The sequence below is a fragment of the Aeromonas tecta genome (assembly GCF_000820185.1).
GTDB classification, from domain to species: Bacteria; Pseudomonadota; Gammaproteobacteria; order Enterobacterales; family Aeromonadaceae; genus Aeromonas; species Aeromonas tecta.
In genome coordinates, this window is sequence record NZ_CDCA01000036.1 from 343191 (window position 1) to 456531 (window position 113341).

Annotated in this window: 96 protein-coding genes, 14 tRNA genes, 1 pseudogene and 1 riboswitch (1 of these 112 running past the window's edge); of the genes and pseudogenes, 37 read left to right on the top strand and 74 right to left on the bottom strand. The window is 61.4% G+C overall.

The annotated features are described in order from the left end of the window. The first annotated feature begins 374 nt into the window (after nucleotides 1-374). Nucleotides 375-1253, top strand: a complete 879-nt coding sequence (prmA, locus tag BN1137_RS16570) for a 50S ribosomal protein L11 methyltransferase (RefSeq protein WP_050719652.1) — start codon at nucleotides 375-377, stop codon at nucleotides 1251-1253. A 299-nt stretch (nucleotides 1254-1552) separates the two neighbouring features. Then, a complete protein-coding gene (locus tag BN1137_RS16575; protein WP_050719653.1) occupies nucleotides 1553-2107 on the top strand; it encodes a sugar O-acetyltransferase in 555 nt (184 codons plus the stop codon). 321 nt (nucleotides 2108-2428) lie between these two features. Here the strand turns inward: BN1137_RS16575 and BN1137_RS16580 are convergent, their stop codons facing one another. Further along, a complete protein-coding gene (locus BN1137_RS16580; protein WP_050719654.1) occupies nucleotides 2429-2977 on the bottom strand; it encodes an NAD(P)H nitroreductase in 549 nt (182 codons plus the stop codon). Between the two features lie 154 nt (nucleotides 2978-3131). Further along, nucleotides 3132-5159 (bottom strand): oxidoreductase, encoded by a 2028-nt coding sequence (locus tag BN1137_RS16585; RefSeq protein WP_050719655.1) that lies wholly within the window; start codon nucleotides 5157-5159, stop codon nucleotides 3132-3134. Nucleotides 5160-5478: 319 nt separating this feature from the next. On the opposite strand from BN1137_RS16585, the gene sppA reads away from it, so the two are divergent. Continuing rightward, complete coding sequence (gene sppA / locus BN1137_RS16590; RefSeq protein ID WP_050719656.1) at nucleotides 5479-7323, top strand: signal peptide peptidase SppA; 1845 nt, start codon at nucleotides 5479-5481, stop codon at nucleotides 7321-7323. A gap of 64 nt (nucleotides 7324-7387) precedes the next feature. Here the strand turns inward: sppA and BN1137_RS16595 are convergent, their stop codons facing one another. Both BN1137_RS16595 and BN1137_RS16600 read right to left on the bottom strand, forming a co-directional pair. Further along, nucleotides 7388-7945 carry an NUDIX domain-containing protein gene (locus BN1137_RS16595; RefSeq protein ID WP_050719657.1) on the bottom strand — a complete coding sequence of 186 codons (558 nt, stop codon included), beginning with the start codon at nucleotides 7943-7945 and terminating at the stop codon, nucleotides 7388-7390. Continuing rightward, entirely contained in the window at nucleotides 7942-8745 is an 804-nt protein-coding gene (locus BN1137_RS16600) for a DUF2989 domain-containing protein (protein WP_050719658.1), read from the bottom strand. The genes BN1137_RS16595 and BN1137_RS16600 overlap by 4 nt, the downstream gene beginning before the upstream one ends. Nucleotides 8746-8955: 210 nt before the next feature. Here BN1137_RS16600 and BN1137_RS16605 point away from each other — a divergent pair, with 210 nt between their 5' ends. Next, entirely contained in the window at nucleotides 8956-10386 is a 1431-nt protein-coding gene (locus BN1137_RS16605; RefSeq protein ID WP_050719659.1) for a glyceraldehyde-3-phosphate dehydrogenase, read from the top strand. A 36-nt stretch (nucleotides 10387-10422) separates the two neighbouring features. Continuing rightward, nucleotides 10423-10701 carry a YeaC family protein gene (locus tag BN1137_RS16610; protein WP_050719660.1) on the top strand — a complete coding sequence of 93 codons (279 nt, stop codon included), beginning with the start codon at nucleotides 10423-10425 and terminating at the stop codon, nucleotides 10699-10701. A 285-nt stretch (nucleotides 10702-10986) separates the two neighbouring features. Here the strand turns inward: BN1137_RS16610 and ansA are convergent, their stop codons facing one another. Then, nucleotides 10987-11994, bottom strand: a complete 1008-nt coding sequence (gene ansA / locus BN1137_RS16615) for an asparaginase (protein WP_050719661.1) — start codon at nucleotides 11992-11994, stop codon at nucleotides 10987-10989. Nucleotides 11995-12542: 548 nt separating this feature from the next. Between ansA and gltS the strand changes: the two genes are divergently transcribed. Beyond that, nucleotides 12543-13742: a sodium/glutamate symporter gene (gltS, locus tag BN1137_RS16620; protein WP_050719662.1), complete on the top strand. Its 1200-nt coding sequence runs from the start codon at nucleotides 12543-12545 to the stop codon at nucleotides 13740-13742. A 370-nt stretch (nucleotides 13743-14112) separates the two neighbouring features. On the opposite strand, the gene BN1137_RS16625 is transcribed toward gltS, so the two are convergent. After that, complete coding sequence (locus tag BN1137_RS16625) at nucleotides 14113-15984, bottom strand: methyl-accepting chemotaxis protein (RefSeq protein ID WP_050719663.1); 1872 nt, start codon at nucleotides 15982-15984, stop codon at nucleotides 14113-14115. Nucleotides 15985-16233: 249 nt separating this feature from the next. Here BN1137_RS16625 and prfB point away from each other — a divergent pair. Both prfB and lysS read left to right on the top strand, forming a co-directional pair. After that, nucleotides 16234-17332, top strand: a protein-coding gene (prfB, locus tag BN1137_RS16630; protein WP_157433795.1) for a peptide chain release factor 2 whose coding sequence is annotated in 2 segments (ribosomal slippage) — nucleotides 16234-16308 and nucleotides 16310-17332 — 1098 coding nt in all. Because the reading frame shifts where the segments join, the coding sequence is not laid out codon by codon here. Nucleotides 17333-17352: 20 nt separating this feature from the next. After that, nucleotides 17353-18891 carry a lysine--tRNA ligase gene (gene lysS, locus BN1137_RS16635; protein ID WP_050719664.1) on the top strand — a complete coding sequence of 513 codons (1539 nt, stop codon included), beginning with the start codon at nucleotides 17353-17355 and terminating at the stop codon, nucleotides 18889-18891. Between the two features lie 117 nt (nucleotides 18892-19008). Here lysS and BN1137_RS16640 read toward each other — a convergent pair whose 3' ends face one another. Then, nucleotides 19009-19815 carry a PhzF family phenazine biosynthesis protein gene (locus BN1137_RS16640; protein WP_050719665.1) on the bottom strand — a complete coding sequence of 269 codons (807 nt, stop codon included), beginning with the start codon at nucleotides 19813-19815 and terminating at the stop codon, nucleotides 19009-19011. 185 nt (nucleotides 19816-20000) lie between these two features. Here BN1137_RS16640 and BN1137_RS16645 point away from each other — a divergent pair, with 185 nt between their 5' ends. From BN1137_RS16645 to BN1137_RS16655, 3 genes are read left to right on the top strand one after another with little or no spacing between them, the layout of a single operon-like run. After that, the gene (locus tag BN1137_RS16645) at nucleotides 20001-21812 is read left to right on the top strand and encodes an assimilatory sulfite reductase (NADPH) flavoprotein subunit (protein WP_050719666.1); all 1812 of its coding nucleotides are present in this window, start codon (nucleotides 20001-20003) and stop codon (nucleotides 21810-21812) included. Further along, nucleotides 21812-23536, top strand: a complete 1725-nt coding sequence (gene cysI, locus BN1137_RS16650) for an assimilatory sulfite reductase (NADPH) hemoprotein subunit (RefSeq protein WP_050719667.1) — start codon at nucleotides 21812-21814, stop codon at nucleotides 23534-23536. Before BN1137_RS16645 ends, cysI begins: the two co-directional genes overlap by 1 nt. Next, the gene (locus BN1137_RS16655; protein WP_050719668.1) at nucleotides 23526-24284 is read left to right on the top strand and encodes a phosphoadenylyl-sulfate reductase; all 759 of its coding nucleotides are present in this window, start codon (nucleotides 23526-23528) and stop codon (nucleotides 24282-24284) included. The genes cysI and BN1137_RS16655 overlap by 11 nt, the downstream gene beginning before the upstream one ends. Nucleotides 24285-24371: 87 nt before the next feature. On the opposite strand, the gene proX is transcribed toward BN1137_RS16655, so the two are convergent. The 7 genes from proX to BN1137_RS16690 all read right to left on the bottom strand — a co-directional run bounded on the left by proX (nucleotide 24372) and on the right by BN1137_RS16690 (nucleotide 30626). Next, nucleotides 24372-25358, bottom strand: a complete 987-nt coding sequence (proX, locus tag BN1137_RS16660; RefSeq protein WP_050719669.1) for a glycine betaine/L-proline ABC transporter substrate-binding protein ProX — start codon at nucleotides 25356-25358, stop codon at nucleotides 24372-24374. Beyond that, complete coding sequence (gene proW / locus BN1137_RS16665; RefSeq protein WP_050719670.1) at nucleotides 25355-26512, bottom strand: glycine betaine/L-proline ABC transporter permease ProW; 1158 nt, start codon at nucleotides 26510-26512, stop codon at nucleotides 25355-25357. The genes proX and proW overlap by 4 nt, the downstream gene beginning before the upstream one ends. Continuing rightward, the gene (gene proV, locus BN1137_RS16670; protein WP_050719671.1) at nucleotides 26509-27705 is read right to left on the bottom strand and encodes a glycine betaine/L-proline ABC transporter ATP-binding protein ProV; all 1197 of its coding nucleotides are present in this window, start codon (nucleotides 27703-27705) and stop codon (nucleotides 26509-26511) included. Before proV ends, proW begins: the two co-directional genes overlap by 4 nt. Nucleotides 27706-28170: 465 nt before the next feature. Continuing rightward, the gene (folA, locus tag BN1137_RS16675) at nucleotides 28171-28662 is read right to left on the bottom strand and encodes a type 3 dihydrofolate reductase (RefSeq protein ID WP_050719672.1); all 492 of its coding nucleotides are present in this window, start codon (nucleotides 28660-28662) and stop codon (nucleotides 28171-28173) included. Nucleotides 28663-28686: 24 nt separating this feature from the next. Beyond that, on the bottom strand, nucleotides 28687-29154 hold the full coding sequence (locus BN1137_RS16680) for a threonine/serine exporter family protein (RefSeq protein WP_050719673.1): 468 nt from the start codon (nucleotides 29152-29154) through the stop codon (nucleotides 28687-28689). A gap of 118 nt (nucleotides 29155-29272) precedes the next feature. Beyond that, nucleotides 29273-30073, bottom strand: a complete 801-nt coding sequence (locus BN1137_RS16685) for a threonine/serine exporter family protein (protein ID WP_232306957.1) — start codon at nucleotides 30071-30073, stop codon at nucleotides 29273-29275. A 214-nt stretch (nucleotides 30074-30287) separates the two neighbouring features. Further along, nucleotides 30288-30626, bottom strand: a complete 339-nt coding sequence (locus tag BN1137_RS16690; protein ID WP_050719675.1) for a DUF3135 domain-containing protein — start codon at nucleotides 30624-30626, stop codon at nucleotides 30288-30290. 400 nt (nucleotides 30627-31026) lie between these two features. Between BN1137_RS16690 and mog the strand changes: the two genes are divergently transcribed. After that, nucleotides 31027-31557: a molybdopterin adenylyltransferase gene (mog, locus tag BN1137_RS16695; protein ID WP_050719676.1), complete on the top strand. Its 531-nt coding sequence runs from the start codon at nucleotides 31027-31029 to the stop codon at nucleotides 31555-31557. 64 nt (nucleotides 31558-31621) lie between these two features. Here the strand turns inward: mog and BN1137_RS16700 are convergent, their stop codons facing one another. The 17 genes from BN1137_RS16700 to BN1137_RS16780 all read right to left on the bottom strand — a co-directional run bounded on the left by BN1137_RS16700 (nucleotide 31622) and on the right by BN1137_RS16780 (nucleotide 47546). Further along, nucleotides 31622-32035: a DUF2541 family protein gene (locus BN1137_RS16700; RefSeq protein WP_050719677.1), complete on the bottom strand. Its 414-nt coding sequence runs from the start codon at nucleotides 32033-32035 to the stop codon at nucleotides 31622-31624. Nucleotides 32036-32139: 104 nt separating this feature from the next. Further along, entirely contained in the window at nucleotides 32140-33366 is a 1227-nt protein-coding gene (locus BN1137_RS16705; protein WP_050719678.1) for a beta-ketoacyl-ACP synthase, read from the bottom strand. A gap of 52 nt (nucleotides 33367-33418) precedes the next feature. Next, the gene (locus tag BN1137_RS16710; RefSeq protein WP_050719679.1) at nucleotides 33419-34144 is read right to left on the bottom strand and encodes a 3-ketoacyl-ACP reductase FabG2; all 726 of its coding nucleotides are present in this window, start codon (nucleotides 34142-34144) and stop codon (nucleotides 33419-33421) included. 75 nt (nucleotides 34145-34219) lie between these two features. Beyond that, entirely contained in the window at nucleotides 34220-34669 is a 450-nt protein-coding gene (locus tag BN1137_RS16715; protein WP_050719680.1) for a hotdog family protein, read from the bottom strand. Next, entirely contained in the window at nucleotides 34666-35910 is a 1245-nt protein-coding gene (locus BN1137_RS16720) for a beta-ketoacyl-[acyl-carrier-protein] synthase family protein (protein WP_050719681.1), read from the bottom strand. Before BN1137_RS16720 ends, BN1137_RS16715 begins: the two co-directional genes overlap by 4 nt. Further along, the gene (locus tag BN1137_RS16725; protein WP_157433797.1) at nucleotides 35907-36488 is read right to left on the bottom strand and encodes a DUF3261 domain-containing protein; all 582 of its coding nucleotides are present in this window, start codon (nucleotides 36486-36488) and stop codon (nucleotides 35907-35909) included. The genes BN1137_RS16720 and BN1137_RS16725 overlap by 4 nt, the downstream gene beginning before the upstream one ends. A gap of 40 nt (nucleotides 36489-36528) precedes the next feature. After that, on the bottom strand, nucleotides 36529-38949 hold the full coding sequence (locus BN1137_RS16730) for an MMPL family transporter (RefSeq protein WP_408605552.1): 2421 nt from the start codon (nucleotides 38947-38949) through the stop codon (nucleotides 36529-36531). Continuing rightward, the gene (locus BN1137_RS16735; protein ID WP_232306958.1) at nucleotides 38867-39493 is read right to left on the bottom strand and encodes an outer membrane lipoprotein carrier protein LolA; all 627 of its coding nucleotides are present in this window, start codon (nucleotides 39491-39493) and stop codon (nucleotides 38867-38869) included. The genes BN1137_RS16730 and BN1137_RS16735 overlap by 83 nt, the downstream gene beginning before the upstream one ends. Beyond that, on the bottom strand, nucleotides 39490-39915 hold the full coding sequence (locus BN1137_RS16740; RefSeq protein ID WP_050719685.1) for an acyl-CoA thioesterase: 426 nt from the start codon (nucleotides 39913-39915) through the stop codon (nucleotides 39490-39492). The genes BN1137_RS16735 and BN1137_RS16740 overlap by 4 nt, the downstream gene beginning before the upstream one ends. A gap of 41 nt (nucleotides 39916-39956) precedes the next feature. After that, entirely contained in the window at nucleotides 39957-41528 is a 1572-nt protein-coding gene (locus BN1137_RS16745; RefSeq protein ID WP_050719771.1) for an HAL/PAL/TAL family ammonia-lyase, read from the bottom strand. Next, a complete protein-coding gene (locus BN1137_RS16750) occupies nucleotides 41518-43203 on the bottom strand; it encodes a glycosyltransferase family 2 protein (protein ID WP_050719772.1) in 1686 nt (561 codons plus the stop codon). Before BN1137_RS16750 ends, BN1137_RS16745 begins: the two co-directional genes overlap by 11 nt. Further along, on the bottom strand, nucleotides 43200-44963 hold the full coding sequence (locus BN1137_RS16755; protein ID WP_050719686.1) for an ApeI family dehydratase: 1764 nt from the start codon (nucleotides 44961-44963) through the stop codon (nucleotides 43200-43202). The genes BN1137_RS16750 and BN1137_RS16755 overlap by 4 nt, the downstream gene beginning before the upstream one ends. After that, nucleotides 44960-45526, bottom strand: coding sequence for a COG4648 family protein (locus BN1137_RS16760; protein ID WP_050719687.1), 567 nt, complete (start codon nucleotides 45524-45526; stop codon nucleotides 44960-44962). Before BN1137_RS16760 ends, BN1137_RS16755 begins: the two co-directional genes overlap by 4 nt. 9 nt (nucleotides 45527-45535) lie before the next feature. Next, nucleotides 45536-45784: an acyl carrier protein gene (locus tag BN1137_RS16765; protein WP_050719688.1), complete on the bottom strand. Its 249-nt coding sequence runs from the start codon at nucleotides 45782-45784 to the stop codon at nucleotides 45536-45538. A gap of 24 nt (nucleotides 45785-45808) precedes the next feature. Beyond that, nucleotides 45809-46063 (bottom strand): phosphopantetheine-binding protein, encoded by a 255-nt coding sequence (locus BN1137_RS16770; RefSeq protein WP_050719689.1) that lies wholly within the window; start codon nucleotides 46061-46063, stop codon nucleotides 45809-45811. 17 nt (nucleotides 46064-46080) lie between these two features. Next, complete coding sequence (locus BN1137_RS16775; protein ID WP_050719690.1) at nucleotides 46081-46839, bottom strand: lysophospholipid acyltransferase family protein; 759 nt, start codon at nucleotides 46837-46839, stop codon at nucleotides 46081-46083. Next, the gene (locus BN1137_RS16780) at nucleotides 46824-47546 is read right to left on the bottom strand and encodes a beta-ketoacyl synthase chain length factor (protein WP_050719691.1); all 723 of its coding nucleotides are present in this window, start codon (nucleotides 47544-47546) and stop codon (nucleotides 46824-46826) included. The genes BN1137_RS16775 and BN1137_RS16780 overlap by 16 nt, the downstream gene beginning before the upstream one ends. Nucleotides 47547-47807: 261 nt before the next feature. Here BN1137_RS16780 and BN1137_RS16785 point away from each other — a divergent pair, with 261 nt between their 5' ends. From BN1137_RS16785 to BN1137_RS16795, 3 genes are read left to right on the top strand one after another with little or no spacing between them, the layout of a single operon-like run. Next, nucleotides 47808-48200: a hypothetical protein gene (locus BN1137_RS16785; protein ID WP_050719692.1), complete on the top strand. Its 393-nt coding sequence runs from the start codon at nucleotides 47808-47810 to the stop codon at nucleotides 48198-48200. 18 nt (nucleotides 48201-48218) lie between these two features. After that, nucleotides 48219-49301, top strand: a complete 1083-nt coding sequence (locus BN1137_RS16790; RefSeq protein ID WP_050719693.1) for a methyltransferase — start codon at nucleotides 48219-48221, stop codon at nucleotides 49299-49301. Between the two features lie 39 nt (nucleotides 49302-49340). After that, nucleotides 49341-49550 (top strand): hypothetical protein, encoded by a 210-nt coding sequence (locus tag BN1137_RS16795; RefSeq protein WP_050719694.1) that lies wholly within the window; start codon nucleotides 49341-49343, stop codon nucleotides 49548-49550. A gap of 43 nt (nucleotides 49551-49593) precedes the next feature. Here the strand turns inward: BN1137_RS16795 and BN1137_RS16800 are convergent, their stop codons facing one another. The 3 genes from BN1137_RS16800 to BN1137_RS16810 all read right to left on the bottom strand — a co-directional run bounded on the left by BN1137_RS16800 (nucleotide 49594) and on the right by BN1137_RS16810 (nucleotide 52866). Continuing rightward, nucleotides 49594-50343, bottom strand: a complete 750-nt coding sequence (locus tag BN1137_RS16800) for a DNA/RNA non-specific endonuclease (RefSeq protein ID WP_050719695.1) — start codon at nucleotides 50341-50343, stop codon at nucleotides 49594-49596. A gap of 529 nt (nucleotides 50344-50872) precedes the next feature. Further along, nucleotides 50873-51781 carry a pseudouridine-5'-phosphate glycosidase gene (locus BN1137_RS16805; RefSeq protein WP_050719696.1) on the bottom strand — a complete coding sequence of 303 codons (909 nt, stop codon included), beginning with the start codon at nucleotides 51779-51781 and terminating at the stop codon, nucleotides 50873-50875. Then, nucleotides 51775-52866 carry a PfkB family carbohydrate kinase gene (locus BN1137_RS16810; RefSeq protein WP_050719697.1) on the bottom strand — a complete coding sequence of 364 codons (1092 nt, stop codon included), beginning with the start codon at nucleotides 52864-52866 and terminating at the stop codon, nucleotides 51775-51777. The genes BN1137_RS16805 and BN1137_RS16810 overlap by 7 nt, the downstream gene beginning before the upstream one ends. Nucleotides 52867-53140: 274 nt before the next feature. Between BN1137_RS16810 and BN1137_RS16815 the strand changes: the two genes are divergently transcribed. Continuing rightward, a complete protein-coding gene (locus BN1137_RS16815) occupies nucleotides 53141-53656 on the top strand; it encodes an RNA methyltransferase (protein WP_050719698.1) in 516 nt (171 codons plus the stop codon). A 164-nt stretch (nucleotides 53657-53820) separates the two neighbouring features. Here BN1137_RS16815 and BN1137_RS16825 read toward each other — a convergent pair whose 3' ends face one another. Next, nucleotides 53821-54558, bottom strand: coding sequence for a hypothetical protein (locus tag BN1137_RS16825; RefSeq protein ID WP_050719700.1), 738 nt, complete (start codon nucleotides 54556-54558; stop codon nucleotides 53821-53823). 204 nt (nucleotides 54559-54762) lie between these two features. Between BN1137_RS16825 and BN1137_RS16830 the strand changes: the two genes are divergently transcribed. Then, nucleotides 54763-55191, top strand: coding sequence for a universal stress protein (locus BN1137_RS16830; RefSeq protein WP_050719701.1), 429 nt, complete (start codon nucleotides 54763-54765; stop codon nucleotides 55189-55191). 70 nt (nucleotides 55192-55261) lie between these two features. Here the strand turns inward: BN1137_RS16830 and BN1137_RS16835 are convergent, their stop codons facing one another. From BN1137_RS16835 to gpt, 6 genes are all read right to left on the bottom strand, one after another. Beyond that, nucleotides 55262-55897, bottom strand: coding sequence for a murein L,D-transpeptidase catalytic domain family protein (locus BN1137_RS16835; RefSeq protein ID WP_050719702.1), 636 nt, complete (start codon nucleotides 55895-55897; stop codon nucleotides 55262-55264). 156 nt (nucleotides 55898-56053) lie between these two features. Next, nucleotides 56054-57307, bottom strand: a complete 1254-nt coding sequence (locus BN1137_RS16840) for a glutamate-5-semialdehyde dehydrogenase (protein ID WP_050719703.1) — start codon at nucleotides 57305-57307, stop codon at nucleotides 56054-56056. Between the two features lie 96 nt (nucleotides 57308-57403). Continuing rightward, entirely contained in the window at nucleotides 57404-58507 is a 1104-nt protein-coding gene (proB, locus tag BN1137_RS16845) for a glutamate 5-kinase (RefSeq protein WP_050719704.1), read from the bottom strand. A 134-nt stretch (nucleotides 58508-58641) separates the two neighbouring features. Continuing rightward, on the bottom strand, nucleotides 58642-59034 hold the full coding sequence (crl, locus tag BN1137_RS16850; protein ID WP_050719705.1) for a sigma factor-binding protein Crl: 393 nt from the start codon (nucleotides 59032-59034) through the stop codon (nucleotides 58642-58644). Nucleotides 59035-59096: 62 nt separating this feature from the next. Beyond that, on the bottom strand, nucleotides 59097-60365 hold the full coding sequence (gene frsA, locus BN1137_RS16855) for an esterase FrsA (RefSeq protein WP_050719706.1): 1269 nt from the start codon (nucleotides 60363-60365) through the stop codon (nucleotides 59097-59099). A 177-nt stretch (nucleotides 60366-60542) separates the two neighbouring features. Beyond that, nucleotides 60543-61010, bottom strand: a complete 468-nt coding sequence (gpt, locus tag BN1137_RS16860) for a xanthine phosphoribosyltransferase (protein WP_042644409.1) — start codon at nucleotides 61008-61010, stop codon at nucleotides 60543-60545. A 937-nt stretch (nucleotides 61011-61947) separates the two neighbouring features. Between gpt and BN1137_RS16865 the strand changes: the two genes are divergently transcribed. Beyond that, complete coding sequence (locus BN1137_RS16865; RefSeq protein ID WP_050719707.1) at nucleotides 61948-63399, top strand: aminoacyl-histidine dipeptidase; 1452 nt, start codon at nucleotides 61948-61950, stop codon at nucleotides 63397-63399. Nucleotides 63400-64072: 673 nt separating this feature from the next. On the opposite strand, the gene BN1137_RS16870 is transcribed toward BN1137_RS16865, so the two are convergent. The 6 genes from BN1137_RS16870 to BN1137_RS16895 form a co-directional block, all read right to left on the bottom strand. Next, nucleotides 64073-65074: an ABC transporter ATP-binding protein gene (locus BN1137_RS16870; protein WP_050719708.1), complete on the bottom strand. Its 1002-nt coding sequence runs from the start codon at nucleotides 65072-65074 to the stop codon at nucleotides 64073-64075. After that, nucleotides 65071-66066 carry an ABC transporter ATP-binding protein gene (locus BN1137_RS16875; protein WP_198150656.1) on the bottom strand — a complete coding sequence of 332 codons (996 nt, stop codon included), beginning with the start codon at nucleotides 66064-66066 and terminating at the stop codon, nucleotides 65071-65073. Before BN1137_RS16875 ends, BN1137_RS16870 begins: the two co-directional genes overlap by 4 nt. A 31-nt stretch (nucleotides 66067-66097) precedes the next feature. Further along, on the bottom strand, nucleotides 66098-67915 hold the full coding sequence (locus BN1137_RS16880; protein ID WP_050719710.1) for an extracellular solute-binding protein: 1818 nt from the start codon (nucleotides 67913-67915) through the stop codon (nucleotides 66098-66100). Between the two features lie 97 nt (nucleotides 67916-68012). Then, nucleotides 68013-69056, bottom strand: coding sequence for an ABC transporter permease (locus BN1137_RS16885; protein WP_198150659.1), 1044 nt, complete (start codon nucleotides 69054-69056; stop codon nucleotides 68013-68015). Nucleotides 69057-69064: 8 nt separating this feature from the next. Then, a complete protein-coding gene (locus tag BN1137_RS16890) occupies nucleotides 69065-70090 on the bottom strand; it encodes an ABC transporter permease subunit (RefSeq protein WP_050719712.1) in 1026 nt (341 codons plus the stop codon). Nucleotides 70091-70378: 288 nt separating this feature from the next. Beyond that, complete coding sequence (locus BN1137_RS16895) at nucleotides 70379-73414, bottom strand: glycosyl hydrolase family 18 protein (RefSeq protein WP_050719713.1); 3036 nt, start codon at nucleotides 73412-73414, stop codon at nucleotides 70379-70381. Nucleotides 73415-73527: 113 nt separating this feature from the next. Beyond that, a riboswitch (cyclic di-GMP riboswitch) is annotated at nucleotides 73528-73609 on the bottom strand. A gap of 294 nt (nucleotides 73610-73903) precedes the next feature. On the opposite strand from BN1137_RS16895, the gene BN1137_RS16900 reads away from it, so the two are divergent. Next, the gene (locus BN1137_RS16900; RefSeq protein WP_050719714.1) at nucleotides 73904-76054 is read left to right on the top strand and encodes an ExeM/NucH family extracellular endonuclease; all 2151 of its coding nucleotides are present in this window, start codon (nucleotides 73904-73906) and stop codon (nucleotides 76052-76054) included. A gap of 150 nt (nucleotides 76055-76204) precedes the next feature. Here the strand turns inward: BN1137_RS16900 and BN1137_RS16905 are convergent. The 7 genes and pseudogenes from BN1137_RS16905 to gltX form a co-directional block, all read right to left on the bottom strand. Next, nucleotides 76205-76280 (bottom strand) — tRNA-Ala (locus BN1137_RS16905). A 56-nt stretch (nucleotides 76281-76336) separates the two neighbouring features. Next, nucleotides 76337-76412 (bottom strand) — tRNA-Ala (locus BN1137_RS16910). A gap of 58 nt (nucleotides 76413-76470) precedes the next feature. Beyond that, nucleotides 76471-76546 (bottom strand) — tRNA-Ala (locus BN1137_RS16915). Between the two features lie 77 nt (nucleotides 76547-76623). Beyond that, nucleotides 76624-76699 (bottom strand) — tRNA-Ala (locus tag BN1137_RS16920). Nucleotides 76700-76727: 28 nt separating this feature from the next. Then, nucleotides 76728-76803, bottom strand: a tRNA-Ala gene (locus BN1137_RS16925). Between the two features lie 271 nt (nucleotides 76804-77074). After that, nucleotides 77075-77167: pseudogene (locus BN1137_RS23070) on the bottom strand (glutamyl-tRNA synthetase); the annotation flags it as partial. 32 nt (nucleotides 77168-77199) lie between these two features. Then, on the bottom strand, nucleotides 77200-78615 hold the full coding sequence (gene gltX, locus BN1137_RS16930) for a glutamate--tRNA ligase (protein ID WP_050719715.1): 1416 nt from the start codon (nucleotides 78613-78615) through the stop codon (nucleotides 77200-77202). A gap of 249 nt (nucleotides 78616-78864) precedes the next feature. On the opposite strand from gltX, the gene BN1137_RS16935 reads away from it, so the two are divergent. The 3 genes from BN1137_RS16935 to BN1137_RS16950 all read left to right on the top strand — a co-directional run bounded on the left by BN1137_RS16935 (nucleotide 78865) and on the right by BN1137_RS16950 (nucleotide 82241). Then, nucleotides 78865-80967 (top strand): methyl-accepting chemotaxis protein, encoded by a 2103-nt coding sequence (locus BN1137_RS16935; RefSeq protein ID WP_050719716.1) that lies wholly within the window; start codon nucleotides 78865-78867, stop codon nucleotides 80965-80967. 99 nt (nucleotides 80968-81066) lie between these two features. Then, nucleotides 81067-81741, top strand: a complete 675-nt coding sequence (locus BN1137_RS16940; RefSeq protein WP_050719717.1) for a LysM-like peptidoglycan-binding domain-containing protein — start codon at nucleotides 81067-81069, stop codon at nucleotides 81739-81741. Nucleotides 81742-82031: 290 nt separating this feature from the next. Further along, on the top strand, nucleotides 82032-82241 hold the full coding sequence (locus BN1137_RS16950; RefSeq protein WP_005317918.1) for a cold-shock protein: 210 nt from the start codon (nucleotides 82032-82034) through the stop codon (nucleotides 82239-82241). A 733-nt stretch (nucleotides 82242-82974) separates the two neighbouring features. Here the strand turns inward: BN1137_RS16950 and BN1137_RS16955 are convergent. The 8 genes from BN1137_RS16955 to orn form a co-directional block, all read right to left on the bottom strand. Next, nucleotides 82975-83050 (bottom strand) — tRNA-Gly (locus BN1137_RS16955). Nucleotides 83051-83074: 24 nt separating this feature from the next. Next, nucleotides 83075-83150 (bottom strand) — tRNA-Gly (locus tag BN1137_RS16960). Nucleotides 83151-83189: 39 nt separating this feature from the next. Next, nucleotides 83190-83265 (bottom strand) — tRNA-Gly (locus BN1137_RS16965). A 24-nt stretch (nucleotides 83266-83289) separates the two neighbouring features. After that, a tRNA-Gly gene (locus BN1137_RS16970) sits at nucleotides 83290-83365 on the bottom strand. 33 nt (nucleotides 83366-83398) lie between these two features. After that, nucleotides 83399-83474, bottom strand: a tRNA-Gly gene (locus BN1137_RS16975). Nucleotides 83475-83505: 31 nt separating this feature from the next. Continuing rightward, nucleotides 83506-83581: transfer RNA gene (locus BN1137_RS16980), tRNA-Gly, on the bottom strand. Between the two features lie 24 nt (nucleotides 83582-83605). After that, nucleotides 83606-83681 (bottom strand) — tRNA-Gly (locus tag BN1137_RS16985). A 177-nt stretch (nucleotides 83682-83858) separates the two neighbouring features. After that, nucleotides 83859-84404, bottom strand: a complete 546-nt coding sequence (gene orn / locus BN1137_RS16990) for an oligoribonuclease (RefSeq protein ID WP_050719719.1) — start codon at nucleotides 84402-84404, stop codon at nucleotides 83859-83861. A 91-nt stretch (nucleotides 84405-84495) separates the two neighbouring features. On the opposite strand from orn, the gene rsgA reads away from it, so the two are divergent. From rsgA to BN1137_RS17015, 5 genes are read left to right on the top strand one after another with little or no spacing between them, the layout of a single operon-like run. Beyond that, nucleotides 84496-85530 carry a small ribosomal subunit biogenesis GTPase RsgA gene (rsgA, locus tag BN1137_RS16995; protein WP_050719773.1) on the top strand — a complete coding sequence of 345 codons (1035 nt, stop codon included), beginning with the start codon at nucleotides 84496-84498 and terminating at the stop codon, nucleotides 85528-85530. Between the two features lie 30 nt (nucleotides 85531-85560). Beyond that, nucleotides 85561-86433 carry an archaetidylserine decarboxylase gene (asd, locus tag BN1137_RS17000; RefSeq protein ID WP_050719774.1) on the top strand — a complete coding sequence of 291 codons (873 nt, stop codon included), beginning with the start codon at nucleotides 85561-85563 and terminating at the stop codon, nucleotides 86431-86433. Beyond that, nucleotides 86430-86699, top strand: coding sequence for a VF530 family protein (locus BN1137_RS17005; protein ID WP_050719720.1), 270 nt, complete (start codon nucleotides 86430-86432; stop codon nucleotides 86697-86699). Before asd ends, BN1137_RS17005 begins: the two co-directional genes overlap by 4 nt. Continuing rightward, nucleotides 86689-86940 carry a DUF2960 domain-containing protein gene (locus tag BN1137_RS17010; protein ID WP_050719721.1) on the top strand — a complete coding sequence of 84 codons (252 nt, stop codon included), beginning with the start codon at nucleotides 86689-86691 and terminating at the stop codon, nucleotides 86938-86940. Before BN1137_RS17005 ends, BN1137_RS17010 begins: the two co-directional genes overlap by 11 nt. A gap of 1 nt (nucleotide 86941) precedes the next feature. Then, nucleotides 86942-87346, top strand: coding sequence for a hypothetical protein (locus BN1137_RS17015; RefSeq protein ID WP_050719722.1), 405 nt, complete (start codon nucleotides 86942-86944; stop codon nucleotides 87344-87346). A 204-nt stretch (nucleotides 87347-87550) separates the two neighbouring features. On the opposite strand, the gene BN1137_RS17020 is transcribed toward BN1137_RS17015, so the two are convergent. Further along, the gene (locus BN1137_RS17020; RefSeq protein WP_050719723.1) at nucleotides 87551-87880 is read right to left on the bottom strand and encodes a carboxymuconolactone decarboxylase family protein; all 330 of its coding nucleotides are present in this window, start codon (nucleotides 87878-87880) and stop codon (nucleotides 87551-87553) included. Between the two features lie 112 nt (nucleotides 87881-87992). Between BN1137_RS17020 and BN1137_RS17025 the strand changes: the two genes are divergently transcribed. Continuing rightward, nucleotides 87993-88892: an AraC family transcriptional regulator gene (locus tag BN1137_RS17025; RefSeq protein WP_050719724.1), complete on the top strand. Its 900-nt coding sequence runs from the start codon at nucleotides 87993-87995 to the stop codon at nucleotides 88890-88892. Nucleotides 88893-88987: 95 nt separating this feature from the next. Here the strand turns inward: BN1137_RS17025 and BN1137_RS17030 are convergent, their stop codons facing one another. Further along, nucleotides 88988-89482: a hypothetical protein gene (locus tag BN1137_RS17030; protein ID WP_050719725.1), complete on the bottom strand. Its 495-nt coding sequence runs from the start codon at nucleotides 89480-89482 to the stop codon at nucleotides 88988-88990. 169 nt (nucleotides 89483-89651) lie between these two features. Between BN1137_RS17030 and BN1137_RS17035 the strand changes: the two genes are divergently transcribed. Then, complete coding sequence (locus BN1137_RS17035) at nucleotides 89652-91622, top strand: putative bifunctional diguanylate cyclase/phosphodiesterase (protein WP_050719726.1); 1971 nt, start codon at nucleotides 89652-89654, stop codon at nucleotides 91620-91622. Between the two features lie 84 nt (nucleotides 91623-91706). Here the strand turns inward: BN1137_RS17035 and rraB are convergent, their stop codons facing one another. Then, nucleotides 91707-92042, bottom strand: a complete 336-nt coding sequence (gene rraB / locus BN1137_RS17040) for a ribonuclease E inhibitor RraB (RefSeq protein ID WP_050719727.1) — start codon at nucleotides 92040-92042, stop codon at nucleotides 91707-91709. A gap of 499 nt (nucleotides 92043-92541) precedes the next feature. Between rraB and BN1137_RS17045 the strand changes: the two genes are divergently transcribed. The 3 genes from BN1137_RS17045 to BN1137_RS17055 all read left to right on the top strand — a co-directional run bounded on the left by BN1137_RS17045 (nucleotide 92542) and on the right by BN1137_RS17055 (nucleotide 95096). After that, nucleotides 92542-94755, top strand: a complete 2214-nt coding sequence (locus BN1137_RS17045) for an immune inhibitor A domain-containing protein (protein ID WP_232306960.1) — start codon at nucleotides 92542-92544, stop codon at nucleotides 94753-94755. Nucleotides 94756-94939: 184 nt separating this feature from the next. Then, nucleotides 94940-95015 (top strand) — tRNA-Phe (locus BN1137_RS17050). A gap of 5 nt (nucleotides 95016-95020) precedes the next feature. Next, nucleotides 95021-95096: transfer RNA gene (locus tag BN1137_RS17055), tRNA-Asn, on the top strand. A 62-nt stretch (nucleotides 95097-95158) separates the two neighbouring features. Here the strand turns inward: BN1137_RS17055 and BN1137_RS17060 are convergent. Next, the gene (locus tag BN1137_RS17060) at nucleotides 95159-95380 is read right to left on the bottom strand and encodes a hypothetical protein (protein ID WP_050719729.1); all 222 of its coding nucleotides are present in this window, start codon (nucleotides 95378-95380) and stop codon (nucleotides 95159-95161) included. A gap of 565 nt (nucleotides 95381-95945) precedes the next feature. Between BN1137_RS17060 and BN1137_RS17065 the strand changes: the two genes are divergently transcribed. Both BN1137_RS17065 and BN1137_RS17070 read left to right on the top strand, forming a co-directional pair. Beyond that, nucleotides 95946-97223, top strand: coding sequence for an alpha/beta hydrolase (locus BN1137_RS17065; protein ID WP_050719730.1), 1278 nt, complete (start codon nucleotides 95946-95948; stop codon nucleotides 97221-97223). Between the two features lie 105 nt (nucleotides 97224-97328). Further along, entirely contained in the window at nucleotides 97329-100892 is a 3564-nt protein-coding gene (locus BN1137_RS17070) for an ATP-binding cassette domain-containing protein (RefSeq protein ID WP_050719731.1), read from the top strand. Between the two features lie 55 nt (nucleotides 100893-100947). Here BN1137_RS17070 and BN1137_RS17075 read toward each other — a convergent pair whose 3' ends face one another. The 5 genes from BN1137_RS17075 to trmB all read right to left on the bottom strand — a co-directional run bounded on the left by BN1137_RS17075 (nucleotide 100948) and on the right by trmB (nucleotide 104786). Beyond that, nucleotides 100948-101157, bottom strand: a complete 210-nt coding sequence (locus BN1137_RS17075) for a YgdI/YgdR family lipoprotein (RefSeq protein ID WP_050719732.1) — start codon at nucleotides 101155-101157, stop codon at nucleotides 100948-100950. 207 nt (nucleotides 101158-101364) lie between these two features. Then, nucleotides 101365-102657, bottom strand: a complete 1293-nt coding sequence (locus BN1137_RS17080) for a rhodanese-like domain-containing protein (protein ID WP_050719733.1) — start codon at nucleotides 102655-102657, stop codon at nucleotides 101365-101367. A 29-nt stretch (nucleotides 102658-102686) separates the two neighbouring features. Further along, a complete protein-coding gene (gene glsB, locus BN1137_RS17085) occupies nucleotides 102687-103607 on the bottom strand; it encodes a glutaminase B (RefSeq protein ID WP_050719734.1) in 921 nt (306 codons plus the stop codon). A gap of 101 nt (nucleotides 103608-103708) precedes the next feature. After that, the gene (locus BN1137_RS17090; RefSeq protein WP_050719735.1) at nucleotides 103709-104041 is read right to left on the bottom strand and encodes a YggL family protein; all 333 of its coding nucleotides are present in this window, start codon (nucleotides 104039-104041) and stop codon (nucleotides 103709-103711) included. A 31-nt stretch (nucleotides 104042-104072) separates the two neighbouring features. Beyond that, nucleotides 104073-104786: a tRNA (guanosine(46)-N7)-methyltransferase TrmB gene (gene trmB, locus BN1137_RS17095; RefSeq protein ID WP_050719736.1), complete on the bottom strand. Its 714-nt coding sequence runs from the start codon at nucleotides 104784-104786 to the stop codon at nucleotides 104073-104075. 338 nt (nucleotides 104787-105124) lie between these two features. Here trmB and BN1137_RS17100 point away from each other — a divergent pair, with 338 nt between their 5' ends. Next, the gene (locus tag BN1137_RS17100; RefSeq protein WP_050719737.1) at nucleotides 105125-106192 is read left to right on the top strand and encodes a M28 family metallopeptidase; all 1068 of its coding nucleotides are present in this window, start codon (nucleotides 105125-105127) and stop codon (nucleotides 106190-106192) included. A gap of 246 nt (nucleotides 106193-106438) precedes the next feature. Beyond that, a complete protein-coding gene (locus tag BN1137_RS17105) occupies nucleotides 106439-107620 on the top strand; it encodes an aminotransferase-like domain-containing protein (RefSeq protein ID WP_050719738.1) in 1182 nt (393 codons plus the stop codon). A 74-nt stretch (nucleotides 107621-107694) separates the two neighbouring features. Here BN1137_RS17105 and BN1137_RS17110 read toward each other — a convergent pair whose 3' ends face one another. Further along, nucleotides 107695-109227, bottom strand: coding sequence for an EAL domain-containing protein (locus BN1137_RS17110; protein ID WP_050719739.1), 1533 nt, complete (start codon nucleotides 109225-109227; stop codon nucleotides 107695-107697). A 291-nt stretch (nucleotides 109228-109518) separates the two neighbouring features. Here BN1137_RS17110 and BN1137_RS17115 point away from each other — a divergent pair, with 291 nt between their 5' ends. Further along, the gene (locus BN1137_RS17115) at nucleotides 109519-110424 is read left to right on the top strand and encodes a TIGR01777 family oxidoreductase (RefSeq protein WP_050719740.1); all 906 of its coding nucleotides are present in this window, start codon (nucleotides 109519-109521) and stop codon (nucleotides 110422-110424) included. A 60-nt stretch (nucleotides 110425-110484) separates the two neighbouring features. Here BN1137_RS17115 and BN1137_RS17120 read toward each other — a convergent pair whose 3' ends face one another. Both BN1137_RS17120 and BN1137_RS17125 read right to left on the bottom strand, forming a co-directional pair. After that, nucleotides 110485-112926, bottom strand: coding sequence for an ABC transporter permease (locus BN1137_RS17120; protein WP_050719741.1), 2442 nt, complete (start codon nucleotides 112924-112926; stop codon nucleotides 110485-110487). Beyond that, nucleotides 112923-113341, bottom strand: the 3' portion of a protein-coding gene (locus tag BN1137_RS17125; RefSeq protein WP_050719742.1) for an ABC transporter ATP-binding protein. Its footprint extends 307 nt past the window's final position; the window shows 419 of its 726 coding nt (coding positions 308-726); the start codon falls outside the window, past its right edge; the stop codon is at nucleotides 112923-112925. The genes BN1137_RS17120 and BN1137_RS17125 overlap by 4 nt, the downstream gene beginning before the upstream one ends.

The window sequence follows — 113341 nt, forward strand, 5'->3', positions numbered from 1 at the left end:
GGGCCATCCCGCCGGGATGGCCCTAAATACCTGAACGTTGGGGGTAACAATCACACACATATCCTTATGCAGGACGCATTAACCTTTGCAGCTTGCGTGCCAAGTCGTCATTTCCACGCAGGATCCTGAATTTTCCCCGCAATTTTCGCCCGTTTAAAAAAAAGCCACCCGAAGGTGGCTGAAAAGATGACGGAACTTTCATAGAGCAAAGCATTCAGCGGGAACAAGTTGCTTCCCGTCACCCAATAAGGAATACATTAACCGTGCCAACTTGGCAGGACGGTCGACGACGCCCTGCTTCACGGGCAAACCACGACAGCACTGGCCCATGATGATAGAATCCCGCGGTTTCACATTTATGAAGAGTCGACGCCATGCCCTGGATACAAATTCGAATCAACGCCACCGCCAAGACCGCGGACAAGGTGAGCAACATGCTGCTGGGGCGTGGAGCCCAGGCCGTGACCTTTATGGATGCCCAGGACGTGCCCGTTTACGAGCCGCTGCCGGGGGAGACCCCGCTCTGGGGCGAGACCGAGGTGATGGGGCTGTTTGACGCCGAAACCGATCCGGCGCCGACCATCGCCTTCTTCCAGCAGATCTTCGGTGAAGACGTGGGCTACAAGGTCGAGCAGCTGGAAGACAAGGACTGGGTGCGGGAGTGGATGGATCACTTCCACCCCATGCAGTTCGGCGAGCGGCTCTGGATCTGCCCGAGCTGGCGCGATGTGCCCGACCCCGATGCGGTCAACGTCATGCTGGATCCGGGCCTGGCGTTCGGCACCGGCACCCACCCCACCACGGCGCTCTGCCTGCAGTGGCTGGACGGACTGGATCTGGCCGGTAAAACCGTGGTCGATTTTGGTTGCGGCTCCGGCATCCTCGGCATCGCCGCCCTCAAACTCGGCGCCGCCCGGGTCATCGGCATCGACATCGATCCCCAGGCCATCCAGGCCAGCCATGACAACGCCGAGCGCAACGGCGTCGCCGGTCAGATAGAGCTCTATTTGCCGGCGGATCAGCCGCAAGGGGTGGAAGCGGACGTGGTGGTGGCCAATATCCTGGCCGGTCCGCTGCGCGAACTCGCGCCGCTCATCGCCGGTCACGGCAAGCCCGGCAGCCTGATGGCCCTGTCCGGCGTGCTGGAGAGCCAGGCCCCTGAGCTGGAGACCATCTACGGCCAGTGGTTCGACATGGACCCGACCGCAGTGAAAGAAGAGTGGTGTCGCCTGTCAGGCCGCAAGCACGGCTAAATCATCAGCACCGCGGTGACCGACACACCGGTCGCAAGCACGGCTGATCATCGGCACGGCGTATACACTACCGCAAAACAACAAGGGCACCTTCGGGTGCCCTTGTTGTTTTTACGCGTCTCACACACTCGGGTCACCTCTTGGTACTTCCCTTCGTCAGGGAAGTGCCAAGGCTGAGCCCAGGCTCACTCTTATTGGTTGGCTAACGGCGTAAGATAGCGCTCAGCACCCGGATGAGGCTGGCAAATAACTTGTACCCATCCTCAGCCAGCAAGCAGCACAACAACAAGAGATGACTCATGAGTGACTACCAGAAAATGATCGCCAGCCAGCCCTACAACTGTATGGCCCCCGAGCTGGATGAGATACGCCGGGAGACGGCCCGTCTCTATCGCCGTTTCAATCGGGCCGACGAGGAGGAAGAACAGCAGATCCTGCTGCAAGCGCTAGTGGGCGAACTGGCGGAAGGGGCCTTCATCTGCCCGCCTTTCTACTGCACCTATGGCCGCCACATCAGCCTGGGCAAAGGATCCTACATCAACATGGGGGCCACCATCTTGGATAATGCCCCGGTTCGCATCGGGGCCGGGGTCATGATAGGGCCGAACGTGCAGATCTACACCGCCGCCCACGCACTGGACGCAGATGCACGCATCGAAGGGGTGGAGACGGCGCTGCCAGTCACCATAGAGGACAGGGTCTGGATAGGAGGGGGCGCCATCCTCTTGCCCGGCGTCACCATAGGACGGGAAGCCATCGTCGGCGCAGGCTCGGTCGTGACCAAGGACGTACCGGCGGGCGCTCGTGTAGTGGGCAATCCGGCCAGGATCCTGCCTTCCAAGCCAAAAAATTAGCCGCAATAAAGCGTCCATAAAAATGAAGCCCAATGTCACGAGGACGTTGGGCTGTAAAAAGGTGCTACGGAATTGCGACTCTCATCGCAGAAAATTAGAAGGGGTTACCTTCTAAACTGGCAAAGGGATAATAACGGGGCGCAAACGTTTTACACAGCGTGATCGACCGGGATTGAGAACAGCCTCTCACTATTTAAAAATTTCCCGGGCAACCCCTTTTTCCCCCTTGGCAAACGCACATTTATGCGTACAGCCTGATGGTCATATCAGTAAATAGAAAAAGCCCTGATTAATCAGGGCTTTTTACTCACAATGCCGAGTTTAGAAATGGCGGACAAATTCGTTGATCGGCAATTCGCGCAGCTTGCGCGCCTCCAGCATGGGGGTACCAAGATAGAGGAAACCCACCAGCTGATCCCCCTCGGCCAGCCCCAGCCCGACCTTGATCTGTTCATCGAAGATGAACCAGCCGGAGCGCCAGATACCGTTGAAGCCCTGGGCCTGGGCGGCCATCTGCATCGCCATCAGGGCGCAGCCGGCGGAGAGCTCCTGCTCCAGCTTCGGCACCTTGGGGTGATCTTGATAGCGGGTGGCGACCGCCACCAGCAGTGGCGCACGCAGCGGGGCGGCGCGGCTCTTCTCGATGATCTCTTCGTCCTCGCCACGGGCACGGGCCGCCTCGGCCAGCAGGTTACCCAACCGCTCCCGTCCCTCTCCTTCAAACAAGATGAACTGCCAGGGGGTCAGGGTGCCGTGATCCGGCGCGCGCAGCCCCGCCTTGAGGATGTTGTCGAGCACCTCGCCACTCGGGGCCGGTGTGGTCAGGCGGCCACAGGAGTGGCGGTTCAGTAACAGGTTGAGGGCATCCATGGGCGACTCCGTGTGTCAGACAAGAAAGCGGGGACTGTGATGGCGCTACCCTAGCACAGCCAGGAGGTGGCGCAAAGGCGCCCGACCGCTCGGGAACAGGTAGTATAAACCCCTGACTGGCAGGGGTTTTACACTATATCCGTTGCATTTTTGGTCAAATAATAGCAGCCAGCTCTACCCCCTGGCGGATGGCCCGCTTCGCATCCAGCTCGGCCGCCACGTCGGCACCGCCGATGATGTGGACCGGCTTGCCCGCCGCCTGCAAGCCCGCTTGCAACTCTCGCAGCGGCTCCTGCCCGGCGCAGATGATCACCTGATCCACCGGCAAACATTGCTGGGTCTCGCCCACCATGATGTGCAACCCCTCATCGTCGATGCGCAGGTACTGCACACCGCTGAGCATCTGCACCTTGCGGTTCTTGAGCACGGTGCGATGGATCCAGCCGGTGGTCTTGCCCAGGCCATCCCCCACCTTGCTCTCCTTGCGCTGCAGCAGCCAGATCTGGCGCTCGGGCGCATCTATCTCGGGCTTCATCAGACCGCCGCGCTCGCTGAGCTGCTTGTCGATGCCCCACTCCTTGAGCCAGTGATCTCTGTGGTGATCGGCGTCTCCCTCGACCTTCTTGTCGACCAGATATTCCGCCACGTCGAAGCCGATGCCACCGGCGCCGATCACCGCGACCTTGCCCCCCACGGGTTTGTGATCCCGCAGCACATCGAGGTAATTCAGCACCTTGGGATGCTCGATGCCGGGGATATTGGGGGTACGTGGCCGGATGCCGGTGGCGAGGATCACCTCGTCAAAGCCACCACCGAGCAGACTCTCTGCGCTCTGGCGCTGACCGAGATAGAGCTCGACGCCGCACTTCTCCAGCCGCTTGGCAAAGTAACGCAGGGTCTCGTGAAACTCCTCCTTGCCCGGGATCTGCTTGGCGAAGTTGAACTGACCACCTATGGTCGCTGCCTGATCGAACAGGCTCACCTGATGACCGCGCTCGGCAGCGTAGCAGGCGAATGCCAGCCCGGCCGGGCCCGCCCCCACCACCGCCAGCTTCTTGGGCTGGGGCACCCGACCGAAGGTAAGTTCGGTCTCAAAGCAGGCACGGGGATTGACCAGACAGGAGGCGCGTTTTTGCTTGAACACGTGATCGAGACAGGCCTGGTTGCAGGCGATGCAGGTGTTGATCTCGTCAGCCCTGTCTTCGGCCGCCTTGATGACAAACTCGGGATCGGCCAGGAAGGGGCGCGCCATGGAGACCATATCCGCCTCGCCGGCAGCCAAAATGCGCTCAGCCACCTCCGGGGTATTGATGCGGTTGGTGGTGATAAGCGGCACCTTGAGGTGTTTTTTCAGCTCGGCGGTGACCCAGCTGAAGGCGCCGCGCGGCACGCTGGTGGCGATGGTGGGAATGCGCGCCTCGTGCCAGCCGATGCCAGTATTGATGAGGGTCACGCCCGCCTGCTCCAGCGCCTTGCCCAGCGCGATGACTTCCTCCAGAGAGGAGCCTTTCTCCACCAGATCCAGCATGGAGAGACGGAAGATGATGATGAAGTCGGTGCCGACCCGCTCGCGGATGGCGCGCACGATCTCCAGCGGGAAGCGCATGCGATTGTCGGCACTGCCACCCCAGTCATCGCTGCGCTGGTTGGTGCGCTCGCAGATGAACTGGTTGATGAGATAGCCTTCTGAGCCCATCACCTCGACCCCGTCATAGCCCGCCGCCTTGGCAAGGGCGGCGGTGGCGCCGAAGTCGCGGATAGTGCCGCGGATCTGGCGCTCGCTCATGACCCGGGGCTTGAACGGGGAGATGGGCGCCTTGAGCGCACTCGGCGCCAGGTTGAATGGATGATAGGCGTAGCGCCCGGCATGGAGGATCTGCAGCGCTATCTTGCCCCCTTCCTGATGCACGGCAGCCGTCACCTTCTTGTGCTTGGCGACCTGCCAGGGGAAGCTGAGCTGCGAGCCGTGCGGCACCAAGCGACCCCGCAGGTTCGGCGCAATGCCGCCGGTGACGATGAGGCCGACGCCACCACGGGCGCGCTCGGCGTAGAAGGCAGCCAGTTTGTCAAAGCCACCCTTCTCCTCTTCGAGGCCAGTGTGCATGGAGCCCATCAATACCCGGTTCTTAAGCTGAGTAAAGCCAAGATCGAGAGGGGTCAGCAGGGTTGGGTAACGGCTCATCATGAACTCCTTTTCGAGGCAGGCGCGCAGGAATCCATACGCAGGACTCTGTTTCGACGTTGGGTAAACCTGAAGTCGAGGGGGGTCAGAAGCGTTGGGTAGCGGCTCACGGTGCCTCCAGTTAATTTTTTGTTATCAAACTGAAGCTAGAGTAAAGAATCGAAAATTCTTTTTCAAACAAATGTTTGGACATTTTTTCGGCGAACAGCCGTGTTCTGAAGATAAGGGAGAAGATAGCCCCCAAGCGGAAATGGCAATTGACGGGCCAACTGGTTAATAATGGCGCTTCTCTACCTCTTAACAGGGCGATAACGCGGCTATGTCTATTTTCAAAGGTCTGGGGTGGCTGTTTCGCAGCCTCTGGCGCCTGCTCAACTTCACCCGGCTGATGCTGGTCAATCTGCTGTTTCTCATCGTCGTGCTGGTCATCGTCTTTGTCTTTAGCCAGAAAGAGGCGCCAGGCACCCCCATCGAAGGGGCCCTCACCCTCAATCTCTCCGGCGTGCTGGTCGAGCAACGCACCCAAACCGATCCGACCATGCAACTGCTCAAGCAGGTCGACAGCAGCGATGATCAGCCGAGCGAAATCGTCCTCACCGATCTGCTGTGGGCCATCAAGAGTGCCAAGGATGACGATCGCATCAAGGCGCTGGTGCTCAAGCCTCAGGGCCTGCAAGGCTCCAGCCTCTCCAAGCTGCAGGAGGTAGCCGATGCCATCGACGAGTTCAAGGAGAGCGGCAAGCCGGTCATCGCCATGGCCGACTATTACAATCAGGGTCCCTACCTGCTCGCCGCCCACGCCGATCACGTGCTGCTCAACCAGAGTGGCGCCGTGCTGATCGAGGGGCTCGGTGTCTACCAGACCTACTTCAAGTCGGCGATGGAGAAGTTCAACGTCACCCCGCATGTGTTCAAGGTCGGTACCTACAAGTCCTTCGTCGAGCCCTACATTCGCGATGAGATGTCCCCGGAAAGCAAGGAGGCGAACCAGCGCTGGCTGGATCAGCTGTGGCTCTCCTACGTCAACGACGTGGCCGAACAGCGGGAAATCGATGCCGATGCGGTCGCCCCAGGCAAGGATCGCTTCCTCGAGCTGCTGCGCAAGGCCGGTGGCAATGCCGCCAACTACGCCCTCGACAACGGTCTGGTGGATCAACTCGCGACCCGTGACGAGATGACCCAGGCGGTCATCAAGGAAGTGGGGGAAGCCGAGGATCACGGCTGGAAAGGAGTGGGCCTGAAAGAGTACCTGGCCGCCGTTCCCGAGCAGTACCCGCAAAGCGGCAAGGATGAGGTGGGTCTGATCACCGCCAGCGGCGCCATCATGGATGGCGTCCAGCCAGCCGGCACCATAGGCGGTGACAGCCTGTCCGATCTGCTGGCCGATGCCCGCCGCGACGATCAGGTGAAAGCCGTGGTGCTGCGGGTCGACAGCCCGGGCGGCAGCGCCTTCGCCGCCGAACAGATCCGCGCCGAATTGCTGGCCCTGAAACAGGCAGGCAAGCCGGTGGTCATCTCCATGGGCAGCTACGCCGCCTCCGGGGGTTACTGGATCTCCGCCGATGCGGACAAGATCTTCGCCTCGCCAACGACACTCACCGGCTCCATCGGGGTGTTTGGCATGTTCGCCACCATCGACAAGGCGCTGTCCCAGTACGGGATCCACACCGACGGCGTCGGCACCACCGATTTCGTCGGCATCGGTCTGACCCGCGCCCTGCCGGAGCATGTCGGTCAAGCCATCCAGCTCAGCGTGGAAGATACCTATCAGCGTTTCGTCGGCCTGGTCAGCAAGGGTCGTGGTCTGAGTCCTGACGAGGCGGAGAAAGCCGCAGAGGGTCGGGTCTGGACCGGGCAGGATGCCAAGGATCTGGGTCTGGTCGATGAGTTTGGCAACCTGGACGACGCCCTCAAGGCCGCCGCCGATCTCGCCAACCTCAAGAGCTGGCAGGTGACCCCCATCGAGCCGGAAGAGTCCGCCAAGGATAAATTCCTGCGCGAGCTGTTCGACAGCAGCGCCAGGGCGCTGGCCCCCCATGTGCAAAGCTGGCTGCCCGCCGGTCTTGGCCAGGCCATGCTGGAGCTCAACCGGGGTCTGGATCCGCTGACTCGCTTCAACGACCCGCAAGGCACCTATGCCTTCTGCCCGGTCTGCACTATCTAGCACAGTGCCAATCGCAAAAAACCGCCATCCGGCGGTTTTTTTATGGCTGCGATCTGAGCCTGATTCAGCCCAACAGGCCGGCATCGTGCCAGTGCTGCAGCTCGGCCAATACCCGGGTCTCCCGTATCGTCCATTGTGGACAGGGTCCCGCCAGCTGGGTCTTGTTGGTCTGTAGCGCCTCATCCAGCGCAAACCAGCCGGGAGTGAAGCCGAGGCGCACCTCGTAGGGCTGGGGACGGGGTTCACTCCACGCCTCGCCCAGCTGGCAGAGGTAGTAGAAGGAGTGGATGCAGTAGGCGTCATAATCGGCCTCGCGGGCTGCGCGAAACTCCCGCGTCTCGCCGAGCAAGGCGCCTACCGCCAGCAGCTCGGCGCCGCACTCCTCGCGCAGCTCACGGGCCAGCGCCTTGCCGTGACACTCTCCCGCCTCGATGCCGCCGCCCGGGAACATCAGATCGCCGTTGACCCGAGAATGTACCAGCAACAGCTCATCGCCACGCAGCACCACGGCCCTGACGGTGGTGCGCTCGAGCACCCGCCCGTCGCTGGCGACCTGACCATGGAGCAGGCGGATATCGAAGGGATCGGGCCAAGCCTCGGATGGGGATTCGAACGATTTCATATTGAACGGTAAACCCCGCGTTTGAGCTGCTCGACTATGGTGGCCGCCACCCGATCCAGGGCATCTTGCTCCCCCTTGCCGATGGCGTGGTAGATCCCGAGCCGGCTGGCCGAGACCTCGGGCACGTCCTGAAACGACTCGCTCACCTTGCCCCACTGATACGCGAGGCCCGGCTCTTGCTGGCCCATGTAGAGGGTGCTGAGGGCGGTGAGGATGCGGCTGTTGATCTTGTCCCCTTCCCGATAGAGGGACAGCGCATGGTGCATCAAGGCGATGGCCTTGCGCGGCTCGCGCTTGGCATAGATCCCCCCCAGCGCCAGCTGCAACTCCGGCTCCTCGAGGGCGGGGCTCCCTTCCAGCGCCATGAAGCTGGCGCGGGCGTCCGGATTGCGGTTGTTGGTCCAGTGCCAGAGCAACAGGTGGGGATCCTGGGAGGCACGGGTCTGCATGTCCAGCTGTTCCAGCTGATGACCGGCGGCCAGCATGCCCTCCACCCGGGGGCTTTTTTGCTCCCTTGCGCGCTTGTACTCCATGTTGGTGGAGTGCTCGGCGCACTGCAGGTAGCGCTCGAGGCCGCGCATCAGCTCATACTTGCGCCTGTCCGTGCCCGCTTCCTGCAGATGGTAACGCGCCCGGATCACCTCGCTACGCTCGTATCGGCACCAGCCGTCGTCGACCAGATCCACGCATAGAGACTGATGATTGGCACAGATGTTGTGGATCCTGTCGTCGTCGCACGCCATCAGCGTCAGACAACAGGCACTGCCAAGCAGCAAGGGGCGCAGTGAATATGGGGTCATGGCTCACATCTGGTTGATAACAATCGCACCCCGTCCAGGCCACCGCCAACTAGCAAACAGGCTACATATCCATTACAATGCGCGCGCCATATAAGGCCGCGACTGCAGAATAATATAACGAAATTAACGCCCCTACACCGATCTGCACTCGACGAATTTCAATTTGCCCCGGCAATTTGCTTCAACAACGTGAAATAAAGGATCTGGTTAATGACCCACGAGCACTACTTGCAGGCGTGGCAGGAGAGCCAGGAGCTCGCCGAAGCCATGCAACCCTTGATTGGACGCCTCTACCGCCAGCAAGGGATAGAGATCACCCTCTTTGGGCGCCCGCTGCAGAACGCCTCCACCATCGACATCCTCAAGGCCCACAGGGTCGTTCGCCGCCACCAGGGCTCCCCCCTCCCGATCCAGCAGAGCTTCCCCCTGCTACAAGCCATCGTCGCCCTGCACCCCACCGCCGCCGAAGTGGATCTCGGCAAGCTGGCCGTCGGTTACTGGCAGGATCACCAAGATGAGGCCGGCATCGAAGACTACCTGCGCGCCCAGCTGGCCCCGGCATTGCACGGCGCTGTGCCGCCGGCGACGGATGTGGTGCTGTACGGCTTCGGTCGCATCGGCCGCCTGCTGGCCCGCCTGCTGATCGAGCGCACCGGCGCCGCCAACTCCCTGCGCCTGCGTGCTATCGTGGTGCGCGGCGGCCGCGAGGGGGATCTGGAGAAACGTGCCAGCCTGCTGCGCCGCGACTCCGTCCACGGTCCCTTCAACGGCTCCATCGAGGTGGATAACGCCCGCAGCGCCATCATCGCCAACGGCACCTTCATTCAGGTCATTTACGCCAATAGCCCGGCGGACATCGACTACACCGCCTACGGCATCCAGAACGCGTTGATTGTCGACAATACCGGGGTCTGGCGTGATGAAGCCGGTCTGAGCCAGCATCTCAAGGCGCGCGGTGCCGCCCGGGTGCTGCTGACCGCCCCTGGCAAGGGGGAGATGAAGAACGTGGTGTTCGGGGTCAACCATGAGGTGATAACCCAGGACGATCGCATCATCTCTGCGGCGTCTTGCACCACCAACGCCATCACCCCGGTGCTCAAGGTGATGCAGGACAAATACGGCATCCGCCACGGCCACGTGGAGACGGTGCACTCCTACACCAACGATCAGAACCTGATCGACAACTATCATCCGGGCGAACGTCGCGGCCGCAGCGCGGCGCTCAACATGGTGATGACCAGCACCGGCGCCGCCAAGGCGGTGGCCAAGGCACTGCCCGAGCTCAAGGGCAAGCTGACCGGCAACGCCATCCGGGTACCGACCCCCAATGTGTCGCTGGCCATCATCAACCTGAGCCTGGAGCAGGCGACCGACCGAGACAGCCTCAACGGCTATCTGCAGCAGATGGCGCTGAGCTCGGCCCTGCATCGCCAGATTGATTTCAGTGCCAGCACCGAGCTGGTCTCCTCCGACATGGTGGGGTCTCGCTTCGCCGGGATCGTAGACTCCCAGGCCACCATTGCCGAGGGGGATCACTGCGTGCTGTACGTGTGGTATGACAACGAATTCGGGTACAGTTGTCAGGTAGTGCGGGTGATGGAGCAGATGGCCGGCGTAGTCCGCCAGGATCTGCCCGCCTGATCCCCTCATGGCTCAACGTTTTCAAGGAGAGACCGGATGTCATTTCAGCAAGTCATAGGGCAGATGCCCAAGGAAGTGTACGAGCGGCTCAAGACCGCGGTCGAGCTCGGCAAGTGGCCGGATGGCCAGCCCCTCACCGACGAGCAGAAGGCCACCTCGCTGCAGGCCGTGATGGCCTGGCAGGCGATGCACCTTGAAAACCCCGAGCACATGAACATAGGCGCGGATGGCGAGATTGTGATGAAGAGCAAGAGCGAGCTCAAGCGCCAGTATCGGGACGAGGAAGAGATCGTTCGCATCGAGATCAGCCACTAAGCGGCGGAGCATCCCAGCCCCAGCATCCTCTTGCAGAGGGAGGCAGGGAGGAGTTGAATCGCCCAAACAAGAGGGGAGCCAAATTGGCTCCCCTCTCTTTTTACTTTCCTTCTCTGCGAGGATATCCCCCTCATCCCCAGCCCTTCTCCCACCAGGGGAGAAGGGAGCAGGCCCGCAGCCTGCGCAGAGTCGTGGACACCCAGCCAACGATCTCCATGACAAACCTGGCTACCAACAGCCACTCGTTCTATCCACTCTCCCTCTGGGAGAGGGCGAGGGCACTCCTCAGGGCGTCAGCTCGCCGCGTAGGGACTGCTGCATCAACTCGCGAATGCGCGGGGCCGGCAGGTCCTGGCTCAGCAGGAAGTGCAGCTTGGTCAGTGCCGCCTCGGCGGTCATGTCAAAGCCCGAGATGACCCCGGCGCGGGACAGGGCATTGCCGGTGGCATAGCCACCCATGTTGACCCTGCCGTGCAGGCACTGGCTCAGGTTGACGATGATGACGCCGCGAGCCGAAGCCTCGGAGAGCAGCGCCAGCATGGCCGGATTCTGCGGCGCATTGCCCACCCCGAAGGAGAGCAGGATCAGCGCCCGCACCGGCTGCTGCAGTATGTTGGCGATCACATCGCTCGAGATACCGGGATAGAGCGTCACCACCCCGATGGGCTGCGGGGTGATGTCGTGCAGCACCAGGCCACGATCGGAAGGCACTCCCAACTCGCCCGCCTCCAGGGAGATGGCGATGCCCGCGTTGAGCAGCGGCGGGTAGTTTGGCGAATCGAAGGCGTGGAAGCCGTCCGCGTGCACCTTCTTGCTGCGGTTACCGCGATAGAGCTGATTGTTGAAAAACAGCGTCACCTCGTGGATCGGGTAGTTGGCCGCGATGTAGAGCGCGTTCAGCAGATTCTGCTGACCGTCGGAGCGCAGCTCGGCGAGCGGGATCTGGGAGCCGGTGATGATGACCGGCTTGTGCAGATCTTCGAGCATGAAGGAGAGCGCCGAGGCGGTGAACGACATGGTGTCGGTGCCGTGCAGGATCACGAAGCCGTCGTACTTGTCGTAGTTGTCACGAATGTCCTCGGCGATGCGCTGCCAGTCGGCCGGGGTCATGTCGGAGGAGTCGATGAGGGGATCGTACTCGTGAATGTGATAGGACGGCATCTCGGGCCGATGAAACTCGGGCATCCGTGCCAGACAGTCTTCCATAAAGCCCACCATCGGCACATAGCCGTGGTCGGAACGCTGCATCCCTATGGTGCCGCCTGTGTTGGCGATGTAGATAGACTTCTTCACACCCTCTCCTCTCGTGTTGACTCATTATCCATGACGCAGCCACCTCACCAGCGGCCTCGTGCGCCAAGACCGATGAAGCTCGGGGTAACGGCCCCAGGTTTTTACCTGCAGTCCCCTTCCCCATGGGTAGGCGCCTGCGGCTTATATCTTTGTGCCGAGCCGGTGGCGTCAGCGCCATCGACCTCCTCGACCGGGATCGGAAACCGGCGAATTATAAAGACTGACGGCCCAAATGATAGCCGCGGGATCATAGTTCTTGTCTGGAATGTGACGGCCCCCGTTAGTTTTAAATGCCGGAAAATCATACAATAACAACCATTAATCTGATGAACATGGATATAAATGGTGCTTTTTGCTACTATCCGGCGGATTTTTCATAAATGTCATCTGGATGCCTGACGCGCTCAGGATCCTATCGATCCCATTTTTGCGTGGGATGGGGCCCTCGGCCCCCTCTTTAATTGGCCCTGAGCCACACTTTTTTTATCCCGGCTGAATCTGTGCGTCTTTCTCGCCAAAGACACAGCCAATCAACATGGGAGTACCGAATGCTACAACTCGACCCTTACGCGACCCTGGTCGCCGCCACCCTGGTATTACTGCTCGGCCGATCCCTGGTCAACCGGATCAATGTGCTGCGCACCTTCAGCATCCCTAAACCCGTTGCAGGGGGCCTGTTGGTCGCCCTGGTACTGGTGCTGCTGCGTGCCAGCATGGACGTGGAGCTGCGCTTTGACACCGCCTTCCAGACACCGCTGATGCTGGCCTTCTTCGCCTCCATCGGCCTCTCCGCCGATCTCGGTAGTCTCAAGCGCGGCGGCAAGGCGGTGGTCACCTTCCTGCTGGTGGTGATCGGTCTGCTGCTGCTGCAGAACATTCTGGGGATCGGTCTCGCCACCCTGCTCGGCCTGAATCCGCTGATGGGCCTGCTGGCCGGCTCCATCACCCTGTCCGGTGGACACGGTACCGGCGCGGCCTGGGGCGCTATCTTCAGCGAGAAGTACGGTCTGCAATCCGCTACCGAACTCGCCATGGCCTGTGCCACCTTCGGCCTGGTGCTGGGTGGCCTGATCGGCGGTCCGGTTGCCCGCTACCTGGTGAAAAAGGTGCAGGTGCCCGGTGCCGAGCACAACAGTGACGATGCGCCTCAAGTCTTCGAGATGCCCGAGATGGAGCGTCCCATCACCACCTACAGCCTGATTGAAACGGTGGCCCTCATCGCCATCTGCCTCAAGGGTGGCGCACTGTTCTCCGGCGCCCTTCAGGGCAGCGCCCTCGAGCTGCCGGTGTTCGTCTGTGTGCTGTTCGTCGGCGTCTTGCTGCGTAACCTGCTCTCCCTGCTGAAATGGCATGAGGTGAGCGATCGGGAAGTCTCCCTGCTCGGCAACGTCAGCCTGTCCCTGTTCCTGGCCATGGCACTGATGAGCCTCAAGCTGTGGGATCTGGCGAGCCTGGCCCTGCCCATCTTCGTGCTGCTGGCCGCCCAGACGGTGGCAATGGCGCTCTACGCCATCTTCGTCACCTTCCGGGTCATGGGCAGCAACTACGATGCAGCCGTACTGGCAGCGGGTCACTGCGGCTTCGGCCTCGGTGCCACCCCGACCGCGATTGCCAACATGCAGGCCATCACCCAGCGCTTCGGCCCGTCCCACATGGCGTTCCTGGTGGTACCCATGGTCGGTGCCTTCTTCATCGACATCATCAATGCCATGGTGATCAAGCTGTTCCTGGCGCTGCCCTTCCTGTAATCCTCAGGCCAGACCTCGAGATACCAGAGCCCACCTTATGGTGGGCTCTTTGTTTGGTCACCCCACCGCGTGTTGGGTGGCCGCAGCCAACTCCTGGTCGAGGCAGATGCCCAATCTGCTCACCCTTGTCAGCACAGACGGCTGATAGCCTCTGCCGTTTTGAGGGAGGTTTTCGCTGGCTGTGCACCCGCCAGCAACCCTTGATCAAGGCGAAGACTCCGTCTGCTCACTCGGGCCAACAAACGGCTTATCACCTCTCCCACATAAGACGGATATGCCTGCTCCCCCAGCCCGGATAACAAAAAGCCCCGCACTCTCGTGCGGGGCTTTGACGTGATGGCGGCGACCGACGCCGCCGTCAGCATGTCACTTACAGGATAAAGGTCGACACCTGCTGGTTCAGGCTGGTGGCACGGCCCTTGAGGCCCTGCGCCTGATCCAGATCGCGCATGGCGGCGGCGGTGATCTCGTCACTTACATCCTTGATGGCGGTGGTGTTCTGGGTGATTTCGCCAGTTACCTGGGTCTGCTCTTCGGCGGCGGTGGCGATCTGACCCGCCATGTCGGAGATGAGCGAGACCGCCTGGGTGATCTCTTCCAGCGCAGCGGCGGCGGCATCGGCGTCTTTCACGCTGTTGTCCGCCAGCCCCTGACTGGTCTGCATCAGGCTGACCGCACGGGCGGTGGTCTGCTGCAAGGTTTCGATGGTGGACTGGATCTCCTGGGTGGAGTCCTGAGTGCGGCGCGACAGCACCCGCACCTCGTCCGCCACCACGGCGAAACCGCGACCCTGCTCACCGGCTCGGGCCGCTTCGATGGCCGCGTTCAACGCCAGCAGGTTGGTCTGCTCGGCGATGCCCTGGATGGTGGAGAGGATGCCGGAGATGGCCTGGGCATGGCGACTCAGCTCGCCGATGACACCGGTGGCCTGACCCACTTCCTCCGCCAGGTTGTTGATGGAGGCGCGGGTCTGGTTCACCAGCATCTTGCCCTGCTCGCTGCTCTGGGCAGATTGCTGGGCGGCGGCGGCGGTATTCTCGGCGTTGCCGGCGATCTCCATGGTGGCGCTCGCCATCTCGGTGACGGCGGTGGCGACCATGGTCACCTCCTGCTGCTGGCGCTGCAACTCTTCCACCGCGGCCTGGTTGGTCACCAGACTGCGCTCGGCATCGGCGTTCAGCTCGTTGGCGAGCTGGCGGATGTTGCCGATCAGCTGATGCTGGCTGCCGACGAAGCGGTTGAAGCTGTTGGCCAGCTGACCCACCTCGTCGTTGGCGTCGATCTTGATGCGCTGGGTCAGATCTCCATTACCGTCGGCGATGCGGGCCAGGGCCAGGGACACCTTGCCGAGCGGGCCGAGCAGCACGCTGACCAACCAGGAGATGGTGAGGATGCTGCCGACCAGCACCAGCAGGGCCAGACCGAGCTGGGTCATCAGCAGGGAAGAGAGCGGCGCCTCCAGGGTGGCCTTGTCCAGTACCAGCACCAGCTCCCAGTCGGTATCCGGGATATCCACCGCCCACAGCAGCTTGTCGCGGCCTTCGTTGTCGAAGTAGACCGGCAGCAGACCGCCGCTGGCCTTGCTCTGCTCGATCAGGCCGTTGGTCAGATCGTTGTCGATCTCGGTGGCCGGTTTCATCGCCTTGGCCGCGTCCTTGTAGGCGATGACGGTGCCGTCCTTGTGCATCATGATGGCCATGCCGTCGGCGGGCAGCTTCATCTTGGTGACATCTTCCACCAGCGAGGCGATGGAGAGATCGCCGCCGACCACCCCGCCCTGCACCGGCTGTGCCAGGGTCACCACCATGATGTTGTAGGCCACATCCAGGTACGGCTTGGTCACCACCATGCCGCCCTTGCCCATGGCCTCCTGATACCAGCCACGGGAGCGGGGATCATAGCCATCACGATTGATGGAAGGGTCGGAGTCGTTCATCTTGCCGCTGCCCTCACCGAAATAGGTGAGCTGGAAACGGCCGGAGACCTGGGCCTGTTGCAGGGCGTTGAGGGGTTCGGTGCTGGCCTTGTTGCCCAGCGCCTGAATGACATCGCGACGGGCGGAGAGCCAGTCACTGATGCGCTCGGCCTGCTGGCTGCCGAGCCGTTGTACCTGCTCCTGACTGCCTTGCAGCAGCAGCGACTTCTGGCTGGTATAGCTCTGCCAGGAGAGCAACAGGATCACCAAGGAGAGGGCGATCACCACAGACAACAGTATCTTCTGCTTGAGTGATAGGTTTTTCATCTGGTTTTCTTCTTGTGAGTCAGGAACAGGATTACTCGGAAAGTACAGAGCACTATAGTGTTAGCGGCCAATCGGTACGAAACTGAAGCTGATAATCAAGCGATCGACGATATTTTCCACTAAGACGGAGGAAATGGCAGCGGAAATTGACAACTGGGAGCGGCCAGCGCCAGCCAACCCTGTTTATTCCTTCCACAATTGGCTAGAATATCCCGTTTTTAAATCACATCGACCCCGAGAGTTTTCACGATGTTTGAAGTCAATCCTGTATTAAACAAGCTTAAGGAGCTGTCTGAGAGGACCGAGCTGCTTAGGGGGTACCTTTGACTATGACGCCAAGAAAGAGCGTCTAGAAGAGGTCAATGCCGAGCTGGAACAGCCGGACGTATGGAACGAACCCGAGCGCGCACAGGCGCTGGGCAAAGAGCGCGTGTCCCTGGACAACGTGGTCAACACCATCGACACCCTGACCCGCGGCGTCGATGACGTCGAGATGCTGGTCAGCCTGGCGGTCGAAGGCGAAGACGAAGAGACCTTCAACGAGGCCATCGTCGAAGCCGATACCCTGGAAGCCAAGCTGGTGGATCTCGAATTCCGCCGTATGTTCTCCGGCCAGCACGACGGCTCCGACTGCTACATCGACATCCAGTCCGGTTCCGGCGGCACCGAGGCCCAAGACTGGGCCAACATGGTGCTGCGCATGTACCTGCGCTGGGGCGATGCCCACGGCTACAAGCCGGAGCTGATCGAGCTGTCTGATGGCGACGTGGCCGGCATCAAATCCGCCACCGTCAAGTTCACCGGCGAGTATGCGTTCGGCTGGCTGCGCACCGAGACCGGTGTTCACCGTCTGGTCCGTAAATCACCGTTCGACTCCGGTGGCCGTCGCCACACCTCGTTCTGCTCGGTGTTTGTCTATCCCGAGATCGATGACGACATCGAGATCGACATCAACCCTGCCGATCTGCGTATCGACGTCTACCGTGCCTCCGGCGCCGGTGGTCAGCACGTCAACCGGACCGAGTCTGCGGTGCGTATCACCCACATCCCGACCGGGGTGGTGGTGCAGTGCCAGAACGACCGTTCCCAGCACAAGAACAAAGACCAGTGTATGAAGCAGCTGAAAGCCAAGCTCTATGAGCTGGAAATTCAGAAGCAGAACGCTGAGAAGCAAGCCCTCGAAGAGACCAAGTCTGATATCGGCTGGGGCAGTCAGATCCGCTCTTACGTGCTCGATGATGCCCGTATCAAGGATCTGCGCACCGGCGTCGAGACCCGTAATACCCAATCGGTACTCGACGGCGACTTGGACAAGTTTATCGAAGCGAGCCTGAAATCAGGCCTGTAAACAGAACAGCAGGAATCACCATGTCTGAACAAACCACCACTCCGGCAGTCGAGAACCAGCTCGAACTGAACAACGAGATGCAGGAGCGTCGCTCCAAGCTGGCCGCCTTGCGCGCCCAGGGCAATCCCTTCCCCAACGATTTTCGTCGTGACAGCCTGTCTGGCGATCTGCACGCCGAGTTTGGCGACAAGAGCGCCGACGAGTTGGCGGCCTTGGGTAAACGGGTGAAGATTGCCGGTCGCATCATGACCCGCCGGATCATGGGTAAGGCTTCCTTCGCGACCCTGCAGGACATGGCTGGCAAGATCCAGGTCTACGTGACCCGTGATGACCTGCCGGAAGGCTTCTACAACGAACAGTTCAAGAAGTGGGATCTGGGCGACATCGTCGGCGTGGAAGGGACCCTGTTCCGCACCAACACCGGTGAGCTGTCCGTGCACGTCTCCACCATCCGTCTGCTGACCAAGGCACTGCGTCCGCTGCCCGAGAAGCACAAGGGTCTGACCGACCAGGAAGCACGCTGCCGCCAGCGCTACCTGGATCTGATCGCCAACGAAGAGTCCCGCAAGACCTTCATGATCCGCACCCAGGTGGTCGCCGGCATCCGCAAGTTCTTCAACGAGAAGCGCTTCATGGAAGTGGAAACCCCCATGATGCAGGTCATCCCGGGTGGTGCCTCCGCGCGTCCGTTCGTGACTCACCACAATGCGCTGGACATCGACATGTACCTGCGTATCGCCCCCGAGCTTTATCTGAAGCGTCTGGTGGTCGGTGGTTTCGAGCGCGTTTACGAGATCAACCGCAACTTCCGTAACGAAGGTATCTCGGTGCGTCACAACCCCGAGTTCACCATGATCGAGTTCTATATGGCGTATGCCGATTACATCGATCTGATGGACTTGACCGAGGAGCTGCTGCGCACCCTAGCCCAAGACATCCTGGGTGACACCAAGATCCGTTACGCCAAAGAGGGCGAAGAGGGTCTGACCATCGATTTCGGTCAGCCGTTCCAGCGCCTCACCATGGTCGAGTCCATCCTGAAGTTCAACGCGGATGTGACCCTGGACGATCTGGCCACCCTGGAGAGCGCCAAGGCCGTTGCCAAGCGTCTGCACATCGAGCTGATGAAGGGCTGGGAGCTGGGCCACGTGATCACTGCGATCTTCGAAGAGACCGTGGAGCACATGCTGCTGCAACCGACCTTCATCACAGAATATCCGGCTGCCGTTTCCCCGCTGGCCCGTCGTAATGACGCGAACCCGGACGTGACCGACCGCTTCGAATTCTTCATCGGTGGCCGCGAGCTGGCCAACGGCTTCTCCGAGCTGAACGATGCGGAAGACCAGGCCAAGCGCTTCCAGGATCAGGTGAACCAGAAAGAAGCCGGTGACGACGAAGCCATGTTCTACGACGCCGACTTCGTGACCGCGCTGGAACACGGCCTGCCGCCGACTGCCGGTCAGGGCATCGGTATCGACCGTCTGGTCATGCTGTTTACCAACAGCCACACCATCCGTGACGTCATCCTGTTCCCGGCCCTGCGCCCGCAACAGAAATAAGCCTCTGGCAGGCCCGGCCTGCTATTTGAGCGCAACAAAACGCCCCGCAACTGCGGGGCGTTTTTTATGGCAAAACAAACCGGTGACGGGCCGTCGTGCGGGCCACCGGCTAGCAACTTATACGCTGGGAGCTAGCAGCCACTCCCCCTGCCACAGGGTCAGCGCCTGACCCGCCATCAGCACCCTCTCCCCCTCCAGCCGCAACCGCAGCGCCCCACTGCGCGCCGAGATCTGGCGGGCCTTCAGCTGGGTCTTGCCGAGGCGCTCGGCCCAGAACGGCACCAGGGCGCTGTGATTGGAGCCGGTAACCGGATCTTCCTCCACCCCGACCCAAGGGGCGAAGTAACGGGAGACGAAATCATCATCACCGCCGCTGGACGGCGCCGTCACCATCAGGCCGCGACCGGGCAAGGCGCGCAGGGCGTGGAAGTCCGGTTTGAGCGCCTTCACTTCCTCCTCGCTTGCCAGCTCCAGCAGGAACTTGGCGCCGGCGGCCAGGGTGCGTAGTGGCGTGCAACCAACGGCTGCGGCATAGGCCGGGTCCAGGTTCAAAGCGCCAAGCGGAATACGGGGGAAGTCGAGCCAGATCCACTCCCCCTCTCGCGCCGCCGTCAGGAGGCCGCTGCGGGTCTCGAAACGCAGCACCTCATCAGCCGCCGCCAACCCGGCCTCCCAGATGGCATGGGCCGCCGCCAGGGTGCCGTGACCGCAGAGATCTACCTCCAGCGCCGGCGTAAACCAGCGCAGCCGATAGTGCGCATGCCCTATCGGCGTGAGGAAGGCCGTCTCGGACAGGTTGAACTCGGCCGCCATGGCCAGCAACTCGGCATCGGGCCGCTCGGGCCCCAGCACCACCACGGCGGGGTTGCCGCCGAAAGGCTGCCGACTGAAGGCATTGACATGAAACAGTTTGGTCGTCGACATTGGGTTTCCTGTGAAGCTGAATGAGGGATTCATTACCGCTCTTTTATACCACCAAGTCGCTGGCGCCGAGCAGGCCTATGACTTTCTAAATTCATAAATAGCATAAAGAATAAGTTTATATTCTTTGTTGCCATTCATCAGGCCCCTTACCCTGACTAAAAATCAGACCATGGAAGACCTGTGTGATGCAATTGACCGCCTCCTTACCCAACCTAAGTCCTCTCTCCGATGAGCAGCAACGCCAGCTGAACCAGGTCCTCTCGACCCTCAACACCCAGCAGCTTGCCTGGGTGAGCGGCTATCTCTATGGCCTCTCCCAGTCTGGCAACCAGGTTGCCAGCCAGCCGGTGACTACCGCAGCCAGTGCGGCGCCAGGCGCCAGCCTGACCATTATCTACGGCTCCCAGACCGGCAATGCCAAGGGGGCTGCTGCCGCCATCCAGAAACAGGCCCAGGCGCTTGGTCTGCCCGTGACCCTGGTCTCCATGGCCGATTACAAACCCAAGCAGCTCAAGAAAGAGAGCCACCTGCTGGTGGTAGTGAGTACTTACGGGGAGGGTGAACCGCCAGAGAGCGCGGTCGATCTGTTCGAGCAGCTCAAGAAGGGCAAGATTGGCAAGCTTGAAGGACTCAAGTTCGCCGTACTGGGTCTTGGCGACAGCTCCTATGAATTTTTCTGCCAGACCGGCAAGGACTTCGACGGCTTCTTCGCCAAGGCGGGGGCCGAGCGCATCCATGAGCTCGCCAGCCTGGACGTGGATTACCAGGAAGCCGCCAAGGTGTGGAGCGAGCAGGCGGTCAAGGCCATCGCAGCCACCCTGGCTGCCAGCGGCTCTGCCACGGCGGCAACTGCCAGCCTAGGCGGCGCCGTGCAAGCGGCGGTTGGTCACAGCCAGTACCACAAGGAGAACCCCTTCCCGGCCCGGCTGTCGGTCAATCAGAAGGTCACCGGCCGTGATTCCACCAAGGACATTCGCCATATCGAGATCAACCTCGAGGAGTCCGGCCTCACCTATCAACCCGGCGATGCCCTCGGCATCTGGTTCGATAACGACGCCGCCCTGGTGGGCGAAGTACTGACCCTGAGCGGGCTCAGTGGTGACGAGAGCACGGCTCAGGGCAACTTGCGCGCCGCGCTGACCCAGCATTTCGAACTGACCCGGCTGCACGGCGGCTTTATCACCGGCCTCGCCGATCTGTCTGGCAACGCCGCCCTCAAAGATCTGGCCGGTGACAAGGCTCAGGTCAACGCCCTTGTCGCCTCGGCCCAGGTGGTGGATGTCTTGAAACGCTTCCCGGCCAAGCTCGGTGTCGACCAGCTGGTCAGACTGCTGCGCCCGCTCACCCCGCGTCTCTACTCCATCGCCTCCGCCCAGAGCGAGGTCGAGGAAGAAGTACATCTAACCGTCGGCGTGGTGCGTTACCCCCAAGCCGATGGCACCCTGCGCTCAGGCGGCGCCTCCTCCTATCTGGCAGACCGACTGCCGGAAGAGGCCGAGGTGCGGGTGTTCGTCGAACACAACGACAACTTCCGCCTGCCGGCGAGCCCCGATACCCCCGTCATCATGGTGGGCCCAGGCACCGGCATTGCCCCCTTCCGTTCCTTCATGCAGGAGCGTGAGGCTCTGGGTGCCGAAGGTAAGAACTGGTTGTTCTTCGGTAACCCTCACTTCACCCAGGATTTCCTCTATCAGGTAGAGTGGCAGCGTTATGTAAAATCCGGCCTGCTGTCGAAAATTTCCCTGGCCTTCAGCCGGGATCAGGCCCACAAAGTCTATGTGCAGGACCGCTTGCGTGAAGCGGGCCTCGAACTCTATCAGTGGCTGGAAGCTGGCGCCCACTTCTATGTGTGCGGCGACGCCAACCACATGGCAAAGGATGTGCAGCAAGCGCTGCTGGATGTGATTGCCACACATGGCCACAAGAGCCGTGAGGAAGCAGAAGAGTATTTGAGCGAATTGCGTCGTGCCAAACGTTATCAAAGGGATGTCTATTGATGAGCAAGCAAACAATCTCGAACCAGGGAGCAGGACCGGTAGAAGGGCCACTGTCCGACAACGAGCGCCTCAAGCGTGAAAGCAACTTCCTGCGTGGCACAATCGTCCAGGATCTGCAGGATCCCCTCACCGGTGGCTTTAATGGCGACAACTTCCAGCTGATCCGCTTCCACGGCATGTATCAGCAGGATGACCGCGATATACGCCCTGAGCGCACCGCCCAGAAGCTCGAACCATTGCATAACGTCATGCTGCGCGCCCGCCTGCCGGGCGGCATCATCACCCCGGCCCAGTGGCAGGTGATCGACAAGTTTGCCGAGGAGCACAGCCTGTACGGCAGCATCCGCCTCACCACCCGTCAGACCTTCCAGTTCCATGGTGTACTGAAGCGCGACATCAAACTGATGCACCAGACCCTCAACAGCACCGGCATCGACTCCATCGCCACCGCCGGTGACGTGAACCGCAACGTACTCTGCACCAGCAACCCGGTCGAATCCGAGCTGCATCAGGAGGCCTACGAGTGGGCCAAGCAGATCTCCGAACACCTGCTGCCCAAGACCCGCGCCTACGTAGAGATCTGGCTGGACGGCGAGAAGCTGGGCGGCGATGAGGAGCCCATTCTCGGCTCCAACTACCTGCCGCGCAAATTCAAGACGACAGTGGTGATACCGCCCCACAACGACATCGACGTGCACGCCAACGATCTGAACTTCGTGGCCATCGCCGAGGGCGGTAAGCTGGTGGGCTTCAACGTGCTGGTGGGCGGCGGGCTGGCCATGACCCACGGTGACACCAGCACCTACCCGCGCAAGGCCAGTGATTTTGGCTTCATCCCCCTTTCACACGTATTGGACGTGGCGGCCGCCGTGGTCAGCACCCAGCGCGACTGGGGCAACCGGGTCAACCGCAAGAACGCCAAGACCAAGTACACCCTCGAGCGGGTCGGCGTCGAGGCCTTCAAGGCCGAGGTGGAGAGCCGTGCCGGCATCCAATTCGGGCCGGTTCGTCCTTACGAGTTTACCAGTCGTGGCGATCGTTTCGGCTGGGTGGAAGGCATTGATGGCAAGCACCACCTGACCCTGTTCATCGAGAACGGCCGCCTGCTGGACTTCCCGGGCAAGCCGCTCAAGACCGGTATGCTGGAGATCGCCAAGGTGCATCAGGGAGATTTCCGCCTGACCGCCAACCAGAACCTGATCATCGCTGGCGTCCCTCTCAAGGAGAAGGCCCGCATCGAAGGGCTGGCCCGCCAATATGGTCTGCTGGATGACGGCGTGAGCGAGCAGCGCAAGCAGTCCATGGCCTGCGTGGCCCTGCCTACCTGCCCGTTGGCGATGGCCGAAGCCGAGCGCATGCTGCCGGCCTTTGTCACCGATATCGAAGGGCTGCTCAACAAGCACGCGCTGGCGAATGACGCCATCATCTTCCGGGTTACCGGCTGCCCGAACGGCTGCGGCCGCGCCATGCTGGCGGAAGTCGGTCTGGTAGGCAAGGCGCCCGGTCGCTACAACCTGCACCTGGGTGGCAACCTGGAAGGGACCCGTATTCCGCGCCTCTATCAGGAGAACATCACCGAGCCGCAGATCCTGGCCGAGCTCGACACCTTGATCGGCCGCTGGGCCAAGGAGCGCCAGGGGGCCGAGTGCTTCGGTGACTTCGTGATCCGCGCCGGCGTGGTGGCCCCCGTCATCGATTCAGCGAGAGACTTCTATGCCGCTTGATCTGCAATCCCTCCTGGCGCTGAGCCGGGAAGAGCAAACCGAGGCGCTGGCTCCCATCAACCGGGAGCTGGATGCCATGAGTGCCCCCGAGCGGGTGTGCTGGGCGCTGGCCAACCTGCCGGGGGAGCATGTGCTGTCGTCCAGCTTCGGCATCCAGGCTGCGCTGATGCTGCATCTGGTGAGCCAGGAGCGCAGCGATGTGCCAGTGGTGCTGACCGATACCGGCTATCTGTTCCCAGAGACCTACCGTTTCATCGACGAGCTGACCGAACGCCTCAGCCTTAACCTCAAGGTCTACAGCGCCGGGATCTCCCCCGCCTGGCAGGAGGCCCGCTTCGGCCTGCTGTGGGAGCAGGGAGTGGAAGGTATCACCCGCTACAACCAGCTCAACAAGGTGGAGCCCATGGACAGGGCGCTGACGGAACTTGGCGCCCAGACCTGGTTCTCGGGCCTGCGCCGGGAGCAGTCCGGCAGCCGTGGCAAGTTGCCTGTGCTGGGCATCCAGCGCGGCTTCTTCAAGTTCCTGCCGGTCATCGACTGGAGCAACAAGGACGTCTTCTATTACTTCAAGGAGTTCGACCTGCCCTATCACCCCTTGTGGGAGCAGGGATACCTCTCGGTCGGCGATGTCCACACCACCACCAAGTGGGAGCCGGGCATGAGCGAGGAGCAGACCCGCTTTTTCGGCCTCAAGCGCGAATGCGGCCTGCACGAGGAAAACGGCGAGCAAGGCGGCTCCGGGATCTGATCCCGCCCCATCCCTTTCTGCTCATAAAAAAACGCCCGGCCAATGCCGGGCGTTTTGCCTATCTGGGGGAACAGTCAGAGTTTCGACTCATTGCGCGGCGGTGCGCGCCTCGGCCAGCCAGCCGTTGACCAGGGCCTCATGCCCCTTCAGCCAGGCATCGGCGTGACGTTCCACATCCGCCGGCTTGTTCTGCCCCTTGTTCATCAGGCCATTCTGGATGTTGATGTCATTGAGCGGCAGCTTGACGATGGCAAACAGCTTGGCCGCCGCCGGATTGGCATCGGTGAAGGCCTTGTTGGCGACTATGTGCATGGTATTGACCGCAAAACCGTAGTTCTTGCCATTCGGCAGCCGGGTCTTAGCCACATCTTTGGCATTGGCGGGAACCTCCAGCCAAACCACGTCCCGTCCCGGCACCAGTTCGCTGCTGAGCCAGTACGGCGTCCAGGTGTAGTAGAGCACCGGCTTGCCGCTCTGGTAGCGGGCCAGGGTGTCGGCGACCAGCGCCGCATAGTTGCCCTGCTTGTGGGTCACGGTCGGGGTCAGCCCGAACTCGTCGAGGTGATGGTTGATCGCCTCCTCACAGCCCCAACCCGGGTTGCACCCCACCAGATCGGCCTTGCCGTCACCGTCGCCATCAAACAGCGCCGCCAGCTTGGGATCCTTCAGCTGACCGAGGTTGGTGATGCCGTATTGGGTGGCGGTCTTCTTGTCGATGAGATAACCCTGGGCGGCGCCGGCCACGTAGGTCCCTTGGCGAAAGAACACCTTGTCGCCCCCCGCCTGCTCATACTTGTTGTTTTGCAACGGGATCCAGTTAAAGGCGAGGAAGGTGCCGTCACCCTGGGCCACCGAGGCATAGGCCACGTTGTAGTCCACCTCCTGCGCCGGCTGTACGTCGTAACCGAGCCGCTCCATCAGCTTGCTGACCAGCAGACTCTGAAAAGCCTCTTCCGGCAGGGAGCTCTGCAAGGGTTGCACCTTGATCCCCTCCCCCGGCAGCTCGGCGCTGGCCATGGCAAGGGTGCTGAGTAGCAGGGCGCCCAGGGTCAGGCTGGTGGTGATGAGTCTCATGAGGTTGCTCCTTTGCATTGAATGGATGGGCTGCGACCGCACAGTCGCAGCAGCAGGGCTACCGGGCCCCGCTGATACCAGCGGCCGGTCCGGCTGCGATCCGGCTGCCCCATGGCCTGGGTCAGGCGATCGAGGACGATGGCCAGCAGCACTATGCCGAGGCCGCCGATGGAGGCGAGCCCCATGTCGAGGCGACCGATGCCGCGCAATACCATCTGGCCGAGGCCGCCGACCGCGATCATGGAGGCGATCACCACCATGGAGAGCGCCAGCATCAGGGTCTGGTTGACCCCGGCCATGATGGTGGGCATGGCGAGCGGCAGCTGTACCTTGAACAGTAGCTGGGACGGGCTGGCCCCGAACGAGTGAGCGGCTTCCACCAGATCCGTGGGCACCTGGCGGATCCCCAGCATGGTCAGGCGGATCATCGGCGGCAGGGCGAAGATCACCGTTACCACCACGCCGGGTACGTTGCCGATGCCAAACAGCATGACGATGGGGATGAGGTAGACGAAGGCCGGGGTGGTCTGCATGGCGTCCAGCAGGGGCCGGGTCCAGTGCGACAGCCGTTCACTGCGTGCCAGCAGTATGCCGACCGGCAAGCCAATCAGGACGCAGAAGAACAGCGAAGTCAGCACCAGTGACAGGGTCACCATGGCATCGGACCAGGCACCGATGAGGCCGATCCCGATGAGGGAGACCAGGGTACCCAACGCCATACGGCCGTTGACCAGCTGCCAGGCGACCAGTGTCAGCAGCCCTATCATCAGAGCGGATGGCACCGTCTGCAGCAGGTGGGTCATGCCATTGAGGGTTAGCTCCACCGGCGCCCGGATCAGCTGGAACACAGGCCGCAGGTTCTCCACCAGCCAGCCGATGCCACTCTCGACCCAGGAATCCAGCGGTACAAGCGCCTGCTGGAACGGATCCAGCCAGTTGATCTGCGCATCAGTCTCTGCGCTCGTTATCTGGTTCTGCCAGTCGGCGGCGGTGGTGTCGGTGCTCGCCCAGGGATCGCTGGCGGCCTCTGTGCTCGCCTCCGAGGTTGCAGCCCAGGGATCGGCCGCTACGTCGTCGGCCCTAGCGGGGGCACTCGCCAGCAGTAATAACGCCAGCATGCCTGCCAGCAGACGATAGGGGGAGGTTAATTTCATACCGGGGTACTCCTGTCCAGGGTGTTCAGCAGGTTGGCCTTGGAGATAAGCCCCAGATAACTGCCATCCGGTTCGACCACGGGCACCTGACAGGGTGCGGCGGCCACTTGGCTGATGAGTTCATTGAGAGGGGTATCCGCCAAAATGGGCTGGATGTCCGCCAGCAGCGCCTGCTCCAGGCTGCCCTTGTCACGCACCGCCTGACTCAGCGATTCGACAGAGACGACGCCGAGGAAGCGGCGGCTGCGATCCACCACATAGCCATACTCTCGCTCCAGCTCCTTGAGCTGGCGTAGGGCGTTGCCCGGCCCGTCCGTGGTGTGTTTCTTGATGAGGGGCATCTGCTTGCGGCTCGCCACATCGCGGGCGCTGAATACGTTGGCCAGATCCACCCCGCGAAAGAAGGCGCGTACATAGTCGTTGGCGGGTTGGTTCAGGATCTCGTCCGGCGTGCCGACTTGCACCACCTGACCGTCCTGCATGATGGCGATGCGATCGCCGATGCGCATCGCCTCGTCCAGATCATGGGAAATGAAAACGATGGTCCGCTGCTGACTGGCCTGCAGCTTGAGCAGTTCATCCTGCATTTCTGTGCGGATCAAGGGATCCAGCGCGGAGAACGCCTCGTCCATCAGCAGGATATCCGGGTCATTGGCCAGGGCTCGGGCCAGGCCGACGCGCTGCTTCATGCCGCCGGAGAGGGCATCGGGGTAGGCGTCAATCCACTGACCCAGTCCCACCTGATGCAGGGCCTGGCGGGCACTGCGCTGACGATCCGCCAGCGGCACCCCGGCCAGCTCCAGGCCGAAGGCGGTGTTTTCCAGCACGCTCAGGTGGGGCATCAGGGCGAAGGATTGAAACACCATGCTGATCTTCTTGCGCCGCACCTGGCGCAGCTCGCTATCCGAGATGGCGGCGATGTCTTCACCGTCGATCAGCACCTGACCACGGGTCGGCTCGATCAGCCGGTTGAAGAGCCGTACCAGAGTGGATTTGCCCGAGCCGGACAGGCCCATGACCACGAAGATCTCCCCCTCCTGGATGGCGAGGTTGACGTCTTGCACCCCCAGGGTCTGCCCGGTCTTTTGCAAGATGCTGGCGCGGTCGTGCCCTTTTGCCAATAATTTGAACGCTTTTTCCGGCTGTTCACCGAAGATTTTATAGAGTGATTTGACCTCAAGCTTGACTGTCATACTGTCCTTTTTTTATGGCCGACATCTTGCTGTTTCAGCTGCCGAACGCGAACCAATTACTTTCAACACTAAACAATTACCATGAAAAACAAAAGAACCATTAGAGTCCAATAAAAAACATAAAATCATAAGTAATTGATTTTTATCCATTATTTAATGAAACAAAAATTCAACAACAAGCCAAGATAAACTAAAAAAACATAAAATAGTTGAGTTAAAAATCAATCATTTCGCCGTTTGATGAGTAAATACGGCCCGAGAATGGCATAAAGAGGGGGAGTTTGGCTGGCAGGAAAACGGCTCAAGCCGGCGCCCTGAAATCATTACAGAGCGAATCATTTTTAATGAGAACGAAGGGAGGAAGAAGAGAGCAACGCGAGGGCCGTAAACACCGATGACGGGCGTCATCGACAGCACAAAAAAAGGCCCCTGGCAATGCGAGAGGCCTTTTAGGCTCGAGTGAAGCTAGCGTCGCTGCCAAGTCTCGAAACAATAGGGATAGGGGTTCTTCTCATCGGCGAGATGAGGCTCGCTCTCCTGCTTTATCCAACCCCCGTCATCGAAGGCGGGGAAACGGGTGTCTCCCTCCACCGCCAGATCGATTTGAGTCAGGTAGAGGCGACTCGCCTGTGGCAGCAGCTGGGCATAGAGATGACCACCGCCGATCACCATCAGCTCCGGGGTGGCATCGGCGCTCAGCAGGGCCAGCGCGGCCTCGACCGAATCGACGACCTCCACCCCCTCCACCCGATAATCGGGATTGCGGCTGATCACCAGATTGCGCCGTCCGGGCAGGGGACGACCGATGGATTCGAACGTCTTGCGCCCCATCAGCACCGGCTTGCCGAGGGTGACCCGCTTGAAGTGGGCCAGATCGGCGGGCAGGTGCCAGGGCATCTGGTTGTCTTTACCTATCACGCGATCGTGCGCCATGGCGGCAATCATGGAAATCATCATGGCGTCAGCTCCTCACACCCTATCTCAGACAATGGGCCGGTTACGGTACACGACCAGCGAGGGGATCGCCAAACCGAAACTGAGGGCCCCCACGATAAACAGCGCCTTGAGGCCATTCTCCACCGCCCCCTGGATAAGCTCCATAGTCACACCCGAGATGTTGAGCTCCACCACGGCGATCATCGCCTTGAACGCATAGCTGCCGGGGATCATGGGGATGATGGAGGCGACGCTGAACACGGGCCGTGGCGCCAGCAGGCGGCGCGACCAGTAGACGCAGACAAAACCGACCGTGGTGGACGCCGCCAAGGTGGCCCACTCGATGGGCATGCCGTAGTGGATGAGCAGGGTGCGCAGGCTGTGGGCCAGGGCGCCCCCCATGGCGCAATACTTCAACATGCGCGGTGGCACGTTGAACAACATGGCAAACCCCACCGCCGGAATGGCCGACCAGAACGCATCCTTGGCCAGCAGCCAGAGCAGATCCATCATACCTGCCACCCCCAGATCCCGATGACTGACATGGCTAATATGATACCGATGATTGCAATGGCACTGATGGTGAGCAGGCTCATCGTACTTGGGAGCCCCTGCCGCGAGTCGAGATAAGTCATACCTGCCACCCCCAGATACCGGTGACCGACATGGCCAGGATAATACCTATGGCCGCACTAATAGTGAGCAGGGTCGCCGTTCCCCAGCGTGCCAGCCCCATGTTGAAGTAGCCCTTCACCATGTCGGACACCGCATTGATGAGCGGGAAGCCCGGCACCAGCAGCAGGACGCTGGCCGCCATGGCGAGATAGGGTTGCTCGCCCCAGCCGAAGTAGGTGGCGCTCGAGGCGATCAGGGTGGCGACGAAGCCGGTCACGGCGAAGTTGATGAGCGGACTGTGGTGATGACGTGCCATCAGTTGGCGCACCCGCATCGCCACCGCAGAGGCGACGAAGGTCACCAGGAAGACGGGCCAGTCGCCACCAAACAGCAGGCTGAAGGCCCCGCAGGAGAAGCCCACCATGGGCACCACCAGCCAGGGATGATAGTGGAACGGCACTATGGCATCGAGCCGCTGGCGCACTTCCCGCGCGCCGACCAGCTCCTTCTCCGCCAGGATGCAGAGCCGCTGTACTTCGCACACTACCTGCATGTTGATGCCTTGATCCCGCACCCGACGGGTAGTGGTGACGCAATGCCCCTGGTAGAGGCTGGTCAAGACGATGCCGCTGGCAGAGAGCGCCATCTCGACACTCTCCAGTCCCAGCGCCAGGCCGAGCCGCACCGTGGTCTGCTCTACGATGCGCGCCTCGGCACCATATTGAGCCAGCAACTGGCCCACCTTGACGATAATGCGGGTGATCTCTGTCTGCTGTTCCGGCGACAACACCCGTCTTGGAGTAATACTTCTCATCATTCCCTTGAGTCGTAGCAAATTAAACGTAGCGACATATTACCCCAGCCACTTTATTCCTCCATATATATCCATGCCGCGAAACCGTTATCGCGTTATTTATTCCCCTGCCAGCCTTCATTTGCAGCAAATAACAAACAAGCCACCACGCTTATTAACAAGGTGGTGGCTCGGCTTATGAAAAAAGATGAAAATATAAATAAAACGGCTAAATATTCTATTTATCCCGGCGATGATCTGCGAGCCGGATAACATTATTTCCAGGAGGTCCGCCATCCGCCAGGGGGGCGGTTTCATGCTGGAGGTCACTGATCTGGCTGCGCATGGCGTAAAAGGATTCATGCATCATATTGGCAATCCGGATGCAGCTATCGAGGTTGTTTTTAGCCAGTCGACGCTGGCAGTCTATGCGAAATTGTAAACCCCGCAGTCGTCGTTGCCGATCAGGCCCCACCTGTTCGATCAGGGCATCGATTTGCTTGTGCAAAAGTTCATCCAGCCGCTCCGGCTCGGCGAGGGCCCAGTGTTTGAGAGTATCGAAATCTGGCAGCTCCATATGCCCTCCTGGCCAGAGGCCTCATGTGTGACACATCCAAACTACGCTCAGCACATAATTTCACTGTCCGTAAGAAAAGTTATATAAGAGGGCGGCGATCTTGGTTCAGCCTGCTCCGAGTCACAGGAGTCCGATTTTTGAACAATATGCAGGGGTAGCTGCGAGGAAATAGATTTATTCGTTAATATTCAGATGATTATGAAAAACTCTTGTATGGCATTTTTTTTAGAAAATTTACGAACTCGTGTCACCGCTCTTATTCCCGAATATTCGATTAGCGTGAGATCGTTTTCATTCGAACCATTTTTTCACTCATGCCCCCGAGCGGTCGCGGTGCTTTAACATATCTCACTGATTATGTTATTTTATTTACCACTTTCAGCACGACAAAGAGCAGCTCATGAGCAAGGCAAGAATCGGTATCGTCACCGTCAGCGATCGCGCCAGCGCAGGCGTCTATGAGGATCTCTCCGGCAAGGCCATCATGGAGACCCTGGGTGCCTATCTGACCTCGGAGTGGGAAGCCGTCTACCGGCTCATCCCGGATGAGCAGGATCAGATTGAAGCGACCCTGACCCAACTGGCGGATGAGGAACACTGCAGCCTCATCGTCACCACGGGCGGCACCGGCCCGGCAAAGCGGGATGTGACCCCGGAAGCCACGGAGGCGGTGTGCGATCGCATGATGCCAGGCTTCGGTGAGCTGATGCGGGCGGAGTCGCTCAAGTTCGTCCCCACCGCCATTCTGTCGCGCCAGACAGCAGGCCTGCGCGGCAGCAGCCTCATCGTCAATTTACCGGGCAAACCCAAATCGATCCGCGAGTGCCTGGATGCTGTCTTCCCCGCCATCCCTTACTGCATCGACCTGATGGACGGCCCCTATCTCGAGTGCGACGAGAGCGTCATCAAGCCATTTCGTCCCAAGAAATAAACGAGCTGGCCGGGGTCTCCCCCAGCCAGTGTCTCATTGCATGGTCGTCAACGATTGGCGGCCATCATTTGCGGCCATAAACCTTGACCCCCGCCTTGCTGCCTTCTGAATTGCCATAGACTTCAATCTTCTTGATGCAGAGCCTGGCCCCCAAGGATTTCCAGCCCGATTCCTGATCCTGCGCCAGATCCCGATCGAAATTGAGGGTCTTGCTGCGACCATCACCATAGGTCAGCTTGACCCTGTCCAGGGTCAGCTCCCGCTCCGCCTTCACCATGATGGACTTGACCGGCCGGCAGACGATCATGGGGATGATGGCCGGACGATCACCGACCCCCAGCAAGAGGGTCTTGCCGAGCCGGAATTCACCATCAGCCAGAGCCGATGAGGCCTGGGTCCAGAGCAGGGTGGATAACACGCATGCGGTCAGGCCGCGGCGCAGCAGAGATGGGGTTGAACAAGAGAATGAAACGGACATGATGCCTCCCTAAAAGTGGAAGGCATCTTAATTAATCGAAGCTAAACCCAGGCTGTACTGGAACTGAACTGGAGCTGCACCCGAGCTGAACGGGCGCAACCCCATCAGGCCCAGCGCTTGAAGATGAGGGAGGTATTGATGCCGCCAAACGCGAAGTTGTTGGACATCAGATACTCCACATCCAGCACCCGTCCACCGCTTTGGATGTGATCCAGCGGGGCGCAGGCGGGATCCGGCTCATCCAGGTTGAGGGTCGGCGCGAACCAGCCCTCGGCCATCATCTCAAGGGAGAGCCAGGCCTCGATGGCGCCGCAGGCCCCCAGGGTGTGGCCGAAGTAGCTTTTGAGGGAAGAGATGGGGGTCTTGTCACCAAACAGGGCCGCGGTGGCGTGGCTTTCGGCGATGTCGCCGCGCTCGGTGGCCGTGCCATGGGCGCTGATGTAGCCGATGTCCTTGGGCGCAAGGCCCGCATCCGCCAGCGCCAGTGCCATGCAGAGTTGCATCGTCTCCTGCTGGGGCTGGGTCACATGGGCCGCATCACAGTTGGTGGCAAAGCCCACCAATTCGGCGAAAATATGGGCCCCGCGCGCCCTGGCGTGCTCAAGCTCCTCCAGGATCAGGCTCCCGGCCCCTTCCCCGATCACCAGCCCATCCCGCGTCTTGTCAAAAGGTCTGGGGGTGAGCGCCGGGGTGTCGTTCATCTGGCTGGTGGCAAACAGGGTGTCGAACACTACGGCCTCGGACGGGCACAGCTCCTCCGCCCCCCCCGCCACCATCAGATCCTGATAGCCGTGCTTGATCGCTTCATAGGCATAGCCAATGCCCTGGCTGCCCGAAGTGCAGGCGCTGGAGGTGGGAATGACCCGGCCACGCAGGCCGAAGAAGAGCCCGGTATTGACCGCCGCCGTGTGGGGCATCATCTGCACATAGGTGGTGGCCGTGATGCTGGCGGTGGTTTTGTCGTTGAGCATGGCGCCAAAGGCGCTGATGGGCTCGGTACTGCCGGTGGAGGAGCCATAGGCGATGCCGGTGCGCCCGCCGGTCAGTACTGGGTGGTCGATGAGCCCGGCCTGGGTCAGGGCCAATTCGGTGGCTACGGTCGCGAGCTGGGAGACCCGTCCCATGGCTCTGGTCTTCTTGCGCGGATAACGCGCCGGCAGAGCAAAGTCTATGATCGGAGCCGCCAGCCGGGTGTTCAGCCCCTCGTAGATGGCCCATTCCGGCATCTCGCGCACGGCGTTGCGCTCGCCCTTGAGCCGGGGCCCCACGCTCTGCCAGTCATTGCCAAAGGCGGTCACCCCGGCCATGCCGGTGACGACGACACGCTTCATGCTGTTCTCCCTTCCTGCTGTTCCTGATGGTTCACTGGTTTCATGAGTCCACTCATATCAGGCCCCCGTTGATCGAAATGACCTGACGGGTGACGTAGCCCGCGATGTCCGACATCAGGTAGGAGACCAGACCCGCGACCTCGTCGGCCTGACCCATCCGCTTGAGGGGGATCATCTTCAGCGCCTCGGCCTCTACCTCGGCATTGACCATGCCGGTGTCGATGAGGCCGGGGGCCACGCAGTTCACCGTGATCTTGCGTTTGGCCAGCTCCAGCGCCAGGGCCTTGCTGGCCCCTATGATACCCGCCTTGGCGGCGCTGTAATTGACCTGACCCCGGTTCCCCATGATGCCGGAGACGGATGACAGTGTGACGATGCGACCGCCCCGGCGTAGCCCTATCATGGGCATGATGCAGGGCTTGAGCAGGTTGTAGAAGCCGTCGAGGTTGGTGTGCAGCACCCCGTCCCAATCCTCGTCGGTCAGGGCTGGAAAGGCGCCATCACGGATCACGCCGGCATTGCTGACCACGCCATAGTAGGCGCCATGGGCCTCGATGTCGGATTCGAGGCGGCTGCGGCACTGCTCCCTGTCCGAAATATCGAACTGGATGAGGCGCCCCTGGCCTCCCACCGCCACCAGCTCGCTCAGGGTGTGCTCGGCCCCTTCCCGATCGCCGTGATAGTGCACCACGATATCAAAGCCATCGGCGGCTAGTTTCAGGGCGATGGCGCGACCTATGCCCTTGCTGGCACCTGTCACCAGTACGGTGGAATTCATCCTCACTCCCTCTCCAAAAATCAGACAATTCGACTATTAAATGAAACAAAAGCAGTCAAAGTGATAGTTAAAATGCTAGCCAAGCAGTGCTGACAGCTCTTCGTCGCTCGGCAAATAGGTGCTGAGACGGGCCTCGGCGCAGGGCAGATCGCCGCGCAGGATCCGGCATTCGAAACTGGCCATGCCGCCATCTTCCAGCAGGCATTCGGCCTCGATGACGAGCCGCTCGCCGGCTTCAAAGCTAGCCACCTGGCTCTGATACTGGCGGCTGCCGAGCAGCATGCCGATACGCACCGGCTCTCCCCGCTCCCGGCCCCGCATGCCGGCCCAGGCGGCGATGGTCTGGGCCATCAGCTCAAGACCAACCCAGGCGGGCAGCTTACCCTGCTCGTCCAGCAGCAGGCCGTGGCGCGCACCGACCCTTGTCTCGCAGCGCACCCGAGTGCCCTGATAGTCGAGCAGCTTGTCCAGCAGCAGCATGGGCGCCTGATGGGGCAGCAACTCGGCGATGGTGATGTCGTTCATGACGCTTTCCCCTGATGATCCTGGCCGGTGCGCCCCAGCAACAGGCTGACGTTATTGCCGCCGAAGGCGAAGGAGTTGGATAACACCCGGGCAAGGGGCTTGCCTGTATCGGCAGCAGAGGCCGATTGCACCAACGTGATGGACGCCAGCGCCGAGTCTTGTACGCCCCCCTGATGTGGGGGGGGCAGTGCCTGCTCCATCAGCAGGCAGCAGAGCGCCGCCTCTATGGCTCCCGCCGCCCCCAGGGTATGGCCGGTCAACATCTTGGTGGAGCTACAGGGCGCCGTGCTCTCGTCGCCATAGAGGCGGGTCAGGGCCTTGCTCTCCATCTCGTCGTTGAGCCGGGTCGCGGTGCCGTGCAGGTTGATGTAATCAATGTCCGCAGCTTCCAAACCAGCCTGTTGCAGCGCCATGCGCATGGCGGCCTCGGCCCCTATTCCTTCCGGATGGGGGGCCGAGATGTGCCAGGCATCGGAGGACTCACCGGCGCCGAGCAGGGCGAGACTCGCGCACTCCCGGGTCAGCAGGAAGAGGGCCGCCCCCTCCCCTATGTTGATACCGCGCCGCTCGGCTTCGAAGGGACGGCAGAGATCCGTGCTCAGTGACTCCAGGCTGTCGAAGCCGTTGAGGGTCAGCCCGCACAGGCTGTCGACCCCGCCGACGATGACCACATCGGCAAGACCCGCTGCCAGCAGGCGCTGACCGCTGATAAAGGCGCGGGCGCTGGATGAACAGGCGGTGGAGAGGGTATAAGCGGGACCTGTGAGAGCCAGGTATCGCGCCAGAAACTCGCTCGGCGAGCCCAGCTCCTGCTGGCGATAGTCAAACTCCGCCGGCAGCGGCTGGCCTTCCCGCACGGCTGCAACGGCGACCTCGGCCTCGGCAATGCCCGAGGTGCTGGTGCCGAGCACGATGGCGATGCGATCCGCGCCGAATCTGCTCTTGAGCTCATTGAGGGCGGGCTGGATCTGGGTCAGCGCTGCCAGCAGCAGGCGGTTGTTGCGCGAATCATAGACGGCCAGGGCCGCCGGGATGGCAGGCAGTTCGCCGCCCACTCGACCGATCGGGGTGAGCCGGCCATCGCTCAGCTCGGCCCGTTCATGGTCGAGCGGCGTCACGCCCGAACTGTGCCAGGCGCTCAGCGCCGCGGACATGGCTACCTTGCCCTCCCCCAGGGCGCAGACAAGGCCGTAGTCCCGGATATAGCAGGGGGCAACCGGGGAGCTCTTGTTTGCACTCATGGGGCCAGCTTCTCCATCTGTAACTGGTAGTCAAAAGCGTGCTGGATGAGCTGCACCGGCTCGCGCTCCCCGTCGACCTGGCGGTAGTGGATCTCGCTCACCAGCTTGCCATCGAGATCGGTCAGGCGCCGCACCATGCCCTCATCCTCGAGGTGCCAGCCCTCGGGCAGCCTGGCTTGCCAGGTGGCGATGGGCCAGTAGCTCAGCATCACGTCGGCAAGCACCTGGGCCACGGGGGGCAGTGCCGCGCCACCCAGCAGGTTGGACAGCTGCTCGGTGCGAATGACCTCCCCCTCATAACTCACCCGAAACAGCCGGATCCCGCTTGGGGTCAGTCCGACTAAAGTCAGCTTGTGGCCATCGGCCTCCAGCACGGTCAGCAGCTGGTGTTCTCCGCCCTTGCTGTGGGCACTGAGCAGTTGCTGACGGTAGAGGGGTTGCGCCCGCTCCGGGGGCGGCAGCAGCAAGCTGGTGCCCGGGGTCAGGTAGGCGCGATTCTCAGGCGCAGGGGCACTCGCACAGGCGCTAAGTAAAGCGGTGAGCAAGGCGGTGAGCAACAGGGGCAGAAACAGCTTCATCATGGCTCCAAGAGCGCTGGGGTGGATAAGGGTCATGGGATCATCGCCTGTCCAGTACCAGAGGAGAGAGCAGGAAGGCGATAAAGATGCCGCCGCTCAGCACCAGACCGAAGCCCGCGATGGCCGAGGTGTGGCTCAGGGCCAACAGACCGAATGAGAGCTGGGTGGTCAGGTTGGCCAGCAGGATGGCAAACATGGTCGAGCGTTGGCGCATAGGATCCCCGCCGCTGTAGGCGAAGAAGAGGCTGTAGTCGATGCCGATGCCGAAGATGAGGCTCATGGCCAGCACCCCGAACAGGGTGAGCGGTTGGCCACAGGCGGCGAGCAGGCCCAGCCCAGCCCCCAGGGAAAATCCGCTGATCATCAGGATCCGCGCGCCCTTGCGCCAGCCAAAGCGAGCCCAGAGCAGCAGGCCCACCAGGGCGATCGCCACTGCCAGCAGTTCAGTCAGCTTGACCCTGTAGTGGGCAAACAGCTCGCTCCACTGGTTGCGTGGATCCTGCCAGAAGACCCCCTCCTGCCCCTCGGCCAGGGCCGCCACCACGGCCACGTCAGTCACGCCGTTGACCGGCAGCCAGAGCGCGACCCGGCCATCTGGCAAGCCGTGCCACAGCAGCCGACTGCCCTCGCTGACGGGGCTGGCCAGCCAATGTTCAGGAGTCAGAGGATGCCAGGATCTGGGCTCGGCCTTGACCGGCACCCCGGCCTGGTTGAGCCGCGCCACCACCTCGGGCAACAGGTTTGTCAGAGCGGTGTGATCCGCCTGCTGCTGCGCCAGAGAGGGCAGCCACTGGGCCAGCGAAACGAACCCCGTCAGCTGGCCCTGCGCCTTGGCCTCGGCCAGCTTGCGACTCATGGCTTCGAGGCGCTGCAGGGCTGTCTCCCCATCTGCCGCCGTCACCAGGAAGCCGGTCATACCTCCCTGCTGGCCGGTGAGGCGCTGGATCTGCCGCTCCTGTGCCTGTAGCTCAATGGGCAGCGGCTGCAACCGGGCGATGTCATCATCGACTTCCAGTCGGCTCAATCCCGCTACGATCAGGATAAGGCAGAGCAAAGGCACACCCCAGCGCAAGGCAGGCCACTCGCGCCACCACCTGAGCCAGAGCGCCATCGGCACCAGTACGCGGGCCTCCCGCTGGGGCAAGTCACCGAGCCAGAGCGGGAACAGGCAGAGCACGGTAATGAACGAGGCCGTCAGCCCCACCAGGGCGCACAGCGCCATCTGCTGCAAACCGGGGAAGGGAGCGAGCCAGAGCAGACCATAACCGACCAGGGTGGCAAGCAGCGCCATCGAAAGGCTGGGCAGCAAGCGGGCGCGGGTCTGGTGAGGGCTCTCCTGCAAGCCATGCAGGCGCCGCTCGGTCAGGAAGTGGATGCCGTAATCTATGATGCCGACCAGGCTGGAGCTGATCACCAGGGTGAACATGTGCACCTCGCCAAACCAGAGCAGCACGGCCAGTACCCCCCAGGCGAGGCCGACGGCGATGGGCAGCAGGGAGATCCAGAGCGCCCGATACGAGCGAAACGCCAGCCACATCAGCAGCAAGACCCCAATCGTGGAGCCGAGCCCTATGGTGGAGATGTCCTCCTGGGCCAGCTCGCTGGCGTGCTGGCTGTAGAAGAGGGTGCCACGGCGCAGCAGCTCCACCCCAGGGAACTGGGCCTTGAGGCTCTGCTCCGCCTCGTTAAGGCGGCTCAGCAGCTCGGTATTGCGAGCGAGATCGAAGGCCGACAAGTCCAGCTCGGCGCGCAGCAGGAACCACTGCCGCCCCCCCTCGTCCTGGCTCATCAACCAGTCATGGTCGAGGCGCATTGTGCTGGTCATCTGACCCTGCACCCCGGCCCGGGTCAGCAGCAGGGGATCGGATTGCCACTCGGTGCGGGAAACCCCACCGAAGGGGCTGTAGATCTGGCCGAGCACCCACTGGCTCCAGGCCTCCGGGCCTGCGGCCAAGCGGGCACGGCTGCCCTCATCGAGACGCTGCCAAGCATAGTCATAGATGAAGCCTTGCCAGGCGGGAGCGAGCTCTGGCTGATTGGCGCGCACCGCGCTGAGCTCAGGCAGGGCGTTCAGGGCCTTTGCCCACTCCTGCGCCGCGGCGCGGCCGTCCCGCCCCGCTGGCAGGCTCAGCATCCAGACCAGCTGCTTGTCGATCTGGCGTAGCAAGCCTTCGCGCAGGGCCGGATCCAGCGCGGATCGCTCCTCGTGGGGCAGCAGGTCCATCAGGCTGGTGTTGATGCGGCTGTGGGAGAGTTGCCAGCCGAGCAGCGCCAACGCCAGCGCGCTGAGCAGCAGCCAGAGCCAGGAGAGCCGACGCCAGGTCAGCTCGCTCCAGCCCCGGACAAGGGATGCGCATTCAGAAGATGCGGCGGGGTGTTCAGGGAGCAAAATGGGCCTGCTCCTCGGCAGATAGTGGCAGTTGCACCCTCTGCCAGTCAGAGAAGTGAATGCGGGTCTCATCCCCCTGGCGATCGGCGATCACCAGCCAGTCCAGCTGCTTGCCGCCGCTCAGGGTGAGGCTCGCAAACACCTTGTTCAGGGGCGCCGCCAGCGGCGTCAGCACCAGGGTCCAGCCCTGCTCGGTGGAGTGAAAATCGAGGGCAAAGTAGCGGGCCAGCGCCTGCTCATCGGAACCGAACAGGGCCAGCATCATGCTGCTGAATTCCAGTAGCTGGGGATTATCGATCACCTGAACAGCCCCTTGACCCACCTGTTGGCTCATGCGCTGGGCGGTCAGGCTCAAGGCCAGTTCGAAGGGTTGCTGTTGATGCCACCAGAGCCCCTGGCCCCGCGCCAGCAGCAGCTCGCCGCTCGCTTTCAGGGGCTGGGCAAGCCCTTCCACCTGTTTCTCCTGCTCGAAGCGGGCGCGCTGGGCTGGCTCTGCACTCAGCAGTTCGCGCACCTCTGCCTGAGTCATGGGAGTGGCCAATGCCATCCCAGGCAACAACAGCAACAGGCAGGCACAGAGCCAGTCTCCCATGCCCTTCATCAAGACTCGCCTCATTCATCGACCCCCAGCTTGTCGAGCAAGACCCTCGGCGAGGCGAGGCACATCTCGCCGCTCTCCTTGCTCACCGCCACCTGGATGCTGTAGCCCTTGCTGGTACGTGTGCCGCTCTTCGCATCGAACAGCTGGTACTCGATCTTGAGGCGGTTCTGGTATTCGCACAGCCGCGCCTCAACTCGCACCTTCTGGCCAAAACGCAGGGGCGCCATGTACTTGAGGCGCAGATCGATGATGGGCCAGTGATAGCCGGAGGCTTCCATCTGGGGGTAGTTGTAATCGATAGTCTCGAGCAGGGCACAGCGCGCCAGCTCTATGTAGCGTACGTAGTGGCCGTGCCAGGCCACCGCCATCATGTCCACGTCGTGGAACGGGATCTCCACCTCGATGCTGTGGCTGATCATCCAGGGTTCATGCTGCATAAGGGCTCTCCATTTCCATGGGATAGCGGATCATCCAGGATTCACTCTGCATATGAGGTTTCCTTATAGAGATCGTAATGACGCCCCTGCAGGCGGGCGATCAGGGCCCTGAGCTCCTGCTCGAGGGGTCTGTCTTCCACCAGGGCCGGGTGATCTTCTCTCACCGCCAGCACCATGTCGCGCAAGGGTTGGCTCAGCTCCTCCAAAGCGCATTGCTGCAGGCCGAGGCGCAGCTCGACCCCCTGCACCGCGGCCAGCAGGCAGGCGGCCCCCACCTGTTCGGTCAGGGTCAGCACCCGCAGCGCATCCCGCGCCGCTATGGTGCCCATGCTCACCTTGTCCTGGTTGTGACACTCGGTGGAGCGGGAGAAGACGCTGGCGGGCATGGTCAGCTTGAGCGCCTCCGCGGTCCAGGCGGAGACGCCGATCTGCACCGCCTTGAAGCCGTGGTTGATCATGCGACGCTCGCCGCAGGCACCGGACAGGTTGCTCGGCAGGCCGCCGTTGAACTTGCCGTCCACCAGCTGGGCCAGCTGGCGATCGAGCAAGTCGGCGAGGTTCGCCACCGCCGTCTTCATGCTGTCCATGGCCATGGCGATATGGCCACCGTAGAAGTGGCCGCCGTGCATCACGTGTTCGAAGTCGCCATCGATCAGCGGGTTATCGTTGGCGCTGTTGAGCTCGTTTTCGATAAGCTGGCGCCACCAGGGCAGGCTGTCGGCCACCACGCCGATGACGTGGGGAGCGCAGCGCAGGGAATATCTGTCCTGCAGGCGATCGCTGTGGCGCGGCAGCTCGCCGCTTTTCAGATCAGAACGCAGCCAGGCGGCGATGTTCTGCATGCCGGGGTGTGGCTTGGCCGCGAACAGCCGCTCGTCGAAGTGGAAGGCATTGCCCTCCATGGCGACACTGACCAGAGCGGTGATCCGGGTTGCCAGCTGCATCAGGTATTCGGTGCGGGCATAGGCGAGGCAGGCAAGGGCCGTCATCACGGAGGTGCCGTTCATCAGCGCCAACCCCTCTTTCGGGCGCAGCCGCAGGGGCGACACTCCCAATTCGGCATAGACGTCTGCGGTGCTGGCGAGCCGGCCGTCCCGATAGAGCTCACGCTCCCCCACCAGCACGGCGGCCACGTAGGATAGCGGGGTGAGATCGCCGCTGGCCCCGACCGATCCTTCCTGCGGGATGCGCGGGATCAGATCCTGCTCCAGCAGCCAGCAGAGCCGCTCCAACAGCGCAGGACTGACCCCGGAGACGCCCTGTGCCAGGGAGCAGAGGCGGGTGGTCAACACGGCGCGCCCGGCTGTTACGTCGAGATCTTCCCCCAGGCCACAGCCGTGGAAACGGGTCAGGTGCAGAGGCAGCTCGGCCACCAGGGCGGGGGGCACGGCCCGGGTCACGGAGTCGCCGTAACCCGTGGTCACCCCGTAGATGACCCCTTCTTCGGCCAGCAGGCGATCGAGAAAATCTGCGCCACGCTGGATGCGGGCCATAAAGGCAGGATCCGGGTTGAGCACGGGTCTGGCGCGCCCCTCGGCCAGGGCCACGACCTGCTCTATGGTGAGCCTGTCAGCACCGAAGGTGACCTGGGGAGAAGGAGTATCACTGTTCATCATGAGTTAGCTGCCAAAAATAGAAGAAATTGAACCAGTCCAGCGGCGCGCGCAGGCAGTGGTGCTGCAAACGGTCGGCATAGGCCTGCACCCAATGGCGCAGGGCCGCCTCCCGCTCGGCGCGAGGTAGCAGCAGCCGCTCGGCGAAGGGCTCGAAATGGACCCGAAAACGCCCCTGCTCCTTGAGACCGAACATCAGATAGACGGGGCAGGCCAAGACACTCGCCAGGGCGAAGGGCCCCAGTGGGAAGGGCGCTGGCGCGCCGAGGAAATCGGCCCAGACCACCCGTTTCTCCCGGGTCACCGAGGTGCGATCCCCAACGATCACCACCCACTCTCCCGCGTCTATCTTCTCCTTGAGCAGGATGGCGGTGTCCGCCCCCATCTCCTGCACCTGGATGAGATTGATGTTGGAATCCGGATTGACCTGCTTGAGCAGGGCATTGAAGCGAGCCGCGTGGCGAGTAAACACCAGGGCATTGATGCGCACCTGACCGTCCCGAGTGCCGAGCGCCCGGCACAGTTCGAGATCGCCAAGATGGGAGCCAAGCAGCAGCAGGCCACGACCGCTGGCCAGGGCCGCCTTGTGGTGCTCGCGCCCCACCAGTTCGATGTCGGAGAGCGGTATGTCGCCGCGCCAACCCGCCAGCTTGTCCAGCGCAGCCTCACCAAAGCGCAGGAAGTGTCGAAAGCTGGTTCTCGGCTCTGGAGGCAAGGCCACCCCCTGCTCGGCGGAAAAAGCCTCGAGCCGCGCCAGGTACTGCTTGGAGGCCGCCCGCTGGCGGCGTCCGGTCAGCCAGAAGTAACCGATGACGGGATAGAGCAGCGCCTTGAAACCCGCCCGCCCCAGCAGTCGATAGCTGGCCAGCATGATCTGCATGCCCAAGATCGAACCACGCTCAGGGGTACGCGACCAGTGCTGCTTGCCCTGCTGCCAGAGCCGGGCCGGCAAGCCCAGCAGCTTGCGGCAAAGATCCCATAGCAGGCGGCACACCAGCCGGGTGTGCATCCAGGAGATGTCCACATTGTCCTGCCAGAGGCGAAAATGGGAGCTGCCATCCTCGGGGTAGATGACCCGGGTCGGCACAAAGCGCATCGGCACCCCGCGCCAGTAAAGCCGCACCATTATCTCGGTATCAAAATCCATCCGCCGACCGAGGCGCACCTCATCGAGCAGGGCGCAGCTCGCCGCCAAGGGGTAGACCCGAAAGCCGCACATACTGTCCTTGATGGCGAAAGAGAGGGTCTCTATCCAAACCCAGACATGGGTGATGTAGCGGCCATAGAGGCGCCCCTTGGGCACAGAATCATCGTAGAGGGGCTGCCCCGAGACGAGGGCATCGGGCTGGCGTTCGGCCTCGGCCAGCAGACGCGGCACATCGGACAAGTCGTGCTGGCCGTCCGCGTCTATCTGCACCCCGTGACTGAACCCCTGCGCCAGGGCGGTCTTGAGCCCGGTGGTCACGGCGGCGCCCTTGCCGAGGTTGTGGGGGTGGCGCAGCAGGGTAATCCACCCCTTGTGAGTTTCTGTCAGGGCATCCAGCGCCGCGGCGGCCGCGGGTTCGCTGCCATCGTCCACCAGCAGGCAAGGCAGCCCCAGGGGCTGCAGCTCGGCCAACACCCCGGCCAGCGGCGCAGAATGGTTGTAACAGGGGATGATGAGGCAGGGCTTCAGGGGCATAGCCGCACCCGACCGCTGCTGGCATGCTCGTCCCCGAGCCGGTAGCTGAACAGCAGCTGGCCCTTGTCCGCCAGCCAGTTCAGGTGCAGCTCGCACTCCTGGCCCGGTCGCAACGGCCGCTGGAACTTGAGCTGGCTCATGCCCGCGAACTCGCCCGTCAGGCCTGGCAGCTGGCGGCCATAATGCATGGCCCAGTGCACCTGAGTCACCCCAGGCAACAAGGGTGCGCCGGGGAAGTGGCCGCGAAACCAGGGCAAGGCCGGATCCAGGTGCAGGCGCAGCACCAGTACGTCCCCCTGCCAATGCTGTTCGAGCTGTGTGGGAAGTCCGCTGGTTTGTATGGCGTCGACACCATAGTGACTCATCTGCCAAGAGGCGGATTCGGTGGAATTAATATCTATGGAAACCTCATCAAACAGTGCCTTCAACTGCCCCCAGGGGCGCTTCCCCTGACTGTTGAGGGGCAACTCGGTCAGCAAGCGCAGCCGGCGTGGCAAGGCCACCGGCTCGAGCCAGGCCCTCAGTTGCTCGCGCAGGGCGATGAGAAAACGGCCCTGCCCCAGCGCCTGCCACTGGGCCTGCCCCGCGTCAGTCAATACCAGTACGGCGCCAAGCTGTTGCCTGCCCGCCAATGTCAGCGGCAACACGGCCGCCGCCACCACCCAGGGCAGGGCCTGCAGCCGCGCCTCTACCTCATCGAGGGAGATCCGCTTCTCTTCAATTTTGACCACCCTGTCCCCGCGCCCCAGTAGATGAAAACCGGACTCGCATAGGCGGATACGATCGACGCAGAGCAGAGGCTTGTCATCAGGCAGGTAGGGGGAGCTCAGCAGCAGCTGGTCCTCTGCCCCCAGCGCTATCTCTATGCCCGGCATGGGCTGCCAGGGGGTGTCGGCTTGCGGGCTCTGGCGCCAGGCGATGCCGCCAGTCTCGCTGCTGCCAAACACCTCCACCGGCAGTTGGCCAAACAGCCGCTCGCTTTGGTGCGCATCCGCCAGTGCGAGGGGGCCGCCGGAGGAGACGATCAGGGTGCAACCTTGGACGGTAATCTCTGGATCGAGCCGACCGAGGAAGGCTGGAGAGGCGATCAGCGCCCATCGACCAGGCTGGCGCTGCAACTGCTCGGGGTAGAGGGTCAAAGTGCGGGCAAAGGGCACCCGCAGCACCAGGGGCAACAAGATGCGAAACAGCAGACCATAGATGTGCTGATGGCTGACGCTCGCCAGCAGGTGAGCCCCGGCGAGCCGCTCGCCCCAGAGGCTGATCAATACCCTCAGCTCGGCATCGAGCTGATACCAGGCCTTGGGAATGGCCTTGGGCTCACCGGTGGAACCCGAGGTGAACAGGGTCAGCTGCAGTGCACCAGGCGCCGGCCAGCGCCGGGCGTTTGCCTCGGCACTGGCCGCCAGCGGCAGTTGCAACCAGGGGTGGCCAAGCTCACCCAGTGCCTCACTGTCGGTCAGGATGCCGTCGAAATCGTCACTCTGCTCGGCCAGGGCGGCAGGGCGCTGATGGCCGGGCAGGATGGCCTCCCGCCCCGTCAGGGCGCAGGCGAGCAGGGCCTGTGCAAACAGCAGGCTGTCTTCGAAGCAGAGCGCCCAGCGCCGGGCCGGCAGCTGTGCCAATTGGCTAGCCAGCGCCTCGGCGCCAAGGCGAAGGCTACCGAACGTTGCGTCCCCCCGGGGGCCGAAGGCCACTGGCTCGTCGTCGGCTCGCCCCCAGATGGCAGCGAGCAGGTTCGTTGGCCCCCTCATGATACAAAACGCCGTTTAACCTGGCAGCGCACCAGATACTCGCCCCCCATCAAGATGCCCATTAACAGGTAGCTGACCAGACCGTTGTAGAGGCTCCAGATCGCGAGATCCCCGTGCCAGATAGTAGCGGCAGCCAGGCCGCCGTTGAGCACGAAAAAACCACACCAGACTTGGGTCACGGTGCGGGTGTAGCGCACCCCGGCGGGAGGCAGCTCGGGGTCGGTCAGGCGGGCGAGACGCTCCACCAGGCTCATGGGCTGAGTCAGGCTCCAGCCAAACAGGCAGAGCAGCGCCAGGGAGACGGCAAGGGGGTAGTAGAGCAGCCAGTGCTGGGCCGAGAAGAGGGCACTCAGTCCCGTCAATAGCAGGCCGACACAGGCCAGCAGGCGGCCGAGCAGCAACCACTCGCGCACCGGGGCAACCCCGGGCAAGAGGCGCAGGGAGAAGGTCACCAGCAGAATAGCTAGCAAGGCGGAGCCGCCCCAATGGGTCAGGCCCCAGTAGACGGCAAGGGGATAGAGCAGCAGCAGGCCGCCCGCCAGCAGGGAGAGCAGGCGCATCATGACAGCAGATCAGGCATGGTTCATCAGGCGATCGACCGCATCGACCACGTCGGCGACGCTGCGCACCGACTTGAACTCCTCGGGTTTGATCTTCTTGCCGGTGAGTTTTTGCAGGTGCACCACCAGATCGATGGCATCTATGCTGTCGAGCTCCAGATCCTGATAGAGCTGGGCATCCAGGGTGACGGCGTCTTCATCCACCTCGAACAGCTCGACCAGGGTTGCCTTCACCTTGGTAAAAATGTCGTCTTTATTCATCACGATATCTCCTCGATGGCGGGATCAGGCCTGAGACTGGATCAGGGCAACCAGGGCCTTGACACTGGCAAAGTGACGACGGGTATTCTCGTCATCGGCGGAGAGCACTATGCCGTAGCGGCCCTTGATGGCGAGCCCCAGCTCCAGCGCATCGATGGAGTCCAGCCCCAGACCATCGCCAAACAGGGGAGCCTGGCTGTCAATGTCATCCGGGGTCAGGCCTTCCAGATTCAGGCTGTCGATGATGAGTTGTTTTATCTCTTGTTGCAGGTCTTGCATTGCTCTTCCATAGGCTGTCATGGGGTCCCGGATTGCAGGACCCGGGTAAGAAACCGGGTTAACTGGCGAGCGGCCAGTGCGCTGCCTTGCTCGCCGTCGACCAGCTCGGCGGGAGTGATCTGCGGCAAAAATTCCAGGGTGAAGCAGGGCTTGTTCTTCGGGGTTTGGAACCACTTGTCCTGCTTGGTGAGGAAGCGCTCGCTGCAATGAATGCGCACGGGCTGCAGCGGCACCTGGCCACGCAGTGCGAGCTGGGCCGCACCTCGCTGCAACCGGACTGGCTCACCCGGCATGGTGCGGGTGCCTTCCGGAAAGACCAGCAGCAGGCCCCCCTGGCGAACTCGATCGATGCAGCGCGGCAACAGCTGCTGCGCGTCCCCATTGGGAATGTAGTCGGCGGCTCGCACCACGCCACCGAGAAACGGATTATGCCATAAAGCCCGCTTGACGATGCAATCGCACACCGGCAGCTCGGCGGCCAGGATCACATAGTCGAGCAGGCTCGGGTGGTTGGCCACCACCAGGGCGCCGCGCAGGGAGGACGGCATGCCGCTCACCCGATAATCAAGCACCCCCAACCCCTTCAGCATGCCCATGAACAGGCGAAAACTCTGCTTGATGCTAGCCTGCGCCAGGATGCGACGCCGCTCCCCCCGCAGGCAGAGCGCCAGCAGCGGAAACCAGCAGAGGCTGAGCAGCAAACCGCCAATGCCAAACAGGGCAAAACCGAGGGCGGTACCGATCAGCCGCCAGAGCCGGTTCAACAGCGCCGCCATACCCACTCCTGACGGCCGTCGCCCAGCAGACAGATTGATTGCTGTAACAGATGCGCTCGCCAGAATGCCAGCGGCTGGGGCAACTCGGGAGAGTGAGTGGCAACCCCTTGTCCCTCGCAGTGCCAGCGCTCGCCCTTTGCAGCCTCTTCATTGCCCAGTACCAGCGCCAACGCATAAGGCGGCGTGGCAGGGAGCCAGGGGTGATGAAAGGCCGGGATCTCTCCTTCGAACGCCACCAGCAGTACCCGTTTATAGCCGGCGTGCAGGTTGGCGATGGCCTCGGTCAGTCCCGCCATCAGGCTCCCCTCTCCTGCCGCGATGGAACTCATGGGCAGCGCCGCCTTGCCCTGGATGGAGCAGAGCCCGGCCGCCGTGTTGTGCACCGACATGGAAAAATCCGTGGGAGAGAGGGGTTTGCCCGCCGCCAGGCCCTGCAGCAGCGTCATGGAGCGAGCCAGCTCACCGTGGCGGCTGACGAAGATGGCGTTGTCGATGGGATGGCGGGTCAGCATCTCCAGACCGAGCTGCACCGCGAGGCGGGCACCGGCACTGAGACGGCGGGCCATCATCATGGGGATCAAGGGGGTGGCAGGCAGCGCGGGAATGGGCTCGGGCCACCGCGCCGCTTTGGCCCATAGCTGCCATTGACTGGCTTGCTCCAGTCCAGGAGAGAGCGCCTGCGCATCAAGGAGTGAAAATGAGAGCATGATAGCGGCGTTCTGTCCTTTTTCGGCGCGAGAATTCTTTACATATAATAAATGACTTGCTCAATATCGGCACGACAAAAACATGAGCAAACAATAGCCAATCCGTTATGACTATTAATTTTTTGGCATAATAACATTATTTTTTTAAAAAAGTAGATCCCCTCACATATAACTTATTGCATCAAATCATATTTTATTGAAAATACCCTGGCGGTGATGTCTCATCGCCTTGCCTCTTGAATTTAGTACCGGAGAAAAATAATGAATTGGATCACAAAATCGGGTTTGGTACTCGGCACACTCCTGCTCGCAGCCTGCTCTACCAGCAAACCAGTCCACAATCTTCCTGCCAATCAGGTGAATTTTAACTTGACCGAAGAGCAGGTGGGTAATGCCATCATCAATGGCGGCATCAGCAAGGGCTGGGTGATGAAAAAAGAACAACCAGGCGTGATTCACGGCCAATTGAATGTACGCAAACATCAGGCTGTGATCAATATTCCGTACACTGCTCATGATTATTCTATCAATTATGTCAGCAGCATCAATCTGGATGACGATGGCAAAGGCAATATCCATCGCACTTATAATCGCTGGATTGTAGGTTTGAATCAGGCCATCCAGACTGAGTTGTCCCGCGCCAGCACCAAATAACCAGAGACGGGATCGCCATTGAAACACTATCAGTGTGAGCAATATAACGCCCTCGATGCCATCAGCCAGGCCCAGCGTATCGCCTTCGCCCCCATGTTGTTCCAGGCAAGCTGGTGCTTGCGCGAAACCGGCGTGCTCACCTACCTGGAGAGTAGGGGTAAGGCCGGCGCCACCACAGCCGACATAGCCCGCCATTGCGAGCTCAGCGAATATGCGGTGTCTGTGCTGCTGGACATGGGACTGGGAGGTGGTGTCTGTCATCTGGCCGGGGAGCAGTATGTGCTCGGCAAGGTCGGTAAATACCTGCAAAACGACCCCATGACCCGGGTCAACATGGACTTCACCCAGCACGTCTGTTACCAACCCCTGGCTCACCTGCTCGATGCCATTCGCGAGGGCAAGCCAGAGGGGCTCAAGGTGTTCAACCCAAACTGGGAGACCATCTACCCCCATCTGGATGAACTACCCGAACCCGCCCGTGCCAGCTGGTTTGCCTTCGATCACTTCTACTCTGACTGGGCGTTCCAGCAGGCGCAGGATCATGTGCTGCATTATGAGCCACGCAGCCTATATGATGTGGGTGGCAACACCGGCAAGTGGGCCATCTCCTGTGCGACCCGGGATCCCGCACTCAAGGTCACCATCCTGGATCTGCCCGAGCAGATCGCGCTGGCGCAACCCAGAATTGACGCAGCCGGGCTGACGGAACGGGTTCATGGCCATGGGGTCAACATGCTGGAGGCCGAGGGTCATCTGCCCGGTGAGGCAGACATCTGGTGGATGAGCCAGTTCCTCGACTGTTTCAGTCACGAGCAGATCGTCGCCATCCTCAAGCGCATTCGCCGACACATGAAGCCAGGCGCCCGGGTCTGCATCCTCGAGCTGTTCTGGGACAGGCAGAGCTTCGAGGCGGCCAGTTTCAGCCTCAATGCCACCTCCCTCTATTTCACCGCCATCGCCAATGGGGACAGCCGTTTCTATCACTCCAAGCAGATGTACCAGTGCTTGCGGGAAGCGGGTTTTCATGTGGAGGCCGAGCACGAGATCCCGGGTCCGGGCCACACCCTGCTGGTTGCCCAGCCACTGCCGACGCGGCCATAATGGCCCATCGACATGGATGGCATACAAAAGGAGTGGCCCATGATGCGTAACGGCAGGGTTCTGCTGACACTGGCTCTGGTGCTGGGTAGCGCGGCTTGTACCCATATCAAGGAGGCGGGCAGGACGGTGGGCCATACCACCCGGGACGTGACCCGCGAGATTGGCCACACCACCCGGGATGTGACCCGCGAAATCGGCCATGGCACCCGGGATACCGTCAACAAAGTGGGCGACGAGATAAACAAATGACAACAGGGGCCTCGGCCCCTGTTGTGTTATCCATGGCTCAATCTCACCACATTGCCATCAGCTGGGATTCCATGGCCTCTTCCTGTTCATCCGGCAAACTGGTGAAGAAGTCGAGTCCTGTCTGCTCTTCCACCGCATCCACAGTCACTATGTAGTCCGCCAGCTTGCTGGACGGAATATTCTGTTGCGGCAGTATGAAGGCGATGGCCTCCTGATTCGCCACGTCCATCACTACCCGGTAATAGGCATGGGGCACGGTCACACCGTTACCGATGGAGGCGTCCGAGTTGGTGAAGATGGGGCCGGTGATCACCTGGACATTCTTGTAAGCGATGGCCCACTGGCGGGTCTTCTCCTCCAGGATGCGCCAGGCGCCCTGATTGAGCGCCGGCAGCTGAGGCGTCATGTTGGTCAGCAGGAAACTCTGCTTCATGGTGGTCGCGCTGGTGCGCATGTCTGCCGCGGGTGCCTGATGTCCCCTGTCATAACCGGAGCCCTTGTAGTCCGCCAGAGTGGCGCGGAACTGCACCGGCACCTCCTTGTCCTCGGCAAAAGCGTCCTTGCGCGGCACCTGACCCTGGGCGCTGGCCGCCGTCATCCGATAAGAGACCCAATCAGAGACTTTGGTGTCGTAGTTGTAACCGGCGGCATAACCTTCCCGGCACAGAAGCTGACTGGATTGGCTGGGCACCCCCAGGGTCACGTGATCCTTGCATTCGAAGCCCGCCGCCAGGGTCGGGAAAGCGCTGAGAGTAAATCCGATTGCCAGAACTAACTTATTAATATTATTCATTATTATGCCACTCCTTTGGTTAGGCGGAGTGATTTGACACCAGGTCGGATGAGCGAGGCAATCGGCTATTTTACGAGCATGTTGTAAATGTGAAGATCCCGGCAATTTGACCAAAAACCTGCGCACAGGTGGGGGATTGTCATCGGGGTGTCATTGTGTTGAGCTGGTAACTTTATCTCTGTAATCAAACAGATATACATGACATTCTATTTTTGAAGGAAATACTGGCGGGACCCTGCGGGAAACAGCACGAAGAAATAGGAATGCTTAAATTAGCCACTGATGATGTCGAAATAAGAGCCGCTCGATCAGGCCGTGCTCATGGAATAAGCGATCATTAAATACACAACTGCGCTCGCGCATTATTATTTCGTATATTTGATACATCATTAACTTGTATATAAACGCTTGCCAACGACGGCATCCAGCGCGACGGCAATCCCGATTTCTTCATAGAAACTCGGCGTCGCTATAAAAAAGAGGGCCCAAGGGCCCTCGCTTGTTTTCAACCATTCAGGCATTCAACCCATCACAGACTGGCGGCAATCTTTGCCCCCAAGGCGGCATTGTTCAACACCAGCTGGATGTTGGCCGCCAGGGAGTTGCCGCCGGTCAGCTCGCACACCCGCGCCAGCAGGAAGGGGGTGGACTCCTTGCCCTTCACCCCCTGCTCGTCGGCTTCCTGCAGCGCCTGCTTGATCGCGGCATCGATGTCGGCCTTGGGCATGGCAAATTCGGTCGGGATGGGGTTGGTCACCACAGCGCCACCGGCCAGTCCCAGCTCCCACTTGAGGCGCAGCGCCTCTGCAATCGCCGCCGGGGTGTCGAGGCGGTAATCCACCTTGAAGCCGCTCTCGCGGGTGTAGAAGGCGGGCAGCTCCTCGGTCTGGTAGCCGATGACCGGTACGCCCTGGGTCTCCAGGTATTCCAGGGTCAGGCCGATATCCAGAATCGACTTGGCACCGGCGCAAACCACGGCTACCGGGGTCTGGGCAAATTCTTGCAAGTCAGCCGAGATGTCGAAGGTCTCCTGGGCACCGCGATGCACCCCACCGATGCCGCCGGTGGCGAACACCCGGATACCGGCCATGGCGGCGATGATCATGGTGGAGGCCACCGTCGTTGCCCCCAGCCCCTTGTTGGCCAGCACGAAGGGGATGTCGCGACGGCTGCACTTGGTGGCAGCGTGACCAGCCTTGCCCAGCGCCTCCAGCGCCCCCGCATCCAGCCCGACCTTGAGGCGACCATCCAGCAGGGCTATGGTCGCCGGTACGGCGCCGTTGTCGCGCACCACTTGCTCTACCTGACGCGCCGTCTCCACGTTCTGCGGATAAGGCATGCCATGGGAGATGATGGTGGACTCCAGTGCTACCACTGGCTTGCCAGCGGCCAGGGCCGCAGCGACTTCGGGTTGGATATCGAGATAAGCGTTCAACATGGGTACTCCTCCAGCATGCGTTCAACGGCGGCCTTGGACAGGCCAGAAAAAACGGTATCGGAACAATTGACGGTGAGGGCGGCGCAACCGAGGGCGAAGCGGGTAGTTTCGGCCGCCCCCTGCTCCAGCAGCCAGGCGTGGGCCAGCCCCGCCATGAAGGCATCACCACCGCCGGTCACATTGATGACGGGGCTACCGAGCACGGGCAGATGGCCCTGGTGCTCCCCGTCGCTATAGAAGACGCCCTGATCTCCCAGGCTCAGGAACAGCCGCTGCACCCCGGCGCGGTGGAACCAGGCTGCCGCCATGGGCCAGGTATCGGGCCCGGCGATGGTGAAGCCGCACAGCTGCTCGGCCTCGCTGCGATTGGGTTTGAGGGTGTGGATCCGGTGCAGCCAGGGGCGGATCTTCTCCACCTTGGCCACCGAGACGGTGTCGACGAAGATGATGTGCTCGCCCTGGCGCTCGAACAGCCAGTCCAGGGTGTGAGTGGCGAGGTTGGTGTCGAGCACCCAGAGGCTGGCCGCCCCCAAAAAGCCGCTCAGAGGCGCGAGCCGGGCCGGGGTCAGCTCGTTGATGATCCCCATGTCGTTGACGGCGCAGCTCATCTCGCCGCTGCCATCGTGCAGGCTGAGATAACAAGAGGTTGACTGCCCTTCCAGCACCAGCACCTGGCGCACATCGACCCCGGCCCGCTGGCTCACCTCAAGCAGGTGATGACCATATTGATCGTTACCCACCGCGGTCAGCAACCGGGTATCTGTGCCGAGCCGTGCCAGGTTCTCGGCGATGTTGCGCCCCACCCCACCGGCCGAGGTCCGTACCCTGCCGGGGTTGGAGTCGCCGATGCGCAGGTTGTCGTGGCTGGCACCGCAGATATCCATATTGGCACCGCCGATCACCACGGCGTAGGGGCCTTCGCGCAGCACATAACCCCGCCCCTGCACATAACCCTGTCGCATCAGGCTGGAGATGTGACTCGCCAGCGCCGAGCGGCTGATGCCGAGCCTGTCCGCCAGATCCTGTTGGGCAATCATGGGATCCTGGCGCAGCAGGGCAAGGATCTCTTGTTCACGTTCCGTCATAGACAAACATCCAGTTACAAACGTTTGTCTATTATTGTCCGCAAAGGTTTTCCCGCCATCATTTCGTGCAGAAAATGTCGACTCTCCCACAAAAAATCGCAGCGCCCTGGCTTGCTGGTGAAAAAACGGTATTGATTGAATCTTGCACAGCGATTCGCACCAACCGAAGGCTCCCTCGTCCATGTCCGATCTTGCTGGTGCCGAGACGAGTCATGGGCAAACGTCAGCATGAGGGTATAATGCGCGGCCGCCGTAAAGAGGAAAGGAGCGCGAGATGAAAGAGTCGGATGACAGCTGTGTAGAATGGGCCAATCCCACGCCATCAAAGCACCAAGAGCCGGCGTTTTGCTGCGTCGGCCTAGTCAATCCCAAGTCACCGGAAAACGTCGGCGCCGTGATGCGGGCCGCGGGCTGCTACGGGGTGGATGAGGTCTATTACACCGGCAGCCGCTTCGAGCTGGCGCGGCGTTTTGCCACCGACACCAAGCAGATGGTAGAGAAGATCCCGCTGCTCGGGGTCGACGAGCTGCTGGATTTCGTCCCCGCTGGCTGCACCCCGGTACTGGTGGATCTCATCGAGGGCGCCACCTCGCTACCGGACTACGTGCATCCCGAGCGGGCCTTCTACATCTTCGGACCTGAGGATGGCACCCTGGATCCCGCTAGCTTCAAAGCCGTCAAAGAGGTGATCTATGTGCCGACCCGAGGCTGCATGAACCTGGCCGCCTCGGTCAATGTGATCCTCTACGATCGATTGGCCAAGCAACTGCGCAGTGAACAGGTGAAGTAAACGGGGAAATAAAGATGTCATTTATGTCGCCATGTTCCAGGGCTGCATGAACCTGGCCGCCTCGGTCAATGTGATCCTCTATGACCGATTGGCTAAGCAACTGCGCAGTGAACAGACGAAGTAAACGGGGGAGTGAAGTGAAGTAGCGGGCGATGCCAAGGCCGCTACTTGCGCACCCTGGATTCCTGCTCCTTGATAAAGTCGCGATAGTAATCGTAGAGCTGGTTTTGGCGATAGATCTCGGCCAGGGCGCGACTTCTTAACAGGCGTTGCATGCCGGGATCCCAGAGCTGGCGTAGCCGCTCCCCCCGCGGCGTATCGGCGAAGATGGGATAGGTCGGCACCCAACGCAGGAAGATCCGGGTCATGTCGGAGGGGATCTCCCCCTTCGGGTAGAGTACGCCGGCGGTCAGGTAATAGCGGTAGCGCTCCTTTGCCAAAAGTTGCATCGCCATGGCGTGATTGTCTATCTCGTGCCAGCGCATGGGCACGGGAATGAACTTGTCAAAGGCCCAGCCCCGCAGCCACAGCACATCCTGCTCCTGCAAGCTGTTCTCACCGGCCCAGTGCGGCAACCACTTCTTGAGCATCAACACGGTCACATCGTCGGCCGAGGCCGGGTAATCCGGCTGATGTACCCCCTGCACTTCCCCCTGATAGACCCCCATCGCCATGTCGCCGCCTTTTTGGGCGACCACAGCCAGCGCCCGCTTGTAGGGCACTATGTGCGGATGGATGCGATAGCCTTCGGGTTCATAGATGGCGCGCACTATATCCAGATAGACGCCACTGCCATCGGGCTGACAGAAGCCGGGCCAGTCATCGCAATAAACGTGAATGAGATTGGCCCGAGTGGACCAGGAGAGCAGCAGGCAGCAGAGCAGAAGCAGCGGACGAACCATGTAGCAGTATTTCCTCGGTGGCGGCGCTGCCTGCTCAAGATAACAGACCAGCTGCACGTTCAAGCCTTAACACATCATAGGAAGTTATCCCATCCGACCACCTCTTTTTCCCGGTTTTGCGAGCGGGTCGAGAGTAATTACCTCCTTAATGGGTATGATGAGTCATAAGATTCATTAGTGACCCAACCAGAGGAGAGCTTTCTCATGCCATCCATCAAATCACTGCTCTGTCCCGTCGATTTCTCCGAGATGTCCAATGCCGTGCTCGACTATGCCGTCTTCATGGCCCAGAGCCATCAGGCGGAACTCAAGCTGATCCACGTAGTAGATCAGCTGCACGGCTTCGACAGCTACAAGATCCTGCACATGACCGCCATCGAGATCACTCACGAGATGGAACGTCAGGCCAAGAGTCAACTCAAGGAGCTGGTCGCCACCCTGGCCATCCCCGCGACCTTCGAGGTGCGCTTTGGCCGCGCCGCCGACGAAGTCGTCATCCAGGCAAAGGAAGACAAGGTGGATCTGATCGTCATGGGCAGCCATGGCCGCTCCGGCATCAGCCATCTGCTGGTGGGCAGTGTCGCCGAGTCCGTGGTGCGTCACGCCCCCTGCCCGGTGCTGGTGGTGCGTTAATCCGCCGTCGCCCGCCCCCGTTAAACAACAAAGGCCAGCAAGATGCTGGCCTTGTTCATTGCAGAGCTGCTCAACCGTGGGCGTAGATGACGCTACCGCCCTTGATGATGTCGATGATGGCTCTGGACTGCTCCCTCGGCAGAGCGGGACACCCCCAGCTGCGGCCCAGCTTGTCGAACTTGAGCAGGTGCCTTGGGCTCGCGTAGTCCGCCCCGTGCACCACGATGGCGCGCTTGCGGGCATTGCTGTTCTGACCCGGGCTCAGGCCATCAAGGCGCAGCGAGTAACCGTGCTTGCCCTGATAGGTTTCGGCGGTGCGATAGACCCCGAGCGAACTCTGTCTGGAGTTGAGCTGATTGGAAAACTGGTTGGCGGCCAGCTCACCGGAGTTGCGGCCGTGGCTGACCCAGGTGTGATAGAGCAGCTTGTGGCGCTTGACGTCGATGACAAACAACCGGCGCTGGGTAGAGGGCTTGCTGTAATCGATGATGGTGAGAATGGCTTTCCGCTTGTGACGCACGCTCTGATAACCGCTGATCGCCTCGCGAAATACCTGTTTATCCAGCTTGCCCGCCAGACCCAGCTGGCGGTAGAGATCCTGATCCCAGCTCGCCTGACTGACGCCACTGAAACAGAGCGCCCCCAACAGCAGTGGCAGGCTCAACCAGAGCGCACCGAGCCGCGTAATCCAATCTGTTCGCTTCATCCTTGAAGTCGCTCCCGTTTTTGCTGGTAGCCCAGAGTCCAAAATATCGCCACGCCTCGCTGGATAGTTATATGCAAGCCCCTGATAGCGCGCAATAAAAAAGCACAAAAATGCCGACCCGCGTCGGCATTGTTGAGGATGGCCATACCGCCTGACTCAGGCACGGATCAGGTAATCCGCCAGTCCCACCCACTTGTAGCTGGTGAGTTCGGTCAACCCCATGGGGCCGCGGGCATGCAGCATCTGGGTCGATACCGCCACCTCGGCGCCGAGGCCAAACTGACCGCCGTCGGTGAAACGGGTGGAGGCGTTGACATAGACAGCCGCCGAGCCAGCGCCGTTGACGAAACGTTCTGCGTTGGCGAGGGAGTTGGTCAGGATGGCATCCGAGTGACCGGCATTGTGCTCACGCATGTGAGCCAGCGCCTCGTTCACGTCCGCCACCAGCTTGACCCCCAGGGTCAGCCCGAGCCACTCGGTGTCGAAATCTTCCGGCCCCGTCGCACTCAGGTTTTCGGCTCCCACCAGCAGCGGTATGGCCTCAGGAGTCGCGACCAGGGTCACCTTGCGCTCGTTCATCAGGCTGGCCAACTGCGGCAGTAAACGATCGGCTATCTTCTCGTGCACCAGCAGGGTATCGAGCGCATTGCAGGCGGAGGGACGCTGCACCTTGGCGTTGTCGATGACCGCCAGCGATCGCGCCAGGTCGGCACTCTCGTCCACGAAGATGTGGCTGATGCCAAAGCCACCGATGATGACGGGGATGGAGCTGTTCTCCTTGCACATCTTGTGCAGTCCGGCGCCGCCGCGGGGGATGATCATGTCCACGTAACGATCGAGGCGCAGCAGCTCACCCACCAGCGCCCGATCCGGATTGTCGATGTATTGCACCGCCGCGGTAGGCAGACCCGAGGCCGTCAGCGCAGCCTGGATCACCCGCACCAGTTCCAGATTGGAGTGGAAGGTCTCGCGGCCGCCGCGCAAGATGCTGGCGTTGCCGGTCTTGAGGCAGAGGCTTGCGATGTCGATGGTGACGTTGGGGCGCGCCTCGTAGATGACACCGATGACACCGATCGGCACCCGGCGCCGCGACAGGCGTAGGCCGTTCTCCAGCACCCGGCTGTCGATTTCGGCGCCGACCGGATCGTCCAGCACTATCACCTTGCGCACATCCGCCACTATCCCGGCCAGCCGGGCAGGGTTGAGCAGCAACCGATCCAGCATCGCCTCGGAGAGGCCAGCTGCACGGCCCGCTGTGATGTCTTGCTCGTTGGCAGCCAGGATCTGCGCGCTGCGCGCCTCCAGCTCATCGGCGATGGCAGCCAGCGCCCGATTCTTCTGCTCCGTGCTGATGGTGGCCAGCTGATAGGCTGCTTCACGGGCCGCCTGCCCCATTTTCTCCAGACTCATACTGTGATCCTTATTGGGTGCCGCCTTACCGCAGCACCAGGTCGTCTCTGTCGATGATCACGGCACCATAGCCGCAACCCTCCGCTGGCGGCTGTCTTACAGCAGCACCATATCATCGCGGTGGATGGCCACGGCACCGTAGCCGTAACCCAATACCTGTTCTATTTGATCCGAGTGCACACCGCGCAAGCGATCCAGCTCGCTGTGGTCATAGCGGCAGATGCCGCGCGCCAGCTCGCTGCCCTTGGGATCGAGAATGCGCACCACGTCACCGCGCACGAAGTCGCCCTTCACCGCGATGATGCCCTTGGGCAGCAGGCTCGAGCCCTTGGCCTGCATGGCGGTGACGGCGCCCTGATCCACCTGGACTTCGCCATGGGGGGGCGGGCCTGCCAAAATCCAGCTCTTGCGCCCTTCCAGCGGCGAGGCCAACGCCGGGAACAGGGTACCGACCCGTTCACCCTTGGCGAGACGGCCGATCACCTCCGGGATTTGGCCGGTGGCGATCACCACCTTGACCCCGGCCCGGCGCGCCACATCGGCCGCCTGCAGCTTGGTCGCCATACCACCGGTACCGAGCCCGCTGACGCTGTCACCCGCCAGTTTGCGCAGGGTGTCATCTATGGTCTGCACCTCTTCGATGAGCTGAGCATCCGGGTTGTTACGGGGATCCGCGGTAAAGAGCCCCTTCTGATCGGTCAACAGGATCAGCAGGTCGGCATCGGCCAGGATGGCGGCGCGAGCGGACAGGTTGTCGTTGTCCCCCACCTTGATCTCGGCGGTGGCGACCGCATCGTTCTCGTTGATGACCGGAATGATCTGATGATCGAGCAGGGTGCGCAGGGTATCGCGGGCATTGAGGTAACGCTCACGGTCTTCCAGATCGGCGCGGGTCAGCAGCATCTGGCCGATGTGCAGCCCGTAGAGGTTGAACAAATCCTGCCACACCCGAATGAGCTGGGTCTGGCCGACCGCCGCCAGCATCTGCTTGTTGGGCAGGGTCGGCGCCAGCGGAGGGTGGCCCAGATGTTCACGGCCGGCGGCGATGGCCCCGGAGGTGACCACGACGACGCGGTGGCCATCCCGGTGCAAGGCGGCACACTGCCTGACCAGCTCGACCATGTGGGCACGGTTGAGCCGGGCAGATCCCCCGGTGAGCACGCTGGTGCCCAATTTGACGACTATGGTTCTGTTTTCCATGGGAACGAAGAGGTTAAAAAGTAAGGAATCCCTTTATACCCACGGCACCCCTGCCCTGCAAGGCAATTAGGCCGCGCAGGGAGGGTTGAACGAGGAAGCAGCCCTGCACCGTGATGGCGCAGGGCTGCAGCGACTCAAGCCGCGGTCACGCTCAGCTCGGCGGTCACCTGCTTGGCGGGCGACAACTTGCACTCCAGCGCAGTGAGCTTGTTGCTGATGAGCTTGTAGAAGTGATTGAGGGTGCGCTCTACTTCGGCCTGGTGCTTCTTGGGCAGCGGCTTGTTGATCCACTCCCCTTCCGCATTGTAGAAGCCCACCTGGTAGTGGTAACTGAAGTCATGATCCTGCTGCTCCAGCACCAGCCACCAGCCCCAGAACTCCCGCTTGTCCGGCGCCGGCTTGGCGCTGATGCACACGGAGAGGCAATCGAAACGGTAGCGCCCCTCCTCGCACAGGTCTTCACGCAAGTAGGGGCCTATGGCCGCAAATTGCCGCAACAACCGCTTGTAAGTTACTTTTTCTGACATGCTAACCTCCCTGTTGAACAAGCCATATCATCACGTGATGATGTTACATTTTTAGTTTTACATCATGTACATAAATGCTTTTTCAGCCAATCAACCGTCTCTTTCATCGCCTCGTCGTACACCTCAAGCAGAGGCTGTTTGTCAAACACCACCGCCTTGCCATTGCGGCTGGCGGAGGCTAATGCCCGGACATCCTGCTCGGGACAAATAAAATCTTTCTTGTGCCCGATGCTCAGGATCGGCACAGAGGTGCGACTTCCCAATAGACCCTGGGTCTTGAGGGAGAAGACCTGACACTTGGTGCGCAGCAGATCCCACTGGGCCGCATCGGCCCCCAGCCGATTCGCCAGGCCATCGCGCATCATGCGCGGGCAACGGGCAAACATCTGCTGATTGGTGAACACCTGATTGACGCCGGCCCCGATGCAGACCACGGTCCGTAGCTTGAACGGCTCGATGAAGGCGAGCCGCGCCGCCACATTGCCGGCCAGACGGAACCCCACCATGGCGATGCGCTGATGATCGACCCAGGCGACCTCGGAGAGATAGTTGAGCACCGCCTGATGCAGCCGGCTGGTGTCTTGCACCAGCGGCCAGTGCTCGGCGTAGCCGATGCCGGGCATGTCCAGGGAGAGCATACCGATACCATGAGGTTCGAGGTGCTTGAAATAGAAGTTGAGAAAATCGATCTGCAGCGAGTCGATGCCACCGCTGACGATGACCAGCGGCACCGGTTTTTCGGTGGTGGGCAGGTGCAGGTAACCCTGGATGGTCTTGCCCCGAAACGGCACCTGCAGCTCCTTGAGCGGCACCTTGAACAAGCGGCCTGCCTCGCGGTACGCCATATTGCCAAGCAACTGGGCCTGATCGGCTAGCTCGTCGTGCTTCAAGTGGGGGTAGCTGGCAATGGAGTAGTAACGCACCGCCTTGAGCAGCTCTTTCAAAGCCGCAGCCGAGTCACCCTGAGTGGCCAGCTCGCGCCCGTGATTGAAATAGCGGCCCGCCAGCTGGCTCCATTCGTATATCCAGTTGCCGGGGACATAGCCCTTGATGGTATCCAGGTAGCGCTCGTGGCTGCGCTCTCCCTGGCCCATGGCGATGCGGGCCAGAGTCTGCTCCACCTCGACCGGATTGGCGCCTTGCCAGGCCCAGGCCGGCCTGCGCAGCAGCCGGTACCAGTGCGGCGAGAGGGCGCCGTCGATAAAGCTTTCGGCCAGATTGCTGTCTTGCTCATCTACCGGGCTGGAGTTGGATATCTCGGAGGTTTCCAATACCTTTTTGATCCGGGTGAACAGCTTTTCCGTCAGGTTGGTATCGTCGTTTGGTTCCAAAATCGTGGCTCTTCTGTCGCAAGCAATGACTCATCTAACCATTTTTCACGCCGAGCAGCCATACCATAAAAAAAAGGGCCCCAAACAGGGGCCCTTTGAAACGTTTTTTGTCATCGAGACAAAGATGCTGACCCAAGCCCTTTTCAGAGCGCCCGTATCAGCTGCCTTGCCCGACTATTACTCTTCGTCGCAGATCGGGGTGGTAAACTCCAGCGCCATGTCCCAGGGCTGCTCGATCCAGGTGTCCTGCGGAATGGCCACTTCGAAGTCATCCAGCAGCTCCTGGCCCATGGGCTTGGCGAAGATGGCGATGAACTTGGCCTTGGGGTAGAGCTCGCGGATCGCCTTGGCGGTAGTACCGGTGTCCACCAGATCTTCTACCACCAACCAGCCTTCGCCGTCACCGGCGGTGGTGGCGGCCTTGACGACCACCAGCTCGCGCTGGCTGTTGTGGTCATAGCTGGAGATGCAGAGGGTTTCTACATTACGAATGCCAAGTTCACGGGCCATCAGTGCGGCAGGTACCAGACCGCCGCGGCTGACCGCGATGATCCCTTTCCACTGGCTGACAGGCAGCTGGCGACGAGCCAGACGGCGCGCTTCACGTTGCAGGTTGTCCCACGACACGTAGAATTTTTTTGGCATAGTTTCGATCTCGAGAGTGATATAAAACAATTACTTAAGAACAAGTGCCGACAAAGAAACAATCAACACCCGTCAATTCTGGCCCCCTGACCGCCGAATTTGGCTTGCAGTTTGACTGCCTGGGGATAGACCCTCGGCAGCAGACGCTGATGCAATGGAAGCAGGATGGGCATAGCTGGCGGCCATGTCAGTCGGGAAAAGACCGCAGACCGGCTGTTGGGCCGGTATGATAGCATCGTTTGCACAGAAAATGATTGGCAAACGTATGCGAAACACAGGAAAAATCGCTCACATCTTTCTCGTCTGAGCCAATAGAGGCGTTTTTCCACTGCCATGAAGACGGCCATCTGGACATCAAAACCGAATCGCAGGTAAAAAAATAGCAGGGGGAGGATTGAAGTCCTCACACACCTGCTGCTTCTGCTTCATCTGTCAGCCTGGCTGACTGCCCGTCTTAACGACGACCGGCGTAGGGGTTCGGGTAGCTGAAACCCTGGGTATACAGAGACTGGGCAAACCAATAGGTTGAATTGCTGCCTGACATATTGATACTCCTGATTGCTTAACAAGTTACGTACCTTGATGCGGGTTCAGATCCTTGAACAGACACTCGGTTCCGTGGAGGCGCACTTGCTTTGCTTCGGTTCCCTGGAGGCATTCATTGTCATCCTGACAAGTGGTTGACCCACGGCGGCTAATTTACCATCCGGTTTTTAAAAAACAATATTTTTGTGACCCAGCTCACACATTATCTTTATGCTGGTTTGGCGTGCCAAGGCAGCGATGTGTTCCGTTTGTGCTCTCTTTATCAGCACAAGCAGAGCGCTATTTGCGCCGGATCGCTCACATTTTTGTGTGATTGACTGTATTATCGTTACCCACTTCCCCAGCCACCGCTGGGGCCCGCTATTATCCCGTGCAGGTAAGGAGTCCCGACGTGGCACAGCTTAGTTCTCTCTCCCCCAAACTGATTTGGCAATTCTTCGAGCAGATCTGCTCCATCCCCCACCCGTCCAAGCACGAAGCCCAGCTCAGCGCCTGGATAGTGCAGTGGGCCCAGGGGGAAGGCCTGGCGGTCAAGCAAGACGCCGTCGGCAACATCATCATCAAGAAACCGGCCACGCCGGGCATGGAAAACCGCAAGGCCGTGGTGCTGCAGGCCCACATCGACATGGTGCCCCAAGCCAACGCCGACACCCAGCACGACTTCACCAAAGACCCTATCGATGCCTATGTGGACGGTGAGTGGGTCACCGCCCGCGGCACCACCCTCGGCGCCGACAACGGCATGGGCATGGCCGGCTGTCTGGCCGTGCTGGCCGACAAGACCATCAAGCACGGACCGCTGGAAGTGCTGCTGACCACCGACGAAGAGACCGGCATGACCGGCGCCTTCGGCCTGGAAGCCGGCTGGCTGGAAGGCGAGATCCTGCTCAACACCGACTCCGAAGAGGATGGCGAGGTCTACATGGGCTGCGCCGGTGGGGTGGATGCCAATATCCGCTTCCCGCTGGAACTGGTTGCCGCCACCGAGGGTGAAGGCTTCGAGCTGCAGGTCAAGGGGCTGCGTGGCGGTCACTCCGGGGTCGACATCCACCGCGGCCGTGGCAACGCCAACAAGCTGCTGGTGCGCCTGCTCAAAGCCGCCGAGCCGCTGGGCGTACGCCTGGCCGAGATCCATGGCGGCACCCTGCGCAACGCCATCCCCCGCGAGGCCCGTGCCAAGCTGCTGGTGCCTGCCGCCAGCGTGAACGAGTTCAAGGCCCTGGTCGACCGCTATGCCGGTATCTATCAGAGCGAGCTGGCGGCCACCGAAGCGAACCTGACCGTGCTGCTCAGCAGCCAGGACAAGCCGACCAAGCTGATGAGCGAGGCCCTGCAGGCGCGTCTGCTGGACTCCCTGATGGCCTGCCCGAACGGCGTCATCCGCATGAGCGACGCCATCCCGGGCGTCACCGAGACCTCCACCAACCTCGGCGTCATCAAGACCCTGGACGGTGAAGTTTATGTGCAGTGCCTGATCCGCTCCCTGATCGATTCGGGCCGCGAGAACGTCGAGCAGATGACAAGCTCCCTGTTCAAGCTGGCCGGCGCCAGCTGTGAATTCACCGGCGCTTATCCTGGCTGGGCACCGAACGTCGACTCTCCCGTGATGGCGCTGGTACGCAACAGCTACCAGACCCTGTTTGGCGAGATGCCGAACGTCATGGTGATCCACGCCGGTCTGGAATGCGGTCTGTTCAAGAACGCCTACCCGGATTGGGACATGGTCTCCTTCGGCCCAACCATCCGCGGCGCCCACTCACCGGACGAGCGGGTACATATCCCGGCGGTCGAGCGTTTCTGGCAGTTGCTGGTACACGTGCTGGAGCAGATCCCCGCCAAATAAGCGCGCTTTATAGCCGCCGTCGATGCCCCGCCCAGTGCGGGGCATTTTATTGGCGCATCCCGGTACCACCGCCAGTAAAAGCCACCTTTCCACCCGCCACTCCCCCTCTCAGCTACTCGATGCCACCCTGTGGCCGGCGCTCACCCACATCCATGCTGCGTCGTTGAAAACGTATCCATAAGCAACCCTTGATATGAAAACCTTTTCCATGATTTATGTAACTTTACAACACAAAAAGTTGATCTAGCTCACATAAGGCCATAGGATAAAAGCGTGACCCAGGTCACATACAACAATGAATAACAGAGCGATGAGGTGAAAATATGTTCGAGAACCTGGCAGTACTGTTCCACCTTAAGGGTGCAACCAGCAAGAAAGGCGCGGCAGAGAAAGACACCTACGCACCTTCGACTCGCAACTACTACTTCCGTTATGGCGCCTGATACATTCTGGCCGGAAGATAAAGTAGTAAAATTACAAAATAAGATGATCCACACAACAGCCATCCCCTGCAGGGGGCTGTCCTGCCCGGGCCAGATGTTCCACGGCCAAACCTGAACTCCAACCATGAAGATGGGGCCCACAGGCCCCATTTTTTATTTGTCCTCTTTTCATGCCTTGTCCCGACCCTCACCTGCTGCTGATACCGGCAGTCACAGGCGGGACGCCGGTATCAGACCGCCTTTCCTACCGGCTGCGCCTTAGTCGCAGGCAAGGGATAGTGACAGGCGACCTGATGGGCTAGTTCATCGCATACCCTCAGCTCAGGAGAGACAGTGCGGCACAGCTCAGTGGCATAGGGGCAGCGCTGATGAAAATGGCAGCCGCTCGGCGGCGAGATGGGAGATGGCACGTCGCCGCTCAGCAAGACGCGCTGAGTGCGACGACGGGGATCCGGCACCGGAATGGCCGAGATCAGCGCCTGGGTGTAAGGATGGCGAGGGCTCAAGTAGAGTTGCTGGGCATCCGCCAGCTCGACGATGCGGCCCAGATACATGACCGCAACCCGGTCCGAGATATGCTTCACCACCGACAGGTCGTGGGCGATGAAGATGATGGCCAGATTCATCTCTCGCTGCAGGCTGAGCAGCAGGTTCACTATCTGCGACTGCACCGACACATCCAGCGCCGACACCGCCTCGTCGCACACCAGCAGCTTGGGCTTGAGCGCGATGGCGCGGGCGATACCGATGCGTTGGCGCTGACCGCCTGAGAACTCGTGGGGATAGCGATCCACCGCGCTCTTTGGCAAACCGACCTTGTCGAGCAGCTCCAGCACCCAGCCGCGTCGCTGCTCGTCGTTGCCTTTGCCGTGGATGATGAAGGGCTCCTCCAGGATCTGGCCGACCGTGTGGCGGCTGTTGAGCGATTCCGCCGGATCCTGAAACACGATCTGCATCTCCTGGCGTAGGGAGCGCATCTCCCGTGCCGACAGCTGGGTGATGTCGCGCCCCTCGAAGCTTACTTGCCCCGCCGTGGGTTCAAACAGCTTGAGCAGGGCGCGCCCCAGGGTCGATTTGCCACAGCCAGATTCGCCCACCAGCCCCAGCGTCTCGCCCTGCTGCAGTTCAAAACTGATGCCATCCACCGCATAGACGGTGTATTGCTTGCGAAGAAAGCCTCCACCTAGATGAAAGTGCTGCTTCAAATTCCGCACCGACAACAACGCCGTCATATCGTCAACTCCTTCCAGTGATGGCAGGCAACCCCGTGTCGCTCGGTCAGCTGCTCGGTGGCCGGGTTGGTCCGCACACAGAGATCGGTGGCGTGGGGGCAGCGATTGGAGAAACGGCAACCCGCCGGCATCTCGTGCAGGGCGGGCACCTGACCCTTGATGGTCTTGAGCAGGCTCTTTGGCACGTCGTCGAGGCGCGGGATCGAGGCCATCAGACCATGGGTATAAGGATGGCGCGGATGATCAAACAGCTCATAGATATCGGCCCGCTCCACCGCCCGGCCGGCGTACATCACCACCACCTCGTCGCACAGCTCGGCCACCACCCCGAGATCGTGGGTGATGAAGATGATGGCCATGCCGGTCTGGGCCTGCAGTTCCTTCATCAACTCCAGGATCTGGGCCTGGATGGTCACATCCAGCGCCGTGGTCGGCTCGTCGCAGATGAGCAAATCCGGCTCGCAGGCGAGTGCCATGGCGATCATCACCCGCTGGCGCATGCCACCGGACAAGTTATGGGGATAGACGCCAAAGCGCGTCTCGGGCTCCGGGATCCCCACCCGCTGCAACATGGCGATGGCCGCCGCCTTGCGCTGCGCCCTGTGGTAGTCGGGCCTGTGCAGGCTGAATACCTCCATCAGCTGAGCCCCGACCGTCTGCACCGGATTCAGGGCCGTCATCGGCTCCTGGAAGATCATGGAGATGCGGTTGCCGCGCACCTTGTACATCTGCTGTGGCGGCAGCGACAGCAACTCCTCCCCCTGCAAGCGGATGGATCCGGCGACGACCCGACCATGGGGCTTGGGCAAGAGTCCCATGATGGCCAGCGCGGTGACGCTCTTGCCGCAACCGGATTCGCCGACGATGCCGAGGGTCTGCCCCGGCGCCACGGTGAAGCTGACCCCGTCCAGCACCTTGATGGTGCCGTCATCGACGGTGAACGCCACCTCGAGATCACTTACCTCGAGGATCGGGCCTTCAGTCTTGGCCATGGCCGCACCTCCCTTGTCTATCGTCTCAGCCTCAATGGTGCGCATAGGTCTTGTCGAGCAGGTTGATGGGGGCCAGCGCCTCGCCCGCCTCCTTGGCCTTCAAGGTCTCTTCCTTCAGTTTGGGATCGATCCAGAGCAGACCGCCGCTGCTGTGGGGGTAGCCATCCATCGGCCAGTAGAGCTGATCCGGGGTGTTCTTGGTGGCCGGTACCTCGGGCAGCATGACATAGCGCCAGCTACTGGCCCGCACGTAGTTGAGCTGCACGCCGGGCACGAAGATGGCCAAGTCATAGATACGCTGCTGGATCTGGCGGGAGAGCCCGGCCCGCTTGGCGGTGTCGAATTCCACGTCATAGGCGTCGATCAGGGCGTCGAGTTCCTTGTCCGCCACGTTGAACAGATTGTTGGTCTGCGGCTTGTTGGCGTTATCCGAGTGGAACGACTCCCAGTATTGGGGATAGAGGCCACCGCCGCCCCAGCCGAGCCAGGCCGCCTCGTGTTTTTTCTCCAGCATCACCTTGAAGCCGGTGGCGCCATCCACCAGGTTCAGCTCCAGATCCAGGCCCGCCTTCTTGGCCTCCTCCTTGAGCACGGTCAGCCGCTTGGAGTGCTCCGGGGTGGTGTAGGTGATGGCCAGGGTGAGCCGCTCTCCCTTGTCGTTTTGCAAGATGCCATCCGGCCCTGACTTGGTGTAGCCCCCCTTGGCGAAGTACTCCCGTGCCTTGGTCACGTCATAGGCCCGCTCTGCCAGTTTCATGTCGGTGAAGTCACCAAAACCCGAGCCGAAGGTGGTGGCGCGGTCGTAGTCACCCCGCAGTACCGTCTTGATCATCTTGTCGAGGTTCATGGCATGCTGGATACCGAGGCGCACATTGAGATCCGCCAGCTTGGGGTTGGTCAGGTTGAGGTGCAGCCCCTGCCCGCCCTGCTTGGTGTCGGTCATGGCCATCACCTTCTGCACATAGCCTTTCTTGTATTCCGGGGTCACCGCCTTCTCGTGCCACCAGTTGGGCAAAATCATCTCGAAGGTGTCGAGCTCCCCCTTCAGGAAGTAGCGAAACGCGATGTTGTGATCCCGAATAACCTGCACCTTGATGGTATCGACGTTGAACCTGTGCTGGTTGTAGCGATCGTTCTGGGCCCACCAGTTCGGCTGCTTGCTGAAGGTAATGGATTTGCCCTTCTTCACCTCGGTCATCACATAGGGGCCCGTGGTCGGCACCAGGGCCCAGTTGTACTGCTTCACCCAGTTGGGGCTCAGCTTGTAGTAGTGCTTGGGCTGGGGCCAGAGCTCGGTGGTGTTGAGCAGGTCCAGCCTGGCCTTGCGGTTGCCCGACTTCACCAAAATGGTGTGCGCGTCTATCTTCTCCACCGCCACGATTTCGGTGCTGTAGTAGTTGTTGTACCAGGGGGCTCGAATGTCCTTTGAGCGCATCATCTCGTAGCCGAAAGTGTAGTCATCGGCGGTGACCGGTTTACCGTCAGACCAGGTGGCGCGGGGATCCAGCTTGAAGTAGACGGTCTGGCTGTCCGGCGCAATGCTCCAGGCACTCGCCAGCGACGCTATGGGGTTGCCGGTATTGGGATGAAAGCTGATGAGCCGCAGCTGGTTGTCCTGGATGAAGGAGCGGAACGAGCCGTTGGAATCCGGCCCCACGGTGCGAAACGTCAGCGGAAAGCTGTCGATAAACAGGTTGAGGGTGCCGCCGGGTAATGCCTTGGGGGAGGCGAACAGGGGATCCGTGTCGTTGGTTTCCCACTTGATATCCGCGGGCAGGCTGGCGGCCCAGACGCCGGTGCCGTTGACCAGCAGCAAGAGAACACCCATCCACTTTATTTTATTCTGCATATTCGACTTCCTTGTCATTATCTATGCTGCCATGACTTACTTTATTAAGAGTTAAATAACACCAACCCATGCACTACCGGTATCTCATATCATGCCATCACTGGTAGCGGGTGAACTGGCGCGGGTCGAACGCCTCCCGAATGGCCTCACCGATAAAGGAGACCATGATCAGCACCAGGCTCACCGCCGCCACCACCGAGCTCACTATCCAGATGGCATCCAGATTGTTGATGCCCTGAGAGAGCAGTTCCCCCCAGCTGGGGGTGGGCGGCGCCAGCCCGAAGCCCAGGTAATCCAGCGCGGTCAGGGTGGAGATGTTGCCCACCACGGCGAAGGGCGCCAGGGTGACCACCATCATCAGGGTGTTGGGCAGAATGTGGTAGAAGATGATGCGCCGGGTGCTCGCCCCCTGGGCCCGCGCCGCCATCACATAGTCCCTCGCCCGCTCCTTGTAGGTGAGGGTGCGCATGTACCAGGTGATCCCCATCCAGCCGAACAGCACGTTGATGCCGACAAACAGGCCGAAGTTCGGCTTGGCCAAGGAGACCAAAATCATGATGACGTAGAGGAAGGGCACCTGGGACCAGATCTCGATAAAGCGCTGTAACACCAGGTCAAAGCGCCCACCAAGAAAGCCCATCATGCAGCCGACGCTGACCCCGATGACGTAGCTCGCCACCAGGGTGATAAAGGCAAAACCGATGGCGATGCGAAAGCCGTACACCAGGCGCGCCAGCACGTCGCGACCGCTGGTGTCGGTGCCGAAGAAGTGACGCTCACCGAGGCTGGGGGCGTAGGGCGGATAGACATCCTGCTTGAAGTCCTGCTCATAGGGGTTCCAGGGCACCGGCGGCAGCAGCACCCAGTCCCCCTTTCCTTCCTTCTCCAACTTGGTTTGCAACTGGCGGTAGTTGGTCTCGTATTGATAATCCAGCCCGAACTGCTGGCCTGGGATCACATCGCCGTAGGTCGGGAAATACAGATCCCCCTGATAACTCACCACCAGCGCCCGACTGTTGACCAAGAGCTCCGCCAACAGGGAGACGAGCACCAGGGCCGTGAAGATGATAAAGGAGTAGTAGCCACGCTTGATGGATTTGAAGCGCTTGAGTTTTTTCAGGGTGACCGGGTTGAGATGCAGGTTCATGGTCAGTCTCCAAACCGCACGCGTGGATCCACGAAGGCCACACAGATATCGGAGATGATATTGCCCACCAGCATCAGCATGGAGGTGATGGCCAGGATCCCCATGACGGTGGGGTAATCCCGCTCGACGATGGCCTCGTAGCCGAGCAGGCCGATGCCGTCGATGTTGAAGATGGTCTCGATGAGAAAGGAGCCGCCGAAGAAGACGGTCAGCACCGATCCTAAGTGGCTGGCGATGGGGATCAGGCTGTTGCGCATGGCGTGATGGGTGACCGCCTTGCGAAACGGCAGTCCCTTGGCCACGGCGGTGCGCACGTAATCCGCCGACAGATTCTCCATCAGGCTGTTCTTCATGGTCATGGTGAGGATGGCAAAGTCGCCGATGGCGTAGGCGATAAGTGGCAGCAGGGCGTGGCTGAACAGCACCCGGATCTGCTCCCAGGCACCTTGCGCCGAATCAAACTCGTCCCCCGGAAAGCCCCCCATGGGCAGCCACTCCAGGTGGAAGGCGAATACCGTGATGAGGAAGATCCCCACCACGTAGGCGGGCAGCGCATAGGCCATGTAGATGAGCATGGAGCTTAAGGAATCGAAGCGGCTGTTGTGCTTGAGCGCCTTGGCCACCCCGAGCGGGATGGAGACGGCGTAGCTGAGCAGGAAGGTCGCCAGCCCGAAGAAGGCGGTGACCGGCAGTCTGTCCTTGATGAGATCCCACACCGGCTCGTAGTAGCGGGTCGACTCCCCCAGATCCAGCACCACCAGTTTCTGCAACCACTCCCAATAGGCAGTCAGCATGGGCTTGTCCAGACCGTAGAAGGCCTTGAGCTCCTCGATCTGTTCATCGGAGAGCGCCTGGGCCCCCTTGCTACCGCTGGAGCGGACTGTCTCATTTTGTGATACCTGCGCCTGCAACAGCATGCGCTCGACCGGGCCACCCGGCACGAAGCGGGTGATGCAAAAGACCAGCAGGGTGATCCCGAGAAAGGTCGGGATGATGAGCAGCATCCGGCGCAGGAAATACGACAGCATGGTGAAACCTCGTCCTTGTTGTGCTTGCATGGCGTTTCAATCCGCGAAACGCCCTCTCCTCACTGGCATGGCTCATCGATGGATCCCATACAACTCCAATGAGTCGCAGATGCGGATCTCAAAGCTCTGCCCGTTAACGCTACTTTAGAACGAACATCTTGAATAGCCCCGACTTTTTAGTGCGTCGCTCAGCCAGACCCTGACCGCCATAAAAAATCCGGAGCCAGGCTCCGGATTGGGTTGTCTCGTTGCGGGTATCGCGGCTGCGACACCCGCTTGTGGTCAGACTCAGTAGTTGCACACCAACTTCCAGCTGCCGTCGCCCGCCTTGGGCTCGGAGCTGGTCCACCAGTTGGCCTGCCAGACTGCCTTGCCATTGGTCACGCGATCGTTGGCATTGGCGTGATCGCCCTGCGGCCAGCTCGGATAGGCCGGATAGCTCGCCGGGTTGACGCTCTGGCTGCTGCAGGTCGTGCCACCGGTACCACCATCACCGCCGCCCGTGCCCACGACCGCCTCGGCCAGGGCCGGGAAGTCAGCCTTCAGACCAATGGTCTGAGTGCCGACAATCAGGCGCACGCCGCTCGGTACACCCGCCGCCGGCAGGTAGTAGGTCATGGCCACTTCGACGTCGGAGCCCGGCGCCCAGGCTTTCCAGGTCGGCAGCGTCATGGCCACCTTGTGGAAGTCCTTCTCATTGGCGATGCCGTCGGAGTTCTGGTTGCCACCGCTCTCGACCACCTTCAGCCCCATGCCGCTCTGATCCGTGATGGTGTCAGAGGTGGAAGTGGGCACCAGGAACTCGATGCGAGTGCCGCCCGGAATGGTCTGGGTCGACTTGTTCGTCAGTTTGAGCGTGGGGTTAATCGGGTAGTTCGAATCCCCTTCCTTGAAGCCGGTGAGGCTCACGCCGATGTCGAGCTGGGCCGCCGGTGCCGGCAAATCATTCTGTTTCAGGTTCGCCTTGCTCGCCTTGCTGAACTTCTCATACGCCAGGCTGGTGAGCGTGCTGCCCATCACATACTCGTTCTTGGCCGGATCGAACGCATAGTCCCCCGCCATCTCCCAGAACATGACGCCCCCCAGACCGCGCTTGACGATGTAGTCCAGCTTCTTGCCCATGGACTCTTCATCTTCGGTGGAGAGGAACACCTTCTTCTGCTCGTTCCACAACCAAGGCGCCTGCGCCTTGTCGTCGTAGTAGCGCACGTACTGGCCCTGGATCACGTCAGCCGGATCGTTGGGATCCAGACCCCAGGCAGTGCCATAGCTCGGCAGCGTAGTGATGCCGAGGCTGGCCGCATGCTCCAGGTTCTTGGCGTGCCACATGGGCACGGCACCGGCGCCGACTTCCTTGCCGTTCTTGTCCAGATCGTGCCAGATGTTGTCGATGCCAACCGCCCCGTTACCGCAGGGGATGGTGCTGCCACCGGTGCCCGGCTGGCAGTTGCTCTGGCTCGGCAGGGCCGCCTTGCCGTTAAGACCATGGGTCCCGCCGGTCACCCCTTGCCAGCCACGGGTGTAATAGGGCACACCTATGTTGATCTTGCCAGCTGCCAGGGCGCCACGGAAGTAGTGCGCCGCCCAGGCCGAGTTCAGGTAGCCGATGGCGCCGTACTGGGCCTGACTGTAGACACCCCACTGGGCCAGCTCGGGATCCGCCTTGTTGTCAAACAGGGCGGCGTTGTGAGCCACGAAGTTGTTCCAGGCACCGTGGAAGTCATAGGTCATCAGGTTGACGTAATCCAGGTACTGGGTGACCTGGAAGTTCTCCATACCGCGCAGCAGATAGGCCGACGCCGGCGAGGCGATGGTCAGCATGTACTTGCGACCATCCTCGGTACCGGCGTTGTCGAGCCGCGCCCGCAGGGTCTTCATCAACACTTCATAGTTGGCAAACAGCTTGGCCCGGCACTGGTTGGAGAGTGGGAAGTCGTTGGGGTTGCCCGCATCCTTCATGGAGGTGGGGTACTCATAATCCACGTCCACACCGTCGAAGCCGTATTGGCGGATGAAGCTCACCGCCGAATCGGCAAAGGCGTTGATGCCGGCGGTATTCACCGAGCAGTCACCCTTGGTGGTGGCGGTGTAGAAGCCACGGGTATCGGCCCAGCCCCCCACCGAGATCAGGGTCTTCACGTCCGGATACTGTTTCTTGTACTTGGAGAGCAGGTTGAAGTGGCCCTGATAGGCGAACTCCGGATCCATCTCGGCGCCCGGCACCCCGCTCCAGGTCATCTTGGTGGCGGCATCATCGACCTTGATCAGGTGGCTCTGCTCGTCTACCCCGGCGAAGGCGTAGTTGATGTGGGTGATCTTGTCCCAAGGAATGTCGTTCACCAGATAGGCGGGCAGGCCGTTCTTGCCGGTACGCCAGGAGGTGAAATAGCCGATGACGCGGCGGGCGTGGTCATCCCCCATGCACTCGCTGCCATCGGCGCGATAGACCTGACGAACATCGCAAGAAAGATTCCCGCCGGTGGGCGGCAGGGCCGCTTCTTCCACCTGCACATCGACCTGGGTCGATTCGCCGACCAGGTTGGCCTTGTCGGTGGCCACCAGTTTGAGACCGGCCACCCCTTTGTTTTGCGGCGTCCAGTTCAGCTGCCAGGGGGCGCTGGTGTCCTCGCCCACCTTCTGGCCGTTCACGAAGAGCTCGACCTTGGCCACGTCGTTGTTGGCGTCGGTGACATTGCCACTCACCGAGACGCTGCGGCCCAGGGTCAGCTTGGCACCGGCAGCCGGGCTAGCGATGCTCACCTTGGGCGCCTCTGGCGCCACCACGGCGCTGACATTGAAGCTGGCACTGGCCTCGCTCAAGACCTTGCCATCTTTGTCCAGCCCACGGGATTTCAACTGATGGGCACCGACACCGCTGGCGGTCCAGCTCGCCGACCAGGGGGCCGCGCTGCTCACCGCCACTTGTGCGCCATCGATCAGGTACTCGACCTTGACCAGGGAGCTGCTGTTGCCAGCCAGGCTTACCGCCAGGGCCACCGGGGCCCCTTCGTTGAAAGCGCTACCAACCGCAGGCGAGCTGATGGCGAGGGTCATGCCCGGCGCCGTGCTGCCATCGGTGAAGGGTTTCCAGGCATCGGTCCAGACCGCGCCCACGCCGGGGGCATAGTGGTAGGGCGAGGCGCCACACCAGCCGGAGTAGGGAAATTCTTTGCATTCATAGAGATTGCCGACGTTGCTGACGACATCGCCAGCCTTGTAGGCGGTACCGGCCTGATAGGCGGGATAGGCGGCCTGCGCCCAGGCGGGCACGGCCGCGAGGGCAACCAGCATGGCGAGCCTGCTGGGCCTGAGGATCTGTTGCATCTTGTTATCTTCCTTGTTGGTCTTGGCTTTTATGACCGGGCAAAGCGCAACAGCAACAGGCGAAATCGGGTCGACAACAGGCCATGGACGGGGCCACATACCCTCATGTCACCCTGGGGAGCCCCGCTCTCTGTCATCGCTGACAGACGGGAGGCTTTGCGTCCCGGCATCACTGCCGGTTTGCCCTTTACCTGGGTTCCGTGAGGAACAGCCCGAGTATAGGAAGCAAGTCAGCAACTCTCAATCTTCATTCTCAAAGAGAAATATGTAAACGCTGCCGCGCTCACACAATTTCAGCTTAGATGTAATGATATTTTTATCATTAATTTCATATCGTTAGCTGTGTCATAAAAACAGAAACAGCCTCTTTTGCTTCCCCATAATGTGCGCTGCTTCACTGGTATGAGCAGCCAGAAGTGTGACAATGCGCGCCCTTGGTTCAGGCACCAAGGCTATGGAAACACTGGCAAAAATAAAAAAGGAAACACAATGAAAGGTACCCCTACCCTGCTGTCACTGGCCGTGGGGCTCGCGCTTGCGTCCCCGTCACTCTATGCCGCCAGCTTCAGCTGCCCGGCCGACAGCGCTCTCACCCCCATCCCCGCCATCCAGGGCAGTGGCGACAAGAGCCCTCTGGTGCCGGACGGTCTGTTCGAGAGCGCCCAGAGTGTCTCGGTCAAGGCTGTGGTCTCCGCCCTCGGCGAGGGCCTGAACAAGGGCTTCTACCTGCAGGATCTGCAGGGGGATGGCAATCCCCAGAGCTCGGACGGCATCTTCGTCTTCCTGAGTGACAAGAACTTCGCGACCAAGTACCCGGGCATCAAGCCGGGGGCCGAAGTCTGTCTGGAGGCCAAGGTCGAGGAGTATTACAACCATACCCAGCTCAAGCCCGTCTTCGATAGCGGTACCGCCCGTCTGCAGGTCGTGGCCCAGGGCACAGTGCCTGCGGCTGTGCCGCTGCGGGTGCTGGAGGGGGAAACTCTGGCCCAGGCGCTGGAGCGCCACGAGGGGATGCGGGTACGGCTCGATGCCGGCAGCGAGCTCAAGATCAGCCGCAACTTCAGCTACGACTACGCCGCCAGACGCAACAACCTGGTGCTCTCCCACCTGGCACCGCTGGTGAAGCCGACCCAGCTGCACGTGGCCAGCAGCGACCAGGCCAAGGCGCTGGCACAGGCCAATGCGGGCAACCGGGTGTTCCTCGAATCCGACATCAAGGCCACCGATGGCAAGCTGCCCTGGCTGCCCGCCTGGGAGCCGGAGCAAGGGTATCTTCGCATCGGCGATGCACCGGTCAACCTGGAGGCTCTGGTCGGCTACAGCTACAACGAGTACCGGCTGATCGTGCCCAAGGAGCAGGCCATCACGGTCGGCGATCTGCAGCGCACCGACGAGAATGATCGCCAGAGCGCCCCGGCCCGCACCGCCGGCACGGATCTGCGCATCGGCAGCTTCAACGTGCTCAACTACTTCACCAGCCACTCCAGCGTGGGCGGCGCCCTCAACGTGCTGTGCGCCGATCAGGCGGATGCGGACAGCGCCAAGGGCTGTAACCGCGGCGCCAAGAGCCTGGAAGATTTCCAGCAGCAGCGCACCAAGATAGTCAACGCCATCACCGAGATGGACGCAGACCTGCTCGGCCTGATGGAGATGGAGAACAACGGCTTTGATGATCACTCTGCCATCAGCGACTTGGTCAAGAGCCTGAATGCCCAGCAGAAAGACGCCAGCCAGCACTATGCCTTCGTCAGCCTGCCCAAGGCCCTGCTCGGTCAGGAGCGCTTCTTCGGTGGCGACGCCATCATGGTGGCCATGCTCTATCGCCCGGCCAAGCTGACCCCGAGCGGGGACGCCAGCGTGATCCTGCTGCCGGAGCAGCGTTACACCGTCGGCGGCGTGGCCAAAACTGCCGGTCAGCGCGACTCCCTGGTGCAGAGCTTCACCGTAGCGGGCAGCAAGGATCCCCTGACCCTGGTGGTCAACCATCTGAAATCCAAGGGATCGGGCTGCTACGAGAACGGGGACGGCAAGACCGAGCCGGCGGATCTGCAAGGCAAGTGTACCGAGTTCCGGGTCAGCGCCGCCAAGGTGCTGGGAGAAGCGGTGAACAAGCTGCCGGGCCAGGTGCTGCTGGTGGGGGACTTCAACTCCTACGCCAAGGAAGACCCGATCCGGGTGCTGACCGACTATGCACCGGCCAGCAGCGATCGCAAGATCCGCTCCGCCTCCCACACCTTCATCGGTGAGCAGGCGTATGAGCAACTCGGCCAGGAAGTGGGCAAGAGCTACGGTCTGGTGGACCTGAACGTCAAGTTCAATCAGGCAAAAGCCATCTCCTACAGCTATGAGGCCGAGCTCGGCACCCTGGACTATGCCCTCGCCAATCCGGCCCTGGCCAAGAAGGTGGTGGCCGTCGCCGACTGGCACATCAACTCCTACGAGAGCAACCTGTTCGAGTACGGCCGCGGCTTCACCGGCGACATGATCAAATCCGATAACCCGTTCAGCGCCTCGGATCACGATCCCATCATCGTCGACCTCAAGCTGCAGGAGCCGAGCAAGGACGGCGGTGGCGGTGCCATGGGCGCCCTGCTGCTGGCCCTGTTGCCGCTGGCCTGGCGTCGCCGACACATCTCATAATCCGCACTGAATAACGAAAAAAGCCCGCGACAGTCGCGGGCTTTCTCATTTTGGCCATTTGATTTGTAAATACAGAGGCGTTGGCCATGAAAAAAACAAATACCTGAGAAAACAAAAAGGCCACCGCGATAACGGTGGCCTTAAAGTATTTGGTGGAGCTACGCGGGATCGAACCGCGGACCTCTTGCATGCCATGCAAGCGCTCTCCCAGCTGAGCTATAACCCCAAATTTTACTCTTTAAACAAGCAGTTCTGGCGTCCGCTTGTCTTACTGCTAAATAGTGGTGGAGCTACGCGGGATCGAACCGCGGACCTCTTGCATGCCATGCAAGCGCTCTCCCAGCTGAGCTATAACCCCAAAATCTTTACTCTTTAGACAATCGGTTCTGGCGGCCGGTTGCCTCATTGCGAAATAGTGGTGGAGCTACGCGGGATCGAACCGCGGACCTCTTGCATGCCATGCAAGCGCTCTCCCAGCTGAGCTATAACCCCACAAAGGTCGGCCTGGGTGATACACACCGCACTGCCCTGGGTACTGCATTGTCAATTTGGCTTCTTACCACAAGAAGTGGTGGAGCTACGCGGGATCGAACCGCGGACCTCTTGCATGCCATGCAAGCGCTCTCCCAGCTGAGCTATAACCCCTTAGATTCCAGATTGTTCGAGGAGAATTTGGTGGAGCTACGCGGGATCGAACCGCGGACCTCTTGCATGCCATGCAAGCGCTCTCCCAGCTGAGCTATAACCCCAACTCACCTCGGCGTCACCAAAGTTATCTCAGGCAACGGAGGCGCATATTAGTCATCACCCGCTTTGCTGTCAACCCTAAAATACCACCGTCTGGCGCGTTTAGTCAAAATTCAGGCAGTTCGCTGTTTTTACCACCAACCTCGTCGCTATCTCTCTGTTTTATGTCACAAATCCGCTGATGCCCCAAAAAAGAAGGGCCCCCGTTCGGGAGCCCTTTCTGGTCATTCACAGCGGCTTGTTCGGCCGTCTGGGAAGAATGACCTAGCCAGCTTACTCGGCGGCCATGCGCGCTTCGATGTACGCCAGGGCGCGATCGATGCGGGCGAGAACACGCTCCTTGCCCACCAGTGCCATCACGGCGTCGGCGATGACAGGGGGGTTGGCCCAGACCGGTATCACTCGGCGGCCATGCGCGCTTCGATATACGCCAGGGCGCGATCGATACGAGCGAGAACGCGCTCCTTGCCCACCAGCGCCATCACGGCGTCGATGGCAGGAGATTGACCGAGGCCGGTCACGGCGACGCGCAGCGGCATGCCAACCTTGCCCATGCCCTGCCCCAGCTCGGCGGCGGTGGCTTCAATCAGCTCGTGCAACGCTTCCGTGGTCCAGGTCTCCAGGGCGGCCAGCTTGCTCTTGGCCAGGGTCAGGGGCTCTGCGGCCACACCGCGCAGGTGCTTCTTGGCGGCGGCTTCGTCGAGTGCCTCGTACTCCTCGAACAGGTAGCGGCTCTGAGCGGCCACCTCCACCAGGGTGTTGCAGCGCTCAGCCAGCAGGGTTACCACGTCGGCCAGAGCCGGGCCATTGCTGGTGTCGATGTTCTGGGCGGCCATGTGCCACTCCAGATACTTGGCCACGTGTACCGGATCCTGAGTGCGCATGTAGTGGTTGTTCAGCCACAGCAGCTTGTCGGTGTTGAAGGCGGAGGCGGACTTGGAGATGGCATCCAGGCTGAACAGCTTGATCATCTCGTCCAGGCTGAAGATCTCCTGATCGCCATGGGACCAGCCCAAGCGCACCAGGTAGTTCAGCAGGGCTTCCGGCAGGTAGCCGTCGTCACGGTACTGCATCACGGACACGGCGCCATGGCGCTTGGAGAGCTTGGCACCGTCGTCACCCAGGATCATGGAGACGTGGGCAAATTCCGGTACAGGCGCGTTGAGGGCCTTGTAGATGTTGATCTGGCGCGGGGTGTTGTTGATGTGGTCTTCACCACGCACCACGTGGGTGATCTCCATGTCCCAGTCATCTACCACCACGCAGAAGTTGTAGGTGGGGGCACCGTCGGTGCGGCGGATGATGAGATCGTCGAGCTCGGTGTTGGCGAACTCGATGCGACCACGGACGTGGTCATCAAACACCACCGAGCCTTCGCTCGGGTTGCGGAAGCGGATCACGTGGGGCGCATCGGCCGGGTGATTGTGGGCCGCATCGCGGCACTTGCCGTCATAGCGCGGCTTCTCACCATTGGCCATCTGGCCTTCGCGCAGCGCTTCCAACCGCTCCTTGGAGCAGAAGCACTTGTAGGCACGACCATCGCCCAGCATCTCGTCGATGATGCCGTTGTAGCGATCGAAGCGCTTGGTCTGGTAGTAGGGACCCTCATCCCAGTTCAGCTCCAGCCATTCCATGCCCTCAATGATGGCGTCGATGGCCTCCTGAGTGGAACGTTCCAGATCGGTATCCTCGATACGCAACACGAACTCACCGCCCTGGCTTTTCGCATAGAGCCAGGAGTAGAGCGCGGTACGGGCACCGCCGACATGCAGGAAACCGGTCGGGCTGGGAGCAAAACGGGTTTTGACTTTCATCTTTAAGCCTTGTGTAGAGGGCCTTGGGCCAATTCGTTAAAAACCGCCGCATTTTAGCACCGAGACACCCGGATGGGAAAACCATGGCGCGACCCGGTCAAAAATAGGTCGATTGCAGGTAAAGACCACTATTTATGAGTGGGATCTCAGAAGCTGACCTTTTTTTCCGCTTATCTATGGGGCATTGCTGGAGAGATCTCCCGCCGTGCCGATAATTCAAACAACTTTCTACCCTACAAGGAACGCACGATGCAGTTTCGTTCTATCCAAAATCGCATCCTGGTAATGGCTGGGATCGCCATGACCACGGCCCTGGTCATCCTGATCCTGCTCAACCAATACTCGGGCAAGCAGACCCAGACCCTGACCATCAGCTCCAGCCGCGCCGCCCTGCAGCAAGAGGCCTGGCAAAAAGTGAGCGCCAACGCCCGCGCCGAGGCCGCCACCATCACCCAGCTGCTGCAAAAAGGGCTCTCCTATACCCAGCAGATGGCCAGCATGCTCGCCCTGCAGCAGGCGGGAAAACTGCCGCTGGATCGCCAGCAGGCCACCGACTTGCTCAAGGCCCAGCTCAGCCTTGAGCCGCAGCTGTATGGCGCCTTCGCGGGGTTCGAGCCCAATGGCTTCGACGGTCAGGACGCCACCTTCGCCGGTCAAACGGCGCTCGGCAGTGACAGCCAGGGCCGCTTCGTGCCCTACTTCTATCGTGACAAGGACGGCATAGGCACAGACCTGCTGCTCTCCATCGAGAAGAGCGATACCGACGAATTCGGCAACCCGGCCAACGACTACTACGCCTGCCCGAAACGGGAAGGCCGCTCCTGTCTGGTCGATCCCTTCAAGGTGGACATCAACGGCCAGCAGGTGCTGGTGAGCACCATCACCACCCCCATCCTGGTGGATGGTCAGTTCAAAGGAGTCGCCGCACTGGATCTGGCTGTCGATTCCATCAGCCGTCAGGCCCAGTCCCTCAACAGCAACATCTATGACGGCAAGGGCGAGACCTTGATCGTCAGCGCCGCCGGCGTCATCACCGGCACCAGCGGCGATGCCAGCCTGCTCGGCAGCCGCGCCGACAAGCTGCTCGGCGATGGCTGGCAGCAATACCTCAAACCGGAAGTGCAGCGCCAGGAGCTCACCGATGCGTTTCGCATCTCGGTGCCCATCATGGTGCCGGGCATGAGCCGCAACTGGGCCATCATCGTCACCCTGCCCTACAAGGTGGTGCTGGCGGGGGCCGATCAGCTGGAAGCCCAGCTGGCCGACATGAACCGCGCCGCCATGACCCAGCAACTGATCGGCGCCCTGCTGGTGCTGGTGCTGGCGCTCGCCACCATGCTGGTGATCGCCCGCAGCATCACCGGCCCCATCCGTCAGATGGTCAGCCTGGTGGATGACATCGCCGATGGCGAGGGAGATCTCACCAAGCGCCTCAATACCCAGTCCAAAGACGAGCTGGGAGCGCTGGCCCGCGGCATCAACCGCTTCATCGACAAGTTGCAGCTGCTGCTTGGCGACGTGCAGAAGACCGCAAGCGAAGTACACCGCCACGCCGGGGATACCGACCGCATCGCGGTGCAGACCGACACCAACTTGCAGCATCACCAGGCGGAGATGGAGCAGATGCTGACCGCGGTGCAGGAGATGTCCTATGTCAGCCAGGAGGTCGCCACCCATGCCAACAACACCGCCGACTCGGCCAAGCAGGCCCAGAGCGCGGCGGATCAGGGCAAGGTGCGCTTCCAGCAGGTGATCCAGTCGATGCACAAGGTCGCCGCCGAATCGGGCAAGGGCGCCGAGGTGGTCGAGGGGCTGGCCCACGACAGCGAGCAGATCACCAGTATCCTCACCGTTATCCAGGGCATTGCCGATCAGACCAACCTGCTGGCGCTCAACGCCGCCATCGAGGCGGCCCGGGCCGGCGAGCAGGGCCGTGGCTTCGCGGTGGTGGCGGACGAGGTGCGCAAGCTGGCGGGCAACACCCAGCAGGCGGTGCAAAATACCCAGGAGCTGATCGAGAAGATCCGCCACAGCTCGGCCAATGCGGTCAACGCCATCCAGCAGAGCCAGCAGCTGACCCACCAGGCTGTGGGGGAAGCCGACTTGGCGGAAGCGGCGCTCGACAGCATCTACCAGGCCATCGCCACCATCAACGACATGACCTACCAGATCGCCTCCGCCGCCGAGGAGCAGAGTTCGGTTTCCGAGACCGTCTCCGGCAATCTGTCAAAAACCAACGCACTGGCCAACGACATCGCCCAGGATGCGACACAAACGGCCAAAGCCAGCCAGGCCTTGCGCCAGGCGGCCGAGCGTTTACAGCAACTGCTGGGTCAATTTCGTCTTAGCTGATAATTTTCCTCCTCTGGACTCTCCCCCTCGGGGGCGAGTCCGTTTACCATAGGCGGCATATTTGCCTGATGGCAGGCAATGTAGTGAGAGGTAAATGCCGTGCCCACCCCGGACCGTCGCCCCCGTGGCCATAACAGACGTGCCCAGTTGCGTCGCCAAGACGAATCACAAGGATCCCTGCTCCAGCGTATCAGTGCCGCGACCCTGCCCCTGCGTCAGCGTCTCGGCCAGGGCATGAGCGGCCTTGGCCAACGCAACAAGAAGGAAGCCAAGACAGGTTCATTCAAGCTGGCGAGCCCGCTGCCGCGTAAAAACACCATAGGTCTGCTGATACTGGTGCCCATCTGGCTGCTGCTGCTCATCTGGGAGCCAGCGCCCTCGGCCCCCGGCGTGGCGCCTTCCGGTTCGCTCGCGGTGCCGCTGGCCGTGCCGAGTCAGGCGCTGACCGTTGGCAGTGCTGCCACGGGTGGCGCGGTGCAAGCCGCCAAGCCGGTCGAGGAGGAGAAGGTAGACGGCAGCTGGTTGCAACACGATGTGCAAGCCGGTGAGACCCTCTACTCCATCTTCCGCAAGTTTGAGTTGCCAGGGGCTGAGCTGAGCCGCCTGATCGCCATCGAGGGGCCGGACAGGCCGCTGACCCGGCTGCAGTCAGGCAAGTCGGTGTTCATCCTGGTGGATAGCAGTCGCCGCATTCAGCGGGTCGAGATCCGCTCCTTCGGTCAGGCAAACTACCGCTATGACCGGCAAGGTGAAGGTTTCGCCCTCAAGGAGTGAGGCCACGAGACAAATGAAGAAAACGGGAGGCCAATGGCCTCCCATTTGCTATTTGGGCCCCTGAAACAGGCTACCGAGATCGCAATATTCATAGCTTGCTCAAAAAATGAAAAGTGCCAAATTGACAAGGGATCGGCCTTACGTACAATCGAGTGTGCTTTCGACAGGGATTGTACTGCATGCTACTGGGACAAGTTGACGTGGTCAGTCATGGCTCAGCCCCTGCTTTCTTAAGCAAATGCTGCCCAACAAGGCGTTAGTTTCATTTTGTTATAGATAGGACTTACCACATGTCTGACATTCGCACCGGCCAAGTAAAATGGTTCAACGAAACCAAGGGTTTTGGCTTCATCGAGCAATCCCAGGGACCGGACGTATTCGTTCACTTCTCCTCCATCCAGAGCACCGGTTTCAAGACCCTGGCTGAAGGTCAAAAAGTCCAGTTCACCGTGACCCAGGGCCAGAAAGGTCCCCAGGCCGAGAACGTGACCCTGCTCTAAGTCACGTCAGTGAACCAGTAGGAGGAGATTGCTCCTCCTATTTTTTTGCCTGCCATTCCCCTGCCCCGCTCGCTCCCTGCTTGCCCTTTGCTTCCCGCTACGCTCACCACGGCGGATCCGCTCGTCCCACCGGCCCTTATGCGCCCAGACATGCCCATTTCGCCAACGACCAGGCGAACCGTGGCAGCATAACCATCCAATAATTGTTTATCTTTCAAACAAATTGACATGTTAAATTTTAAAAGCAGGAATAAATCACTGCCTGTTTTGCGGCGTGAATGGCAAAAATAATGGGAAATATAAGATGTCGGCGACGAGATTCACAATCTGTCAGCTGACATTGCTCACAGGTGCGAGACATGCCCAACCCAGGCCGCGAGTTTGGAGGGGATTTGAGGGAGATCAGGAATACGACAACAGGATCTGGATGCGACGAAGCGCGAGGAGCACAGGAAATACGATGCGAAAGGCCATCCGGCTCAAGCAAGCGTGGATCAAGCATGACCAACGGCGGTTGGTTTCAATTTCGTTCTGGGATGCACTAAATGAGGAAGGGGGTACTACGAAGAGAGATTGGAGCGGAAAACGAGACTCGAACTCGCAGCCCAGCCTTGGCAAGCGCGGATAATGCTCTACCAACTGGATGTAGCAGTGGATGTGGCTGTGATTGTGCTGAGAAAGTGGATTCGTGAACTTGAAGGAGAGATTGAATTCGAAGGATTCGAAGAGAGATTGGAGCGGGAAACGAGACTCGAACTCGCGACCCCGACCTTGGCAAGGTCGTGCTCTACCAACTGAGCTATTCCCGCAACAGGATGTCGTCTGCACATGATTGGAGCGGGAAACGAGACTCGAACTCGCGACCCCGACCTTGGCAAGGTCGTGCTCTACCAACTGAGCTATTCCCGCATCGGAATATCATCTGCAGCACTTCTAGTAAGACAAATTTGGAGCGGGAAACGAGACTCGAACTCGCGACCCCGACCTTGGCAAGGTCGTGCTCTACCAACTGAGCTATTCCCGCAACAGGATGTCTTCTGCATATGATTGGAGCGGGAAACGAGACTCGAACTCGCGACCCCGACCTTGGCAAGGTCGTGCTCTACCAACTGAGCTATTCCCGCATCGGAATATCATCTGCAGTACTTCATAAAATTTGGAGCGGGAAACGAGACTCGAACTCGCGACCCCGACCTTGGCAAGGTCGTGCTCTACCAACTGAGCTATTCCCGCAACATAGATGTCTTGAGGCTGTGCTGATGATTGGAGCGGGAAACGAGACTCGAACTCGCGACCCCGACCTTGGCAAGGTCGTGCTCTACCAACTGAGCTATTCCCGCATCGGAACATCATCAGCAAACTTTTGGAGCGGGAAACGAGACTCGAACTCGCGACCCCGACCTTGGCAAGGTCGTGCTCTACCAACTGAGCTATTCCCGCAACTACCTTAAAACGGCCGTACAGCATTTGGTTGCTTGCGCTACTGTACGGGAGCCGAATTATAAGAGCAGTCATTCCAATTGCAAGGGCTTTTTTGTCACTGTGCGGCCGTTCGCTCAAAAGCTGTCCGAACTGCCGATTTTAGCAACCGGCGGATGCCAAGCCCTTGCCGGCAACTCAGATTTTGAAGACGTGAGCGCGGTAGAACTGCAGTTCGGCGATGGATTCGCGGATGTCGTCGAGGGCCTGGTGGGAACCACTTTTCTTGAATTGATCCAGCAATTCCGGCTGCCAGCGACGGACCAGCTCCTTGATGGTGCTGACGTCGACGTTGCGATAGTGGAAGAAGGCTTCCAGCTCTGCCATGTGCTTGACCATGAAGCGGCGATCCTGGCCGATGCTGTTGCCACACAGCGGGCTGGTGCGCTCCGGAACCCACTGGCGGATGAAGTCCAGCGTCTCGGCGATGGCCTTGGCCTCGTCGTATTTACTCGCCTTGACCCGCGCCACCAGACCGCTGTTGGTATGGGTGTTGACGTTCCAGTCATCCATCTTGGCGAGCTCTGCATCGCTCTGGTGAATGGCGATGACCGGCCCCTGGGCCAGCACATTCAGATCCTTGTCGGTGACGATGGTGGCGATCTCCAGTACCACGTTCTGCTCGGGGTCCAGGCCCGTCATCTCCATGTCGATCCATACCAGGTTCTGCGCGCTGACTGTCATGATTACTCTCTCTATTGGGAGGAATGGCGGAATTTTGCCAATTTGCATGTATCATACTGGCTTTGAATCTGTTCATAAACTGGCAAACCCCGTGGCAAAGAAAGCAAAACTCAATCTGGGTCAACAAAGGCGCGTCCAGGCTAACCGCGAACGGCGGCTGCAAAAAGATCACACGACAGTGGTGGATGACACCCTGTTTGGCCCGGCCATCGAAGGGATGGTGATCAGCCGTTTCGGTCAGCATGCCGATGTGGAAGCGACCGACGGCACCATCCACCGCAGCAACCTGCGTCGCAGCAGCATCAGCAGCCTGGTGTGCGGTGACAAGGTGGTCTGGCGTCCCGGCCTCAATGCCGCGACCCCCGGGGTCATCGAGGCGGTACATCCGCGCCACTCGGTGCTGACCCGGCCGGACTTCTACGACGGGGTCAAACCCATCGCTGCCAACATCGACCAGATCATCATCGTCTCGGCGGTGATGCCCGAGTTCTCCACCAACATCGTCGATCGCTACCTGGTGGCCGCCGAGGACGTGGAAATCGCGCCGCTTATCGTGCTGAACAAGGTCGACATGCTCGATGACGCGGCCCGCGTGCGCATCGAGCGCCAGCTCACCCCCTATCGCAAGCTCGGCTACCAGGTGATCCTGGTGAGTTGCGAGAGCGGCGAAGGGCTCGATGAGCTCAAGGCGCAGTTCGACGGCAAGATCAGCATCTTCGTCGGCCAGTCCGGGGTGGGCAAGTCTTCCCTGGCCAATGCCCTGATGCCGGGACTGGGCGTGCTCACCGGCGAGATCTCCGAAAACTCGGGGCTCGGTCAGCACACCACCACCACGGCGCGGCTCTACCACTTCCCGAGCGGCGGCGATCTCATCGATTCTCCCGGAATCCGCGAGTTCGCGCTCTGGCACCTGGAAGCCGATCGCATCACCTGGTGCTTCGTCGAGTTTCGTGACTACCTGGGTGGTTGCCGCTTCCGCGACTGCACCCACAAGGACGATCCCGGTTGCGCCCTGCGTGCCGCGGTCGACAGTGGCGACATCAGCGCGGATCGCTTCCACAACTATCACCGCATCCTGGAAACCATGCAGGAAGCTCGCCACGGTCGGCAACAAGCCCGGCTGTGACCCATTCAACGAATTCTGTAGATGAAGATCATGAGCATCACTGACAACCTGAAAATTGCCGGTCAATACTGCCTGCCCAAACACGCCGTCTCCCGCCTGGTGGGCAAGCTCGCGGCCGCCGAAGCTGGCAACCTCACCACCAAGGTGATCGAAGCCTTTATCAAGCGCTACCAGGTCGACATGAGCGAAGCGCTCCATGAAGAGCCGGCGTTTTACAAGAGCTTCAACCACTTCTTCACCCGTGAGCTCAAACCGGGGATCCGCCCGGTGGTGGACGATGCCATGACCCTGGCGCTGCCGGTGGACGGTACCGTCAGCCAGCTCGGCCCCATCCATCAGGGCCGCATCATTCAGGCCAAGGGCCACGACTACAGCGCCCGCGAGCTGCTGGGTGGTTATGACGATCTGGTCGCGCCGTTCAAGGACGGGGACTTTGCCACCATCTATCTGGCGCCCAAGGATTACCACCGCATCCACATGCCGCTGGACGGCGTGCTGGAGAGCATGGTGTTCGTGCCAGGGGATCTGTTCTCCGTTAACCCGCTCACCGCCGAGAACGTGCCGAACCTGTTCGCCCGCAACGAACGGGTGGTGGCCACCTTCCGCACCCCCCATGGTCCCATGGCGCTGGTGCTGGTCGGTGCCACTATCGTCGCCAGCATCGAGACCATCTGGGCTGGCAACATAGCGCCGACCAAGCACAAGGAAGTGGTGCGCTGGGATTACAGCGGCGATGAAGCCATCACCCTGCAAAAAGGCGCCGAGATGGGCCTGTTTAAACTTGGCAGCACCGTCGTCTGCCTGTTTGGCCCGGGCATGCTGGCCGGTTTCGAACCGCACCTGGCCAACGGCGTCACCACCCGCATGGGGCAACCCTTCGCCACCCTGGCGGCCAAGGCATGAGTGAGCAACCTATTGTACCGGCGCAGCGAAAGAACCCGCTGCACGGGCTGACCCTTGAGGCGATAGTCACTGCCCTGGTGGCCCATTACGGCTGGGAGCAACTGGGGAAGGAGATCGACATCCGTTGCTTCACCCAGGATCCCAGCATCAAATCCAGCCTGAAATTCTTGCGAAAAACCCCCTGGGCCCGGGAGAAGGTCGAGAGCCTCTACCTGTACGTCCAGCGCAAGCAGGCGAAAAAGAAGGAAGACCCCGATGGCGTTTAAAATTACCTACACCTACAACAAGCAGGCCAAGGAAATCGGCTACGCCAACGACAAGTTCAACAGCATCTACGATGCCATTGCCGCCGCTGAAGGCGTTAACTTGTCCAGCTTCCATGCCATGGAAGCCCAGCTGGCCCAGGTCTGCCGCCGCGACAAGAAGAGCGTGAAAGACTACCGGGAGAACTACTTCAAGGAGTTGGGTTTCTCCAACATCGTCATCGAACGGGATGGCCAGGAATAAGATGCGCACCCTGACCCTGATGGCCGCCTCCCTGCTGCTGGCGGCCTGCAGCACCTCGCAGCAACAACTGGTCGGCAACGATCAAGATGCCCACGGCTGCCGTGCCAGTGCCGGCTACCAGTGGTCGGCCCTGACCAATCAGTGCGTGCGGCTGTTCGAGCAGGCCGTCCGGCTGCAATCCTTGAAGGCCAGCGAGACCGGCAGCGCCTTCGTGCTGTTCAACGCCGATCAGAGCCAGGCCGAGCTGACCCTGCCGAGCGGCGAGCAGATCCGGCTGGTTCGTCAGGGGGAAGAAGGCAACCACTCCTGGCAGGGAGGCGCCTACCAGCTCTTCCCCTGGAAGGGCTATGTGCTCAAGTCCGGCGAACAGCCCCTGTTCCACGGTGATAGCGCCCTGTCCCAGTGAACTGCCTGACCATCAAACCCCCGGCCTCTGCCGGGGGTTTTGTTTTTGCGGCATCTGGCTGGCAGGACAGATCCAAAACAAAAGAGCCACACCCAGAGGGCGTGGCAAAGGTAGGCAGGGTCACTCATCCAGCATGGCCAGCAGGGACTGGCCGATAACACAGCATCATCATGAAGGGGGACGCCTCAGCGCGGCCCCTCTTACTTAACGATCGATGGCGTCCAGCACTCGGGCGGAGTAGACCATGGCGGCGCCGGTGTTCATGGCGATGGCAACGCCGAGGGCATCGGCAATCTCGGCACGGCTGGCCCCCTGCTTGAGCGCCGCATCCGCGTGTACCACGATGCAACCGTCGCAGCGGGTGGTGACGGCCACCGCCAGCGAGATGAGCTCGCGGGTCTTGCCATCCAGAGTGCTATTCTTGCTGCCGGCGGATGAGAGCTGCTGATAACCCTTGAGGGTATCGGGGCTCAGGGTGCCCAGCTCCATCACGCGGCCCATCAGCTCTTTACGGTATTGTTCCCAATCTTGCATCTTGACTCTCCACTCTCGACTGGCGGGCCATTCCCGCTCGATGTCCACAGTATTGCAGCCGACGGTGAATCGATTAATACTAAAAAGACGCAATTTAAGGTCAAATTGAATCATGAATGAGATCGATACACTCATCAGTCAGGCCGGTATCCGTGGCTCCTTCGATGTGCGCTGTCTCTATCAGGGGGGCTTCAGCCTCCCCCACGAGCAGAGCCCGGCCGGGGTGATGCCGTTTCATCTGCTGATGAAGGGTGAGATCAGGATCAGCACCCCGTCGGGCCAGGCGTTGGTGATGCAACCGGGGGATCTGCTGTTGCTGCCGGGTGGGGAACCCCATGTCATCTGGCGCGACGGGGCCGAGCTCGGCGATCGGGAGCAACGGGACGGCAGCTTGCCGGTACGCGGCGATGGCGGGGACGAGGTGGAGTTTCTGTGCGGCGAATTTCATTACCAGGGCCCGCAGCGCCCCCTGCTGCTGGATGCCTTGCCCAGCCCGCTCTGCATTCCCCTGCTTGGTAGTGAGTCGCGCCAGGCGCTGGAGCTGGTGTTGCGGCTGATCCGCCATGAGCTGCAACGGGAGCAACAGGGTTCGGGCGCCGTGCTGACGGCCCTGAGTCAGGTGCTGCTGGCCATGGGGCTACGCGCCCATGCCAGCGATCCGAACGGGGCACTTGGTCTGGTGGGGGCCCTGCAGGATCCCAAGCTGGGGGGATCCCTGCAGGCCGTGCTGGCCAATCCCGCCCACCCCTGGAGCGTGGATGAGCTGGCAGCCCTGGCCGCCATGTCGCGGGCGACCTATTTTCGCCATTTTCGCCAACGGCTCGGCTGCAGTGTCTGGGAGTTCGTGGTGCGGGTGAGGATGGTGCGGGCAGGTGAACTGCTGCGCCAGCCGGATCATCTGCCCATCGGCGAGGTGGCCATGCGGGTCGGCTATCAGTCAGAGGCCTCCTTTGCCAAGGCATTCAAACAGTTGACCGGCATGGCGCCGGGCAAGTTTCGCCAGCTGGGCTGACTCGGCCACCCGTGAGGCGCCCAAAAAACAACACCCCGTTCGTTGAACGGGGTGTTGTTGTGCAAGCCACCCGGAAGGAGGCGAGCAGGGCAGGATCAGTTGCCGAGGGTGGCGAACAGGCTCTGCTCCAGGCTACCACGGGACACACAGACCGGCGTGATGGAGGGGGCCAGCACGCGCTCGCCGGAACCTTCAACGAAATAGAGCTGGGTGTTGCCCTTGACGTTGACGGTGGCCACGCTGTTGCTGCCGCTCTGGGTGATGATCAGGTTGATCTGCAGGTTGGGGTTGCCCAGTGCGACCTTGGAACCCATGGTGCCACAATCCAGCCACTCCAGACCCTCGGCCGAGTTCTCGACGTTGGCGGTCATCAGACCGGAGCCACGCTGGCTGTTCTCGATATTCAGGCCATGATCGCCAAACCACTTCTCGGCGCGGGCCCACACCAGATCGACCGGGATCTGCAGCTCCTGGGTATTGTTGGTTGCCTTGGCGACCGGCGGGGTATAGCGGTACTGCTCGCCGCCATTGTTGTCACTGGCACAACCGACCATCAACAGGGCCAGGGCGCCCCCCATTATCTTCTTCATGTTGCTTCTCTCGTCCATAAGGCCACCACAGGCCAATCGGCGGCTATTATGGGGCCCGCGACACAGACTGTCAGCAGGGATCGGCATAAATGGTCAAGCCTCCGCCCAAGCTTTACAAAACTGGCCTGTTATCATAGATTTGCTCGAAGTCTCCCCCGTGAGTGTCTGTGTGAATTCCTTGCTCACCCTGGCTCTGCTGCAGCAGATCATCGACCAGTTACCCATGAATATCTTTTGCCGAGATACGGACGGACGCTACCTGTTCGCCAACAAGGTCTTCGCAAAGGAAGCTGGCTTGCAACATCCCCATGAGCTCATCGGCAAGACGGATGCCGAAATGCCATGGGGCGACATGTTCCGGGAGGAAGATCAGCGCCTGCTGGCCGAGAGGCAGCCACTGCTGCACCAGCAACTGCACTGCAACAGCGGCGACGCCACCAGCTGGATGGAGATCCACAAGGTGCCGCTCTATGACGAGCAAGGGGAACCGCTCGCCCTGTTCGTCATGGTCAGCGCCATCGATCAGCGCAAGGAGCTGGAGCTGACGTTCCGCCATCAGCAAGTGCTGCAGCGCCGCCTGCTCGACGCCATCCCGGACCCTATCCGGTTGGAAGACCACCAAGGGGTGCTCATCGACTGCAATCAGGCCTTCCTCGATTTCATGGGACTGGCGGCGAGCGAGGCGCTCGGCCAGCACGTCTCGCCCCGCCTGCCGGCGGAGCAGGCGATGGGACGAGGTGAATATTGCCTGATGGATGCCAATGGCCAGGGCCGCCATCTGGAGGTGACCCGGGTCGATGTGCCGGATGGCGAGGGCAATTCCCTCGGCATTCTCACTCTGAGCCGCGACATCACCGGGCTGCGCACCACCCAGGCCCAATTGCAGCAGGAGCAGCACTACGACAGCCTGACCGGCCTGCTCAAGCTGTCCCATTTCTTGCAGACCAGCCGCCACCTCGGCGCCCGCCAGGCCAGCCTGGTGCTGGTCGACCTGCAGCATTTTCGCGAGATCAACGACCGCTTCGGCATCCGGATCGCCGATCGGCTGCTAAACCAGGTGGCCCGTCGCCTGCAACGGCTGGCCCCGCCGCAATCCTTGTTGTGCCGGGTGGCGGCCGATGACTTCGCCCTGCTGCTGCCACAGTTGCCCCTCCCCCTGAACGAATGGAGCCGCCAGCTGCAACACGAGCTGATGACGCCCTATCAGGTCGAGGAGCACAGGATCCAGATCCCGGTCTTCCTCGGCATCGCCCAGGGCAAGGCCAACGATGCCGAGCGCCTGCTCAGCCACGCCGAGGCGGCGCTGGCCCAGGGTAAACGCCAGCAGCAGCACTGCACCCTGTTTGACCCCGAGCTCGACGCCAAACTCAAGCGACGCCAGCTGATCGCGGCCCAGTTGCCGCTCGCCATCAAGGCGGCCGAGCTGACCGCGGTCTACCAGCCCATCATCTGCACCCACAACAATCACCTGCACGGGGCAGAGCTGCTCTGTCGCTGGCCTCACCCGGTGTTTGGCATGATCTCGCCAGACGAGTTCATCCCCCTGGCGGAAGAGCTCGGTCTCATCGGCCAGCTCGGTCAGCTGATGCTGGAGCTGGGCTGCGCCCAGCTGGCCCGCTGGCAAGTGGCGGCGCCGGATCTGGTGCTCTCCATCAACCTGTCGCCGCTGCAGTTTCGCGATCCCGAGCTCTGCTCCCAGATCTTTGCCTGCATCGAGCGCCACGGGTTGGCTCCCTGGCAGCTGGAGCTGGAGATCACCGAAGGGGTGCTGATGGAAAACGCCGACGAGATTGAGAGCAACCTCGCCAGCCTGATCGAGGCCGGTTTCCAGCTTGCCATCGACGATTTCGGCACCGGCTACTGCTCGCTGGCCTACCTGCCGCGGCTGCAGGTATCGACCCTCAAGCTGGACAGAAGCTTCACCCAGGGGCTGTCGACCAATCAGGCCACCACCGCCATCGTGCGCTCCGTCATCGGCCTCAGCCATGAGCTCGGCATCAAGATCACCGCCGAAGGGGTGGAAACCCAGGAGCAGCAAGCCTGGCTGGTGCAGGCAGGCTGCGATCGACTGCAGGGCTTCCTGTTCAGTCGCCCCCTCCCCCCCGCCGAATTTGCCCGCAACTACCAGTTGCCGGGCTGACTCGCGAGCAACAAAAAGACCACTCGAGGTGGCCTTTTGTTTTGAGCACCCTCTCCCTCTGGGAGAGGGTTGGGGTGAGGGTGATTACTCCTGGAAGTAAGTGCCCCAACCGTCGTAGTCCACACCGTATTTTTCGAGGATCGGCAGCATTTTTTCGATGTCGGCCAGGATAGGCTCGATCTCCAGCTTGCGCTCCACGGTGGCGTCGAAGCAGAAGATGGGCGCGCCATCGTCCAGCTCCATCTCTTCGGCGTCGGTCACTTCGAAACCGGCCTTGAACAGGTCAACCGCGGCCTTCTCCAGCAGATCGAAATCCTGGCAGGCAAAGTGGTGCTCAATCTCGTAGTCCACATCCGGATTGCTGCCGTCGGCCAGCAGTTCGTTGACGATGGCGGTGGTCTCTTCGCGCCACTCTTGCATGTTGATACTCATATAAACCCCAGGCGGTATTGGATGGATGTCGACACCCGACTGGCAGGCGATCCGCATTGATAACGCGCGGTTGGCCGCCAGGGGCATAGTTGCGGCCAAGCATACTCGCACAGCGCATCCGGCTCAATGCAGCGCACCAAGATAACTGCCCCCCGGCCTCCCTCCCAAATGGTGGTGTCGACAAAAACTGGAGAATGGAGCAATAAACCAGCATGAAACGACAACGACACATATGACACTACCAGGATAAATAAAGGCAGTTGGTTATCGCTAAATAGCCTTAAAAAGCAGTCTCTTTCACTTCAAAACCCGGCGTGACAAACCCGGTCTCGGCAGGTATCAAGGGACGCGGGTGAATCACTACCCGCCAGGAAAGCGGAGTCCGACGGGCTCCCTTTTTGATCATGTGAAGGAGCACATAGTAATGCCTACAAAAACAATAATGAGCCTGCTTGTCGGCTCGACCCTGATAATTGGAAACCCTGCCATGGCCGCCCCGGTCCACGGCCCCTTCGATGCCCCCCTTGCCGACGAGGTGAAAGTGCTGGAGATGCTCAAGAAGAGCGGCCGCATCCCGACCCTGGCATCCCCTGAACAGGAGCAGGCCGCCCTGGCCCGCTACTACCGGGAGAAGGTACGCAGCTACCCCGGCAGCAGCGGCAGCCTGGCCCAGAAGGAGGGCAAGGTGCGGGAGACCATCCTCAAGAAGATCCGCCTGAACGGCACCGCGCGCGCCGGCGATCGGGTGCCCACCCTGCTGCTCAAGGCTATCGAGAAGGAGCGCTACCGCGGACAGATGCGCAAGGACAAGATCCTCGCCATCCTGGTGGACTTCCCCGATTACCCGAAGAACAGCCTGAGCCCGGAGCTCACCAAGATGTACTACCCGGACTACACCCAGGCTCACTACAACGATCTGCTGTTCTCCGCCAAGGGCTACGCGGGCCCAAACGGCGAGCGCTTCATCTCCATGCGCCAGTTCTACGAGCAGCAGTCCGGCCAGAGCTACAGCGTGCGCGGCCAGGTGGCGGGCTGGTATACCGCCGAGAAGAGCGCCACCTACTATGGCAGCAACAAGAACGAGACCGCGGTGCGGGAGCTGGTGAAGGAAGCGCTTGCCCAGGTGGCCGGGGATCCGTCCATCGACTTGTCCGAGTTTGATCAGGAAGATCGCTACGACTTGAACGGCAACGGCAATCGCAACGAGCCGGATGGCCTCATCGACCACCTGATGATCTTCCACTCCAGCGTGGGGGAAGAGGCGGGCGGCGGCGATCTCGGCGAAGATGCCATCTGGGCCCACCGCTGGAATCTGGGGACGCCCTACCCCATCCCCGGCACCAACAGCCCACACGGCAACTTCGGCGGCCAATTCGCGGCCTACGACTACACCATCCAGCCCATCGATGCGGCGGCCGGGGTCTGCGCCCACGAATACGGCCACGATCTGGGGCTACCGGATGAGTACGACACCAAGTACAGCGGCAAGGGGGAGCCGGTGGCGAGCTGGTCCATCATGTCGTCCGGCTCCTGGGCCGGGATGATCGGCGGCACCGAGCCGACCGGTTTCTCCGCCTGGGCCAAGGAGTACCTGCAGGCCTCCCTCGGTGGCAACTGGCTGCACGGCAGCAATGTGCAGGTCGACGATCTGACTGCCCGCGGCAACGTCTACATGCTGGATCAGGCCAACGACAAGGGTCGCAACGACGACGTGGTGCGCATCAACCTGCCCCCCAAACAGGTTCCCCTCAATCCACCCTACGCCGGCCAGTACCAGTATCACGGCGGCAAGGGCAACAACCTGAACAACCGCATGAGTCTGGCCCTGGATCTCGGCGGCAAGCAGAGTGCCAGCCTGGCCTTCAAGGCCTGGTACCAGATTGAGGAGGACTTCGACTACGCGCGGGTGCTGGTCAACGGCGAGCCCATTCCGGGCAACCTGACCCGCACCGACGATCCGAACGGCATCGGCTTCGGGGTCGGCATCACCGGCAACTCCGATGGCTGGACCGATGCCGAGTTTGACTTGAGCCCCTGGGCTGGCCAGCAGATCACCCTCAGCCTGCAATACCAGAGCGACGGGGGGACGGCCGAGAACGGCCTGTTCGTGGATGAGTTGCAGGTGACTGCCGACGGCGAGACCCTACTGAGCGACGGCGCCGAGGGCAATTCCGCCTTCACCCTTGCCGGTTTCGTGCAAAGCAGCGGCAAGGAGACCAAGGATCACTACTACCTCGCCGAGTGGCGCAACCACGCCGGGGTCGACAAGGGGCTGGCCCACATCAAGGTGGACAATCAGCTGATACGCTACGAGCCGGGTCTGCTGCTCTGGTACGTGGACAACAGCCAGAGCAACAACTGGGTGGGCCTGCACCCGGGGGAGGGCTTCCTCGGGGTGGTGGATGCAGATCAGCGCGCCCTGAGCTGGAGTGACGGCGCTGTGGCGGGTACCCGCTACCAGATCCACGACGCCACCTTCAGCCTGGGCTTCCAGCGCCCCCTCGATCTCACCCATGCCAGCGGCTCCGTGCTGCAGGACTTCTGGATAACCCCGAACCGGGTATTCAAGGATTCGCGCAGCTACCAGCGCGAGGCGATTCCGGACGCGGGCCGGCTGCTGCCCGAATATGGCCTCAAGATCAGCGTCACCGGTCAGGCCCGGGACTTGAGCACCGGCCGCATCATCGTCAGCCGCCATTGAGGATGTCACGCAACCAGGGGGCCACAGGCCCCCTTTTTATCGCCCGATTTCCGGGCCTGATTGCGGCTCAATGGGCCAAATCGCCTAACAAGCCTGCGGATTGTTCGGTTATCGAGCGAACGCACCCACTATCTGCGCCCCATGGTTGACACCCCAGTCCAGAAAGGGTTTAATGCGCGCCGTTGCCCAGATAGCTCAGTCGGTAGAGCAGGGGATTGAAAATCCCCGTGTCGGCGGTTCGATTCCGTCTCTGGGCACCAATAATTCCTCCTTAGTTCAGTCGGTAGAACGGCGGACTGTTAATCCGTATGTCACTGGTTCAAGTCCAGTAGGAGGAGCCAAATTTGAAAGGCCCGCTCATCTGAGCGGGCCTTTTCGCATCCGTCGTTTCTGCTCGCTTCCCCTAATAGCGGTTCTCGTCGCCATGCCAGATATGGCCGGCAGAGCATGCCCGCGCCACCTCGTGACAAGGATCATCCGCATGACTGCGGAAGAAGTGCTGATCTTGTTGCAGCAGGAGTGAACTCATCGAGTGGCTGATCCCGGCCAGCGCCTCGCCAGCGGTCAGTCCTGCAACCCGGTGATCCGTGGCCAAATGAGCCAATACTCTTTCACGACTATTCATGATCGCCTCCCTCCTTGAATCGAGTCGTAAATTGACCATAGCAGCAGCTCTTCAGATCCCGCAAACCCGCGCCAGCAAAGGGCCCCAGCCTAGTCCCACCTTACCGGGCAAGCGACGATTTCCCAAAAAAGGCCCATGTAAAAGGCCCGCTCACAGGAGCGGGCCTTTTACCGTATTGCTAGCCGCCGTTACAGGCCGCCAGTAGCAGGGTGGCCCCGCAGGTGGCGCTGAATACCAGCAACCCCGCCTGCAGTACCCCCTCTGGATCCGTTGGCTTCCTTTTCTTCCTGAACCTTATCCATTTAGGCTTCATCGAGCCCACCTCATCCTTCGTGCACTCTGGGTGCGCAGCCCCTGCCTTCCTCGGCAGGCGGCTCATCTTTGTCCGGCCGTGGCACCTCGTCAATGCCCCTCGCGGATAAATTTTCGACCAAGATCCGTATAAGACCCGCACGCTACTAACCCGCTCTCGGCAATGCATTCAGAATCCAGAAAACCGGCGTGACCCGATTGCGTGCCAGGGCTATGATGAGGCCGACGATTTCCGACCCCAGGGAGACCCCAGATGAGCAGCCCCTTGCATTACGTGCTGGATGGCATCCATTGCGAGCCACACTTCTTCACAGTGCCACTCGACCACCAGCAGCCGGACGATGAGGAGACCATCACCCTGTTTGGTCGCACCCTCTGCCGCAAGGACAGACTGGACGACGAGCTGCCCTGGTTGCTCTACCTGCAAGGGGGCCCCGGCTTTGGCGCCCCGCGCCCCACCGCCAACGGCGGCTGGCTCAAGCGGGCACTGCAGGAGTTTAGGGTCTTGCTGCTCGATCAACGCGGTACGGGTCACTCCACCCCCATCCACGCCGAGCTGTTGGCCCACCTCAACCCTCGCCAGCAGGCCGACTACCTCAGCCATTTTCGCGCCGACAGCATAGTGCGGGACGCCGAGCTCATCCGCGAACAGCTGAGCCCCGACCGTCCCTGGAGTCTGCTCGGCCAGAGCTTTGGTGGTTTTTGCAGCCTCACCTATCTCTCCCTGTTCCCAAGTAGCTTGCACGAGGTCTACCTCACCGGCGGCGTGGCCCCCATCGGCCGCAGCGCAGACGAGGTATATCGCGCCACCTACCAGCGGGTAGCGGACAAGAACCGCGCCTTCTTCGCCCGCTTCCCCCACGCCCAGGCCATCGCCAACCGGCTGGCGACCCACCTGCACCGCCACGATGTGCGTCTGCCCAATGGCCAGCGCCTGACGGTGGAGCAGTTGCAGCAGCAGGGACTGGATCTCGGTGCCAGCGGCGCCTTCGAGGAGCTCTATTACCTCCTGGAAGATGCCTTCATCGGCGAGCGGCTCAATCCCGCCTTCCCCTACCAGCTGCAGGCCATGCAGCCGTTCAACACCAATCCTGTGTTCGCCATACTGCATGAGCTCATCTATTGCGAAGGGGCGGCCAGCAACTGGGCAGCCGAGCGAGTCAGGGGCGAATTCCCGGCTCTGGCCTGGGCTCCTGGCAAGGATTTCGCCTTCACCGGCGAGATGATTTACCCCTGGATGTTCGAGCAGTTCCGCGAACTCGTCCCCTTGAAAGAGGCCGCTCAGCTGCTGGCCCAGAAAGCGGACTGGGGTCCGCTCTACGATCCGGCGCAGCTGGCCCAGAACCTCGTGCCGGTGGCCTGCGCCGTCTACGCCGAGGACATGTACGTGGAGTTCGACTACTGCCGTGAGACCCTCAAGGGCCTTGGCAACAGTCGCGCCTGGGTAACCAACGAGTACGAGCACAACGGCCTGCGGGTCGACGGCGAGCAGATCCTGGACCGGCTCATCCGCCTGAACCGGGACTGCTGAGCCTGACCCGGGCGGCATGCCCGGGCGATGACACCATAAGCTAGAGGGCGGCCCATGAGCCGCCCCACCCTGTCGGAAGCAACACAAAATAATAAGGATCACCCATTGGATCACCCGGAAACCTCGGCCGGCTGGCTGAGCCGTCTCTTCTATCACTGGACGGGGCCCTTGCTGCGCAAGGGGCTGAGCCAGCCCCAGGTCAGTCTCGACGATCTCTATCCCCTGCTGCCAGCAGACAGGCGCGATGAGCGCGCCGATGCCTTCCTCGCGTTGACCGCCAAGCGGCCGGTACGCCCCTGGCCCATCATGGCCTTTATCTGGCGCCATTATCGCGGCCGCATCAGTCTGCTCACCCTGCTGCAACTGCTCGGCATGCTGGCGACCCTGGCCAGCCCCTGGCTACTCAACCACAGCATGACCCAGCTCGGGGCAGGCGCCAGCACAGGCCATAAGCTGCTGCTGGCCTTCGCCCTGTTCGCCTCTGTGCTGGCCGCCGGCATGCTGGCGGAGCACTCGCTTCAGCTGGCCCTCAAGATGCACGTGCCCATCCGCCGCTTGCTGGCAGAATCCCTGCTCGCCAAGGTGATGAAGCTCGGCGGCAAGAGCTTCGATGATAGGGCCGGTGGCCGGGTGCAGAACCTCATCAACCGGGACGTGTGGGACATTACATGGATTCTGGCAGACCCCGCCATGCCGCTGACCATGGCGCTGCAACTCATCGGCACCATAGCCCTGCTGGTGTGGCAGGTGGGCAGCGCGGGCCTGGTGGGCTTCGCCGTGCTGGCCATGCTACTGCTGGTCTCCACCCGGGTGGTACGTCGCATGAACCTGCAGGAACAACAGCTCAAGCGCCAGCAAGATGACCGCAACGGCATACTGGCCGAATACATCAAGAAGCTGCGACTGGTGCGCCAGAACGGGCTCGGCGCCTTCTTCACCCAGGCGGCCAACACCAAGCGCCAGCGCGAACTCGGCGTGCTCGGCCGAGTGCTCAAGCTCGATGCCATCAACAGCTTCCTGATGTTGAGCACACCGCTGCTGGTGACGCTCGCCACTTTCACTACTTATCTGGCCTCGGGTAAGAGCCTGACCCTGCCCCAAGTGTTCACCACCATAGCCCTGTTCGCCGTGCTGCGGATCCCCATGATGCGGCTGCCCTACCTCATCCGCACCCTGATCAACTTCAACACCGGCTTCAACCGGCTGTGCGAGTTCTTGAACAGCCCGGAGCAGCACAGGGATCTCAGCGATCCCAGCCTGCCGGTCGGCTCACTGCGTATGGAGAACGTCACCGCCCTGCACCAGCAAAAGCCGGTGCTGCAAGGGGCCAGCCTCGTCGTCCAGCCGGGAGAACTGGTGGGGATCACCGGGGCCACCGGGGCCGGCAAGAGCTGCCTGCTGCACCTGGTCGCTGGCTTTGACAACGACTTCGAGGGCAGCATTCGCCGCCACGGCCGGGTTGCCCATCTGGGCCACAAGCCCTGGCTGATGAACGACAGCATCCGCAACAACATCCTGTTCGGTCAGCCCTGGGATGAGGAGCGCTACCACTGGGTGCTTGGCGCCTGCGCCCTCAGCGCCGATCTCGGCCTGCTCAGTCACGGCGACCAGACGCTGGTTGGCGAACTTGGCACTCGCCTCTCCGGTGGCCAGCAGCAACGGGTCGCCCTGGCCCGCGCCCTCTACGCCAAGGCCGACATCCTGTTGCTGGACAACCCGCTCTCCGCGCTGGACCCCATCGTCTCGGCCCAGGTGCTGGAGCAGGGCCTGGCCTTCAAACCGGGTCCGACCCGGCTGCTGGTGAGCCACGATCCCGACGTGCTGGCCCACTGCGATCGGGTGATCCGCATCGAGCAGGGCCAGCTGACCGAACTCGATGCCCATCAGCTCGCGGACCTCATCCAGCACCCGCAGCCCGCCCCCCTGGTGGCCCCGCAAGAAGCGGAGCAGTTCAGCGAGGAGAAGGTGGTGGAGGGCAAGGTGGACTGGGGTCTATTTGGCTTCATGTGGAAACGCCTGGCCGCCCCCGGCACCATACTGATCGCCCTGCTGCTCACGCTAGGCCAGGAGGGGCTGCGCATCGCCTCGGATCTCTGGCTCGGCGGCAAGGCCGAGGTGAGCGAGGTCAGCTCATTGCTCGGCATCTATGTGCTGCTGGGGGCCGGCTCTCTCGTCTGCATCATGGTGGTGCGGGTCATCAACTACAAACTCGGCCTCAAGCTGGCCTGGACCCTGTTCGACGGCATGCTAGGCCGCATCAGCCAAGCCCCCATGGCCTTCTTCGACAAGGTGCCACAGGGGCGCATCCTCAATCGCTTCGACCGGGATCTGGGGGAGGCGCAGGAGGTCTTGCTGCCCATGCTGATGGGGCTGTTCGCCATGCTCATCTCGGTGCTGCTGCAGGTGGCGGTGATCGGCGTCAACATGCCGTTGCTGCTGCTCATCGCCCCCCTGGTGGGCTGGGCGCTCTATGTGCTGCAGCGCCGCTACCGGGCGGTGCAGCTCAAGCTGCGGCGCCAGTCGTCGGTGCTGCGCTCGCCGCTCTACATCAGCATCAGCGAGACCATTCGCGGAGCCCCCGCCCTGCGTCTGGCCGGGGCCGAACGCTTCGCGCTGGATCAGGTGCTGCATCACTATGACAACAACCTGCGCAGCTGGTACACCACCACCTCGGTCAACCGCTGGCTTGGCATGTACCAGACCCTGCTCTCCGCCGCGCTGGTGGGCGCCGTGGCGCTGATGGTGGCCTTCAGCAGCAGCTCGCTGCTGGGGGCCGTGGCCATCACCTACGCCTTCACCGCCTCGGCCATGCTCAACTCCCTCATTCGCAACTTCGCCGAGGTGGAGCAGGTGATGAATGCGGTGGAGCGAGTGCGTGAATACAGCGAGATCGAGAGCGAACGCCAGACCGGCGACCCCCTCGCCGTCCCCCACCCCAAGGTGCGTTTTGACAACCTGGGGCTGCGTTATCCCGGCACCAGTCAGTGGGCGCTGCACAAGGTCAACTTCGAGCTGGCGCCGGGGGAAAAGGTGGGCGTCTGCGGTCGCACCGGGGCGGGCAAGAGCTCCTTGCTCGGGGTGATGCAGGCCATGTACCCGACCTCTCAGGGGGAGATCTATTACGGCGATCAACCGCTGTCGGCGCTGGCGCCGGAGGCGGTGCGCGATCTGTACGACACCGTCTCCCAGATCCCCCTCACCTTCTTTGGCACCCTGCGCGCGAACCTGGCGCCGCTCACCGAGCAGAGAGACGAGGCGCTGGAGCAGGCGCTCGCCAGGGTCGGCCTGGCCGAGCGTTGTAGCGGGCGGCTGGACGAGGATCTCGACAAGTTGCAGCTCTCCGCCGGCGAAACCCAGCTGTTGGTCATCGCCCGCATCCTGTTGTCGCGCCGTCCGCTCATCGTGCTGGACGAGGCGACCTCGGATCTCGATCACGGCGGCATGCGCAAGATGGCGGAGCTGCTCTATCGCTACCGGCCGGAGGCTAGCTATCTGGTGATCGCCCACCACCTGGAGCCGCTGCTGTCGGTGGACAAGGTGGTGGTGATGGAGGCAGGCAGCGTGGTGGAGCAGGGCTCACCGGTCAGCCTGCTGGCGAACCCTGGTTCCCGCTTCCACCAACTGTTCGCCGGCCAGGTCAACCGGCAGGTGGCGGAGATCACCGGCTGAGTTTGAAACGAAAAGGGCTGCCCGCGGGCAGCCCTTTTTTTGTCGTGCGCTGGCCTCAGCGCTCCATGATTTGCGTCACGTCATCCTTCTTGATCAGCATCTCCCGCCCCTCTGCGTCGTAGTAGCGATACATGTTGGTATCCTCATCCAGCTTGGGCTTGCTGTCGGTGGCAATCATGCGCCCGTCCTTGGTGCTCATGATGTATTGAGAGCTACATGCAACCAATCCCAGCGCACATACCAGGATCATCATCAGTCGTTTCATCGCAGGCCTCTTCTCCCTCCCTCACCCTCACGGCGAGGATGTGTCTTGAAGACTAGTTCAGCCATCTTCATCCGAATAAGCGCGTCATCAAAATAAGAACCACAGATGAAACTCTCTGCCTGTCGTCATATTTTCAGGATATATCCATTTTCCATATGAAAAAGGCCGGACATCTGTCCGGCCTCTGCCTTGCTAAACCCGTCACTCTCAACGCTGGGGCTTGCGCTCACCGGTGACGATGGGGTTCTTGGGATCCATGCTCCACTCGTACCAGCCGCCGTCGTAGACGCTGATCCGCTTCCAGTCCATCAGCCAGGCGTAGAAGAAGGCCTCGGAGGCGCGCCAGCCGGTGCCGCAATAGAAGGCGGCCTGCTGGTTCGGCTCGATGTCCCACTCGTCCCACATGGCGAGGATCTCGCGGGCCGGCTTCATGGTGCCGTCCGGGTTGTGGAAGTCGCTCATGCTGTTGGCATCCACGCCGCCACGACCCCACTTGGCGCCAGGAATATCACCCTTTGGCTTGATGTAGCTGTAGCCGGAGGTGTTGCCGACGAACTCATCCCAGGTGCGCACGCTGACCAGGGCGCCATCGGGCTGCTTGAGCAGCGTCTTGGCCTGTTCCAGCGTGGTGTAGTACTCGGGGTGCGCCGGGATGGTGACACCGAACTCCTTGGCGGGCGGGAAGGTGTTGGCCAGACCGGTCTCGGTGCGCAGGTGCTGCACGAACCAGGCGTCCAGGCCACCGTCCAGCAGCCGCACGTCTTCAACCCCGGCGTACATCATCATGTGGGCGGCGCGGGCCGCCGCCATGGTGTTACGACCGTAGAGGATGACTGTGGTGTCGTGACGGATGCCGTTTTCCAGCAGCAGCTTCTGAAGTGCCTCATTGGACACCTTGTTCCACAGCGGCTCCTCTTCCAGGCTGTTGGTGTCGATGTAACCGGCACCCGGGATGTGGCTCAGCAGGTAGGCCTTGGGGGCGCCCCATGCCACTTCGAACAGCTTCCAGTCCCCTTTGGGCGCGGCGGCAACCGGCTTGCCAGCCTGCAAGTCAGCCAGCCAGAGCGGATAGACCAGCTGCTGCCAGCGGGCCAGGTACTCGCGAGGAGCCTCCTTCCAGCCCTGCAGCTCGAACAACTGCTTGATGCCTTGCTGGCGCAGCAGGCGGGCCACTTCGGCCACGGCGCGCGGCTCGCCATAGAGCGCCACCGGCTTGTCCGGGCTCAGCCCCTTGTCTTTGAGCGCCTTGGGCCACTCGTCATCGCTGTATTTCCACTCGGCGGAGAGGTTCTCGGCGCCGACCACGTGGCCACCCTGCGTCTCCCCCGCCATGGGCCAGCCCTGATAGAAGTAGCTCTGGCGAGTATCCAGGATCACGGCCGCTTTGGCCTTGGCATCGGCCAGGGTGAGCGGTGGCAGTTCGGCCGCAAAGGCGGGCAAGGCACACCAGAGCAGCAAGGCGGCCAGACCGGCCCGCAACAGACCCAAAATTCGTTTCATGATGTTGTCTCGATGCATAGTGAACAAAATTAAAAAATGGAGCGGCCGAGGCGCTCGGCCAGCAGCTCCAGCGCCGCCGTGCCCGCCAGCGAATTGCCGGCCTTGTTGAGCTCGGGGGACCAGACACAGACGCACAACTCGCCCGGGATCAGCGCCATGATGCCGCCGCCCACCCCGGATTTGCCGGGCATGCCGACGCGGTAGGCAAAATCCCCCGCCTCGTCGTAGAGGCCGCAGGTCGCGAGCAGGGCATTGACCTGCTTGGCGCTGCGCGCCGGCAGCAGCGCTGCGCTATCGCCGAGGGGCATGCCGCGATTGGCCAGATAGATGAAGGTGCGCGCCAGATCGACACAGCTCATGCGAATGGCACAGGCATTGAAGTAGCTTTGCAGCACCTTGTCCACCTCGTTTTCGAAGTTGCCGTAGGCCTTCATCAGGTAGGCGATGGCCGCGTTGCGGGCGGCATGCTGGTACTCCGAGCGCGCCACCACCTGATCCGCGACTATGGCCGGATTGCCGGAGAGCCGGCGCACCAGCTCCAGGGTACGCTGACGGGGCGCGGTGAGCCGGGTCTCCAGCAGATCGCTCACCACCAGGGCGCCGGCGTTGATGAAGGGATTGCGCGGGATCCCCTGCTCGAATTCCAGCTGAACCAGGGAATTGAACGGCTGGCCAGAGGGCTCCTTGCCGACCCGGGCCCAGATCTCCTCTTCCTGATAGAGGGTCAGTGCCAGCGTGAGGCTCAGGGCCTTGGAGATACTCTGGATGGAGAAGGGTTCGCAGGCGTCACCGGCGGTGAAGATCTCGCCCTCCACGGTGCAGACCGCGATGCCGAGCCGATCGGCAGGCACCTGGGCCAGTGCGGGAATGTAATCGGCCACCTTGCCTTGTCCCAGCAGGGGGCGTACCTGCTCAAGAATGCTGGCCAGTAATTCGGATGACAACACCATTGGCTATTCCATGACACTCAGCGGGGTGAGGGCCCGCCCCCACCGACAAAAATCCCGCCTGCGGCGGGATTTTCTATGCGCCCATAACAGGCAATCTGATATCAGGCCGGCTCGCCATACCAGAGGTCGAACAGCTCGGTGACCACCACGGCTTCCATCCCCTTGCCTTCCAGCCAGGATTTGATGACGGCGCGGTCTTCATCGGTACATTTGCCCAGTTGCTGGGTGCAGATCATGCCTTCCCAGGCCAGGTGACCGGAGCCGGCGAAGGCCAGCTTGCGCGGTTCGATCACTTCATCGATCAACGCATCGACGGTGGCATCGATGGTCTCTTCGGCGGTGCCGACCGGGAAGTTGAAGCTGATGTCGAATCCCATTTCCTGGAATTCATCGACGCGCAGTTTCTTACGCAGACGGCGACTACGATTGGCCATGATAGCTCCTTAGGTTTGTTGACAGCTTGGCTTAGTTAACGCGTTTGAAAATCAGATCCCAAACCCCGTGCCCCAGACGATGGCCACGTTGTTCGAATTTGGTCAGCGGGCGCCACTCGGGACGAGGCACCCAGTTGCCGCTCTCGGCAGTGTTCTCATAGCCTTCGGCGGCGCTCATCACTTCCAGCATGTGCTCGGCATAGTTTTCCCAGTCGGTGGCCATGTGGAACACGCCACCGATCGCCAGCTTCTGGCGAATGTCCTGCGCGAACGCGGGCTGCACGATGCGGCGCTTGTGATGACGGCTCTTGTGCCAGGGATCCGGGAAGAACAGCTGCAGGCAGGAGAGCGAGCCATCCGGGATCATGTGCTCAAGCACCTCGATCGCGTCGTGGCAGATGACCCGCAGGTTGGTGACCCCCGCTTCCTGAGCTGTGCCGAGACAGGCACCCACACCAGGGGAATGTACCTCGATGCCGATGAAGTTCTTCTCGGGGGCATTCTTGGCCATCTCCACCAGGGAGGCGCCCATGCCGAAGCCGATTTCCAGCACCACAGGCGCATCACGGCCAAACAGCGCCACCATGTCGAGCGGGGCCGGTGCGAAATCGATACCCATGACCGGCCAGAGCTCTTCCAGGGCCTTCTCCTGCCCTTTGGTCAGGCGGCCTTCGCGACGGACAAAGCTGCGGATCTTGCGCATGAATTTGCCGTCTTCGTTAAATACATCTTGGGTCACAGGCATAGTGGGTAGCTCGTTATTTCATCTATCTGGATCACAGACGACATGAATGAATATGTCATCAACTCGGGGCTCGAGCGACCCGAATGGATGGCGCGTATTGGCATCGATTCGGGGCTCGGGCGACCTGGGCGGATCGCTATTTCATCGATCAGCCAAAACCGGGGAGCGAATTATCCCAAGATAGGCTCAGGGCGCAAGTGTTTCGCGCAACAAATCCCCCAGAGTAGATCAATTCCGCCACCGCGGTTGACAAATGCCACCCCCCTCACAGAATCTGCCGGGCGTCAGGCGCATCCTGACACGCGATAATAAAGCCATACACAACAAAGGATTGCAGTATGAAGAAAACCCTATTGACCCTCGCTGTCGCCGCCCTGCTGGCCGGCTGCAACCCCTCGGACAACGATTCCCAGCCGCCCGCTCCTGCCAGCCAGGCTTACGAGTATCTGGTGCAGCTGAGCTCCGGCGCCGAAGGCATAGGCGCCAGACCCACCGGCACCGAGGCCGAGACCCGCGCCGCCGCCTGGATCCAGGATCACCTGAGCGGTTGGGGCTATGAGGTGCAAAACCAGCCGTTCACCTACACCAAGAGCGGCACCAGCAAGCACTCCCAGAACCTTATTGCCGAGCTCAAGGGCAAGAGCGACAAGGTGATCCTCATCGGCGCCCACTACGACAGCACGGGTGAGAAGAAAGGCTCCGAGGGGGCCACCGACAACGGCGCCGGGGTCGCGGCCCTGTTGGCGGTCGCCGAGGCGCTCAAGGGCCAGACCCTGCCCTACACGGTGCGCTTCGCCTTCTTCGGGGCAGAAGAGAATGGCCTCAACGGCGCCAAGGCCTATGCCGCCAGCCTGGACAGCGCCGCCGTCGCCCAGCTGCTCGCCATGGTGAACTACGACACCATCGCCGGGGGCGACATCGTCTACGTCCACTCGGCCCACTCGGATGTGGCCGAGTACAGTTGCGCCGAGCCGAGCCGCTACAGCTTCGATCCCAAGGTGCGGGATCGCCTGCTGGCCATCTCCAAGCAGGGGACCACCCCGTTTGCCATCCACCCAAGCTATCCTGGCTACCCGGAAGGGGAGACCGGCAGTTGGTCGGATCACGCGCCCTTTGCCTGCCTGGGAGTGCCTATCGCCTACGTGGAAGCCACCAACTTCACCATCGATGGCGCCGATGGCTATGACGGCTACTCCCAGAGCACCAACCCGGCGCTGTGGGACTGTTATGACGACGCCACTAAAAGCGCCTGCGATCGGGACAGCGAGACCCAGTGGGGCAAGATCTGGCACACCCAGTATGACCGCCTCGACAAGATGGCCGAGCTGTTCCCGGGCCGGGTACAACAGCAACTCGGCGCCAACACGGATCTGATGATCCGCTTCCTGAAAGAACCTGGGCTCTGAATACCGAGCCGATGAGCCACCTCCCGAAGGAGCCGGGACTCTGATCCGGCGATAACGGCGACAGGCAGCCCCTGCAGAGGGATTGACGCTCTTTTCGCCACGGGAAGCCATAAAATGCGGGCAGGTGCCAAACCTGCCCTTTTTTATGGATTTTTGTTACAGCCATTGCCTCATTTCTGAAATCTGATACAAACGGATAACGTGGCGGTTGAATGGAGTGACCGCCCCCTAGTCAGAGAGAACCCTATGCAGCCGTTTTTTGCCCAGCGCTTCGAGAAGGTCGAGCCTTCCTTTATCCGTGAAATCCTGAAAGTTGCCGCCAATCCGGAGATCATCTCCTTCGCCGGCGGCCTGCCCAATCCCCATCTGTTCCCGGTCAAGGCCATCGACCAGGCCTGCCAGGACGTGCTGCGCGAACAGGGCCCCGCCGCCCTGCAATACGCCGCCACCGAAGGCTTTGCCCCGCTGCGCCAGTACATCGCCGATCGCTACCTGAGCCGCCACGGCATGACCGTCAACCCGGACAACATCCTGATCACCAGCGGCTCCCAGCAGGCGCTGGACTTGCTGGGCAAGGTGCTGGTCAACGAAGGGCAGGATCTCATCATCGAGGAGCCGGGCTATCTCGGCGCCATTCAGGCGTTTTCCGTCTATCAACCGAATTTCCGCCCCATCACCCTTGGCGAAGAGGGGCTGGATCTGGCCGCGCTGGATGCGCTGCTGGAGCAGGGCTCAGACGCCAAGCTGCTGTACGGCGTACCGAATTTCCAGAACCCGAGCGGCGTGTCTTACAGCCGTGCCAATCGCGAGGCACTGGCCGAGCGACTGGTGCGCCACGAGTTGCTGATGGTGGAAGATGATCCCTACGGCGAGCTGCGCTTCGAGGGCGAGCACCTGCCCCCCATCGCCAAGCTGGCCCCGAACAATACCGTGCTGCTCGGCTCCTTCTCGAAAACCGTGGTGCCCGCCTTCCGTCTCGGCTGGATGCTGGTGCCGGACTGGCTGCGCAAGAAGGTCACCATCGCCAAGCAGGCGACCGACCTGCACAGCAATGCCTTCAGCCAGCAGGTACTGCACCGCTTCCTGATAGACAATTCGCTCGATGCCCATCTGGAGAAGATCAAGGAGGTCTACGGTCGCCAGCGCGCCGCCATGGAAGCCGCCCTGACCCGTCACTGCCCGCCTGGGGTCAGCTACACCCGTCCGGAAGGGGGCATGTTCCTCTGGCTGACGCTGCCAAAAAGTGTCAGTGCCATGGCCCTGTTCGACGAGGCGATCAAGGAGAAGGTCGCCTTCGTCCCTGGCGCACCCTTCTACGTTCGCCCGGAAATACAGAATACTCTGCGCCTGAGCTTCTCTTGCGTAGACGAAGCCACTACGGAAGAGGGAGTCAAGCGGCTGGCTCGCGCCCTCGCCCGCATGCTCTAACGTGGCTCCTGAATGAAAAAAACCAGCGACCAAGGTTGCTGGTTTTTTTATGCCCGTTTGGCGCGCCCTGGGTGTCAGGCGGTCAGCTGCTCGATAAACGCCTTCATCGGCATCGGCCTGCCGTAGAAATATCCCTGCAGGAAGGTCACCTGACGTGCCCTCAAATAGGCCGCCTGTACCTCGTTCTCCACCCCTTCCGCCACCAGTTGCAGCTCGAGCCGGGTCGCGAGATCGATGACGTTCTCGACGATGTGGCTAGACAGCGCATCCGAGCCAATCATGCCGACGAAGCTCTTGTCTATCTTGAGGAAATCGACCTGGAAGGCTTGCAGATAGGTCAGGCTGGAGTGGCCGGTACCAAAATCATCGATGGCGATGAAGACACCGAGCTGGTGCAACTCGGCAAACAGCCGATCGGTCACCTCGTCCGCCACGATCAGCTCCCGCTCGGTCAGCTCCAGCACCAGCTTGATGGGATTTTCCTTGAAGGCGTTGATGAAATCGCGGCAATCCTCCACCAGACTCAGATCCTTGCAGTGGCTGGCGCAGATGTTGAAACCGAAGTGGAAACCCTTAGGCAGGGTGTGAACCTGGTCGGCAAACTGCGCGCGCACCTGCTGCATCAGTGAACGGGTCATGGGGACGATGAGGCCACACTCTTCCGCCATGGGGATGAAACGATCCGGTGCTATCATGCCCTGACGGGGATGTTGCCAGCGCATCAGCACCTCGCAACCGCGCCACTGGGCGTCCTCACCGGTTACCACGGGTTGCAGATAGGGAATGAACTCCTGCTGATCCAGCGCCCGCCGCAACTCCTGCATCGGTGAGTGGGAGCGTCCCATCAGCCAGAATGCCCCGAACCCAAACATCAGACTCAGCAGGGGATAGATGATGAGGCTGACCTTGGAGTAATCCCACAGGTGGGCGGCATAGTCACGGTTAGAGAGGGCGGTCACCACCTTGAAGGGATACTTCTCGGAGGCCTGCTCCAGATAACCGGGGGTGCCTGGCGTGATCAGGCGGTTGGTGAGCTGACTGTCACGCAGCAACATCTGCGGACCGACCACCAATCCGAGCGGGGTATCGCGGCTCATCATGTCGAGGATGTTGAGCAGGTAGTAGCCATCCACCCCCACCAGCACGCTGTACTTCCCCACCTCCTGGCGGTAGACGATGAGCGGCCTGTTCGGCGTGACCGGGTTGCCCCGCATCAGATCGAGTTTGCCCTCGACATAGTCGTCGAGGTCTATCCCCCCCTTGACCGGGCCATAGAGGGAGGTGCAGTAGATACGCTCGCCTTCGGCCAGGTTGACGCTGCGCACATCCGGCACCGTCGCCACCTGATCCCGCAAGCCCTGTACGACCTCGAGGCAGGGTTTGCCAATGCTCCCCGCTACGGCAGAGGCTGCCAGCTCTGCATTGTCCAGAGTGCGATCGAACATGTGCCTGGCATGCAACAAACGCTGCTCCGTATCCTGCCGCACCCCACTCATGGTCTGCCCGATGGCAATCGCAATCCCAAGCGCCATGGGCAACAAGCCAGCCAGCAGGGAGAAAACCAGGCGGCGATGGTATTGGCGCGCTCTCAGACAACGAAATGGCATAATCCTCCCCAATCGCAACGGCGAAAAAAACGACCAATTTTACAGTTTGTCAGCCCCTTGGCAAGGAAAGCCAGGCCCAGGCGCGCGCTCGGCAGGCCGCCGTGCCCCGTCAAACACGCCTTCAACGCATACCTTTCAGCGTCACTGTGCGAGGGCAAAGCCGTCCATCACAGAGACCTGACCAGTGTATGACCCAACCCCATGAAAAAACCATAACACTTGCAAAAACAGTTGCTTGTTCATCCGGCCCCGGCCCTCTAGAGTAGAGCCATCGGCGTCAGGAGAGCGAACATGAAGATACTGATCACGGGGGGGACAGGGTTTATCGGCCGCCGCCTGGTGGCGCACCTCAAGGTGGCGCACGAGGTGGTGGTGCTGACCCGCCAGGGCAACCGCGCCTATGAGCTGCTGGGTCATGATATCAAGCTGCTCGACAACCTGGACCGGCTGGATGACCTCAACGACGTGGATGTCGTCATCAATCTGGCGGGCGAGCCCATCGCCGCCGGTCGCTGGAGCGAGCCGCGCAAGCAGTTGCTGTGCAACAGCCGCTGGCTGCTGACCGAGCAGCTGGTCGATCTCATCAAGCTCTCTACCACGCCGCCCAGGCTGCTGCTCAATGCCTCCGCCATCGGCTGGTATGGCCGGCAGGGGGCCGAGCCGCTGGACGAGCACTTCAACCAGCCCAATGACGAGTTCACCCACCGTCTCTGCCAACAGTGGGAAACCCTGGCCCAACAGGCACGCAGCCCCCAGACCCGGGTCTGCATAGTCAGGATCGGTCTGGTGCTCGGCCAGGATGGCGGCGCCCTGCCCAAGCTGCTGCCGCCCTATCGCTGCGGGCTCGGTGGCCCCATGGGCTCGGGCCAGCAGGTGATGAGCTGGATCCATATTCAGGATCTGGTGCGCGCCATGCTGTTCCTGCTCGAGCACGACGAGTGCGACGGCATCTTCAACGCCACCGCGCCCCAGCCGGTCGACAACCGAACCTTCAGCCAGCACCTGGCCAGCAGCCTGCGGCGCCCTCACCTGCTGCGTGTACCGGCGCGGGCGCTGCGCCTGCTGATGGGGGAAGCCGCCGATCTGCTGCTCACCGGCCAGCACGTGCTGCCAGCTCGCTTGCAACAGGCGGGCTTTCACTTCACCTATCCCGAACTGCCCCAGGCCCTCGACAACCTGCTGTACTCCCCTCGCTGACGCGCGTAAAAAAACACCCGGCCAAGGCCGGGTGTTTTTTTAATGGCAATCGCAGCCAGGCTAGAGCAGTCCCTGGCCCAGACCCCGTAACCTGTCACTCAGGGTGCCCGCCAGCAACTGGCGGCGCATGCCCTGCCCGGCCAGGGTCACCAGCAAGGCGCCAAGCAGCGGCAGGCCGGCCCAGATGGCCCAGTGGAACTGCCACTTGCCATCGAACCACCACCACTGCAGGCCAAAGGAGCAGAGCTCGACCACCATGGCCGCGCACAGCCCCGCCAGCAGGCCAGTGGCCACCAGCTCCCAGCGCAGCATCTTCTCAAGCAGTTTGCTGCCAGCCCCCAGGGTGCGCATCAGCAACAGCTCGCGGCGCCGATGGGCCATGCTGGCCTGGGTCTGGGTCAGCAGCACCAGCAGGGCAGCCACCGTCACCAGCCCCAGCATCAGCCCAAGGGCCCGGCTCACCTGATCAGAGACCACGGTGAGGCGCGCGATCAGATCCTCCACATCGATGAGGCTCACGGTCGGGTGACGGCGAATGAGCTCCACCTCGGCGCTTCGCCCCTCGACCGGCAGCCGATAGCTGCCGAGCCAGGTGTGGGAGAAGGGTGCCAGCACGTCCGGCGAGAAGATCATGTAGAAGTTGGGCCTCATGTTGTCCCACTTGATGGATCTCAGGCTGGTAACCTTGGCCTCGAAACCGCGCCCCTCAATGGTGAAGCTGAGCCGATCGCCAAGAGCGATCCCCAGCTGCCCCGCCAACACCTCGTCGACCGAAACCTCCCCCTTGCCGCCGAGCCACTGGCCAGAGGTGACCTGATTGTCGGGGGGCAGCCCCGCCGTGGTGGTGAAGTTGAGCTCACGGTTCACCCCCTCCCTCGCCGCATCTTCACCGACCGCCTGCCCGGCTATCTGGGTCAGGCGTCCGCGCACCATGGGATAGAAGTCCGAGGTGGTGGCACCCGCCTGATGCAGATCGGCCAGGATCCCTTCCCGCTCGTCGTCGGCCACATTGACCAGGAAGCGATTGGGGGCGTCCGCCGGCAGACGGGCAGAAAAGTCGTCGAGCAAGTCGACTCGCGCCGCCCACAATAGTCCGAACAGCATCAGCGCCAGCGCGAAGCCCGCCAGCTGGAAAAGGCCGCTGCCGCGCTCACGAGACAGATGGCTGATGGCCAGACGCAGGGCATGGGGTCCCTTGAGCCTGCTGCCGAGTCGGAGTAGCCCAGAAGCCAGCACCGCCAGCAGCAGCATCAATACCCCCATGCCACCAATGAGCCCCAGCGCCAGCGTGGCATCGGTGGTAAAGCCCCACACCAGCCCGAATAGACCGAGCAAGCCGACCGGCACCGTCAGCCAGGGCGGAATGCCCGCCTCCAGCTCACGACGCAGCACCCGCAGCGGGGGCACCTTGAGCAGTCGCAGGAAGGGGATGAAGGCCAGCAGCAGGGTGATGAAGAAGGCGACCGCGAGCCCCAGGACGAAGGGGCGCCAGGAGGGCGGTGGCAGATCCGCTGGCAGCAGATCCCCCAGCAGCTGCAGCGTCAGCCACTGCATCCCGCTCCCCGCCACCAGCCCGATCAGGGCTCCGATCAGGGTCAGTGAGAACAGCAGGGTGCCCATCAGCTGCCAGAGGGTGCGCCGCGACGCGCCCAGGGTCTTGAGCAAGGCCACCATGTTGGTTTGCCGCTCGGCAAAGTGACGCACCGCTATGCCCATGGCCAGGGCCCCCAGCAGCACGCCCGCCAGGGAGGCGAGGCGGAAGAAGCGCTCGGCATTGGCCAGGGATTTCCCCACCTGGGAGTCCTGATCATCGGGCTTGAGCAGCTTCTGCCCGGCCGCCAGCTTGGGCTTGAGCCAGCGCTCATACTCGGCCACCTGTTCGCGAGAACCCTTGAGCAGGTAGCGCCACTGCTGGCGGCTACCCGGCAACAGGGCACCGGTCGCCTCGATGTCTGCACTGTGAATGAGGGCCCGCGGCGCCATCTGGAAGGGGCTGAAGCCCTGATCCGGCTCCTGACCCAGCTCGCCGGCCACTTTCAATGTAGTATTGCCGACTTCCAGCTCATCCCCGAGCTTGGCGCCGAGCAGCTGCATCACCCGATCGGAGAGCCAAATCTCGCCGGGCGCGGGGGCTCGCTGCGGATTGAGCTCCAGCTTGCCATAGAAGGGGAAGTCACTCGGTACCGCCCGAATGGAGGCCAGCTGCAAGCCATCGCCGTGAAACAGCATGCTGTTGAAGCTGACCGTGGTCTGCACCGCCAGGCCATCCTGCTCGGCTTGCTTGAGCCAGGCCTCCGGCGCCGGCGTTGCGGAGCGCAACACCCGATCGGCCCCGATAAAGTCGCGACCCGAGGCCTTGAGCCCTGCGTCCAGCCGGTCCGCCACCAGCGCCACACTCAGCACGCAGGCCACGCTCAGGGCCAGCGCCAACACGAACCAGCGTAGTTCGCCGTTGAAGCCTTCCCGGCGCAGTAATTTCAATCCCAGTCGCCACTGACTCATGGTTGCTCCTTAACCCGGAAGGGCAAGACGGATTCGGATGCAAGCAGCTCTGCCTCCAGTCGTCCCGCCGCCATCACCACTTGTCGTTGGCAACGCTGTGCCAGCTCATGATCGTGGGTCACCACCACCAGGGTAGTGTTATGTTCTCTGTTCAAGCGAAACAGCAGTTCGATCACCGTCTCCCCAGTCTTGCTGTCCAGGTTGCCGGTCGGCTCATCCGCCAGCAGCAGGTTGGGGCGGGTCATAAAGGCGCGGGCGATGGCGACGCGCTGCTGCTCGCCACCGGACAGCCGTGGCGGCAGGTGATGCAATCGTTCGGAGAGCCCCACTTCGGCCAGCAGCGCGCGAGCCCGGGGTTCACAATGGGTTTCACCGCGCAGCTCGGCCGGCAGCATGACGTTTTCCAAGGCGCTCA

Excerpts from the sequence above, each read along its gene's own strand:
- prmA (WP_050719652.1), top strand. The coding sequence starts at position 375 with ATGCCCTGGATACAAATTCGAATCAACGCCACCGCCAAGACCGCGGAC.
- BN1137_RS16575 (WP_050719653.1), top strand. The coding sequence starts at position 1,553 with ATGAGTGACTACCAGAAAATGATCGCCAGCCAGCCCTACAACTGTATG.
- BN1137_RS16580 (WP_050719654.1), bottom strand. The coding sequence starts at position 2,977 with ATGGATGCCCTCAACCTGTTACTGAACCGCCACTCCTGTGGCCGCCTG.
- BN1137_RS16585 (WP_050719655.1), bottom strand. The coding sequence starts at position 5,159 with ATGAGCCGTTACCCAACCCTGCTGACCCCTCTCGATCTTGGCTTTACT.
- sppA (WP_050719656.1), top strand. The coding sequence starts at position 5,479 with ATGTCTATTTTCAAAGGTCTGGGGTGGCTGTTTCGCAGCCTCTGGCGC.
- BN1137_RS16595 (WP_050719657.1), bottom strand. The coding sequence starts at position 7,945 with ATGAAATCGTTCGAATCCCCATCCGAGGCTTGGCCCGATCCCTTCGAT.
- BN1137_RS16600 (WP_050719658.1), bottom strand. The coding sequence starts at position 8,745 with ATGACCCCATATTCACTGCGCCCCTTGCTGCTTGGCAGTGCCTGTTGT.
- BN1137_RS16605 (WP_050719659.1), top strand. The coding sequence starts at position 8,956 with ATGACCCACGAGCACTACTTGCAGGCGTGGCAGGAGAGCCAGGAGCTC.
- BN1137_RS16610 (WP_050719660.1), top strand. The coding sequence starts at position 10,423 with ATGTCATTTCAGCAAGTCATAGGGCAGATGCCCAAGGAAGTGTACGAG.
- gltS (WP_050719662.1), top strand. The coding sequence starts at position 12,543 with ATGCTACAACTCGACCCTTACGCGACCCTGGTCGCCGCCACCCTGGTA.
- BN1137_RS16625 (WP_050719663.1), bottom strand. The coding sequence starts at position 15,984 with ATGAAAAACCTATCACTCAAGCAGAAGATACTGTTGTCTGTGGTGATC.
- lysS (WP_050719664.1), top strand. The coding sequence starts at position 17,353 with ATGTCTGAACAAACCACCACTCCGGCAGTCGAGAACCAGCTCGAACTG.
- BN1137_RS16640 (WP_050719665.1), bottom strand. The coding sequence starts at position 19,815 with ATGTCGACGACCAAACTGTTTCATGTCAATGCCTTCAGTCGGCAGCCT.
- BN1137_RS16645 (WP_050719666.1), top strand. The coding sequence starts at position 20,001 with ATGCAATTGACCGCCTCCTTACCCAACCTAAGTCCTCTCTCCGATGAG.
- cysI (WP_050719667.1), top strand. The coding sequence starts at position 21,812 with ATGAGCAAGCAAACAATCTCGAACCAGGGAGCAGGACCGGTAGAAGGG.
- BN1137_RS16655 (WP_050719668.1), top strand. The coding sequence starts at position 23,526 with ATGCCGCTTGATCTGCAATCCCTCCTGGCGCTGAGCCGGGAAGAGCAA.
- proX (WP_050719669.1), bottom strand. The coding sequence starts at position 25,358 with ATGAGACTCATCACCACCAGCCTGACCCTGGGCGCCCTGCTACTCAGC.
- proW (WP_050719670.1), bottom strand. The coding sequence starts at position 26,512 with ATGAAATTAACCTCCCCCTATCGTCTGCTGGCAGGCATGCTGGCGTTA.
- proV (WP_050719671.1), bottom strand. The coding sequence starts at position 27,705 with ATGACAGTCAAGCTTGAGGTCAAATCACTCTATAAAATCTTCGGTGAA.
- folA (WP_050719672.1), bottom strand. The coding sequence starts at position 28,662 with ATGATGATTTCCATGATTGCCGCCATGGCGCACGATCGCGTGATAGGT.
- BN1137_RS16680 (WP_050719673.1), bottom strand. The coding sequence starts at position 29,154 with ATGATGGATCTGCTCTGGCTGCTGGCCAAGGATGCGTTCTGGTCGGCC.
- BN1137_RS16685 (WP_232306957.1), bottom strand. The coding sequence starts at position 30,073 with ATGATGAGAAGTATTACTCCAAGACGGGTGTTGTCGCCGGAACAGCAG.
- BN1137_RS16690 (WP_050719675.1), bottom strand. The coding sequence starts at position 30,626 with ATGGAGCTGCCAGATTTCGATACTCTCAAACACTGGGCCCTCGCCGAG.
- mog (WP_050719676.1), top strand. The coding sequence starts at position 31,027 with ATGAGCAAGGCAAGAATCGGTATCGTCACCGTCAGCGATCGCGCCAGC.
- BN1137_RS16700 (WP_050719677.1), bottom strand. The coding sequence starts at position 32,035 with ATGTCCGTTTCATTCTCTTGTTCAACCCCATCTCTGCTGCGCCGCGGC.
- BN1137_RS16705 (WP_050719678.1), bottom strand. The coding sequence starts at position 33,366 with ATGAAGCGTGTCGTCGTCACCGGCATGGCCGGGGTGACCGCCTTTGGC.
- BN1137_RS16710 (WP_050719679.1), bottom strand. The coding sequence starts at position 34,144 with ATGAATTCCACCGTACTGGTGACAGGTGCCAGCAAGGGCATAGGTCGC.
- BN1137_RS16715 (WP_050719680.1), bottom strand. The coding sequence starts at position 34,669 with ATGAACGACATCACCATCGCCGAGTTGCTGCCCCATCAGGCGCCCATG.
- BN1137_RS16720 (WP_050719681.1), bottom strand. The coding sequence starts at position 35,910 with ATGAGTGCAAACAAGAGCTCCCCGGTTGCCCCCTGCTATATCCGGGAC.
- BN1137_RS16725 (WP_157433797.1), bottom strand. The coding sequence starts at position 36,488 with ATGAAGCTGTTTCTGCCCCTGTTGCTCACCGCCTTGCTCACCGCTTTA.
- BN1137_RS16730 (WP_408605552.1), bottom strand. The coding sequence starts at position 38,949 with ATGAGACCCGCATTCACTTCTCTGACTGGCAGAGGGTGCAACTGCCAC.
- BN1137_RS16735 (WP_232306958.1), bottom strand. The coding sequence starts at position 39,493 with ATGAGGCGAGTCTTGATGAAGGGCATGGGAGACTGGCTCTGTGCCTGC.
- BN1137_RS16740 (WP_050719685.1), bottom strand. The coding sequence starts at position 39,915 with ATGCAGCATGAACCCTGGATGATCAGCCACAGCATCGAGGTGGAGATC.
- BN1137_RS16745 (WP_050719771.1), bottom strand. The coding sequence starts at position 41,528 with ATGAACAGTGATACTCCTTCTCCCCAGGTCACCTTCGGTGCTGACAGG.
- BN1137_RS16755 (WP_050719686.1), bottom strand. The coding sequence starts at position 44,963 with ATGAGGGGGCCAACGAACCTGCTCGCTGCCATCTGGGGGCGAGCCGAC.
- BN1137_RS16760 (WP_050719687.1), bottom strand. The coding sequence starts at position 45,526 with ATGATGCGCCTGCTCTCCCTGCTGGCGGGCGGCCTGCTGCTGCTCTAT.
- BN1137_RS16765 (WP_050719688.1), bottom strand. The coding sequence starts at position 45,784 with ATGAATAAAGACGACATTTTTACCAAGGTGAAGGCAACCCTGGTCGAG.
- BN1137_RS16770 (WP_050719689.1), bottom strand. The coding sequence starts at position 46,063 with ATGCAAGACCTGCAACAAGAGATAAAACAACTCATCATCGACAGCCTG.
- BN1137_RS16775 (WP_050719690.1), bottom strand. The coding sequence starts at position 46,839 with ATGGCGGCGCTGTTGAACCGGCTCTGGCGGCTGATCGGTACCGCCCTC.
- BN1137_RS16780 (WP_050719691.1), bottom strand. The coding sequence starts at position 47,546 with ATGCTCTCATTTTCACTCCTTGATGCGCAGGCGCTCTCTCCTGGACTG.
- BN1137_RS16785 (WP_050719692.1), top strand. The coding sequence starts at position 47,808 with ATGAATTGGATCACAAAATCGGGTTTGGTACTCGGCACACTCCTGCTC.
- BN1137_RS16795 (WP_050719694.1), top strand. The coding sequence starts at position 49,341 with ATGATGCGTAACGGCAGGGTTCTGCTGACACTGGCTCTGGTGCTGGGT.
- BN1137_RS16800 (WP_050719695.1), bottom strand. The coding sequence starts at position 50,343 with ATGAATAATATTAATAAGTTAGTTCTGGCAATCGGATTTACTCTCAGC.
- BN1137_RS16805 (WP_050719696.1), bottom strand. The coding sequence starts at position 51,781 with ATGTTGAACGCTTATCTCGATATCCAACCCGAAGTCGCTGCGGCCCTG.
- BN1137_RS16810 (WP_050719697.1), bottom strand. The coding sequence starts at position 52,866 with ATGACGGAACGTGAACAAGAGATCCTTGCCCTGCTGCGCCAGGATCCC.
- BN1137_RS16815 (WP_050719698.1), top strand. The coding sequence starts at position 53,141 with ATGAAAGAGTCGGATGACAGCTGTGTAGAATGGGCCAATCCCACGCCA.
- BN1137_RS16825 (WP_050719700.1), bottom strand. The coding sequence starts at position 54,558 with ATGGTTCGTCCGCTGCTTCTGCTCTGCTGCCTGCTGCTCTCCTGGTCC.
- BN1137_RS16830 (WP_050719701.1), top strand. The coding sequence starts at position 54,763 with ATGCCATCCATCAAATCACTGCTCTGTCCCGTCGATTTCTCCGAGATG.
- BN1137_RS16835 (WP_050719702.1), bottom strand. The coding sequence starts at position 55,897 with ATGAAGCGAACAGATTGGATTACGCGGCTCGGTGCGCTCTGGTTGAGC.
- BN1137_RS16840 (WP_050719703.1), bottom strand. The coding sequence starts at position 57,307 with ATGAGTCTGGAGAAAATGGGGCAGGCGGCCCGTGAAGCAGCCTATCAG.
- proB (WP_050719704.1), bottom strand. The coding sequence starts at position 58,507 with ATGGAAAACAGAACCATAGTCGTCAAATTGGGCACCAGCGTGCTCACC.
- crl (WP_050719705.1), bottom strand. The coding sequence starts at position 59,034 with ATGTCAGAAAAAGTAACTTACAAGCGGTTGTTGCGGCAATTTGCGGCC.
- gpt (WP_042644409.1), bottom strand. The coding sequence starts at position 61,010 with ATGCCAAAAAAATTCTACGTGTCGTGGGACAACCTGCAACGTGAAGCG.
- BN1137_RS16870 (WP_050719708.1), bottom strand. The coding sequence starts at position 65,074 with ATGACGGCGTTGTTGTCGGTGCGGAATTTGAAGCAGCACTTTCATCTA.
- BN1137_RS16875 (WP_198150656.1), bottom strand. The coding sequence starts at position 66,066 with ATGGCCAAGACTGAAGGCCCGATCCTCGAGGTAAGTGATCTCGAGGTG.
- BN1137_RS16880 (WP_050719710.1), bottom strand. The coding sequence starts at position 67,915 with ATGCAGAATAAAATAAAGTGGATGGGTGTTCTCTTGCTGCTGGTCAAC.
- BN1137_RS16890 (WP_050719712.1), bottom strand. The coding sequence starts at position 70,090 with ATGCTGTCGTATTTCCTGCGCCGGATGCTGCTCATCATCCCGACCTTT.
- BN1137_RS16895 (WP_050719713.1), bottom strand. The coding sequence starts at position 73,414 with ATGCAACAGATCCTCAGGCCCAGCAGGCTCGCCATGCTGGTTGCCCTC.
- BN1137_RS16900 (WP_050719714.1), top strand. The coding sequence starts at position 73,904 with ATGAAAGGTACCCCTACCCTGCTGTCACTGGCCGTGGGGCTCGCGCTT.
- gltX (WP_050719715.1), bottom strand. The coding sequence starts at position 78,615 with ATGAAAGTCAAAACCCGTTTTGCTCCCAGCCCGACCGGTTTCCTGCAT.
- BN1137_RS16935 (WP_050719716.1), top strand. The coding sequence starts at position 78,865 with ATGCAGTTTCGTTCTATCCAAAATCGCATCCTGGTAATGGCTGGGATC.
- BN1137_RS16950 (WP_005317918.1), top strand. The coding sequence starts at position 82,032 with ATGTCTGACATTCGCACCGGCCAAGTAAAATGGTTCAACGAAACCAAG.
- orn (WP_050719719.1), bottom strand. The coding sequence starts at position 84,404 with ATGACAGTCAGCGCGCAGAACCTGGTATGGATCGACATGGAGATGACG.
- asd (WP_050719774.1), top strand. The coding sequence starts at position 85,561 with ATGAGCATCACTGACAACCTGAAAATTGCCGGTCAATACTGCCTGCCC.
- BN1137_RS17005 (WP_050719720.1), top strand. The coding sequence starts at position 86,430 with ATGAGTGAGCAACCTATTGTACCGGCGCAGCGAAAGAACCCGCTGCAC.
- BN1137_RS17010 (WP_050719721.1), top strand. The coding sequence starts at position 86,689 with ATGGCGTTTAAAATTACCTACACCTACAACAAGCAGGCCAAGGAAATC.
- BN1137_RS17015 (WP_050719722.1), top strand. The coding sequence starts at position 86,942 with ATGCGCACCCTGACCCTGATGGCCGCCTCCCTGCTGCTGGCGGCCTGC.
- BN1137_RS17020 (WP_050719723.1), bottom strand. The coding sequence starts at position 87,880 with ATGCAAGATTGGGAACAATACCGTAAAGAGCTGATGGGCCGCGTGATG.
- BN1137_RS17025 (WP_050719724.1), top strand. The coding sequence starts at position 87,993 with ATGAATGAGATCGATACACTCATCAGTCAGGCCGGTATCCGTGGCTCC.
- BN1137_RS17030 (WP_050719725.1), bottom strand. The coding sequence starts at position 89,482 with ATGAAGAAGATAATGGGGGGCGCCCTGGCCCTGTTGATGGTCGGTTGT.
- rraB (WP_050719727.1), bottom strand. The coding sequence starts at position 92,042 with ATGCAAGAGTGGCGCGAAGAGACCACCGCCATCGTCAACGAACTGCTG.
- BN1137_RS17045 (WP_232306960.1), top strand. The coding sequence starts at position 92,542 with ATGGCCGCCCCGGTCCACGGCCCCTTCGATGCCCCCCTTGCCGACGAG.
- BN1137_RS17060 (WP_050719729.1), bottom strand. The coding sequence starts at position 95,380 with ATGAATAGTCGTGAAAGAGTATTGGCTCATTTGGCCACGGATCACCGG.
- BN1137_RS17065 (WP_050719730.1), top strand. The coding sequence starts at position 95,946 with ATGAGCAGCCCCTTGCATTACGTGCTGGATGGCATCCATTGCGAGCCA.
- BN1137_RS17075 (WP_050719732.1), bottom strand. The coding sequence starts at position 101,157 with ATGAAACGACTGATGATGATCCTGGTATGTGCGCTGGGATTGGTTGCA.
- BN1137_RS17080 (WP_050719733.1), bottom strand. The coding sequence starts at position 102,657 with ATGAAACGAATTTTGGGTCTGTTGCGGGCCGGTCTGGCCGCCTTGCTG.
- glsB (WP_050719734.1), bottom strand. The coding sequence starts at position 103,607 with ATGGTGTTGTCATCCGAATTACTGGCCAGCATTCTTGAGCAGGTACGC.
- BN1137_RS17090 (WP_050719735.1), bottom strand. The coding sequence starts at position 104,041 with ATGGCCAATCGTAGTCGCCGTCTGCGTAAGAAACTGCGCGTCGATGAA.
- trmB (WP_050719736.1), bottom strand. The coding sequence starts at position 104,786 with ATGCCTGTGACCCAAGATGTATTTAACGAAGACGGCAAATTCATGCGC.
- BN1137_RS17100 (WP_050719737.1), top strand. The coding sequence starts at position 105,125 with ATGAAGAAAACCCTATTGACCCTCGCTGTCGCCGCCCTGCTGGCCGGC.
- BN1137_RS17105 (WP_050719738.1), top strand. The coding sequence starts at position 106,439 with ATGCAGCCGTTTTTTGCCCAGCGCTTCGAGAAGGTCGAGCCTTCCTTT.
- BN1137_RS17110 (WP_050719739.1), bottom strand. The coding sequence starts at position 109,227 with ATGCCATTTCGTTGTCTGAGAGCGCGCCAATACCATCGCCGCCTGGTT.
- BN1137_RS17115 (WP_050719740.1), top strand. The coding sequence starts at position 109,519 with ATGAAGATACTGATCACGGGGGGGACAGGGTTTATCGGCCGCCGCCTG.
- BN1137_RS17120 (WP_050719741.1), bottom strand. The coding sequence starts at position 112,926 with ATGAGTCAGTGGCGACTGGGATTGAAATTACTGCGCCGGGAAGGCTTC.